The sequence below is a fragment of the Brevibacillus sp. SIMBA_040 genome (genome assembly GCF_046535075.1).
Classification (GTDB): Bacteria; Bacillota; Bacilli; order Brevibacillales; family Brevibacillaceae; genus Brevibacillus.
The window spans coordinates 230,686-327,097 of sequence record NZ_JAWRXI010000006.1 but is presented as its reverse complement, the minus strand read 5'-3'; the positions used below and the strand labels follow the sequence as shown (position 1 = coordinate 327,097).

Below are 96,412 nucleotides of genomic sequence, written 5' to 3'. Positions count from 1 at the left end.
GAAGCCCAAGAAATAGCTACTCCATTTGCACCTGTTGCTGGCAGAGTCAGGTTAGCAGTTACTGCTGTTGTGTCGCCAAGGTCTAGGGCTGCTTTTGCAGCTGCTACCGCTTCTCCGTCTGTTGGTTCAACTACAGGTTTATCACCTTTTACTAAATCTTCTACAGCTGGAATCACATACAGTGTTCCTGTTCCGTCAAGATCATAAGTCAATTCAACTTCAGATGGAGTCACAATACGGTTGCCAGCAGCATCTTCCAAACGTTTGTTAACGTTCAAGATATGTGGCTCACTTACAGTTCCAACAATGTTATCGCTAGTATTGCCCAGGAATGTCTTCGGTAACGTAATTGTTACTCGAGTTCCTTTTAGGCCACTAGCTGTGTAAGTTGCTTCAGTCGAAGTAATGTTAACTCCTTCTGGAAGCGATTTTCCATTTACTTGGTAGATGGAAGATTTCAAAGCATCGATGGACATTTCAGTACCAAACTGGATAATCACAACATCTTCAGGTTTGATAATTCCATCTGCCAAAGTGTCGATGTTGTCAATCGCTTCAGCCCAAATAATTTGTGCCTTACCAGTTTCTTGCTCTGTTGGCAGAATGGTCAGGTCTTGTTTCAGTGTATCAGAAGTATTCCCGATATCATCGGAGATAGAACGGATGTACACTGTCCAGTTTCCAGGAGTCAACTTATCAGGCTCAATAGGTTCAATCTCAAATTTAGTATCATCTTTTGACAAGGTATTATCAACAAGTTTACCAAGGATAGTAGTTTTCTTGTCGGCGCTCACAAACTCGAAAGTCGGTGTAGGAACTTTTTCTTGAGTTTGGGATTTTGTTACACCCTCATTATTTACTGCAGTACCATCTGCCAAAACCATTTGAATAGGTTCGCTCATAGTAACTGCAACTCTCTTTTGAGGAACATTCAGCTCAACTACTTGTTTTGCAGTAAATGTTGGTGCTACATCATCAAGCTCCAATTGGATGACTTTTGCTACATCCTTTGCATATTTAGCACCAGTTCGCTTGCTCTCAATTGCATTTTGTTTGAGAGTCAGTCTTACTTGGTTGTATCCTGGTGTGTAGTAGTTGATGTTGTTAGCTCTAGTATTCAGAATTTCTGTCCAGTCCTCTTGCAACTCGAAGTAATAAATGGAGCTAGTTTCTTCAGTTAGTGTAACAGGGAAATCAAGACCAGCTGCGTCATTATATGCAACCCAAACTGGTTTTCCATCTGCATCTACACCATTTTGACGTTCGAAATTAAAGTCAGCCAGAGTCAAGACTCCGCCGCCGACTTTTTGTACCGGCTCGTCAAACTTAATTTTGAACTGTTCAGGGGACTGCAGTGTGAAATCAACAGATCCTGCTTCAGGAACAACCGGTGTTACAAATTCAAATTCTTGAGTTGTAGCAGTATTTTGTCCTGTTGTGTCTGTTTTTCCAGCATAGTCGTGAATGTTATAAGCTTGGAGCAAGTTTTTTGCACCTTGCTTCTTATAGTAATTCACACCATTTCCAGTTGTTTCTGTAAGCTTAATAGTTACAAAGTGGCGATTATCGATACCTGAGGTAGTAGCTGTTGGACGTACATAAGACGCAACTGTTCCGTCTTCATCCACAATATTACCAACCTCGATAGAAACGATGTCGCTTGCTGTCAAGCGGTGACCATTCAGTACCCAGTTTGCTGCTTTTTCAGCGACTTCTTTACTTACAGGTTCGTTAAATTCTGCTACAAGAGTTTTGTAATCTGGTGCAGTTACTTTTATTGCTTTTGGAGCGTCAGAATCTACCAGATTGAACGTGTATTCGCTCTTTTGTAGAAGACCTTTTACTCTTTCATCATTAACCAAGATTTTAACTGCAGAGTTATCTTTAAGAGCTTCGCCTTCAGCCAAAACCAATTTTACAGTAGTATCGTTTACCTTAACAATGTCCAGTACAGCTCTATCAACCTCTGCATTGTTAGTAAGACCTTTACCTCTTACGATAATTTCAGCAGCACCTAAACCGTAGTTCCAGTCAGCATAGAGTTTGTTAAAGTCAATTTTATCATTGAATTTAACATACACATCACTGGCACGGTCGGACTCAGCGTAAGTAATAAATACCTTTTTATCGATATCACCGTTACCATCTGCTGGTACGTACTGAAGATTAACTGAGATGCGCTCTCCGATAAATTCAGCATCGTCTGCTTGCGAAATAGTAGCGATAATTGTGTCATTGATAACTACTGGCGAAGAAATCGAAGTAACTTGTACTTGTGCTACACCCTTGTCAAATGCAACCGCTTCTTTAGCGAACTTCGCACCTTTCAAGGATTGGAACTTAACTTCACCTTTAAAGTTTTCATCAACTACACCATCACGTTTAACGGTGATTTTTACGATTGTATTATCAGCACCATCAGCGATCAGTCTGGAATCTTCATCAGCTACTTCAATAGCCAGTTTGAGCCCTGCAATTGTTGTATCGAAATCTTTTGTAGCTTGAGATGAACCGTGTTTAACAGTAAGTGTACCCTTACCTTCAACCGCAGTTCCAAGTGTCAGCTTGTATTCGCCTGCTGTTGCAGTTGCAGCAAGGTTAGTTACAGCATAAACTTTGCCGTTGCTATCTGTGACTGCAAAAGAGCTAGGTAGTGGAAGCGTTGCCGGAACGTTTTCCAATTTAACGATTACTTCAGTACCGTTAATAGCACTTACCGATTCAACTTTCAAATCTGTACCTGGGTCTGGGAACTCTTTACGAACATCGTAGTCTTCAGTTGCAGTTCCATCAGCCTTTACCACTTTATAGTTATCTGCAAAATCAGAAGCTTTAAGCGGTACATTCAATGCACTCTCGAAGCCTTTATCAAGGATGCTGTCATAAGAAGCACCTTTACCTTTGTGGTCAACGTACACGAGGTTGCCAAAACCAACTTTGCCGATCTCTTCATAGAATGTCTTTTTAGCATCTGGAGTCAGATCGAAAAAGCGGTCAATATTATAAAACTTTTTGTAGTCGCCACCGATGTAGAGGCCGTTATTTGGTGCTGCAAATGCGGAAGCAGCCATGCTGGATACCAGTGCTGTCGAAAGAACTGAAAGAACAACTTTTTTATTCACGTACTTACCCCTCCGTATGTTTGATAGGAAGTCTCTATTTTTATAAAGCGCAAGCTATGATGAGAGCATAAGAGGGGAATAATCCCCTCTATGCTCTGCTATCATAACTTAATTAAGCCTTTACGAAAGTTACAGTAGCTGTATCGTATTTACCTTCAGCGTTAGTAACTTTCAATCTGCTAGAAGTTACTTCTACATCAGTAGTGTAATCAACTTTAATTTGGCCGTCTTTAACTGACAGTTGGTAATCGTCAGCATCAACAAGTTTACCATTGATGTAGAACTCTACAGTTTCAACATCTTCTGCTTTTACACCAGATTTCAGTTTAGCAATAACACGGTATGCATTCAGTTCACCAACAACTGGTGCTTTTTTACCTTCGATGTTAGTGTCGATAGCATCCCAATCACCTGGTTCTGGCTCCTCAACAGTTTTTTGTTTCAAGAAGCTGTTCAGAGCTGCTTCAGTGATGTCGTTTTTGTTGATGTAATCTTCGTCAGCAACGATCAGGACGTAGTCCAAACGGGTACCGTTAGAGTCACTAGTGTCGATTGTTACAATGTAGCTTCCTTCATCTACGCCATCTTTGCCTTCCAGATCATCGAAAATGTCGATGTAAGCAGTGGAAGCTTTAGTCAAGAAAGTTTCTTTAGGTCCATCTTCTGGCTCGAAAGTGATAGTGGTGTTATCAACTTTATCAACGCGAGCTACAGCCAACTTGTCAATACCAGCAGTATCCAGTTTGCTTTGTGCCAATACTTTTGGATAAGCCTTGTTGGTAATTCTGCTAGTGCTCAAGGAGCCAGCGTCAACAACTTCAACTACAGTGTCAACTTCAACTTCATCCTCAGAGCTCAGAGTGAACGCGATGAAGTCTCCGCGTCTGATTTCTCTGTAACGCTCGAGTTCTTCTTTGTCGTCATCCAATTTGTACTCTTTTTCAACAACAGCATTGCCGTCTTTTTCTTTAGTTACCACAGTGATGGTATCTTGTTTGTTGGAAACACCGTATTGTTTAACCAAACCGTATTGAACGTCGCCGCCGAGGCCAACACCTTCAACTACGAAGATTGCTTCAACTTCTGCTTTGTCTTCATCTACGGAGTAGTAAACATCCAGTTTGTTTTGGTCAGCAATGGATTTGAACTTAACAGTAGAAGCACCTTTCAGTTCATCACGGTTGCCTTTTTCAATTGCACCAGTCATTTTGAAGATTGCAGTTTTGTCGGTTACTTCGTAATCGCCTACTGCGTTGTCATCTTCATCAGCCAAGTCGTTCCAAGTAGATCCGGAAGCATGTTTCAGTTTGCGATCCAGGATGCGAACTTTATCAACTTCACCTTTGGAGTCATAAGAGAGTTCCAGCAGTGCAGTTGTGCCATCCTTCTTAGGAGTCAGGATGCTTCTCAATTCGCTTTCTTTACCGTTTTTATCGTAGTTTACGCCATCTTTATCGTAGATGTACTTCTTATCGATAGAGATAGTTTCTTTCTTGCCTTTGGCAGTCAAAACTACGAAATCAAAAGTGTCTTTGCTTGTGTTTTCCATAACTTGGCGAGTAACGATTGCTTTTGGTTTACGGTCGTCGATCGCATCTTTCGTTTCAATGTGACGAATACGTCCGGAAGCATCCAGAAGCAATTTTACTTCTTCGCCATCGAGGTTGCTGATCAGATCGCGGTTGCTGCTGTCGATCTTCTTAACGTTTTTGTTAGCATCCTCAGTGTAGGAAGCATTGTCATATACTTTGTATGTTTTGCCACCAACAGTCAGACGAACTTCGTCTTTGTTACGGCTAACAATTTTTTCTACTTTACCTTCTACTACGTTGCGGTTAGCGTACACCAGGAATTTATCCTTGTCGCCATCAGCGTAGTATACGCTGTAAACGTCACGTTCTTTCAAGTCGCTCAATTTAGCTGGTTTTCCATCAAGGAATACGATGAAGTCTTTACCTTCGTCTTGGCCATCGAGTTCATTGAACTTGGAGCTGTCGAGGTTAGTAATTCTCTTTTTATCAGCATCGATTTTGGAGATTACTTTGGAACCGTATTTGATACCTGGTTTGCTCTTATCGATAGTTTGGTCATCGATAACATGGATGTAAGCAATTTCGTTGTTGCCGTTCAATACAACTTTTACACCGAAAACATCATTGTCAGTAATGATAGCTTTCAGACCATCAACTGGATCGTTGAAACGAGTGAAGTTGTAAGTAACTTTGGTATCTTTTGTGAAACGGTAGGATTTGCCGCTTGCATCCAGTTCCAGTTTCAGATCTTCCAGGTCAGATCTAGTCAGGTCAGAAGCCTTAACAGTATCTTTACCTTTCAGCAAGAAAGTGCTCACACGGTCCATAACAACTTCTTCGTCCTCGGAGCCTTCCATGTAAACGATAGTGTTTTGACTGTCGTCTTTGATCCAAACTTGTACTTTTTGGCCATCAAACTCGTTAGGGTTGATACCATCAGCTACTTTGTAAGTAGTGTTGCCAAGACCAGCATCTTTACCAGACAAAGTAACTTCGTTAGCTTTCAATTTGCCCAAGCCGATTGCTGGTACGTTGGTTACGAGTGGCAAGTCATCGGAATCGTTGCCAGATTCGTGAGTCCAATCCATGTCACGAACGGTGATTTTCAGGTATTTAGTCAAGAGAGTTTTGTCAGTAGCTGCGAAACGAATGTCAGTACCGAACTCAACTTGCTCCATCAATTTAACGCGGAGTGCGTTGTCGATCATTTTGAATACATCGCCACGAAGAGCTGCATTGTTAGGGTTGCTGATACCTTTTGCGATGTTCAACTCGGAAGCTTTAGCAATCATGCTGTTTGGCCATACACCTTTAACAGATGGCTCATAGCCCAGTGCACGAACAACCATGGTTACTGCTTCAGCATAAGTAACTTGGTTTTGTGGTTTGAAAGATTTGTCCGGGAAACCTTTTACGATTTCTTCGCCGGAAGCTACGTTTACATAACCAGCAAACCAATCGCCAGTTTTAACGTCTGTATAAGTAGTGTTGTATTGTGCCAGTTTCGCACCTTGCTCCAGTCCGCGAGCGCGAACGATCAGAGTAGCGAACTCTGCACGAGTGATTGTTTTTTCTACACCATACTCGCCGTTGCCATAACCTGCTACCAGGCCAAGAGCTTCAAGGCGTTTTACCATTTTCTCTGTATTAGCATCCATTTTAGGAGCTGTAGTAGTTGCATCTTCTGCTGCGAAAGCCATTGGAGCAACGGAGAGTGCGAGTGCACTAGCCAATACACTGTTAACGACCTTTTTCATAACCTTGTGTTCTCCTCCTCTAGTATAAACAAATTGTTCTTGGGGAATATTTGTTGTTAATCTATCTTTCTTTTTAAAGCCCGAATCCTGCAAGCGCGTGTCACCTCCTTTCGCAGGACAGCTTCGCTTTTTCTGTGTTAAAAACCTCTAGTATATTCAGTATTGTGTAAAATGCAACAATCACTAGTGTAACACAAGTGCTAGAATTCGTGAATCTTTTTTACACAATTCCCCGTTTTTCGTGTGACATCCTATTAAACGCCTGAGCAGATCAAAAGTTGCGGTACCTTCGAAAAAAAGTTTACCTTTTTTTTTGAAGATCATATTCACCTGTATTATGTACGAAGTGACATCCGCCACACTTCGTATTATAGGGTACGTGGGGCGGACTGTCACCATTGAACCTTTTTCCAATTCCATTCAAAACCTTACAAATCTTGCTTGAGTGGCTTTACTTAATTGCCGAGCGATGTTTCAAAGTTTACAACAGCCAGATTATAGGTAAGAATCGCCTTTTGGTACTGGTTTTCTCTGTTGGCTAGCTCTTCTTCTGCTTGAACAACTTCGAGTGTAGTTGCAAGCCCGTTTTCAAAGCGCAAATTGGTCAAGCGATAGCTTTCTGCCGCAGAATCCTTCGCTTTCTTTTGAAAATCAATTGCTTGTCTTGATGCATCAAGATTGAGGTATGCTTGCGCAACTTCTTTGGAGATTGTTCGTTTTTGCTCTTCAATCGCCTTTTGTGCTTTCTCAACGTTGTTCCGAGCAATTTTACCTGGCATGGTGGAAAGGAAGGAATACTCATTGATGAGCTTGACATTCAATTCGGCCAAATTCAACTCTTCCTGAACTTTTGTCATTTCCACACGCTTTGTAAGTGCTTGTGCCTGTGCTTGTTCCATCGTCATTGTGACTGGTGCAGTCTGTTTATTCGATGATGTGATTTTCCACTTTTTCGTCAGCTCTACACCGAGGAAATCATTCAGCTCCATTACAGAAACCTGAACTGCGTTTTCTGCCTGGGTCAGAGCTGCCTGTGCACCTGCTAAGCCCATCTCAGCTTGGAGGACATCTGTTTTTGCTTTTGTTCCTACATCAAAGGCTGCCTTTGCTACTTTCAGTTGCGCTTCTGCACGCTGCAAGCTTTGTTTCTTCAATTCATAATCATCTTGAGCAAATATTAGGTTATAGAAAGCGTTTTGGGCACCAAGCTTTATTTTCCCTTCTGTCGCGGTTACCGCCAGAGCGTTTAACTTTTTAGTCATTTCTCCTTGAGCATTTCCCACTTGCTTCGCTTTTGCCGCCTCAAGTGATTCAATCATTTCTGATGGCATATCTGCTGATGTTTTATAAGTGAGCATTTGGTTTAGATCTGCGTTCTTTGCATCCAGACGCGCATTAACCAGCGTGGTGTTCGTTTGCAGAGCTTGTTCAATTGCTTTTTCGAGCGTAAGTACTTCCGCTGTAGTTGCAGCAGGTGTAGAGGTAGTTCCTGTCTCCGCAGCTACTTTATTTGGTGTTGCTTGTGCTTGGGTTGGTGCCGTCGCAGTCGTTTTCGCTGCCTCAGAACCTGTATTTGCAGATGCAGTTAAGGTTCCTGCGCCAATCGCTGTCGTCAACACGGCTGCCAAACTGATCGTCATCCATTTTTTGCTTGAGTATGGAAAGTTCACTTGTTTCCACTCCTTTAAATTGTATTGAGTATAAAATCTTTCACCACTTGAAATATAACAGTTTGTCCCAAAATCACTATATCACAGAGTAAAGTTTCGTACACGAAAAATTAATGATATGCCAGCATTTTCATAAGGGATCACGCACACTTTATCATATATAGGTCCTCCCTTTCCGTTTTAGTCCATTCTTGCCCCATAGATTACTACGATTATGTGTCAAAAACATTTCAGTATTCGCCAACAATTCTTGCACATGCTATCCTTTTCTTGAGGTGAATGAGCGATGCTTACGCAATACAAGACTGTAGCAGGTTACGGAGAAGACGTGATCGTTATTGAGCGTTCCCGGTTCATCGGTTACGCACAGCGGGTAACAACAGAAGAAGAGGCAACTGCGTTTATTGCCATGATTAAAAAGAAGCATTGGGATGCAACCCATAACTGCTCTGCTTTTGTCATAGGCGAAAATGATCAGATTCAGCGATCAAGTGATGATGGCGAGCCGAGTGGTACGGCAGGCAAGCCCATTTTGGAATGCATCAAGAAAAACGGTGTCAAGGATACCGTCGTAGTCGTTACCCGTTATTTTGGCGGAATCAAGCTGGGTGCAGGCGGACTGGTACGCGCTTATACCGCTGGCACAGTGACGGCACTAAAGGCAGCCAAAATTGTTGTACACACTCTGCATCAAACAATCTCTGTCAGTGTGGATTACACCTGGTGGGGAAAGGTAGAAAATGACCTGCGCATCGGTGAGTTTCGCGTGAGTGGTACTGATTTTACGGACAAGGTAACGGCGCATGTCCTAATTCCAGAGGGCGAACAGGATGCTTTTGTAGATCGTATGGTGGATTTAACGAATGGACAGGCTCAGATTCATCTAGGTGAAAAAGAGTATGTAGAGGTTCCTGTAGAGGCAATCGAGGATGACAATAGTGAATAAATCGAAAAAGAAAAGCTGAAGAGACGAATGTCTTCTTCAGCTTTCTTCTATTATATATGTCTTACATTTGCGCTTACTGCTTAGGCAGTTTTTTCAGCTGAACCATGACGCGGATGGTGATGATGGCCATCTCGGCACGAGTCAGGTTGTTTGTTGGTTTAAAACTGTAGGTCGGTTTTTTCACGTCAACTTCATTCGGCTCACCGTTCATTAATTTTGCTTTACTGACGACGAGTACAGATGGCGCTGCATAGTACCCCACATCTTTCGCATCTGTAAACATTTTACCTAACGCCAGTTTGGATGCATCAAGAGTGCCTAACTTCAAATTCATCGCACGAGCAATCATGATCGCGGCTTCTTCACGAGTCAGTGAATCATCAGGACGGAAGTAGCCAGGCTGTTTTCCGCGAATAATTCCCGCGCGCGCAGCTGTCTCAATATACTTGTACTCGTAATCCCACGCATCTCTGTTTGGTCGAACGTCAGTAAAGGTCGGCTCCAACGGATCGCGCTCATTACTATCTCGATATGGTCCTGCATTAATAGGAAGTGCCATTGCTTTTACGAGCATGGTTGCAAATTCACCACGTCTCATATCGCGGTTTGCCCCAAAGCTACTACCGCTGTATGCTGGCATGATTCCTTTTGCATACAAGGTCTCCATCGCGTCACGGGCAAAATCGTGACTTACGACATCGTCATAAGATTCTCTCGTTTTCATTACCATATAGAAACCAAATCCTGCAAAGGGAACCTGTACCGTTTTGGAACCAGTATTTACTACCCCTCCAAGATTTCTCCACTCATCACCATTGTGATAATAAATGGTTAAAATATTGTTGGCAGCATTAACAATTGAAGCATCGTATTTGATCGTAAGTGTTCCTCTGCGGCTTGGCACGAGGTTATCTTGCCAACGGCTCTTGAAGTCTTCAGCATCGCCCTCATCGTAGTATGGGTCACGTCCGCCAGGAGCTTCGGTGTCGCCAGCATCGACGTAGTATAGTGGACTCGCATAGTTAAAGTTAGATTCTAATACCAGCCTGTCCTCTAAATTGTCGTCGGCAATGTTTACTTGACCTGTAGTACGGTCCGCGATCCCGAAATAGAGTGGAACATCTACAAAAATATCTCCATTCGGATTTTTAACTTCTTGACCTGCACGGCTGTCATCAGGAGACAACAAAACTGTACCTGCAGGGAATTTCAGGTCAAACTGCTTATCAAAAACACTAAAAGATACTTTTTTGCCTAACACATCGCGGTACTCTGCACCGTTAACAGTGGAGTTGGCATTGTAAATCTTGATCTCGTCATTATACGTACTATCTCCTACTACTACGGAGAACTTCACTGTATTCAGACCTTTTTTAAGTGCAACAGTCGATGTAAAGACGTAGTAGGTTTCTGGGATTGTTTTACCCGAATCATCATCGTAATAAAAATCAGGGTTTGTCGTGTTCGTTACTTTGGCTTCTGTTTTACCGAACATGACCTTATTTGCATTTTCTGCAAAAACCTTCACAACCGCACTGTTACTATTTACGATGATGTATTGATCCGTTTCTTTCGCTTTTACTGGTGAGAGAACTTCCCAACTCGAATATTTCTGTTCGATGTTTATGTCATAGCGAATCACAGTTCCATTGTCATCTTCTGCTACGATTGTGTATACAGTCGTCCCACCCTTTTTCAAGGTAAGAGGGAAGAGTGCAAGCTTTTGTTCTTGTTCTTTAGCATCAGTAACAGCATCCTGAATTTCTTCTACGAGATCACCATACTTCTTCGTGCTCATTTTTCCTTCAAATCGGGAACGAGACTTCGAATCAATATTGTGATCGTCAAACAGGTCTCTCAGGTCGTTATTCAATGCTGCTTCCAAACGTGCATTCACGTATTCCTGATTTGTAGCGTCTTGATCCCAATCCCCGTTCTTGAAACGGAAATCATTGATGCGTTTTCCATTCTTCTCAATGTATACGTGTGTCGCATCCTTAACCGTAAAGCTCAGACCACTCAAGAAGTTAGCACCTGTACGGTATGAAGGATCTGCTGCCTTTTTGGTCAGTTCTTCTGTCTTACCATTAGAAGTAATCTCCAGCTTAATATCTTCCACTGCTGGTGTTTTGGATGAATTGTAGGAAACATTGTACGTAAAGACTGTTTGTGGGTCATCTTTCAAAGTGACCTTCAGAACGTTGTTTCCTTTTTTGTAATTCAACTCACTTTTTTCAATCAGGAACGTTCCTTTATTTGTATCGATATTGCTAGCTTTTATTGTAATTGGCGTGCTATTCAAGGTTGCTTCAATGTTACTTGTTTTCAATACATAATTGTAAACTTTACCGTCGAGATTTCGAATGTCGTTTTCACTCTTAACCTGATAGCCATCCTCAAAGCTCCGTACTTGGCCAGTAGCATCTACATATGTCATTTGTACATAAGGTGTAATTCTCACATCGAGTGTATAAGTAGCGGATGTTGGGTTGGCTCCTGTGTATCCAATTTCGAGTTTGCCTAATCCTTGGGACAGTTTTTTCAACGTGAGTGTAAACCCGTTGGTTCCAGCTCCGTTAATTACATAATCAGTCCCTGAGGTCAATGTCTGATTGTTATATACAATCGAGATATTCCCCGTTGTTGCAGCTATATTTTGTGTTACTACATTCAGCTCTAATGGAGATGTAACGATTATATTAGCAGCTGCTGGTGTCAATACCTGTGCATTAGCCAAATTGATTACGCGCTCTATACTCGGCTTTGTACTATCCGAGTACTTTAGTTCATACTCGTAGTTAGCAATTCCAATGTACCCGGACGGTGATGTAACTGTGTTATCCGATGCTTTTTCTAGATACTGATAGCTCAGCGCAACCTTGTACGTTTTTCCATCCTGGAATGTACCCGCCGGAACCGGCAGACTCACCGTATATTCAGTAAAGCCACTTTGTGGATTTCCGATAGGTGAGAAGGTTACACCTGTTGTAAATTCTGTTTTGTTGGAGCCTTCATAAATCGTAACCTTAAAGTCTTGGAACAACTGCTGCCCTGGAATATCTACAAAACGCAGCAATGCTTTTCCGGTTAGAGTCATAGCTGGAGAAACGGCCGTCCCTTTTACTAGTGCTGGCTGGTTAGGTGTCAGCGCCACACCACCCAAAGTAACATTGTAAAACTGGTCAGAACTACCTGCTGAGGTTGTCGCTACAATCAGATTTCGTGTAAACGTTCCGACCTCTTTATTTTGGTTAAAGACTCTGATTTCCAATGAGTTTTCCCCTAGTAATGATGGAACACTCAGTCCAAACGAACCTGTACGGTTTACCTGTGTTTTGACAACATCACCTGTACGCAGGTTTTTTACTTCGACGCTATCTGCGTTGAGTGCTTTCCCGTCCATATTCAGATTGAGACGATTCAGCGATGGTACGGTAATATACGTTGGATTTGTAGTTACATTCGGATCATTCAGTGGCGTGTCGTTAATTCTCAAGTCACTAACGAGTGGCGTGTTATTATACTGAACGTAAAATTGGTAATGCTCTTTGGTTACATTCCCAACTTTCTCATAAAACGCGATCTGATTAAGACCTGGCTTCAAACCAATGTTATGGAAAGTAAAGGTGCTTCCACTAATAGACGGTGCGGTATTGCTCAAATCTTGAACGGTTTGTCCATTATTGGTGATTAGCTTCAGGCGAAGACTGCTTCCCGTTACACCGCTACCGTACGTACCCGTAAGCGTAATGGTCGAATCTCCGTAAACGACAGGATTGTAAGCTGTCGTACCACCTGCAAAGTTGGTAATGGTAATTGGGCTATTCATCGAGTTGTACTCGTAATAAATAACATCTCGCTCGCCTGTATTAGGAGCGTAAATCTGTACCGCATTTAACCCAGGAGCTAGATCAAAGTCTGGTAATGGCTTAGCAGGTCCACCTGCACCATATACGGTACGGATCGTAGTGCCGTTCACTTGAACCTCAACCGCCTGCGTTTTATCTACGGCAGCAGAAACATTGTACGTGTATTGCAGTCCAGATACTGTACGGCTGCTTACCGGCTTAGGGTCACTAGCGTATTCACCTTGCCCCGAATTCGTAAACTGCAAAGGTCCTGTTCCAGATTGAGCAGGGCTTGGCGTATATTGAAAGTAAATTTCTGATGTATCATTCGTAGGATCAAGTGAGACTTTTGGTCTGACAGTAACTTTTGTCACTGCCCCACTGCTGTTTAAATTAAAATCCGGAAGAGTAATCGTGTTGTTCACAAAAAGTTGTGTGTTCGGAAGTGCAATTCCGTCAATCAACACATCAACACCTTGTCCATTTTTGGAATTATCCTTGTAGACAAGTTTAACACCATACACCAGTTTCGATATTGTCTTGAGCGGAGTCGTAAACGCATTACCGTTTCCGCTACCCGAAGCTATGTAATCTGTTGGTGTCGTAATCCCAGCATTCCAGTTGGAGCCTAGTGCTGCAGAAGCAGGAACAGCCGGTAAAAAACCAGTTACAAGCAGCATCATCGCCAGACACAAAGCGAGCCAACGACGGAATTGTTGATTTAGCTTATTCATTTTTTCACCTCTCCACATTATTCTGAACCTCTTGGTTGTCCCGTTTTTATAAAACTACGGTACTTTTTTCTCTTTATCTATATCGGATAAACACCTTCAGCAGTTAAGAGTTTCCACCTAAATAGTACGAAAAAAAAGCCTCTGCTTTGAACAGACGCAGAGGCTTCAACTTTATTAGTTTGTTCGCCGTTGTTGCTCGACGTACTTAATTTTCAACCGTCGATACGTATTAATCAACGGACGATGTCGTCTGCTGACGAGTCCAATGATCTCCGTCCCCAAGTGTATCCCGATCAAAAGGATCACCATTACAATGATCGTGGTCCATTTGGTCGTCTTAGTCAACAGGATTGCCATCGTTCCGAAGAAGATACTGATCGAATAAATCATCAATACAGTTGATCGGTGAGACAAGCCCATGTTGAGCAAGCAGTGATGCAAGTGCCCTTTGTCCGGGCTGGAAATTGGCTTTTTATTCACGATGCGGCGAACGATTGCAAAAAACGTATCCCACAACGGAACGCCCAGCACGACGATTGGGATGATAAAGGAAACGAACAACGCTTCTTTAAAGCCCATAATCGACAGTGCAGCGAGGTTAAAGCCTAAAAAGAGCGAACCGGTATCGCCCATGAACAGGCGCGCCGGATGAAAGTTAAAGTACAGAAAACCAAGAATCGCTCCGAGGAGCACGAAACAGTACGTAGCGACTTTGTAGTCTCCCATCAATAGCGCCACAACTGCCATGGTTCCCGCCGCAATCGCGGAAACACCAGCAGACAAACCATCCAGACCATCAATCAGGTTCACTGCATTGGTTACTCCCACGATCCAGAACATCGTAATCGGAATCGCGAGCCAGAACAGCCATCCACTGCTAAAATCAATGCTGCCCATATAAGGCAGATTGACCACACCAATTTTCAATCCGAATGGGATGACGACAATAGCCGTGGCGATGAGCTGTCCAAGCAGCTTCCATTTTGGCGAAAGCTGGTATTTGTCATCGAGCATTCCAACAGTCATGACAATCGTACTACCGAAGAAAATCCCGAGCATTTCAGACATGCTGGTGTAGGGAACAAACAAAAAGAATGCAACCATATAGCCTAGGTAAATGGCCAAGCCCCCCATACGCGGCATGATCCGCGTATGTACCTTGCGTTGGTTGGGAGCATCTACGGCTCCAACTTTTTCAGCAAGCTTTTTGACGTACGGTGTTGCAACAAACGATATGATCAGCGAAGTCAAAAATCCGAGGATTAATGTAGACATCGACTGTTCTCCTCTCTACGGATGCATCTAGGAACGGCTACTCCATTTTTCTTTTAAAACGGTTAAGACAAACCGCGGAATAGCCAGCTGACGCTTCCAGCGAGAAGGCTGGGAAGCAAGTCGATAAAACCATTCCAAATGCAATTTCTGCCATACTTTTGGAGCGCGCTTTACTTTCCCGGAAATTACGTCAAAGCTTCCGCCTACTCCCATCATGAGCGATGCATTCAATCGTTCGCGGTGCCCGGCCATCCAATTGTCCTGCTTGGGTGAGCCCAATGCGACGAACAGCAGATGAGGCGCAGCTTCAGCGATCTCCTGTACAATTTGTTCTTCATCAGCTTCTTTAAAATATCCATCTCGATAGCCAACCAAGCGCGCCCTCTGATAACGAGCTTGCAGCTTTTGTGCAGCCAGCTCGATTACATCTGGGCTGGCACCGAGCAAATAAACTTTCCATCCATATTGATTCGCTTCTGCCATTAGTGCTTCGAGCAGCTCGACTCCTGTCACGCGCTCGTAGATAGGCTGATTTGTCCATTTCGCGGCGTATACGATTCCAATTCCATCCGGAACGACATAGGCTTGTTCTACAATAGAACGAAAGCCCTGATGTTCTCTCGCTAGCATGACGATTTCCGGATTGGCGGTTACCACATGGGTCTTTTGTCCACTCTCAATCCGTTCGACCATGTATGCGACTGTATCGCGAAACCCGCGAGTAGAAAACGGTACATCCAATATTTTTGCAACCTGTTTGGCCAAATTTTTCACCTTCAATGCATAAGTAGCCCAATAGCCATTTTACCCGAAAAGAAAAGCACATTCAAGATAGTCATGAATGTGCTTGATCGCCAGCGGTCAATGCAAACATCATGCCGCCCTCTGCTACCACTTTTCCATCTACCAATGCTTTCCCATTCGCTTTCACGACAGTACCACGAACACGAGTCAGCTCAACATCCAAAGTCAGCGTATCGCCGGGCTTTACCTGATCCTTGAAGCGGAATTCATCAATTCCTGCGAACAGGCCAATTTTTCCTTGATGTTCCTGTAAGCTAAGCATAGCTACCCCACCGACCTGTGCCAATGCTTCCACAATAAGGACGCCAGGCATGACCGGATAACCAGGAAAGTGGCCCTGGAAAAATGGCTCGTTCATTGTTACGTTTTTGATCCCGACAGCTCGCTTGCCCGATTCCAGCTCCACGATTTTGTCTACCAGTAAAAACGGGTATCGGTGAGGAATGATATCCTGAATTTGTACGATATCTAGTGGCGCCTTAATTTCCATGACTCCCAACTCCATTTCCATACTTATCTAGACTTGTCCATGCATGAAGACCTGAAAGCAAACTGAGAATAAGACAACTCCCGCCTTTCGCTAATCGAAGGGAACGGGGTTAAAATAAAGGAGCACTTCCTTCCTATGTCGGAAGTGCTCTTTTTCTGTTCTCCCTACGCGCGATTCAACAATCGAAACTTCCCCAGATAAATGACGCTCGTAATAAACGAGAACGCAATCACTGTCCAGAGAATCATTTCACCGTACTCATATCTATACATGATCAATGGTATTACCACATACAAAAAGACAGTTGTCAATTTCCCATACGTATTGGCTGGGACTGTTTTTTTACCTCGAAGGTGATAAACAGCTCCTGTTACAATCATTGCCACTTCACGTACAAAGAAAAACAGGGCGGCCCACATGCTAATCCGCTCCGTTATAAACAATGACGCAATCACTGCCAGCATCATTAATTTATCAGCCAGAGGATCTAACACGATTCCAAGCGTGGTCACAAGCTTATGCTTTCGCGCGAGGTACCCGTCCGCAATGTCCGTCAATCCCGCTATTATCAGAATAGCCAATGCGATCTCTACATGGTACGGGTTTGCGGAAAAAAAGACGTACAGGTACAAAGGGATGAGAACGATGCGAAAGAGCGTAAGCAAATTAGGAAGATTCACGGACATCCCTCCGTATAAGAAAAGTCGCTTCCTTTTTCAACCACTCGGTTTATTATACTCTGCGGACAAACACCGCAACAAGTCCCCTCAAAAAATAGAGCCCTAACCAATCGGTTGGGCTGGCAATCATGACTGCTAATTCCTCGTTTATGTCTCGGCAAAAAGCAAGTCCCACATATGTTTGTATGTACCCATATCAAGCACTTCAGAAGCTGGCTTATGCCCGACCACACCGTAGCCGATCATCAGGCCGATAACCAGTGAGAAAAAGAGCAGGAGAGGGACCAACACGATCTTGGCTACCGTAATTCTCCAGTTTTTACCGCTCCGTTCACGCACTTTCGCCTTAGTTTTAGCTTTAGCCTCTTGGGTATCACGCGGGAAACGTTGTCCCTTCTCTCGTTCCATTCTTCTCTCCCCCGTCATGCCGATTGGATTACCTACTTCTAATCGAATTCGCAATACCCATCATCTGATCGCTAATTCCGATTGCCCGTGAGTTCAACTGGAAAGCGCGCTGTATGTTGACCAGCTGAGACATTTCTTCTGTCATAGTGACATTGGAGCCTTCCAATGCGCCCTGACGCACAGTTGCGATTCCTTCAACCACAGCGTCTGCGTATTTATCTGTTAGTTTAATTGGATCGTCTATGTCTGCATCATATAAATCTTTTCCTACTTGTTGCAGCTGATCCGGGTTATTTACTTTCCAGATGCCAATCTCCGCTATTGGAGTCTCATCATCAACATTGTAAACCTTGCCATCTGCTTCAATTCGAATCGGCTCGTTTGGATCAGTCAGAGTAATCGGCACTCCGTATTTATCCAAAACATAGTCACCTGATGCCGTTGCTAAAGCAAATTGATTCAAGCCTACATGCTTCGTTATTTTAAAATTACCATCACGTGTCAGGAAAAAGTCTTCATTGTTATTATCCGTTTGACGACTAACAGCAAAATAGCCGTCGCCTTCGATCATAACATCTGTTGGAACATCTGTAATTTTAACATTTCCTTGACCAAGATCCAGTTTCGTAAGTCCTAGACGCGCACCGCTGCCAACTCGCAGCCCAAAAGGTGTATTACGATTTTGATTGTCTACTCTCGGCTGCTCATTCATCGAATCAGATAATAATTCGGAGAAAGAGGCGTGCCGACGCTTGTAACCAATCGTATCCAAGTTTGCAAGATTACTGGCTGTATTATCAAATGCCTGCTGAATTCCCCGCATTGCTGATGTGGAAATATTTAAAGATTGCATCCTGTTTCCCTCCTTATTATCCGCTTACTCGACCAATTTCGTTCGCAGCCTTTTCCAGCGTGCCGTCAATCGTAGTAATGACTCTTTGATTCGCTTCATAGGCGCGCAGCACACTCATCATACTCGTCATGGTTTGAGCAGGGTCAACATTTGAACGTTCCTGCCAGCCCTGTTGAACTCCGTAACGGCCTCTTACTTTAGGGACATCGTAGACATTATTTGTGAGTGCATCAATGTCCTCTTGAAGTGCCGTCTCTATTTTCACAACATCGTTATCGACATCATACTGACCATCCAGGCGGTAACGATCTGAGCCTTCTCTCACTAGCTTCCCGGATGGATCTGCAATGACATTCAATCCAAGAGTCACATTCAGTTCTTCCAGCTTCGTTTCCGTTGGTTGACCTGGTGTGTTTTCTAGATATTCAATCCACAATTTACCTTTATCATCAATCTTCAGGTTTTTTCCGGCATTTTCATTAACAGCTGCAGCTGCGGTATCCGGATTTTTATTGACCTGTATCGCCATGTTGGCATTATCCAGCACGTAATACCCTTCACCCGTAACCAAATATCCTTCCGCGTTCACGCTCCAGTTGCCATTTCTCGTGAACCGAATATTTTCGCCATCTGCTGGTTGCGTGACGTCATCGATCCGGGCAACACTATAAAACAAGCGCTGTTCATTACCATCCTCATCCGGCTGAATGTTGTCCAACAATGCTACATCATACGGATTATGCGTCTCCTCGATATCCCCTTGCGTAAAGACAGGGAGCGCCTCCGACATGTATATCCCCGTGCTCAATCGGCCGATCATGGCAGCCTGTCCACCCATGTTAGGGATTCCCGGAATATCTGGCCCCGTATTATCGCTAACACGTGAAATCAATTGCTCTGGAAAAGAACGCATCAACGCCAGGTCCTGTTTGAAGCCTGGTGTGTTGATGTTAGCCAAATTGTTTGCGAGCGACTCATGCTTGTTCTGCAGGGCCAACATTCCTGACGCAGACGTATACAAGCCTCTAATCACGTAATCTTACCCCCTGAATAACCGCTTATTCCGGTGCGCTGGTACCTTATCGAGGTAGTCCAGCATCATTCCTGTTCCTTTCGCTACGCACATCATTGGCTCGTCCGCTACCAATACTGGAACTCTCAATTCGTCTGCCAGTATTTGATCGATGCCATGCAAAAGAGCGCCGCCGCCGGTCAGGAAAACACCCTTATCAATTATATCGGCAGAAAGCTCCGGAGGTGTTCGTTCTAAAACAGATTTTGATGCTTGTACAATAGCACTAACCGACTCGGCCAGGGCTTCTTGGACTTCGCCCGATTGAATGGTAATTGTTTGCGGAAGCCCGCTTACCATGTCTCGACCACGAATGTCCATTTCGTCCTGGCGCCCGCCGGATACGGTTCCGATCTGAACTTTGATATCTTCAGCCGTTCGCTCACCAATCAGCAGCTTGTATTTATTTTTTATGTACCGCATAATGGCCACATCAAATGTATCTCCTGCAATTTTGATGGAGGAAGACGTCACAATATCGCCCATAGACAGTACCGCTACGTCAGTTGTACCTCCACCAATATCAACTACCATGTTGCCGGACGGCTGAAAAATATCCATGCCTGCGCCTACTGCAGCTACTTTCGGTTCTTCTTCAATGTATACTTCTCGCGCTCCACCACTGCGTTCTGCAGCTTCACGAATTGCCTTTTGCTCAACTGATGTAATATTGGTCGGGCAGCAGATCAATACACGTGGACGTGCAAACATGCTTTTCCCACCGATTTTGGTCAAAAAGTGCTTGAGCATGGCTTCTGTGATTTCAAAGTCCGCAATAACACCTTCTCGCAAAGGTCGGATCGCCACAATGTTACCCGGGGTGCGCCCCACCATACGATGTGCTTCATTCCCCACAGCCAATACTTTCCGTGTATAACTGTCTATAGCCACGACAGATGGTTCATCTAGGACAATGCCTTTGCCTTTCACAAAAACCAAAACATTGGCCGTCCCCAAGTCGATTCCGATATCTTTGCCAAACATGAAAGGTCCTCCCTGTTACCAGTTACATTTCTATCTAATATCATAGGCTCTTCTACGTGAGAGGACAAGGAAATTATTTCTTACACGCTCTCCTCCTGTTCAACACGCACTTTTTTACTACGACGTTTGTACTTGATCTTGGTTGCTTCACCGCCACGCAAATGTCTGATGGCTTTGTGGTATTCCAGAATTTCCTTTACTTGGTTAGCTAACTCTGGATTTATCTCAGGCAACCGCTCAGTCAAGTCCTTGTGCACTGTACTTTTGGAAACACCGAACTCTTTGGCGATCATCCGAACCGTATTTCTCGTCTCTACAATATATCGGCCGATTTTGATGGTCCGCTCTTTGATGTAGTCGTGCACGTCACTCGCCTCCTTGTATCTACATTGTCTGATACAATATATGGGTGGGTGCGGACACATATTCTACGTTTCCAAGCCTGACAAGCCAGCACGGCCCCATCTTTTTTCAACAGTTTGTACCACTTGGGGGATTTGGCGTAGTGGAGAGAAGCCGATTTCCAGGCTCCGCTCCGGTCTACGTCCCACTGAAAGTGTTGTCTGTCCGCTCCGCAACGACTCGCGGGGGAACGTAAAAGCAGTAGCCGCTACGCCGTTTTTCAAGGTTACGTTCCTGTTTCCCGCGATTCGTCGCTCCGCTGGGTAGGACTTCGCTAGTCGCTCGCCTGGAAATCGGCTTCTCTTTCGTTACAGTTGTTTTTCTTCGATCAGTTAAAAGAAAAATATTTTTGTAGGGTCGTGCTACAGAAGTTTTTACATTCAAAACTCCCCGACCTCAATGTATATGCTTGCAAACATTGAAAAAGTCTTAAGGTCTATCCGATCTTTTAAAATGCTGTAGCTACGCAGGAGAAGAATATTTCCAGGCGCAGCTCCTTGTGAAGTCCTGCTTAGCGGAGCGCCGAGCGGCGGGAAACAGAATCGCAACTTGTTCACGCTGCGTAGCGGCTACTGCTTCTGCGATTCCCCGCCGCTCGGCGTGGAGCGGACAGTCTACACTCCAGCGCTAGACGTAGCCCGGGCCCCGCAAAACGCGAGCGTTAGCTTGTGTTTTGTGGGTGGAGCAGAGAGCGAAGCCTGAAAATATTCTTCTCCCCACCACAGCCAGTTTTCACCAACAAAAAACCACCTGCAAGAGTAATCTCTTTTACAGGTGGTTCACTAACTTATTGATTTTTCGCTTCAGTTTCCGGAGATACCAGATACTGCTCTGGATTTACCGCTTTGTTATCAACGCGGACTTCAAAGTGAAGATGAATGCCAGCGTCTTTTTCATACTCATTGCGTCCAGCAGATCCAAGAACTTGACCTTGTGTTACTTCATCGCCTGGTTTGACTGTTACATTATCCAGACTTTGATACACAGTGACCATTTTGTCAGCGTGCTCCACCTCGACTACCTTACCAACCAGCGGATCAACCTCAACTTTCACTACCTTACCAGCCAAAGCAGCAATGACATCAAAGCTTTTGCCATCTGTTGCCTTCAGATCAATACCTGTGTGCGGGAAGAAAGATTTGTCGTACTTCACCAGCGCTTTTTGCTGATTTTCCTTGGAGGCTTGCTCATCATAGAAGCTCATCCCCAGATCGTACGTAACTCCTTTTCCTACAGGCCATGCGAGTGGTTGTGGACTGCTTGCAACAGGTACAGACGGATTTTCCTGCGGTGTTGTCTCAGGATTTGCAGGTGTTGTTACTGCCGTGTTCTCATTATTAACGCTCGTCAATTTTGACACTGTGTCCATGACGCTTCCCTGATACCACATCACAAAAGCGAGAATGATTGCTGCGGTTCCGATGTAGATCGCGGGAAAAGCCCACTTCTTACCCAATACTTTTTTCCAAGAACTTGACTTCTTGAATGGAATCGGTTGATTTTGATTTTTTTGATCTTCCATTTTATTCATCACCTCATCCCTCAGTATCGCCAGAATTTTAGCGTATAAACCTGAGAGAGTAGGGAAAAGTAAAAATTTGCTCACATTTAACTAGACTTGCAAAATACGAGTGTAATCCTGCAGGTTGATGCCCTGGTAAAAATACTTCACGATCTGCTCTGCATTCTTTCCGTTTTTAGCCATCCCGTTTGCTCCCCACTGGCTCATCCCGACACCGTGACCATACCCTTTTGTCGTGATAAACACCTGGTTTCCTCGCAGGTCCATCGTAAAAGAGGAGGAGTTCAGATTGAGCTTTTCGCGAAACTCCCTTCCCGTAAACTCTTTTCCACCAATACTAATTTTCCCGACGCGATTTCCTGTCGTCGTCCTCTCGATTCGGTACCATGCTCCATTCGTAGATGCTTCCTGCGCGAGTTTGACTCCTAGATCCTTTTCTAGCTCTGCCGTTGTTTTGATGACGGTCTCTTCATAACGCGGAGATTGAATATCCCACGGACTTGCTACGCTTTTTAAATAGGGAATCGGCTTTTCCCAGTACTCATCGGAGTTTTCTGTGAATCCATTGCTAGTGGAAAAAAACGTAGCGTCAATTGGCTCGCCATTGTACGTAAGCACGACACCTGCAGTTGCCCGAACGGCTTGTGTAATGCGCTGGTTTTTCCATTCATACTGATCCTTCCACCGCTCACGCCGCTGATTCTCATCCATATAGACCTGGTGACGAACGGTATCCAGCACCTGTCCCCCTGCTGGCACATCATCGAACTTCCCTTCGTTCAGCCTACGCACGATATATGTCCTGGCAGCCAGTGCTTGTGCCTTGAGGGCCTCCAGCTCGAATTCTGCTGGCATTTCGGCAGCCACAACGCCTGTTATATACGTTTCCAGCGGCAATGTTTCCACCACCTTTTTTTCTGTGCGATACACCTTGATGGGAAGCGACGATATCTCCTGAGTCACCTGATTGCCCGGAGCTGAGACAGGTACATGGGCTGGACCTGCAATCTCTCCCCCTGGCGAAAAGAAATGGACGAGTGCTGCAGGTACCATTACGAGCAAGATCGGCAATACGATAAACCAAATGAGTAGATAGCGTTTCATGCAAGTGATCCTCCCCGCTTTGTGCTAGACACTAGCCATTTTATGAATAGCCGCCAAGCGATAGAACGAGAGAATGAGAGGGAAGCGAGAATGAAAAAATCCAGCCATTTATGACTGGATTCGCTTCTCTATTCGATTGATTTTCATGTCTTGCATTGCCTGTTTCTCTACAATAAATTCCATATCATATCTAAAGCTGTCTAGTTTCCCTGACATGCTCTCCAGTAGTGCCCGAATGTCTTGAGGTTGGCTATCCTCTAAACGAAAAACAGCCTCTTTGATCTCGGTTACTTCTTCTTTGATCTTCGCCACTTCTTGATGAAGTGAATTTTGACCTTTCTCCAAGCCTTCCAATTTCGACAGGATCAGATCTATTTTAGCTTCCATCTCCACCACTAAGCACCTCGCTTTCGTCCATTATATCATGGCAGAGATTCCAGTGCCTCTCCCAAACGAAAAAAGCGTGCAAAACTGTCACCAGTTCACACGCCTTTTTGTTTTTGCCATTTAGTTGACATATTGATCAAGCAAAATTAGGAGAGAAGCTTACTTTCACCGTTTCCGTCACTGCAGCATCACGCTTCTCTGTTTCAGGTACGTATCGCTCCACGTCTGCGCCTAGTGCGAGCAGCTTTTCCGTAAAGTTTACGTAACCGCGATCAATGTGATGCAGGGCAGATACTTCCGTTACACCCTCTGATACCAATCCAGCCAGCACCAGTGCAGCACCTGCACGCAGGTCTGTCGCTGCTACCTTGCTGCCTGTCAGCTTGGAGCCGCCTTCTACTATTGCGCTGCGACCCTCAATTTTAATATTGGCATTCATACGGCGGAATTCTTCCACGTGCATGAAACGATTCTCAAAAACAGTCTCTGTCACGATGCTAGTCCCCTCAGAAACGAGAAGCAGTGCCATCATTTGCGATTGCATGTCTGTAGGGAAGCCTGGATATGGCAATGTTTTCAAATCAACCGCTTTGAGTGCACCACTGCGGCGAACACGAATACCGTTCTCCTGCTCATCCACTTCCACGCCCATTTCACGCAGCTTGGCCGTAACGGATTTGAGGTGATCACAAATAGCGCCTTCGACAAAAACATCTCCACCCGTAATCGCGGCAGCAACCATAAAGGTACCTGCTTCAACACGGTCTGGAATGACACAATGCGTGCATCCAGTCATTTTTTCCACGCCCTCGATACGGATCGAACCCGTACCAGCGCCGCGGATTTTTGCCCCCATCCGATTCAGGAAGTTGGCCAAATCTACAATCTCCGGCTCTTCTGCCGCATTCTCAATCACGGTCGTACCCTCTGCCAAAGCAGCAGCCATCATGATGTTTTCGGTAGCTCCTACACTCGCAATATCGAGGTAGATTTTCGCGCCCTTCAATCGGCCTTGTACGGTTGCTTCAATAAACCCTTGTCCGATCTCGATCTTGGCTCCCATGGCTTCAAACCCTTTTAGATGCTGGTCGATCGGGCGGGTACCTATGGCACAACCACCTGGAAGAGCGACACGAGCCTTTCCTTTTCTGGCCAAGAGTGGTCCCATCACGAGGAAGGACGCACGCATTTTGCGAACCAGTTCATAGGAGGCTTCCACACTAGTCAGCTTGGAAGCATTAATTGTCAGCACTTCGTGATCATATGTAAGGGAGATTCCCATCGTTTTCAAGAGGTCGCAAATCGTCCTGACATCGTCGAGTGCAGGCACGTCCGAAATGACGCATGTCCCTTCCTCGGCCAGGATAGATGCTGCAATAATAGGGAGTACGGCATTTTTCGCGCCAGAGACTTTTACATTCCCTGTCAATGCCTTACCACCGCGGACAATAATTTTATCCAATGTGTACCCCTCCGCGTGCTAATATTCCGCTGTGATGATTGGTGTTCCTACAGTGACCCAGGTTCCAGCATTGTTGCTATCACGATGTGTGGCTACCTGCAGGTTCATCTTTTGTCCGTTTAACGCGATGAACGGTTCCCACATAGGGGTATGCCCGGAAATACTGACAACCGTCTCATCTTGCAAACGTTCGAGTTCTGTTGCCTGAAGGGTGTTAAAAATCGACAAAATCTTACCCTCCTGTTGGTCAACACTCATATTAACATTGTACATTCCGCGAATACAAGTGCTAATTTGCGGAATAAAGTTGGCTTTGCTTAGGGCATTCGCGAACGTTTCCTGTATTTGTTCAATATATAGTAGGGTTTGACGACTTCCTGACAACTGTAGCACTACATATGTGTCAAAAGAACCATTTTTAGGAACACCTGTAACCTCATAGCGCAGTTGTACGTCGTCATGCGAATACGCAGATTGATACACAAGGATATTGTTTTTCCGCGAGAACTCGATATTGGGAAAAGGAATCTCTAGTTGTTTCGCCCATTTTTCCGCCAACTCTTTGACTTCTTCCGGATGCAGGACCTGCCCCATAGCGGTACGGGCACGCACCTGAATCGTCAATCCTGTAGCTCCAGAGTCTTCCAAAGCACCTAGCAGCTGGGCAGCCACTGGCTTCACTTCTGTCGCCTGCGCAGGCATCCAATAAACTACACCCATGACAAACAATAGAGCTAGAACGATCCAACCAGACCATTTCCCCATGACTACCCTCTCCCCATTTCACGTACATCTCTTTGTACTTCTCATTTTGCACATGAAAATGGGTGGATATACCAACAAGCTCTAATTGATGTTTAGGTAATTACGAGAACATGTTCCCAAATGAAAGGGACCAGCCCAAGTAATCGAGGAAAAAGCGCGATACCTCATAGCCGATGACGATGGACAGGAAAATCTGTAACAGCTTGGCCTGTGCGCCACTTGGCCGCTTTACTATTTTTTCAAAACGAAACGATTGGAGAGCCCACCATGCCAATCCAATAAACACGATCGATAAAATGATGCTCAGAAAGCCGTAAATTTCTTGTGACACGCTCGTATCCTCCTGTAAGAAAACCTCTATCGAAGCCTCTTCAAGGGTGAGGCTCCCTTCTTTCTAGTAACAGAAAAAGGGACAGCCCTCCAAAAATGGGCTATCCCTTCTATTGTACATGAAGTACGTATCAGTTACGAGTCTCACTGAAAGTTTGGTGGAAGCATGTTTCCAAAATCAAACGACGGGTTGAAGTGTGCCTGTACATAGTCTGTAACCACTCCCGGAAACGCCCCAAAGAATACGGTAGCGACCGCCATGACGAGCACAAATACCCAGATGCCTTTTGGTACTGCTAACCTCGCTTCTGTCGTGCCTGGACGCATATACATTTGTCGAATAATCCCGAAGTAGTAGTAATAGGAAATGACGCTGGTCACAATCATAATCGCACTCAGCCAATAGTTCTCCTGTGCCAATGCGCCCATGAACAGGTAGAACTTCCCGAAGAAGCCTGCTGTTACCGGTATCCCTGCCAGAGAGAGCAGGAAAATGCTCATCGCGACAGCCATGATCGGAGACCTGTGATACAAACCGGCAAACCCTTTCAAATCCTCAGTTTGCTGCTCCTGTGCTACTACCATGATGACGGCAAAAGCCCCAAAGCTGACCAGCAGGTACGCAAACAGATAGAAAATTACTTCACTGAAAAAGAGTGTTGTCGGTGGTACAAACGGCACGAGCAAATAGCCAGCCTGCGCAATTCCAGAGTAAGCCATCATCCGTTTGACATTCGTTTGGCGAATCGCCATGGTGTTCCCGATAATCATCGACGCTGCTGCCATGAGGCCAAGGTACAGGCTGCCCTCTTGGAAAAAGAATCGTCCTACACCGTCCGTAACGTTAAAGAACGAGATCATCACTATGCGGAACAGCAAGGAAAAACCTGCAGCTTTCGAAACGACAGCGAGAAACGCCGTAATTGGTGTAGGAGCGCCCTGGTAAACATCCGGTGTCCACATATGGAACGGAGCCGCAGAAATTTTGAACGCTAAACCAACCACTAGAAAAGCAAACGCTACATAAACAAGGAACTGATAGCCCGCCATGCCAGCCTCTGCCAAACGCATGGAAATCTCATAAACATGGGTCGTTCCCGTCAAGCCGTAAATGTACGACATCCCGAACAAGGTAATCGCTGTTGCAATCCCTCCAGAGACGACATACTTGAATGCCGATTCATTTGATTGTAACGATTTTTTTCTCATTCCGACAAGAATATAGGAAGACAGGGACAAAAGCTCCAAGCCAACAAACAGCGTAATCAGATCGGCCGAAGAGGCCATGACCATGGCTCCCAATAAACCTGTCAGCAAGAGATAATAATACTCACCGGAGTGCTGTACCTCCCCTTTCTTTAAATAGGAAAGGGAGATCAGAAGAGCAAAGGCTGTACCGCCCAGGAAGAGCAATTTGAAAGCATTCCCGTAGTCATCAATGCGGATCATGTCCGCCATATAGCTATACGGCTTATCAAGCGTATTTACGTTAACAAACACGAAGACTGCTGCAAGTACCACACCCACCAAGGAGAGCCAGCCAATCACCTGTTTGCCGAGACGTTTCCCTGCAAAAAGATCTAACAGTGACAACAGCGTGGCAAAACCAAGGATGATAAACTCGGGCAGAAGGTAACTCCAGTCATATGAGAAAATATCTTTCGCGTCCATGGATTACCCTCCTATTCCCGTGACGATGGGTACGATCGTTTTTAGTGCCTGTTGCATCGGATTGCCAAGTACTGCCGGGTACACACCAATCAAGATGATGCATCCCAAAAGAACGACCATCGGAATGACTTCCATCGGTTGCGCATCCGCAACGCCTGTAAAACGGCTAGGTGCTTGACCAAATGTCGTTTTCAGGATCGCTCGCAGTAAATATGCAGCTGTCAAAACGATTCCGATTGCGCCCACCGCTGCAAGCACAGGCATTCGCCCGAACAAGCCCAGGAAGGCAAAGAATTCGCTGATAAATCCTGACATGCCGGGAAGACCGAGGGACGCCATACCACCTGCCAACAAAACACCACTCACGAACGGCATTGACTTGGCCAAACCGCCTAAATCGTCGAGCATCGAGGTCTGGGTACGGTCCCAAATGACGCCGATCAGGAAGAACAGCAGCGCCGAAATAAAGCCGTGCGATACAATCTGGAACATCGCGCCCTGAAACCCGATTGTATTCATCGAGGCAAAGCCGAGCAGCACGATTCCCATATGGCTAATACTGGAGTAAGCCATCACCATCTTCAAATCCTTTTGTACGAAAGCAAGCACCGCTCCATACAGGATGTTGATGATTCCCAGCACAGCAAGCCACGTAGAGAACTGGTACGCCTGTTCAGGAAAAAAGCCGATTCCCATGCGCAGCAAGCCGTATGCACCCATTTTCAACAAAATCCCCGAGTGGATCATAACGATGGAAGGCGGCGCCTGAACGTGCACCTTCAGCATCCACGTATGGAATGGAAATACGGGTAGCTTGATCGCAAAGGCGATGAACAAAGCCATAAACAGTCCAAAGCGGAATTCTGGAGTAAGTGCCGCTGAAATCGGATGCTCCGGTGTCGTCAGAATGGCACCAATTTGGTCAATATTTAAAGTGCGCATCACGACAAAAATCACGATGAACGCGATGAGCATGATCCCTGAACCAATTCCGTTATACAAAAGAAACTTGTTTGCCGCCTGCTCGCGCTCTCCGTATCCCCAGATTCCAATAAGGAAGTAAGTTGGAACCAGCGTCAATTCGAAGAAAATGAAGAACAGAAACAGGTTATCTGCTGCAAAAACCCCCAGCATCCCGATCAACAGCAGATGAAACAGGATAAAAAACTCTTTCAACCGCTTTTTAATCTGCCAGGAAGCAACTGCTGCAAGAGTCGCGATAATCGCTGTCAACAAGATCAACGGCATCGAGATACCATCTACACCAAGCTCATAGTCGATGTCAAAGGTAAATACCGCTCCTGTCTGTGCCATCCCGATCGGAATCGATATCCACGCGTGCTTTTCGATGAACTGAAGATTGGCCGTATCGTAATTGAAAAGCCCAAACATCCACAGAGCCAAAATGAGTGGTAGCAAGGTACCGAGGATACCGACCAGCTTGATCGCTCCACCTTTGTGACTCGGCATAAATGCGATAATGATGATCGCCAGCAGCGGGGAAAACACTAGTGACGACAAGAGGATATTAGTGACCGAATCCAAAGAGTCCACCTCCCTGTGCCGTCAAGCTAATAGCGATAATGAGCAGCAGCAATCCAAACAGCACCACAGCTCCGTATGACTGGATTTGTCCGCTTTGTGCTCTGGCGTGCAGGGACCCGATTCCCTGCGTAATCTTCGCCGTCAATCCTACTAACCCATCCACTACATACTTGTCAAATGCGTTCAAGATAAAGCCCAGCCATCCCAGTGGACGAACAATTACATAATGGTAGAGCTCATCGACAAAGTACTTGCGGTAGGAAAGCTGATAGAGCCATGGCATTGCTTCGGGAATGGTGTCGGACGGAATGGATTTTTTTCCGTACATGAAATAGGCCAAAACCACTCCGAGAATCGAAATTACAAGCGCTACGATTTGCAGCCATGCCGCAGCGTGCTCCCCTCCGTCTCCAAATACAGTTGTAATTGCCGCACCTGTTCCTGTAGATAGCAGCCAGTCAGTGAGCATCGGAGCGTAAGGTGTATTCACAAAACCTGCTACGACTGCAAGCAAGGCCAGGATCAGCAATGGCCCTGTCATCACTGCAGGAGACTCATGTGCCTCATGCTTGCTCCGCGGCTCTCCTGCAAACGTCAGGAAGAAGAGACGGAACATATAGAAGGCTGTAAAGAAAGCCGCCAACAGCGCAATAAACAGTAGATCATAACGGTGCGCACCGTACACAGCTCCCAAAATGGCTTCCTTCGACCAGAAGCCTGCAAACGGGAAGATCCCTGCGATTGCCAAACAGCCGATCAAAAAGGTTAGTGCGGTTACAGGCATCTTTTTCCACAAGCCACCCATCTCAAATACATCTTGTGTATGTACGGCATGGATGACACTTCCTGCTCCTAAAAAGAGCAACGCTTTGAAAAAGGCGTGAGTCATCAAGTGGAACGATCCTGCTACATAACCAGCCGCGCCTGCTACGCCAAGCGCCATCATCATGTACCCAAGCTGGCTGACCGTAGAATAGGCAAGCACGCGTTTGATGTCGCGCTGTGTGAGGCCGATAGAAGCTGCAAATATCGCTGTAAAGCCCCCCACGTAAGCCACTACGGTCAATGCCGTTTCCGAAGCGATGAACAACGGATAAGTAGCTGCGACCAAATACACACCAGCTGCAACCATCGTAGCAGCATGAATCAGGGCAGATACAGGTGTGGGACCTTCCATGGCGTCAGGTAACCATGTGTGCAGCGGGAATTGACCCGATTTTCCCATTGCTCCCACGAAAATGAGGATCGCCGCGAGTGTAATCATCCATGGCTCCAAGCGCCCCAGTGCTACACTCTCAAAGATTTGCGAGTATTCAAAGCTTCCTGTCCACCAGAACAACAAGCAAATTCCGATGAAAAGCCCCAGATCCCCGATACGCGTCACGATAAAAGCCTTTTTGGCAGCAGCCTTCGCTTCGCGTTTGAAATAGTAGTAGCCCACCAACAGGAATGAACAGACACCTACCAACTCCCAGAAAATGTAAACCTGCAGTAGATTGGGCGAGATAACCAGCCCAAGCATGGAGAAAGTAAAGAGTGCCAGATACTGATAAAACACGGGAAAGCGCTCGTCCCCATGCATGTAGCCTTTTGAGTAAATTTGAACCAGTAGGCTGACTAACGTCACGATGACCAGCATCATGGCATTGAGCTGATTGACTTCAAATCCCATGTTGATGATAATATCGCCGACCTGCAGCCAATCGAGTACGAATTTGTAGTCCGCTGCTCCGTCCTGGAATCTCACCCAAAATGTAAGCAACGCAATCACGAATGAAACAGCCGTCAGCGAAATGCCGATCATGGCCGCTCCTTCTTTCAGCTGGCGACCAAATGAGACGATCACGATGAAAGCAAGAAGCGGAAACAGAGGGATCAGCCAGGCATAATGAAAGAGAGTATCCATCTTTGTCCTCCTTATCAGGTCTCCATCTTATCGTTTCATTTGGTCCATTTCGTCTACGTTGACAGTTGCTTTGTTACGGTACAACGCAATCAAAATGGCTAATCCCAATGCTACCTCAGCAGCAGCTACCGTCATGGTAAACAGCGTGAAAATTTGTCCTGCCACCGCTGGATACAAGCCGAATTTAGAAAAGGCAACCAGATTGATATTCACTGCATTCAGCATCAGCTCGATGGACAGCAGCACGACGACTGCATTGCGCTTGGTCAGTGCTCCATACAAACCGACACAAAAGAGAATCAGAGCGACCATCAAATAGGAGGTAATGCTTACCGTCATTCGTTATCCCCCTCCTTTTTCGCCATAATGATCGCACCTATCAATGCGACCAATAGCAATACGGACAACAGTTCAAACGGGATGACGTACTTGGTGAATACCTCTATACCGATTTCTTTGGCATTGTCCACCGTTGAAGCCACTGGTGCTGGTGGTGCTGGCCATGGTGTATTTTGAACCCCCCAGAACAACAGTCCGAATACGCCAGCCACGAACAGCAGGATAAATCGGTTTTTCCACGTCCGTCCTGTTCCTTCATCGTTGGCATCATGCTTGGTCAGCATGATGCCGAATAGCATCAAAATCGATATGGCACCTGAATAAACGAGTACCTGTGCTACACCTACGAAGTCTGCACCTACTAACACGAACAATCCCGCAATGCTGATAAACGTAATCCCCAGTGAAATGACCATGTGTACGACGCGGGTAAAGCTGATCATGAAGACGGCGCCACCAATCGTCAGAAGAGACAGAATGAAAAAGGCTACAAATTCGCCGGTCATGCTAATTCTCCTCCCTGACGTTCGTATTGTTGGCGTCCAGCCATTTCAAGTTCTTGTACAATTCATCCCTGCTGTAAGCAGCAAGTTCAAAGTTGTTGGTCATCACGATCGCTTCGGTCGGACATACCTCTGTACAGAGATCGCAAAGAATACAGAGCTCAAAGCTAATGTCATACGTATCAATGATTTTCCCTTTTTTCTCTGGGTCAGGATGCGATTTCCCCGTCAATTGAATACACTCAGTCGGACATACACGCGCGCATTGATTGCATACGATGCATTTTTCCGGTGAAAAGTGCTGAATACCGCGAAAACGGGGCGGCATGGGAAACGGCACATCCGGGTAAAAATGGGTTACCTTTTTTTCTGTGAGCTTTTTAAATGTATACCCCAGGCCTTTGGCCAGTCCTAGCATGTGTGTCACCCCTCAGAATTTGAGAACTTGGCTGCGCCGAGTATATGGCGAAGCCTGCGCTATGAAACACGAGCCGTCTATTAAAACATGCCGTTCTGGTAAGAGACAACGACTGCTGTGAGCAGGATATTGAGCAGCGCCACTGGCAACAGCACTTTCCAGGCAAACGACATCAGTTGGTCGACACGCATGCGCGGCATCGTGGCGCGAATCCAGAACTGGAGGAAGACGTACAGCGAAAATTTAAGAATAAACCAAACGATCCCTGGAATAAAGTCCAGCGCCGGGTGAATCGGAAGCCATCCACCCAAAAAGAGAATCGTGATCAATGTCCCCATACCAAACATATACACGTATTCAGCAAGCATGAACATCGCAAAACGGAATCCGGTGTACTCGACGTGATAGCCACCAACCAGCTCAGACTCTGCTTCCGGCAGGTCAAACGGGGAACGATTCAGCTCAGCCTGTGCAGCAATAATAAATACACAAAAACCGATGAACTGCGGAACGATATTCCAGACATCCCGCTGAGCTAAGACAATTTCCTTGAGATTCATGCTGCCCGTCAGTAGAACGATACCCACTACGGACATGACCAGCGGCACTTCATAGCTGATCATCTGCGCAGCGGAGCGGAGACCCCCGATCAGGGAGTACTTATTATTGGATGCCCAGCCTGCTGTAATGACGCCTAAAACCGTAATTCCGGATAGGGCGATATAGTACAGAAGGCCGATGCCCAAATCAGCGAAATGAATGTTTTCTGTAAAAGGCATTACAGCCAGTACAGCAAAGGCAGGGGCATAGGCTAAAATCGGTGCCAAGGTAAACAACGCTTTGTCTGCATCCTTGGGACGGATATCTTCTTTAAGCAAAAGCTTGGCTACGTCCGCAACTGTTTGCAATAAACCGAGTGGACCTACTCGATTCGGTCCGATCCGCAGCTGCATCCAGCCGATTACTTTTCGCTCAAAGTAAATCGCGTACGTAACGAACCCCAACAACACCGCGAGCAGTACGACTGCAGCCAGGATAAACCAGATTGCGGTTCCCCATGAGGGTGTTTGCTGCAAGAGTGCACCCATTAACAGTCAACCTCCCCAAGCACGATGTCGATACTGCCCAGAATGGCGATCATGTTGGCGATGCTTTCTCCCTCCAACAACTTGGGCAGAATTTGCAGATTAGTAAACGATGGACGTCTAAATTTCAATCTCCAGGGCTTATCCTTACCTTGGCTGGCGATATAGCAGCCAATCTCTCCACGTGGTGATTCGATGCGGACGTACGTTTCGCCTGCTGGCGGACGGATCACACGAGGTACCTTGCCCATAACTTCTCCCTCGCTTGGGAATTGCTCGAGGGCCTGCTCGAGTATGCGCAACGATTGCTCGATCTCAGCCATGCGCAGATTGTACCGTGCCATGCAGTCTCCCTCAGTAGCTGTTGGTACATCGAATTCGAAGCGATCATAAATACAGTATGGTTCGTCTTTGCGCAGATCCCATTTTACACCAGTAGATCGGAGCATAACACCTGAGAGCGAGTAATCCAAGGCGGTTTTGGTGTCGAATTTTCCTATACCCTTGATGCGGCTGATGAAAATTTCATTGCCGGTCACTAGATTATGATAGTTGTTCAATTCTTTCTTCATGTATTGGACGAATTCTTTTGCCTTGTCTGTCCAGCCTGGAGGCGCATCCCATTTGACTCCGCCCACACGCATGTAATTAAAGGTCATACGCGCGCCACACAGCTCGTTAAACAAATCAAGAATCGTTTCCCGATCACGGAACGCATATAGGAAAGGACCCATCGCCCCAATGTCGAGCAAATACGTTCCCCACCAAACCAAATGACTCGCCACCCGGTTCAGCTCCATCGCGATCAACCGCAAAAACTGAGCACGCTCGGGAATTTCCAGACCCATCATTGTTTCTACTGCATGACAGAGGACATAGTTATTGGTCATGGCTGACACGTAGTCCATCCGGTCTGTATACGGGATGATCTGGGTGTAGGTCAGGTTTTCCGCCAGCTTTTCTGTACCACGATGCAAATACCCCATTACTGGGACGGCTTCGTTGATCGTTTCCCCATCAATCTTTACGACCAGTCGAAATACTCCGTGTGTACTAGGATGCTGTGGTCCAACGTTCAAAAGCATCTCTTCCGTGCGAATTCCTGTATCAGAAGAGGTCTCTATTTGAGTTGTGAGGATGTTCTGGTTCATCTGCTAAACCTCCTCGTCGTATTGCACATAATCTTTGCGTAGCGGGTAGCCTACCCATTCATCTGGCAACAGGATTCGACGCATATCCCTATGTCCCGGGAAATGAATCCCTAAAAGATCGAATGTTTCCCGTTCATTCCAGTTGGCTCCGTGCCAAATGTCCATAACTGATGCGACACTTGACTGCTCCCGGCTCGTTTTGACCTTTACTGCCACACTATGCCGATTTTTGTAGGAATAAAAATGATAGTAGACCTCTAGCCGATCCTCATAGTCAACACCGTGCAGATTGGCTAAGTATTCGAAGCCTAATTGCTCGTCATCCCTTAAAAACTGGGCTACTTCATGCCACCGTTCATTTTGGATCGTCAAGGTAGGAACCTCTTTGGCCAATTCATTAATATAAGCAGCTTCAATTACATCTTTTCCAAACACATCTGTAATACGTGCGACGTACTTATCTAGATACGGTTGGTTTTTAGACGGTGCCTTCGATGGTTCCTCCGCAGCAGTTGCATCTCCGGTCTGAGCAGCCTTTGCCTTTGCAGCGGCCGCTGCGGCTGCTTTCGCTTTTGCGGCTGCGGCTGCTTTGGCCTTGGCATCATCGCCACCTGCGTCTGAAGCATCTACGCCAGCTTCTCTTGCTGCTTTGGCCTTCGCTGCGGCAGCCGCCGCTGCTTTTGCTTTAGCCGCTGCTGCTGCCTTGGCCTTGGCATCTGCATCTCCGCCTGGTTCTGCAGCTTCTGTACCCTGCTCTGCCGCTTCCTTCGCCTCTTTCGCCGCCTTTGCTTTTGCAAGCGCCGCCGCTGCCGCTGCTTTTTTCGCTTCAGCTTTTTCCTCTGGCGTCATTTCAGAAACTGGCTTTGCTGGCGGGGCTGCTTCCGTTCCTGCTCCTGATTCAGCTTCCTTCGCTGCTTTCGCTTTTGCGATAGCTTCAGCTGCCGCTGCCTTCTTCGCTGCCGCCTTTTCCTCTGGCGTCATTTCAGAAACTGGCTTTGCTGGCGGAGGTGCTTCCGTTCCTGCTCCTGATTCAGCTTCCTTCGCTGCTTTTGCTTTGGCGATAGCTTCAGCTGCCGCTGCCTTCTTCGCTGCTGCCTTTTCCTCTGGCGTCATCTCGGAGACTGGCTTTGCTGGCGGGGCTGCTTCCGTCTCTGCCGCAGCTTCTGCTTGCGGTTCTTCTTTTATGTGTTGGTCTGCCTGTGATTCTTCCCCGGCCGTAGCTTCTGTTTGGGGCTGTTCTTCTTGTTCTCTTAATTTTCGCAAAGCTTCGGCCTTGGCACGGGCCTCAGCCGCTGCCTTCGCTTTTTCCTCTGGCGTTGGCTTGCGATTTTCGTCCGTCATTGACTGGTCACCTGCTTCCCAGTCTTCGCTTCATAGCGAATCTTTTCCTGTAGCTTGTTGATCCCGTAAATTAATGCTGCCGGATTCGGCGGACAGCCAGGAATGTACACATCGACGGGTACGATTTGATCTACCCCTTTTACCACGCTGTAGGAGCGCACGTACGGTCCGCCTGCTGTCGCACAGGAGCCCATGGCAATTACCCATTTTGGTTCGGGCATTTGATCGTACAGCCTGCGCAGAAGTGGAGCCATCTTTTTCGTCACGGTACCGGCTACGATCATCACATCAGACTGTCTTGGCGAGGCACGAAAAATGACACCGAATCGGTCAAGGTCATACCGCGCTCCACCTGTTCCCATCATTTCGATTGCACAGCACGCTAGACCAAAGGTGAGTGGCCAAAGCGAATTGCTGCGAACCCATCCTTTTACCGTTTCCAGTGTCGTAAACATCACGTTTCGATTCAGTTCTTCTTGTAGTTCAGGCGCAATACTTGTCAGATCTAGTTCCATTCCAGCACCTTCTTTCTCCACGCGTAAATCAGTCCTACTACCAGTAAGGAGATAAAGATGACCATCTCCACCAAGGCAAACAGCCCCAGCTCTTTGTAGGCGACGGCCCACGGGTACAGAAAGAGCGTTTCTACATCGAAAATGACAAACATCAGGGCAAAGATGTAATACTTCACATTGAAGCGTACCCAACTGTCACCGATCGGAATGTTACCGCTTTCATAAGTAGTTTGCTTTTCACGTGTCGGTTTCTTTGGACGCAACAATGGACCAACAAAACTGACAGTAGCCACGGGCAACAGCACACCAAGAATCAAAAAGATCGCAACGATGACATAATTGTTGGCATAGATGTCAATCACCCAGTTCCCTCCGCTTCTACAAAGGTATAAATCCATTTTGTACTGCCCTTTTAAAGAGGTTAAACCTGCGTTAAAAGGCACTGCCTGCAGCATCAAGGATGATGGTATGATCGCTGTCACTTTTTTGATACTGCTAGAAAAAAATACCTTTATCATTATATCAAATTGCCCACAGAGTGTCTAACGAAAGCCTTCCTTCTGTGCCATAAATAGGGAAAAAACTCAGGGTAAATGCCCTAAGTTTTTCCAACGGAGTATGATGACCAAACGAATCGAATATCGGGGTCACCATCAATATACGTTTATTTATTGGACGTTAGAAGAGAATTGTTGTCCCAGGAAGTCCTCATAGATTCTTTCCCATACGACCGTAAAGCTCATAGGCTCATCATCTGGAATATCCAATACGTTTTCAATCGCTTCTTCCATATATGGAGTCAGCTTAATCAGAACCTCAGCCAGCATCGAGTCATTTGTACCCAACATTTCTTTCAGGTCTGCCTTGGAAAGGTTGAACGTATTCTCCTCTTTCTCGTGCAGCATCATGACCAGACGGCTAAATACCGGATGTACCAAGGATTCCAGCTTGAGATGAGCCAGAGCCATAGACTCAGCTTCACTCAATTGGAACAGCTCGGATGCATCTGGGAATGGCTGAACAGGCACGTCCCACGCGTCGCCATTATCAATAATCAGCCCCCACTTGATGAAAAGCTGGATCGCCTCTTCACGGGAAGTTGGATATTCAATATTGGAGCGTCCCAGGAATGATTTGAACCGATTCAACAGGTTCACATAGCCCTTAAAATCTTCCTCAGATTTAAATCCTTCAGCAACAGGCTCTGTAAAAGTTCCTTGCAAAGCCTCAATCTCATCCAAAGCTTTTTCCATCTCAGCTTTTGTTTCTTTTTCTGTAACTACGTAGCATATAGCTTGAAACAGAACATTCATTTCATGAGACAATACGCTTGACCAACCATTGGCTCTAAAGCCGTTAGGAATCACTACGCCATCATGATTATGGCGGATATCGCGAACGGTTTGCATCAGTTACACTCTCCTTATAATCCCAGTCGCCAATGCCGTTTCATTCCGCTGTCATCCTTATCGAACACGCTTGTCGGCAGGGCATTAGGTTTATTATACACAGAAACATTAGGCAATTACCAACTGGAAATATCATGCCCTGTTACCACCTGTGCTCATTCATGTACGCGAAGCGAAAAATCCCCGCTGCCACAAAGGGCGCGGGGATATCAGCTTACGCTTTACTTCGTTACGTCGAGACGTGCCATCGCACGTTGCAGCGCACGTTCTGCACGCAGTACGTCGAGCTCAGCATACTTTTCAGCCAAACGCTTTTCAGCGCGAGCTTTCGCTGCCTTCGCGCGGTCGACGTCGATGTCTCCCGGCAATTCAGCCGTTTCAGCAAGGATGGTAACTTTATCGCCGCGCACTTCCATGAAGCCGCCGCTTACAGCCATCGATACTTCTTTATCGCCTTCTGTCTTAATCCGAACTGGCGCTATTTTCAGCGGGCTGACAAGCGGCATATGGTTCGGCAAAATACCGAGGTCACCTTGAACGCCGCGAGCAATGACCATTTCAGCCTGACCGCTGTAGACAACCCGTTCAGGAGTTACGACTTCAACTGTCATCCTACTCATTTAATCGTCTCCCCTTTCCAGGGTGTCTTACGCCATTTTCTTCGCTTTTTCTACCGCTTCTTCAATGGTACCTACATACAGGAACGCTACCTCTGGCAGATGATCGTGCTTGCCTTCGAGGATTTCCTTGAAGCTGCGAACAGTTTCTTTCAGTGGTACGTATTGACCTGGGTTACCTGTGAACTGCTCAGCAACGTGGAAGGACTGGGACAAGAAACGTTGAATACGACGAGCGCGTCCAACTACCTGCTTGTCATCATCGCTGAGCTCATCCATACCGAGGATCGCGATGATATCTTGCAGTTCTTTGTAGCGTTGCAGGATTTTTTGTACGCCACGAGCTACATCGTAGTGTTCTTGACCTACGACGTCCGGAGACAGAGCACGGGAAGTAGACGCGAGTGGGTCTACCGCAGGGAAGATACCAAGCTCTGCAATAGAACGCTCCAGGTTAGTTGTAGCGTCCAAGTGAGCAAATGTAGTAGCTGGAGCCGGGTCAGTATAGTCATCCGCTGGTACATAAATCGCTTGAATAGACGTTACGGAACCTTTTTTCGTGGAGGTAATGCGCTCTTGCAGCTGACCCATTTCGGTAGCCAGTGTTGGCTGGTAACCTACCGCAGATGGCATACGGCCGAGAAGTGCGGAAACCTCAGAACCCGCTTGAGTAAAGCGGAAGATGTTGTCGATAAACAGAAGAACGTCGCGGCCTTCTTCATCACGGAAATATTCCGCCATAGTCAGACCGGTCAGAGCTACACGAAGACGTGCACCAGGTGGTTCGTTCATTTGACCGAATACCATCGCAGTTTTCGGCAGAACGCCTGCGTCTTTCATCTCGTGGTACAGGTCGTTACCTTCACGGGTACGCTCCCCTACACCAGCGAATACGGAAATACCACCGTGCTCTTGCGCGATGTTGTTGATCAGCTCTTGAATGGTAACGGTTTTACCTACACCCGCACCACCAAACAGACCGATCTTACCACCCTTGATGTACGGAGCCAAAAGGTCAATTACTTTGATCCCTGTTTCCAGGATTTCAACAGTAGTTGCTTGGTCTACGAAATCAGGAGCTTTGCGGTGAATTGGGTCACGACGATCTACTTGACCAAGGTCTTGCAGGTCGATCGGCTCTCCCAAAACGTTAAATACGCGTCCGAGGGTAACTGCACCCACTGGAACGGAGATAGCTGCACCGGTATCAACCGCTGCCATACCGCGAACCAAACCATCGGTGGAAGACATCGCAACAGTACGAACCAGGTTATCACCCAGATGAGTAGCAACCTCAACAGTCAATTCGATGTCGCGCTCGCCAGCGCTTTGTGCTTTATGTTGAATCTTGATCGCATTATAAATGGCAGGCAGGTGTCCGCGGTCGAACTCGACGTCAACAACCGGACCCATTACCTGAACCACGCGTCCATTCGCCATCTTACTTCTTCCCTCCTGTAAAACTAAATTGGGAGCTATTCGCTGCCACTTAAGCCTGTGCGTTTGCACCTGCAACGATCTCGGAAATCTCTTGTGTAATGGCTGCCTGACGAGCACGGTTGTAGATCAATGTGTAACGGTTGATCATATCCGTAGCGTTGTCGGTTGCGTTGCCCATTGCTGTCATACGGGAACCTTCTTCGGAAGCCTTCGCTTCCAGAAGCGCACTGTAAACCAGTGTTTCCGCGTATTTTGGCAACAGATCGGCCAGTACTTCTTCCGAGGACGGCTCGTACTCGTAATTGATTGCGCGCACATCAGTGCTCTCGGGAGCTTCCAACGGCAGCAAACGTTTTACGGTAGGTATTTGCGAAATTGCACTTTGGAACTTGTTGTAGCACAGGTACAGTTCGTCAATTTGTTCATTCGCGAACAGTTGAACCGCCGCACCGGCAATTTTCTTGATATCAGCAAAGGCAGGGCTGGCTGGCAGACCTGTAACCTCTTCCATAATCGGGTAGTTCCGTTTATTGAAGAAATCGCGACCTTTACGACCGATCACAAAAATACCGTACTCATCCTTGGACTTGTGCTTTTCACCGATCGTTGTAATCACAGCACGAAGCATGTTGGCATTATAACCACCCGCAAGACCACGGTCAGAAGTGATAACAATGTAACCAGTCTTTTTCACTGGACGTGATTGAAGCATCGGATGCTTGGAACCAGAAGTACCGCTTGCGATGCTCGCAATCACTTCCTGGATTTTATCCGCATACGGACGTGCTGCCTCAGCCTTCTCCTGGTTACGGCGAAGCTTTGCAGCCGCCACCATTTTCATCGCTTTCGTGATTTGACGCGTATTTTTTGTACTTTTGATACTGCGTCGAATCTCACGTATTCCTTTAGCCACTCGTTTTCACCACCTTGAGGACGCATGTCCGGGCCCTCAGCCCGGCATGCATCTGATGTCTATCAGGTTAACGATTAGCGAGTTACCGAAAAGCCTTTTTTGAACTCTTCGATCGCTGCGTTGAATTCTTTTTCATCTGGGAGCTCATGCGTCGTACGGATATGCTCCAACAGTTGTGGTTTGTTGGAATCCAGGTAGGACAGAAGCTCCTTCTCAAAGCGGCCTACGTCTCCTACTGGAATATCATCCAGGAAACCTTTTGTTGCTGTATAAATAGAAGCAACTTGCTTCTCAACAGGCATTGGATCGAACTGGCCTTGTTTCATGATTTCCATCAAGCGCTCACCACGGGTCAAACGAGCTTGGGTTGCTTTGTCCAGGTCAGAACCGAACTGAGCAAATGCAGCAAGCTCACGGTATTGAGCCAACTCAAGCTTGAGTGGACCTGATACCTTTTTCATCGCCTTGATTTGCGCCGAACCACCTACGCGGGATACGGAAAGACCAGTATTTACTGCAGGACGTTGACCTGCATTGAAAAGGTCTGTCTCAAGGAAGATCTGACCATCGGTGATGGAGATCACGTTCGTTGGAATGTATGCAGAAATGTCACCCGCTTGGGTTTCAATGAACGGCAGAGCTGTAATAGAACCGCCACCCAGATCATCAGACAATTTCGCAGCGCGCTCCAGCAAGCGGGAGTGCAAGTAGAAAACGTCACCAGGGTATGCTTCGCGGCCTGGAGGACGACGGAGCAACAGGGACATTTCGCGGTATGCAGAAGCCTGTTTAGACAGGTCATCGTATACGCACAGAACGTGTCCGCCCTTGTACATGAAGTATTCACCCATTGTTACACCACAATAAGGAGCCAGGTACAGCATTGGAGCTGGGTCAGATGCTGTAGCGGAAACGATGATGGTGTACTCAAGAGCTCCTGCTTTACGCAGGGTTTCTACGATGTTTGCAACGGTGGATTGCTTTTGACCGATAGCAACGTAGATACAAACCATGTTTTTGCCTTTTTGGTTGATGATCGTGTCGAGCGCCACGGATGTTTTACCCGTTTGACGGTCTCCAATGATCAACTCACGTTGGCCACGTCCAACTGGAATCATCGCATCGATTGCTTTGATACCAGTTTGGAGCGGTTCGTGAACGGATTTACGCGCCATAACACCAGGAGCTGGGCTCTCGATCGGGCGGAAACCATCGTTTGCGATTGGGCCCAGGCCATCGATTGGTTGACCCAGTGGGTTTACTACGCGACCAAGCATCGCTTCCCCAACTGGAACTTCCATTACGCGGCCGGTACGTTTTACAGTATCGCCTTCCTTAATATCGCGGAAAGGTCCCATAATAACGACACCCACGTTATCTGCTTCCAAGTTGAGTACCATACCCATTACGCCATTTTGGAACTCGAGGAGTTCACCTTGCATGGCTTTTTCCAAACCGTGAACGCGGGCGATACCGTCACCTACCTGGATAACAGAGCCTACATCCACAACTTCGATTTCAGATTTAAAGTTAGCGATCCGCTCTTTAATGAGGGAGCTAATCTCTTCTGGTCTGATTGCACTCACTTAATTCACCCCATTCATCCAACTTCTTAAAGAGCCATCGAACTTTACGCGTGATGCGCAAAGGTTTCCAACTTCGTTTTCAGGCTGCCATCATAGAGACGGTCGCCGATCTTGATAATAATGCCGCCGAGAATCGTAGGATCTACGATGGCTGTTAGACGCAGCTTTTTGTTCAGTGTTTGACCGAACTTCTCAGCAAGCTCCGCTTGTTCTTCAGCGGAAAGCGGTTTTGCACTTGTAACTGTCGCCTCAGCGAAGCCACGTGCATCGTTTGCCAATTGAACGAAAGAGCTGTAGATATCAGACAGCTGAACCTCGCGTCCATTTTCAATCAGGACGTTCAAGAAGTTGAAGCTCTCTTCACCTACGTGGCTTTTGAACAATTCTTCAGCCAGCTTGCTTTTCGCATCTGCTGCAATGTGCGGGTGCTGCATGATCTTTTTCAGATCTTCGTTTCCTTCAACAGCCTCCACAATCGCACCAAGGTCAGCTTCCACCTGATCAATCTTTCCACGCTCGCTCGCTACTTCAAAGAGAGCGCGAGCATAACGTTTCCCTACTGCGCTACTCATAAGCGATCTCCCACTTGTGCGAGAAATTTATCAACAGTAGATTTTTGAGCAGCTTCGTCCAGTTCTTTTTCGATAATCTTGGAAGCCAAGAGTACGGAAAGACTAGTCATTTGCTCACGCAGTTCGAGTTTTGCCTTTTCTACTTCACGAGCCAGTTCAGCACTTGCGTCCGCTTTCATACGCTCGGATGCAGCTTGTGCTTCAGCTACGATTTTGCTTGCTTCATCAGACGCTTGCTTTGCAGCACGGTCAATGATTGCTTTGGACTCAGAGCGAGCTTCATCCAACACGCGGCGTTGTTCCGCGAGCAGTGCTTCTGCCTCAGTGCGATTGCGTTCAGCTGAGGAGATTTGGCTTTCGATATGCTGACGACGCTTTTCCATGATACCCACGATTGGGCCCATAGCTAATTTACGAACAAGCAGCAACAACAACAAGAATACAATTGCTTGGGTTAAGAGCGTTCCCCATTCCAGGGAGACAGCACCAAAGTCTAGCATTCGTTTCACTCCTTCCTGCGAAAAGAAAGATGTATCTTCAAGGTTCAGACCTTATATTCTTAGAAAACCTGGCTTCGCGTTTTTGGCGGAGCCATAGTTTTTCTTATGTCGACTGGTAAAATCATACGTTTCCAATCGACCAAAAATAGAGGCGGGTAACAAGCGCCCGCCTATGTGTTACTAGTTGCTCGCTTACAGACGACCGTAAAGGATGAAACCGATCGCAACAGCGATAATCGGAACTGCCTCTACCAGACCAAGACCCAGGAACATGAGACCCATCAGGTTACCACGTGCTTCTGGTTGACGAGCTACGCCTTCAATTGTACGAGAAATTACCAAAGAGTTACCGATCGCTGCACCAAGAGCAGCCAGACCAAATACGATACCAATTGCTAATGCCAAACCTTCCATTGTTTAAAAACCTCCTTAGTGTTGTAAAACCGAGAATGAAATACGGAAATAGCTGATTAATGATCTTCGTTCACTTGCTGTGACAGGTAAACCATCGCCAGCGTTGTAAAAATGAACGCCTGTACAGAACCGACGAACACGGAGTAGCCCAGCCATACGAACAACGGAATGCTACCGAAGATTCCTACACTGAGCAGGAATGAGATCAAAACCTCACCTGCAAAGATGTTACCGAATAGACGCAAAGGAAGCGTCAGCGGCTTAATGATGAACTCCTCCAAGATGTGAATCGGGTTCAGGAATGTATGTTTCAACCATCCGCCAAAGCTCTTCTTGATTCCCAAATAGTGTGCGTATAGAAGAACGATGAACGCCAGAGCGAAGGTTACGCTCGGAGTTGCGGTTGGCGATTTCCACCAGCCAATGACTACACCGTGAGAGTGCGGATCGCTAGAAGTCAACTCTTCCTCCAGCTTAGCCATCTTTTGCTTCTTCATATCTTCACTCGTGGAAGCTGTCAACATGTCTTTGACCGGTTGGCTAACTTCAAGACCATCAACATCCTGGTGAGACGTATTTACGTTAAAAACAAGTCCCAACTGGTTGCCAAGGAAAATATACAGGAACAAAGTGAGTGCTAAGGACACAAAACCCGCAGCCTTCTTTGGTGAGATATAGCTTTTTGTAATACCAGTTACAAAGTCAACAATCCATTCCATCACGTTTTGCGCGCCGCTTGGAGTAGCGGAGGTTAGATTGCGACTCATACCGATACACATAAAGAGTACCACCAGAGAGGTTACCAAAATCATGAGAATAGTGGAGATGTCGAATACCATGCCCAACCATTCAAATCGCAGAGAATAATGCATGTATTTCACCCCTTTCTTCCGCGCGAGTATGTTTCATAAGCTACATCATAAAGAAAGAATCCCTACTATCTACTATCTATTTAAAGGAGCGATACACAAAAAGGAAACTGAGAATCTGAAAGAGGAACAAACCAATCAGCACTCCAGCGAGTCCGAACAAGTGGGGAAAACGCATGGTCAAGAAGACAGCAAATCCTGCAACAACAAGGCGTTGTAGCATGCCAGTCCCTTTTGGTCGAACACTTGGATCGACAGCCATCTGACCGATACGCCAAGTTTTGCTAAAGAGGACTGTTCCATTCACGAGACTTCCAGCCATCCCAAGCAGGAGGCTTTGCAGAAAAAAGCGATACGATGGCAACACCGCCCACAGTATTGTAGCGATTGCCATACAGAAAAAGGCATAGCGAAAAGTGGCTCGCATAGCCGAAGAAAACGTTTGCATGTCCCATCTCCCTAGAGGTAACCGCGAACAATGCGGTAGACGCTGTACACGCCAATACCTAATCCTGCGAGCAATCCAACCATCAGAAACAGAGGGTTGGTAGCAAAGAAGCCATCCAGGTATTTCCCTAGAAGAACCCCGCCGATGACACAAACGGCCATGTCGACACCAATAAGGGTGACTAACGTGATAGCCCGCCAAGGATTATCAATTTTCGACACAGAGCAACATTCTCCTTTCATACATAAGGAGAGGGCAGGTGTCAAGTACCCCTTTGCCCTCATCCATATTAACGAAGAATTATTCCCTTTGTCAATGTTCGGCTTCGTCTGTACACAAAGCGTTCACAATTGAAACTTTATATTTTTTCAATAATGGTAGCAACCCCTTGACCACCGCCAATACACAGCGTTGCTAACCCATATTTTACCCCGTCGCGTTTTTGTAATTCGTGAACAAGTGTAACCAAAATTCTTGCCCCGCTTGCACCAATTGGATGACCTAAAGCGATAGCTCCACCGTTAACGTTCAGCTTTTCCCGATCGATTTCAAGTGCTTTTCCAACAGAAAGGGACTGGACGGCAAATGCTTCATTCGCTTCTATCAAATCCATGTCGGATAATGACAGTCCGGCTTTCTCCATGACTTTTTGTGTCGCAGGAACAGGGCCATACCCCATAATGCTAGGATCGACACCCGCGCTTGCATTGGCAACAATACGTGCGATCGGCTTCACACCCAGCTCATCGGCTTTTTCACGAGACATGATTAATAGAGCAGCTGCGCCATCATTGATACCCGATGCGTTACCTGCTGTTACTGTTCCATCCTTTTTAAATGCCGGCTTCAGCTTGCCTAACATCTCAGCTGTCACACCTGCACGCGGGAATTCATCTACTGAGAAAAGTACAGGATCGCCTTTTCGTTGCGGGATCGCTACGGGTACAATCTCATCTGCAAAGCGTCCAGAGGCGAGTGCTTGCTGGGCTTTTTCTTGGCTCCAAGCGGCAAACTCATCCTGCTCTTCGCGTCCGATCTCGTATTTGCTGCACAGGTTTTCTGCGGTGATCCCCATATGATAATCATTGAATGCACACCATAAGCCGTCGCGAATCATCGAGTCTACGACCTTTTGATCGCCCATGCGATATCCGGAGCGAGCTCCCTCCATCAAATAAGGCGCCTGGCTCATGTTTTCCATGCCTCCTGCGAGTACCACGTCGGCATCTCCGCTTGCAATCGCCTGAACAGCCAGATGAACAGCCTTGAGACCGGACCCGCAAACCTTGTTAATCGTCAAGGAAGGCACTTCATTCGCAAGACCTGCTTGGATCGAAGCCTGACGAGCAGGATTTTGACCGAGACCTGCGGAGAGAACATTCCCCATGATCACTTCATCTACCGAATCCTTGGATACGCCTGCACGCTCAAGCGCTGCTTCCAGCACGACTGCCCCCAGCTTGGTGGCACTGACACCTGCTAGTGACCCTTGAAAGCTTCCTATCGCAGTGCGCACGGCACTCACAATAACGATCTCGTTATGACTCATCTATTACACCCCTTACGAACAGGATAGTCAACCTTCATATGATTCCCTCTTTTTTTACAAATTCCTGCAAGAAATCGCTTTCTTTTGGAAACTTATCAGTAAATACAAATCGTCACACTCTCATGCGAGGAGAATGTGACGGAGACGACTGCGATAGTACCGTAATAAGCGATCCACAGCGTGGTATTTTCGCTCGTTTGCTTCCTTCCTATTATGCGCGCTTCCCGTGCACGTACATGATATCATACGTTACGGGTATGCCTTGCTCACTTTTGTATTGCTGCTCATAGTTTTCCATCATCGCAAGCATGAGCTTCCTGCGCCCCAACCCAGCCGCCTGATCGCGGCTCGTATTGGCACCGATCGCTTTGACCGAATAGAGGAAGTCTCGTACCGATGGATATGTCAGGATAACCTTTTGGGTCGTTACATGAATATCCTCAAAGCCGCCATTCTCTAGCATCTGAATCCATTGACCTGCATCCAAGAGGACCAAACCGTGTCGGACGCTCTCCTCCCCCAAATTGGCATGTGCCCGTGTGAACGAATCGTGCAGCTCACAAAAGGTAGCCGTTCCAAACGTCGAAAAAAAGAGAGACCCGTCCGGTCGCAGCAATCGAAAAAGCCCACGTAGAGTACGCTCCGGCTGCATGAACCATTGAAAGCACACGCCGGACAGGATCAGGTCTTTGGACTTTTCCTGCTGATTCCATACCCACTCTTCGGCATCGCCTTGAAAAAATGTGCACGATAATTGAAGCACGTCCATTTGCTCTTGTGCTTTTTGCAGCATACCAGGCGCCACATCCAGCGCCTCATAGCTTGCCTTGTAAAAATGCGCGCGTGCCAAATGTGTCAAGCCACCTGTTCCACAGCCAATTTCAAGAATATGTCTGATGCTCCTCAGGCGAGCCGATTCCTTTATCATCGCAAGTAATCCTGCAGCCATTTCTTTTTGCACCAATGCGTACTTTTCATAGGATTCTGCCTTTGCACTAAAACGGCTGCTGACGACTGAGCTCCCCATCCATTCCCACCATCCTTTTTATCGCTTCGCTAATCACGTCTGGGTAGATAACAGGTGGAGCATGACCACAACCGACTATCGGCAATAATGAAGCACCTGGTATGAGCGCAGCAAGCTCTTCCCCTGCTGCCAGCGGACAAATGACGTCCTCTGTCCCATGAATCACGAGAGTAGGACATGCCAGAGTGGAAAGTAACGGACAGCAATCCTCCTCGCACAAATATGCAAGTCCGGCTACTAATGACTGTAGACTCCACTCTGAACCCGATAAAATAGGTTCGGGCAAACCAGCTGCTAGCTTCCGGTCTTTTTCAGTCAGCATCCTTTTCACAAAATCCGTCATGACCCGCTCACGCTCCTGCGGCAACAACTGCTTCATACGCAGTAGCAAGGCCTGGCGGAGCGATTCGCACCAGCTGTTCTGCCAAAAGAATGGACGGTACGTTGGCCATGCCCAGCAATGTAGAATGCGCCACCTGACCTAACTGCCGGGTTATGGCTTCGTTGAGCTCTGGAACATTGTGACCATGGACATTGAGCCAAACGGAAGAAAATCCGTCGTAATACGCACGTCCGTTCACATCAAATAGCTTGATGCCTTCTCCTCTGGCAATAATCAGTGGATCCTCTGCCACGTAATCCTTCATTTGCGTAAAAGGATGCCAGAGGTACTTCTTGTTTTTGGAAGCAAGCTCATCATACGAATATGACAACCAAATCACCTCTTTAGTTAACATATATTTGTTAACTAATATTTTAAAATGGTTAACTTATTTCCGTAAAGAGTTTTTCTTCCAGAACCCAAAAAGACCAAGCCCCTTTTTCAGGTAGCTTGGTCTTTTTCCATATAACTCTTTATTTCGTTTGATGCAAAATCCGGTACAACGCCACAACGCATACAGCACGGCTTGTTGCACTGTTCGGCTGATATTTTCCACTTACTGGATCGATCAACCCAAGACCGACCATGTTGGTAATGGACGCAGACGCCCAGGATGGCCACGTTCCCTTATCAGAAACTGTCTTTGCTGCTCCCTTTTTGTTCAAAAGGCGATCCAGAATAACAGCTGCTTCCGCTCGAGTTACAGTCTGATCCGGACGGAAGGTTTTATCTGCATACCCTTTTACCAGACCCTTGGAGACGGCAACCTGCACAGCTCCTTGCGCATAAGCAGGCACCTTGTCCTTGAAGTTTAGTTTAGGTGTAGCAGGGAGATCCCATTCAAATGTCCGAGCCAGCAAAGTCACAAACTGTGCTCTGGTCAAAGAAGCGTTCGGGCCAAAGGTCGTTTCGGTCAGTCCTTTTACGTACCCTTTTTCCGCCATGTAGCTGATTTCTGCTTTAGCAGGGTGGTTCTCAATATCGACAAATGGCGTTGCTCCTGTACCTGCGTTGTCCAAATAGTACGGTACGTATTTGCCATAGCTGTTTACTTCATATACCCACTGACCCTGTGCGTTGACAGTGCCCAGAAGTGGATCAAGTGTTTGATTGGCTTCATTTACAAACAGCAGCCCAATTCCTTTGCCTGCAATCCATTGCTTCGGTGCAAGCGTAAAGTGGAGTGGCGATGTTGAAATTTGGTCTTCTTGACCAGCCTTCAGATCGCCCGGCTTGATCGTAAAGGAGTAATCGGCTGGTACATAGCCAGGGAGTGACTGTGTCACAATCGAATCAATCTCCACTGTTGCGCTCTCCAGGAATGCTGCTGCATTGACCATGGAGTAGTTCAGATCCAGCTCTTTACCCAATGAGATGCTTCCTGGCAGCTCAGGGACAACTGCTGTATCGCTTGGCTGACCTGTCTGGTTCGGCAGCAGAAGCGAGAATTCATCGAAATACAGCGTTCCTTTATCTTGCGTGATTCCATCGTCTGGCTGGTCAACGACGTACACACTCTTCAGTTGCAATGGATAAGCGACTCCGCTTGGGAAGTATCCTTTGACCTGCTTCCAGCCTGTCCAGTCGATTTCTTTTGCGAGATCGACGTACACGCTCTTGCCGTTTGCATCAATCGCTTCAGCTCTTAGCCAATGTCCACTGTTGTCGCCATTCACCCATAAGCCTAATCCTAGAGGCTTGCCTGGAATCGCAACCGGACTTGAGCCTAGGATGCCATACGCAAAACGCATTCCGCTGCTTGGTGCTCCTGAGAAGTTGTACACTAGCTTGGCTGCTTTCTTCGTTCTGAATACTTGGTCGGTAACGGTCGTAAAGGAACCACTGGAGCTGATGCTTGCTGGATTTCCTGCATGGTACATGCCCGTCAGGTTGTCAAAAGTGAGCCATGGCTCTTCAAACTGTCCAACCGCGATTGGTACGTTGGTAGACACACCGTCATAGGTGATCGTCACAGTAGCATTTCCAGGTACGTTTCCTGCTACCAGCTGGAGCTTATCATTTATCGTAGCAATGTCAGAATTGATGCTAGCCTGTACGCTCAAAGGCGTTGCTTGTACGACAGAACCTTTCTTTGTCTTGATTTTCACGTCAAGATTCAGGGCTTGTCCCGGTGCGATCGTCAGAGGATTTGGCGATACGACGATTTGCTGGACATCATTTCCAGAAATCACATGAATCTCTTTATTTTGCGACACATTACCCAGTCGTGCTGTCAGAGTAATCTGTCCCGAACGAGCAGGTGTAAAATGCTGTCCATTTACCGTTCCAGCTTCTGACTGACTGGAATCCCATGTGACGTTGGACGCATTAATCGCATACGGCTGGTAATGCGAATCATACCCTTTGGAAGCTGTTAGCGGAATGCTTTGACCAATCAGCACATCGGATGGTACATCAATTTGGAATCCTCTTAATTCTCCTGGCGGTGCTGTGTTGTAAACAGCAAGCCCGGTAGGAACGCGTCGTTCTGACCCGCCACTTGGTTTGTTGGACAAAGTGGCATATGTATCTCCCAGTGATCTGGTTGACAATGTCGTTGAGCCACCACCATCAAAGTTGACTGCGCGATACGAGCCCAGCTCGGCCATGACTTTTGCCAGCTCATCGAGGTAAACCCCATTGCTTCCATCAATCGTGACCATGTAGAGCGTTTTTCCGTCCTGAGAAACCCCGACAGCTGTACGAGCCGTAATCGATGTGATTGATTTATCTGCCTGGAAAGAGGTCAATGCTTTTCCCTGGTCCACTAGCAGCACGTTGCCGCCAACCGCCTGCGTCAAACCAATATTTTGAGGCGTCGTCTGGTATTCAGCCACTGCGCTGGCACCAACAGGGAGGTTTTGCTTGAGAAAAGCAGCTGCCTCTCCATGTCCCCACAGAACGAATCCATTATAAGGGATAGGAGCTCCAGGCTGGTTCATGCGCACTTCTTTGACAACATGGTCAACGACAACTACTTCGACAACATCCTTGTAGCCCGAAATCGCGCCGAGGCTTGTTTTACCAAAAGCAGGTGTATACAGATTCAGCTGGTTTTGGTGACTTTTTCGGCCGTCGCTCGGATTGTAATCTTCCTTGTTCACACCCTGCAGCGGATAAGTCGCGCCACTACCTGTCGTTACCTTTCCACCAAAGCCGAACTTGTCAATAAAGGCTGTTTTGTCACCTTTAAGTCCCAAGCTGTACCAGTACGAGATCAACCCCATCGATGAGATCGTCTGCTCGTCCTTCACAACGATACCAAACGGCGCACCGCGTTTGGACATATTGAAAAAGTCAGCATTTATCGCAGCTACTGCACCCGTTTCCCGCGCCATTTGGGTTACGGTTTGTCGATCAGTCAGCTTGCCTGCCGTCCCGTACACCGGCTTCACTTCTACATACTGATTGTTCAGATCCACCTTGGTTACCATTACGGTAATGGGCTTATCCGCAAAAGATTTCGTGTATTTGAGTAAAGTGGTCCCCTCTCCAATCGGGGTCTGCCACACCATTTGTAATGCGCTGCTTTCCGCTCTAGCCTGTGCAACATTCGTCGCAAGCGGCGCAAACGGAACAAAAGCTCCCCAGGCCATTGTCGTAGCCGTGAGCAGCGTCACTATTTTTCGCGCTCTCATATTGGTGACTCCTCTCCATTTTCCAATCTTGTGTCTGTAAGTTATGTAAAGGTACAACTAAAGTATAGACGCATCATAGTGGGTGATAGTTTCGCGTAATCGTTATATTCACAATTAGAAAAACATACCAAATATATAACAACTGGCAAAAAAAGAAAACCCACCCGGTTACTTGAATAAACCGGATGGGTTCTCACAGCTTGATGACGCTTAATTTAGAGGCATATTATTCAGGTTGATTAATGACCAGCCCGAAAAGGTTCTGGACGCTCCGCACGCATTCCGAAATGATGCAAGATCGCTTCTACAATTCGTCTGGACGCTTCCCCATCGCCGTAAGGATTAGCTGCATGTGCCATGGCATTGTACGCTTCCTGGTTGGTCAGCAGTTCCTTTGCCATCGCGTATACCTCTGCTTCATCCGTACCTGCCAGCTTCAAGGTCCCAGCTGCAATACCTTCCGGACGTTCTGTGGTATCACGTAGCACCAATACTGGCACGCCAAGAGAAGGAGCTTCTTCTTGTACTCCGCCAGAGTCAGTCAAGATCAGATGAGCACGACGTGCAAAGTTGTGGAAATCAGTCGCATCCAATGGATCAATCAGCTGAATGCGGTCATGACCACCAAGCAGTTCTTGTGCTACTTCCTGCACAGCCGGATTCAAGTGAACAGGATAAACAACCGCGATTTCCGGATGCTCGTCCACGAGTCTTCTAACCGCACGGAAAATTTGGCGCATCGGCTCACCCAGGTTCTCGCGACGGTGCGCAGTCATCAGCACCAGCTTGTGATCACCTACACGGTCCAGCACTGGATGCGTGTAATTTTCACGTACAGTTGTTTTCAGCGCATCAATCGCCGTATTACCAGTAATGTAGATGCGCTCCTCTGGCTTGGCTTCACGGCGCAGATTGTCTGCAGAGCTATCTGTTGGTGAAAAATGCAAGTCTGCCATGACACCGGTCAATTGACGATTCATCTCTTCCGGGAACGGTGAGTACTTGTCCCACGTACGCAAGCCAGCTTCCACATGCCCGATTGCCACTTGGTTGTAAAAAGCAGCCAGACTGGCAACAAAGGTTGTAGATGTATCACCGTGAACCAAAACGATGTCCGGCTTCACTTCCTTCATTACCGCATCCAGACTTTCCAGCGCACGGCTAGTCAGACCAACGAGTGTTTGTCTGTCCTTCATAATGTTCAAGTCAATGTCCGGCTTGATTTCAAAAATCTCCAGCACCTGATCGAGCATTTGGCGATGCTGGGCGGTCACGCAAACGATAGATTCTATTTCTTCGCTGTGCTTGTTTAGCTCGTGCACCAGCGGAGCCATCTTGATCGCTTCCGGGCGTGTGCCGAATACCGTCATTACTTTACATGTTTTCATTGGTTTTTCCCTCTCCAACTACTTCGTGCCGTACAAGCGGTCTCCCGCATCCCCCAAACCAGGCACGATGTATCCATGGTCATTTAAGTATTCATCTATAGCGGCTACGTAAATATCAACATCTGGATGCTCATCCTGCACCATTTTGATTCCTTCTGGAGCAGCAATGAGACACATCAGCTTCAGGTTTTTCGCACCGCGTTTTTTCAATGCAGTAAGCGCAGCAACAGCAGATCCGCCCGTTGCCAGCATTGGATCTGTTACGATCAGTTCGCGCTCAGCGACATCGGAAGGCAGCTTGACGTAATATTCCACTGGCTGCAATGTCTCTGGATCACGATAAAGACCTACGTGTCCTACCTTTGCGGCTGGAATCAGCTTCATCAGACCGTCTACCATACCAAGACCTGCACGCAGAATCGGTACCAGACCTACTTTTTTACCAGCAATTACATTCGATTTACAAGTAGCTACTGGCGTCTCGATTATTATTTCCTCGAGCGGCATTTCACGCGTGATTTCATAGCCCATCAGCGTAGTTACCTCGTCCACCAGTTCACGAAATTCCTTGGTTCCCGTATTCTTGTCACGGATAAACGTAACTTTATGCTGAATTAGTGGATGGTCAAACACATATACACGGCTCATTTAAGCTCCTCCGTTTCCCTATCAATGCATCTTTTTCATAATAGCGAAGGAGTGTGCCGCCGTCAATTTGCCCAATCTTCATTCTTTTATTGTACAAAAAGACAGGCCCGCATGAAAAAACTCCATGGGGCCTGCTATAAGTAGCGTCTATTAGATATTCAAGCCTTCGTACATTGGGTAGCGTTGGCACAAAGCTGCCACACGTTGACGTGCTTCTTCGTGTTTCGCTGCGTCTTCTGGATTTTTCAAAGTGAGTGCGATGATCGCTGCTACTTCTTTCATCGCCTCTTCGTCGAAACCACGGCTAGTCACAGCTGGGGTACCCATACGAACACCGCTTGTTACAAACGGGCTTTGCGTATCGTAAGGAATGGTATTTTTGTTTGTTGTGATGCTGACTTCATCCAGAAGATGCTCAGCTACTTTACCAGTCAAACCGATTTTGCTTACATCAATCAGTACGAGGTGGTTGTCGGTTCCATCAGATACGAGAGTCAAGCCTTCTGCTTTGAGCGCTTCTGCAAACGCACGTGCATTTTTCACGATATTATTTGCGTATTCTTTGAAGTCAGCTTGCAGTGCTTCACCGAAGGAAACCGCTTTTGCCGCGATTACGTGCATCAATGGTCCACCCTGTACACCTGGGAATACGGATTTGTCGATTGCTTTTGCAAACTCTTCCTTGCACAGGATCAAACCGCCGCGTGGACCACGCAGTGTTTTATGTGTAGTGGAAGTCACGAAATGCGCATGTGGAACTGGATTTTGATGCACTCCTGCTGCTACCAGACCAGCGATGTGCGCCATATCTACCATGAAATATGCGCCTACTTCATCAGCGATTTCACGGAACTTGGCAAAGTCGATCGCACGTGGGTATGCACTTGCACCTGCAACGATCAGCTTAGGCTTATGCTCCAAAGCTTTGGCACGGACATCATCATAGTTGATCAGATGAGTTTCTTGGTCTACTCCGTACTCTACGAAGTTGTACAGCGTACCGGAAAAGTTTACCGGGCTTCCGTGAGTCAAGTGGCCACCATGGGACAGGTTCATTCCGAGGACAGTGTCGCCTGGCTGCAGAATGGTGAAGTAAACAGCCATGTTCGCTTGTGCGCCAGAGTGTGGTTGCACGTTTGCATGCTCAGCGCCAAACAGCTCTTTTACACGATCGCGAGCGATGTTCTCAACGATGTCTACGTATTCACATCCGCCATAGTAGCGACGGCCTGGATAGCCTTCTGCGTATTTATTAGTCAGTACAGTGCCCATTGCTTCCATAACGGCACGGCTAACGAAGTTTTCAGATGCAATCAGCTCAATCTTGTCGCGCTGTCTTCCCAATTCCAGTTGAATGCCTTCCAATACTTGTGGGTCCTGTTTACGCAAAAATTCTAGCATGATTTATCTCTCCTCCTTGAATATGGGCTTGGACTGATTTGAAAGCCCTCTTTAGGTACAGCTATCAGTAGGGGGTGTAGCTTCGTATACCGCTCGGGCGCCACCAATCAGCTTGGGTCTTGTAGAAGCGGCTGTAACATGCGCTTCTCCCACGCTGCGCAGCGTAGGGCGAACAGGTACCGCGACATGCTTCAAATGCATGCCGATAAAAGTATCGCCGATGTCAATTCCGGCATGAGCCTGGATATGCTCGACTACCACGGGGTCCGTCATCTGTAAAAAGGCATGAGCTGCCATGGAACCACCTGCTGTAGGAACCGGAACAACCGAAACCTCTTCCAGTCCTTTGCGCTCCATTACCTCACGCTCCAACACCAGCGCTCTGTTCAAATGTTCACAACATTGAAATGCAACAGCAAAACCAAGCGGCTCCTGTGCAGTACGAATCCCTCGATAAATCGCGGCCGCTACGTCTTTGCTGCCTGCTTTGCCAATATGATTTCCGAGAACTTCGCTGGTACTGCATCCGATCACCATGATTTGTCCTGCCTTGATGTTAGCAAGACGAGCCACTTCTGCGACTATCTCATGCACTTGATTTTCGACGGCGGACAGATCCACTTACTTCCCTCCCGCGTGCTTCTCTTCAATCTGGGTGATCTTGTCCACACGGCGTTCATGGCGTCCACCCTGAAATTCTGTTTCCAACCAAATTTTCACGATATCGAGTGCAAGTCCAGGACCAATGACACGCTCACCCATAGCAAGTACATTTGTATTGTTATGCTCACGGGTTGCTCGTGCAGAGAACGTGTCGTGTACCAAGGCACAGCGGATACCAGGAACCTTGTTGGCTGCAATCGACATGCCGATGCCTGTCCCACACACCAAAATTCCACGATCAAACTGGCCCGCAGCCACTTTTTCAGCTACTGGCAAAGCATAATCGGGATAGTCTACCGATTCCTCACAAGTACAACCGAAATCTTCCGTTTGGATGTTCATGGAGGTAAGGAGTGTCTTGATCTCTTCCTTTAGCTTATATCCACCGTGATCAGCAGCAATCGCCACTTTCATCTGTCATCCCTCGCTCGTTTTATAATCCTAATCATTATACATCAAAATGCGCCAAGTAAAAAGTGAACATTTTTACTTCAAATCAAAATAATGTTCGTGCTATCGACATAAAACAAGGTCCTGGCTCTCTGCCAGCACCTCATTCAGCTCCCAATTCACGAAAACGCGGGTGTTGCAGCATCCCAAACAGCCTGTCCAACGATTCCTCAATTTCCTCTGCACACAGCCGATAATCTTCAAGTGCGCCCCCGAACGGATCAGCAATATCAGTTATCCCTTCTACACCAACGAACTCTCTCAGCGTATACACCTTGGGCAGCGCCAAAGGAAAAAAGGTTTGAATCGCGTGCTTGTGACTGTTCGTCATCGTTAATATGACATCCGACCAGTCGATTAACCCCTCATCCAGTCGGCTTGATGTATGTGCGTGCTCGATTCCTCGTTCATCCAATACTTGCTTGGCGTGCAAGGAAGCCTCTTGTCCAGGAAAAGCCGCTACTCCAGCCGAGCGTACTTCATAGCCTCGACCTGCTGTTTTTGCACGAAACATCGCCTCTGCCATCGGGCTACGGCACGTATTCCCTGTGCAAACAAACAATATGCGCTTCACGAAACGCCCCTCCTTGTGTCCAGCAGCTTTGTGCAGTCGTTATGATCGCCTATAAGATAAATTTTAACCCAAAACAAAACAAAATAAGCCCACCTACTAGTTCGCTGTAATCCCCCAGCCATCCTCCCACGCTTTTTCCAAGCAATAGGCCAAAGTATGACATAGCTCCTCCCATAATACCAAAAAGAGCGATCGCCAAAATCCTGTTTACTTCGATTAAGCCAAATGAGAACCCAACGGTAAGAGCATCCAGACTGACGCTGAATGCAAAGAGCAAGAGCCCGAATCCTTTTGTTTTCAAGACACTGCGTTGATCTCCATGGATAAAACCGTTCCATAGCATATGCATGCCGATGGCCATCAGGACCCCACCGCCAATAAAAACGGCTATGTCCCCGACCAAATCGGATAAATACGCACCAACAAAAATCCCAATCACAGGCATAGCGATGTGGAAAAGCCCGATTGTAATACTCACCTTCAAAATTTCCCTCAAGCGGATTCCTACCATGCCTACGCCGATCCCGAGTGAAAAGGCATCCATACTTAAGGCAAAGGCAATCATGAGCAAGGTCAAAAATTGCCCCCATTGAAACAAGACCTGATCCAATCCGCCTCCCCCTCCTTGTCTCTTCACCTTATGCGGACAAGGAGGAGTTTAGACGCTTTATACGGATAGAATTCGACCGCCTGCAGCCTTTTCTAACCGATTCATAACAGCCATACCCAAGCCATCACGCGAGAAGGTTTCTCCCACTATGAATTGAACCTGGCAATCATCAAAATCACGCAATACAGCATACAGCTGCTGCGCTACCTCTTTCAAATCAGCGTGAGAGCCAACCGAGCGGACGACATCAGCTTCCGGCTGCTGGTTCCAATAAGAGAGCGATTCTTCCGTAGCGAGCACACCCGTTTTTTGACCATGCTGTTTGGCTTCGCGCAGCATTTCGGTCATTTTTTTCCGCACGTGATCAGCTTCACCCGTTACCAGCCACAGCTCACCTTCAGGAGCATAATGAGTATATTTCATCCCAGGAGCACGAGGGGTTTCTACTGCTCCCACCTGGAAGGACGGGTCCAGCGCAACTGTTCCGATCACCGCTTCCATCTGCTCACGGGTAATTCCACCTGGCCGCAAAATGATCGGTGGGTCGACAGTTACATCGATCACTGTTGATTCCACTCCCACACCTGTAGCTCCTCCGTCCAGAACACCTGCTACTCTGCCTTCCAAATCAGTGAGCACATGGGCAGCAGTCGTAGGGCTTGGACGTCCAGAACGGTTGGCACTGGGAGCGGCAATCGGTACGCCAGCTTCCTCAATAATAGCAAGTGCTACCGGATGATCCGGCATGCGTACACCGACAGACTCCAGACCAGCCGTCACCAAGGATGCTACCCGATCTGTTTTTGGCAGGATAATCGTTAACGGCCCTGGCCAAAAAGCATCCATGAGCTGCTTGCCTTTTGTCGGAATCTCCCCAGCTACTGTAGCCAGCTGCTCCATAGCACCTATATGAACAATCAGCGGATTGTCGCTCGGTCTGCCTTTTGCTAGAAATATTTTTTCCACAGCTTCGTCGGATAATGCATTCGCTCCCAATCCATATACCGTCTCAGTAGGAAAGGCTACGACTTCTCCAGCGCGCAGAAGATGCGCGGCATCCACAATCTGTGTACAACTCCGGAGTTTTTCCACAGTATTTTCCACATCGTTATCCACAGACCAGACTTTTGTCATTTGATTTGTTTCCATCGTGAAAATATCCTTTCTCTAGCTCGTTTCATAATAATTGAGTGCCTTTAGTATAGTTGTGCAGGTAAAAGTTTTCAACAGCCTGTGGGTAACTTGTGAATAACTTTATCCCATGTACGTGGAAAACATGATTGTTACCTGTTTTTAACTTATTTTTTCTGAGCTCTGTAGTAAGATGAGCTTAGAAAAAAATCTACCTGTCCTCATGAAAGGATTGTGAATCGATATGTCATCCTTTAAATCCGCTGCTACAAGCTTTCTCGGAACTGCTGTCCTACTCACAGCTGTAGCTGTTCCAGCACTTGCTGCCCCTGCTGCTACTTCTCCCGCTAAACCAGTTGCTCCTGCTGTCCAAGTGCAAAAACCACAGGCACAAGGAGTTGTCATCACTCCTAAAACCATTTTGTCAGAGACGAAAGAACATGCCATCAAAGTAAATGTTCCTGTCATCAGCGGTCTCGAAGATAAAGCATTCCAGGCACAATTGAATGCTGCTCTGCTCAAACAAGCCCAAGATGCGATAGCAGAAACCCAGCAGGGAGCAAAGGAAAATGCCGCAGACGCTAAGAAATACGGCTATGATTTGCGACCTTATGCCCTCGATATTTCCTATGAAGTCCAATCCATCGGCAAGCTCGTTTCGTTTTCGGTTCAAACCTATGTTTATACTGGCGGGGCACATGGGATGACGGATGTAACTTACTACACCATTGCCAATCAGCCAAAAGCAAAGCAGCTGACTTTAAGTGATTTGTTTCAGCCTGGCTACAACTACCGCACGATTTTAAATCAATTGATTAAGCAACAAATTAAGGAAGTGAACGCAAAGGAAGGATTTGAAGTCTACTCGTTTGAAAGCATTGCTGACAACCAATCCTTCTCGTTTGAAAAAGGAAATCTGGTCATCCATTTCAGTCAATACGAAATTGCGCCGTATGCTGCAGGAATGCCTTCCTTTACAATTCCTGCTCATCGCTTCCAAAATCTCTTGAAACCGGATATTGCAGCACTGCTGAAGTAAACGTCTTCTATACGCGTACACACAAACGACACCTGACATTTGCTCGGTGTCGTTTGCTTTTTCTAAAACTTTACGAGAACCAGCTCTCCAGCTTTTCCCACAGATAAAATCTGACCTGAACTTCAGGAGCTGGTGCAGGCTCTACCTTCTCCATGGAAATGCTTGTTTGCTGTTGCTCTGGCTCCAAACGAGCTTGGCGCCACTGCTGCAATTCTGAAAGCGAGCTGTCCGCAGAGCTGATCGAGGAGGTGGTCTGCGAAACAGGATTGCCCTCTGACAAGTTGTCTGAGTCTTCCGTCTGCTCCGTGCTCACTTCCGCTGCTGCCGCAACTGCATCGCCGTTGGACATATCGATAAAGCAGAGTGGCGGGAATAGTACGCACCACCAGTTTTGTCCTTTTGCTTCCCCGATTTGTACACGCAGGGCCTCATAATTTCCAGCAGGATACACATAAGAACCGTACAATTTGGTCGGAAAAGGCACTTGGCCGAAATCTACTACAGCTGTATAGGAAAATCCACGTTCACGTATGGTTTTGTCTACCACTCCCTGCAATACGGGCAAATTAGCCTCAACGACCTCCTGCGCTTCCTCAAAAGACTTGATATCGTCAGCCCATGTTTCCATCTGAGCAATGAGTGCATCCCGTACTTCACGCTTCAACCATTGATCCTGAACCGAGTCACTATTGGCAATGATGCGCAACCGAATTGATTCCTGAGGGATCGGCCCATTATCCAAAACATTAGCCGAAGTAAGCTGTCCCTCCCAGCTCATCATAAGCACAATCAACGTAAATCCTAAAAGTAGCGTCCGTTTCATATTCTTCCGTCTCCCTCTCTACTGATCTTCCGAGTCTCTTTTTCTCTTCTTAGGATCAGTATGGACAGAAGCTTCGAGATTCAAACGTCGACTAACGAATATTCACGCAATTTCAGCAAAAAGACGGCGAGTGGACTATGCCTCTACCGTCTTACACCGATAACAACCCGCTCAATTCCAGCCAAATCATTGACGATGCTCACGGTTTCAATAACACCTGAGCCTGTCATCAAATCTGCTACATCTCTTGCCTGATGAATCCCTACCTCAAAAGCTACAATTGCTTTCGGCCCTAGTATCTGGGGCAAGGACTCACACAAGCGCCGATAGAAAACAAGTCCGTCCGCGCCCCCATCCAAAGCCATCCGCGGTTCATAGACGCGTACCTCCTCGTCCAGCTCATCCACATCACGACTCGGAATATACGGCGGATTGGAAACCATAATATCAACTTGGTCACCAGCCTGCAGGAGTGGCTCTACCAAATCCCCCTGTAAAAAACGGACAGTAGCGCCTAATCTTTCTGCATTTTCCTTCGCAATGGCGGTCGCTTCCGGTGACAGGTCCACTGTCGTTACATTCCAGTGCGCTCGCTCGCTAGCAATGGTAATACAAATCGCTCCACTGCCGGTACCGATATCGGCGACTGACAGCTTTTCATCTGCTTGCCACAGCTCATCTGCCAGTCTGAGAACCTGCTCGATCAAAATTTCTGTCTCCGGACGAGGAATCAGCACACCAGGACGGACATGGAACACACGCCCATAAAACTCCTGGGAACCAAACATGTACTGAAGTGGTTCAGACTGCGCACGCCGCTGGCAAAGCGCATCCAATCGCTCGATTACATCGCTCGAGATAGGCTCCATCTGTGAGATCAAAAACCGGGTACGGTCTAAGTCCAGGCAATGCCTGATCAACAGCTCCGCTTCGAATATAGGGTCTTTTGCTCCGTGCTCCCGCAAAAACGAAGAAGCCCGCATTTGGGCTTCTCGAATCGTTTTGACATCAGACCAATCAAGCGGAGTGTGCATGGCTTTTCAAAAGCTCCGTTTGTTCATGCATGATGAGGTTATCGATCACTTCATCCAGCTCGCCTTCCAGAACGGATTCTAGACGGTGCAGTGTCAAACCGATGCGGTGGTCGGTTACACGGCTTTGCGGATAGTTGTACGTACGGATGCGCTCGCTGCGGTCGCCAGTACCAACCAGGCTTTTCCGCGTAGCATCTGCTTCCGCATTTTGCTGCTGCATGTAAAAGTCATACAGACGTGCACGCAATACGCGCAGCGCCTTGTCTTTATTCGAATGCTGGGACTTCTCATCCTGACAGGAAACCATGATGCCTGTAGGAATATGCGTCACACGCACCGCCGACTTGGTGGTGTTAACGCTTTGTCCACCAGCTCCACTGGAACAGAAGGTGTCGATGCGGATGTCTTTTTCATGTACTTCCACTTCCACGTCTTCTGCTTCTGGCAGAACCAGTACGGTTGCTGTAGACGTATGAATACGTCCGCCAGATTCAGTCGCCGGGATACGCTGCACACGATGGGCACCGCTCTCGAATTTCATTTTGCTATAAGCACCGCGACCGCTGAGGGAGAATACGATCTCCTTGTAGCCGCCGATATCGGTAGGACTTGCTTCCAACACCTCGATTTTGAAGCCATTACGCTCTGCAAAACGTGTATACATACGGAAAAGAACAGCTGCAAACAAGGCTGCTTCCTCACCGCCTGCCGCACCGCGCACTTCCACGATCACGTTTTTGTCGTCGTTAGGGTCTTTTGGAAGCAGCAAGATTTTCAAGCGCTCTTCCAATTGCTCCTTGCGTGCAGTCAATTCGCTGATTTCCAGCTTAACCATTTCACGCATTTCATCATCGAGCTTTTCTTCCTGCATGGCTTTGGCATCATCCATCTGACTTATAACTGATTTATATTCACGGTATGTTGTTACGGTTTCTTCCAACGATGACTGTTCTTTGGACAGCTCGCGCAAGCGCTTTGTATCACTAATGACGTCGGGGTCACATAGGAGATTGGTTACCTCTTCAAAACGCTCTTCAACAGCAGATAAGCGTGTAAACATTGTATTTCACCCCACAACAAAGAATGACTAAAAAAACAATCATAACAGATAAATTATAGGAGGAAAGTAGAAATAAGTCAAAGCGCATTATTTTACTGGGAATCTTTTTCAATATACAAAAACAGGCCCGGGATTCCCGAGCCTTTCTACACGCTTCCCTTTTGTCAAAAAGGTTAACGATGGAATCCTTCATTGGAGGTTACGTGAAAATCATACCGTGGGATTTTCTGCTTCAGAGCGGCAATGACGTCCTGTTCAACCGTCCGCGCCTGGCCAGCAGTAATGTTGTGCACGAGATCAAGAGTAATATATGCATTTGCGCCGTTTAAGGTGATACGAGCGCCCTCCACTCCAGGAACCGATTTAGCCATCATTTCCATGTTGTTCATATCGATTTGGGAATTTCGTACATTCGATTGGCCGATGATCATATTCGGGTTTTGATTGCGCCCCATCAAAGAGTCTCGATCCTGTGTATGTGGTGCCGGGCGATGTAGCGTTTCTCCGCTACTCTCTCCAGCTATCGCCTCTGGACGCTGGCCCTCTACTCTCTGTGTATTATAGCTTTTCTCCTGGGTCAAGCTGCGACCACACCCAGCAGTCAGGACAGACGAAAGAACAAGTATGCCCACAACTGCCAGCCCGCTTTTCCAAACCGACGTTTTACGCATGAAAAAGCCACCTCCTGTTTTGCTTTAGTCTGCGCATCCCATGACGGGCTCATGCACATACAAAACTGAGGTAGCTTCTATCCAGAACGTTATTCAAAATGCGTTAGCTATTGAGCGGCGGACGATAGTAGTGCTGGCGACAAACGCTGCTGTATGTATCATTTCCAGCGATTTCAATCGTCTCTCCAGTATATACCGGTTGTCCATTTTTGAATTTTAAAATATGAGTCGCCTTTTTATTGCAGTACACACAGACGGTCTTGATCTCTTCAACCTTATCCGCTTCACAGAGCAGCGCTGCACTTCCCGGGAAGAGCTCATTTTTAAAGTTTTTCAAGAGACCGTAAACAATGACAGGAATGCCTAAACGATCAACAATCAAAACAAGCTGCTCGACATGATGCTTGCCAATAAACTGCGCTTCATCCACTAGTACGCAATCTGGCTTGACTGCTTCGGCTGCTACGATTTCGTACAGGTCGGTCTCTTCACTAATCGGAATCGCTTCCCGGCTGATCCCTACGCGCGAAGCCACTTTACCTACACCGAAGCGATCATCCACTGCTGGCGTAAACACCATGACCTTTTTTCCCGACTGCTCATAATTGTGCGCAACCGTCAGTAACTGAATGGATTTCGAAGCGTTCATCGCCCCGTATCGAAAATATAATTGTGCCACGTTTCTATCTCCCTTTGCCCAGAAGTGGTTATTCCCCTTATTTCTGCATCAGAAAGGGCCAGCTTCCTTCTTTCTGCATGATTGACGCACGGTAGCGGATCGTCGAGGCCCATGACACACTTTGCCTGCTCCTGCACTTCCTCCGGCATCTCCCACGGTTTATGAATATATTGTAGAGGTAGATCACGAAGGACGGAAAGATATTTTTTGGCAAATACACCCTCCGGATCAAATAGCCAGACAAAAACAAAACCAGGTAGATCGCTCTACCTGGTTGCTCCAATCCTTTCCGATTAGGAAAGATTGTATTTGCGTTTGAAACGGTCTACACGTCCGCCAGCGTCAACGAATTTTTGTTTTCCTGTGAAGAAAGGATGGCAGTTGGAGCAGATCTCCACTTTCAACGCTTGTTTCACGGAACCAGATTCAAATTCGTTACCGCATGCACATGTAACAGTTACTACGTTGTACTTAGGATGAATACCTTGTTTCATCTCATCTACACCTCTTTCCGCCCTGAATCGTTTGCCGAAACAGAGTTATATCAACACATATCAGATAGTAGCACGCTGACAGTCGAAATGCAACAGCTTGAACGATCAAGCCATGTTTTTCCTGCGATGAAGCTCCTCTGGCGGGATATGCGTAAACGAACCAATTACCACATCTGGCAATTCTTCCTGATAAATTTCAATCGCCTGCTTCATTCCGAAAACCTCACCTTGAGCTTTTGGAATCATGGACAGGTAGCTTTCTGGATCGATGTTCAGATTGCGCATCTGGATCAGCTTGATTCCTGTGCGGCGAATGAAATTAATCATGGCCTCCATCTCTTCTTCACGGTCAAAAACACCTGGGAAGCAAAGGTAGTTAATAGAGGTGTATACACCTTTGGAAGCCGCATACTCAGCCGAGCGCGCAACATTTTCCAGCGTGTAGTTGCGAGGGCGGTAATAAGCGTTATAATGCTCGTCAATGGCACTGATGATACTCACGCGCATCAGGTCGAGACCTGCGTCTACAATCCCTTTGATGTGGTCAGTCAGACCCGCATTCGTATTAATGTTAATGAAGCCCATGTCGGTTGTCTCACGGACACGTCGCATCGCCGGAACAATGATAGAAGCCATCGTCGAAGGCTCGCCTTCACAGCCTTGGCCAAAGCTGATGATGCTCTCCGGTGTTTGCAAATGGTGGAGCATGACCTCAACCAGCTCGTCCTCTGTCGGCTTGAAGTTCATCCGGGTTTGCGGTGACGGGAAGCCACTGTCCTCCGGCTGCTCGGAAATACATCCGTAGCAACCCGCATTACAGGTATAGGAAACAGGCAAGCTGCCTTCCCAGCGGTTGAAAAAGTTATTGGAGGCTGTCAGACACTCGTATTCCAAAGCACAATGGGACAAGTGGTTTAAAATCCGGTTTTGCGGGAACAGCTCCAATGTCTTTTCCACTCGCTGACGCAGTTCTTCCATCGGAAAGTTCAGCGGGTCCCATTTATAAATATCATCACTTGCCCGACCAGCAACCCAAAAGCGATCGTCTTTCCAAACAACTGCGGAATAGCCAAACAAAGGAAGCTTGCTATCCTTGTTGCTTTTTACGTAGCCTGGCAGCAGCAGGCGTGTAATCCCCTGTGGCACGAGCGCTCCTACAGCCGTACAGCCATCCAGCTTGATCATTTCACCGGTCTCTGGGTTCATTCCGATTGGAACTGTATCTGGCAAACTGACCAGCGTAGATCCTTCCGGGAGCGGGATCAATTCTTCTTCCATTACTTCTGTCAATATATCTCCGTTACGCGCCACAGCGAATAAGCCGGGGTGGTCGTAAACATTGCCGTTTTCATCTGCGTATACTAAATACATAGGGAAATCGCCTCACTTCTTTGCTTTGCCCATTGTATCGCATTGAAAAAGCAATGTAAATTGTGAAGGGTTACCTGCCGAGGTATGGAAGCGGATTAATCGGCACATCATCCTGCCTCACTTCAAAGTGCAAATGATAGCCCGTGGAGTCTCCTGTCTGCCCCATATAGCCGAGCATGTCTCCCGCATCCACCATTTGCCCGGGTGCTACCGCTATACTGCGCATATGCGCGTAAAAAGTCTGGAGACCGTCTCCATGATCCAACACGACCATGCGCCCATAGCCAGAGCGGTTTGCACCCGCCTCCAAGACCGTGCCTGCCTTTGCAGCATAGATCGGTGTTTGTGATTCTGCTTGATTCCACAGGTCGACTCCTTTATGCGCTCTTCCCCAGCGAACACCAAATCCACTTGTAATCGTCGCCTCTTTGACCGGCCACTCCATCCCGCCTCTGATCCTGCCCACCACCTGCCTGCTGGCTGCTTGCGTCGTATTCCGTTTTTTGGCAAGCTCTTCCGTCTGCATCTGCTTCGTGCCCGCGATAGGGATGTAGAGTACCTGTCCAATATACAGGTTGTCCGACAGCCAATTAAGCAGCGGATTGCGCTCAATCAACAGCTCTCTGCTGACACCATATCGCTGCAAGACGTAGTTTAATGTTTCTCCTCTTTTCACCATATGAGTGACTTCGTCTTGACTGATAACGAGCTTCATCCCTACCGCAAGAAGATGAGGGTTATTTATCTTGTTGGATTCTACTAATTTTCTTAAAGTCAGCCCATACCTTTGGGCGATTCCTGAGAGAGTGTCCCCCTGGCGAACTGCGTACATCATCACGTTTCCTTTTGGCGACGTATTCGGCTTGACCAGGCTCGCATACGGATTAAAGGCTTGGAACAAAGCCTGCTCCACAACGGCCGTTTTCGCTTCCTCCTGGCTCGTTACCGGAGCAGTTACTTGCACGTACTCCACTGAAACACCCCTCCTTTTTTCAGCCACTCCTTCCTAACGGTATGCCCATAGGCAAAAAAAAATGACGGAGAGTCATGAAGAACTCGCCGTCGTATTTGCTGTTTTCCCTCGTCCTTGCTTGGATTCCAGGGTTTGTAAAAATTCGTCGTTTGTCTTGGTATCTGCCAGCTTTTTAATAAATGAATCCACAAACTCGTTTGTTTCGTTCATATTTTTACGGATCATCCACAGCTTATCCAGCTCTTCTTTGGTGAGCAGCAGCTCTTCGCGGCGTGTTCCAGAGCGACGAATGTCGATCGCTGGGAAAATGCGGCGTTCTGCCAGCTTGCGATCCAAATGAAGCTCCATGTTTCCCGTCCCTTTGAATTCTTCATAAATCACGTCGTCCATGCGCGAGCCTGTCTCTACCAAAGCAGTTGCCAGGATCGTCAGGCTGCCGCCCTCTTCAATGTTACGCGCAGAACCAAAGAACCTTTTCGGACGATGGAAAGCTGCTGGGTCAATCCCCCCAGATAGCGTCCGTCCACTTGGTGGAATCACGAGATTGTACGCACGTGCCAAACGAGTAATTGAATCGAGCAGAATCACTACGTCTTTTTTGTGCTCAACCAGACGCTTCGCTCGCTCCAAAACAAGCTCAGCTACTTTGATATGATTCTCCGGCAGCTCATCAAACGTTGAGGCCACTACCTCACCTTTGACTGAGCGCTGCATATCCGTAACCTCTTCTGGACGCTCATCAATGAGCAGCACAAACAAATGAATATCAGGGCGACTCTCCGTAATGCTGTTGGCAATCTCTTTGAGTAGCATCGTTTTCCCCGCTTTAGGCGGAGCAACGATTAATCCGCGTTGTCCAAGTCCAACAGGAGCCAGGAGATCCATCAGGCGGGTAGAAACTCGTTCAGGAGCTGTTTCCAACACAAGCTTGGTTTGAGGATACAGCGGTGTCAAAGCGGGGAAATGAAGACGCTCCGCAGCTGTTTCAGGGTCTTCTCCGTTTACTGCTTCTACTTGCAAAAGGCCGAAATATCGCTCGTTTTCCTTTGGAGGGCGGGCTTTACCCGACACCACATCCCCCATTCGCAGATCGAAGCGACGAATCTGCGATTGGGAGATGTAGATATCCTCCGAGCTTGGGAGATAGTTGATCGGGCGTAGAAATCCATAGCCTTCTGGTAGGATTTCCAAAACTCCCTCCATAAACATCAGACCGTCTTTTTCAGCTCTCGCGCGAAGAATTGCGAAAATCAGTTCTTTTTTCTTCAGCTGCGAGTAGTAAGGAATGTGATATTCCTTTGCCAGCTTGTAGAGATCGGTCAGCTTCTTTTCTTCTAGTTCAGAAAGTAACATACATCCACCACTCTTTATTTACTTTAACGCTTTTATGAGTCAAACCCTACGATCGTTAATCGATCTACAAAGTCGTTTTGCGTTCCAAACGGTGGTTCCCCTCAATGAAACGTACAGTACCCGTTTTTGCACGCATAACCACAGAGTTCGTTGTAGCACGCATTCCTTGGAAGCGAATACCTTTTAGCAATTCGCCATCTGTGACACCCGTAGCAGCAAAAATGGCGTCATCGCCTTTCACCAAGTCGTTCATGAACAGAACCTGGTGCGGATTCGTTAACCCCATTTTTACACATCGTGCAATCTCTTCTTCATTTTGCGGCAACAGTTTTCCCTGGATTTCGCCGCCTAGACATTTTAGCGCTACCGCAGCCAATACACCCTCAGGCGCTCCGCCAGAACCGAACATAATGTCTACACCGGTATTTGGAAAAGCGGTGTTGATTGCAGCTGCAACGTCCCCGTCGGAAATCAAACGGATGCGCGCACCCGCTTCGCGAATTTCATGGATAATTTTTTGGTGACGATCCCGATCCAATACGATCGCAACCAGATCACTAATGTCTTTTCCTTGGGCCTGTGCGACAGCTTTTAAATTATCCCGAATAGGGGCGTTAATATCTACTTTGCCCACCGCTTGCGGTCCTACTGCAATTTTCTCCATATACATATCAGGAGCATGCAACAAATTTCCCCGGTCAGCAATCGCAATAACAGAGATGGCTCCCCAGGTTCCTTTGGCGAGAATGTTGGTTCCTTCCAAAGGATCGACGGCTACATCCACGGCAGGAGCTACGCCTTGGCCCAAACGCTCTCCAATATAGAGCATCGGTGCCTCATCCATTTCTCCCTCACCGATAACAACAACTCCGTCCATTGGTACTTTTTCAAACTCTTTACGCATGGCGGTCGTTGCTGCATCATCAGCCTCATCTTTTTTCCCTAGACCCATCCAACTGGCAGATGCCAAAGCCGCTGCCTCGGTCACCCTAACCAATTCTAGTGTTAAACTGCGTTCCATTCTGGAAGACTCCTCTCCTGGTGGTTGGTTAACGCTGGTGGTTTTCTGAGTGCTGCAAGCCTATCCGTTGCACATCTGCTCCCAACGCTTGTAGCTTTCCTACTAAATTTTCATAGCCGCGATCAATATGATCCAGCCCTTCCAGCTCAGTCGTACCGCTCGTCGCTAATCCAGCGATGAACAAAGCTGCCCCTGCGCGCAAATCTGATGCAACGACCTTGGCGCCGTTCAGCTTGACTCCGCCCTCAATCACTGCGGAGCGCCCCTCGACCTTGAGTGTTGCACCCATGCGTCGCAGTTCATCAACATGGCGAAAACGCGAGCTGTAGATGTTGTCCGTCACAATGCTTGAACCCTTTGCCAAGGTCAATAGAGTTGTGATTGGCTGCTGCAGATCGGTTGGAAAACCAGGATACGGACTCGTCTTTACGTCGATAGAACGATATCCTTCCTGTCCGATGACTTGAATACAATCATCCAGCTCTACGACTTGTGCTCCGATTTCGCGCAGCTTGGCAGTAAGCGACTCCAGGTGCTTGGGAATGACGTTCTCCACCAGCACATTGCCGTTGGTCGCTGCTGCTGCAATCATATATGTGCCTGCCTCTATCCGGTCAGGAATGATCGTGTGACGGCAGCCACGCAATCGTTCCACACCCTGAATACGGATCATATCCGTACCGGCACCTTTGATGTTTGCTCCCATATTGTTCAACAAAGTAGCTACATCAACGATCTCCGGCTCACGCGCTGCGTTTTCAATAATAGTCACGCCCTCTGCTTTGGCAGCAGCCAGCATGATATTGATCGTAGCTCCGACACTTACGAGATCGAGATAAATGCGCGCGCCCCGCAAGCGACCATTTTTGGCGCGGATGGTCATCACACCATTCTTGTTTTCCACCTCAGCGCCCATCATCTCAAAGCCTTTGATATGCAAATCGACAGGACGAGGCCCTAAATCACAGCCGCCTGGCAAACCGACCTGCGCTTCGCCGAACTTGGCCAAAAGCGCACCCCATAAATAATAAGAGGCACGAAGCTTTTTAATCCGGCCATTGGGCATCAGCATCAGTCGCATCATGCGTCCGTCTACTTCCATCCAGTCTTCTTCGAATAGCACGTCGGCTCCCATTTCTTGCAGGAGCTCATGATAAATATCTACATCCTGAATACGGGGCAGATTTTCGATGACAACGGGTCCATCTGCCAGCAACGCGGCTGGAATCAGTGCGACAGCGCTGTTTTTTGCTCCGCTGATGGTTACCGTCCCCGCGAGCGGTTTCCCACCATTGATGATCAGCTTATCCATGCTTTGCTCTCCTCAGGCGTAATCGGGAAAGAAGCACCTTCCCCAATGGAAAAGGTGCTCGGACTTTCAATAGGTGTCCTATTATTTTTGCATGCTTGCCCAGTCAGCTAGGAATTTTTCCAGTCCGCTATCAGTTAGCGGGTGAGCAATCAGTTGCTTGAATACTTTTACTGGGATCGTCGCGTAATGCGAACCGCGGCGAGCTGCCTCTGTCACGTGGACAGGGTGGCGAACGGACGCTGCGATAATTTCGGTTTCAATCCCGTGTACAGAGAAAATCTCTGCGATATCCTCAATCAGTTGCATCCCGTCTTGTCCAATGTCGTCCAAACGACCCAAGAACGGAGACACGAAGCTTGCGCCTGCACGTGCAGCCAGCAACGCCTGATTTGCAGAGAATACCAGGGTTACATTGGTTTTGATTTTACGCTTGGAAAAGTATTTCGCTGCTTTCAGTCCTTCTGCAGTCATCGGCAGCTTGATTACAATGTTTTTGGACAGAGAAGCTAGCTTCTCTCCTTCTTCTATCATGCCCTTTGCATCAACGCTAATTACCTCAGCACTGATCGGGCCATCAACGATATCAATAATTTCTTTCAAAGTCTCCACAAAATCACGGCCTTCTTTTGCTACCAGAGAAGGGTTCGTAGTAACGCCCGCAAGAACGCCCCACTCGTGAATTTCGCGAATTTCTTCAACGTTTGCTGTATCAATCAAAAAACGCATGATAGGCCTCCTTGGTTACGCGCGGTTGCTACTGCCGAATAGACGCATTTTGCCTTTAACTACTTCCTTGATCGCATCGCGAGCAGGACCCAGATATTTGCGCGGGTCGATCTCATTCGGTTTGGCAGCTAGTGCTTTGCGTACCGCTTCGGTGCATGCGACTTGACTTTCTGTGTTTACATTGATTTTCCCTACGCCCAGGCTAATCGATTTCACGATTGCATCGTCCGGAACGCCGGAACCACCGTGCAGCACGATTGGCGCACCGATGTTGTTCGCCACTTTTTCGATGATGTCAAAGCGGATTTTTGGAACCCCTTTGTACATACCGTGTGCTGTTCCTACAGCGATTGCTACATAGTCTACTTTTGTTTCTTCCCAGAAGCGAATCGCTTCCTCAGGATTTGCTAGGGTAGCATCTTCCTCGTCAACAGACAGGTCGTCTTCTACCCCACCGATGGTACCGAGTTCACCTTCAACAGAAACGCCAACTGCATGCGCAGCCTCAACAACCTGCTTGGTCAGGCGAAGGTTATCTTCAAATGAATGGTGGGAACCGTCAAACATAACGGAAGAGAATCCTGCGCGGATGCATTTCATAACCATGTCAAAGTTGCTACCATGATCAAGATGCAACGCTACTGGAACTCCTGAGCGTTCTGCTGCCACTTTGGCAATGGCTACGGTATAATCCAACCCCATGTATTTAAGCGCGCCTTCAGAAACACCAAAGATTACAGGCGATTTTTCTTCCATCGCTGCTTCCGTAATCGCTTGAGTAAACTCCAGATTGTTCAGGTTAAATTGACCGACGGCGTATTTATGCAATCTGACGTCTTCGGTAAAAGCGGTCATAGGTACCAGTGGCATTATTGTAAATCCTCCTCTAGCAGACTTCAGTCATGTGGCTTATTATACCACAGTCACCCGCTTGTTAACAGGTACGCTTGTACCCATACAAGCGAGGCATAAAAGACTAGCAAGCCAGCTGCTGATGAACGGCCATCCGCAGTTCGTCTATATCGAATGGTTTGGTAAAATGCGTCAGAGCGCCTAGCTGTGTTGCTTCTTTAATCATGTCCAGCTCACCGTACGCTGTCATCATGATTACTTTGATATCCTGATTGATTTTCTTGATATGCTTCAAAATTTCGATTCCATCCATGCCAGGGATCTTCATGTCGAGAATGACCAGATCTGGCGATTCCTTTTCCACGATTTCCAGCGCCATTTTTCCATTTGCTGCCTGAAACGTCTTGTAGCCTTCCTTACCCAGTACCTCATACAGCAAAATACGGATACCGTACTGATCATCCACAACCAGTACTTTTTTATCATGTTTGTCCAACACTTCGATTCCCCCCTGACGAAAGCCTTTTCCTTAAATCATTAGGGTTCGCCTAAAATCAGGAAACTCCTGCCGGACCACGTTGAAATTTTCCCACTTCAATCACTTACTGTATAATAGGAATACCATTTTTCAGCTTGAGCGAGGAGTGTTACATACTCTTATGGATGTTTTATGGCTGATCTGTTTGTTAACATTCATTATTCACACAACAGAGACCCTGTCCTACGGAATCCGTTTTGCAGGAGTTTTGACGGGCAGATTGGCTGTTGCCTTGTCACTCGTCGGGATCGTCCTGCTGATATCGCGAACCTCCAACCTGATTCAAGGACCATTCACTGGCGGCTTGATGGACCAGGCGGCTATCTCTCATACAGATCCAAGTATGAAGCTCCACTTGATCATCGCTGCATCCTCTCTGGGCACACTGGCGGCTATTTTTTTGTTCCCGACCTTTGTTCAGCTCTCCAAGCGATTGATTTCGCATCTGGAGCTTGCTGGGTCGATTCCGCAAATGCTGCGCACAGCTGTGACGGTAGATAGTATCAAGAGCGTTCGCCATCATGTCCGTATCCCTAACCTGGAGTTTATCTCACGCTTTCGTATCCAAGGAATCCCGAAACGGCTTCTGCTTCTCAATGCACTGGGAACAGCCGTTTACACAAGCAGCGTGCTCGCAAGCCTCTACGCCATTCTTCTGGTACCGGACTACAAAGCAACGGTATTGATGTCGTCTGGGATGATCAACGGATTCGCTACCATTTTCATGACCATTCTGGTAGACCCCCAGGTAGCTCTTTTAACCGAAAAAGCCATGCAGGGACAAGCTACACATGAATCCATACGCAATATGTACCTTTGGCTGATGATCTCTCGCTTTTTTGGCACGATATTGGCGCAAATTCTGCTGGTTCCAGCAGCGTATTGGGTGGCTTGGCTCGCTCCCCTTTTTCACTAGGTAACAGAGAAAACGCACCAACGACGCTCGGTCGCTGGTGCATATTTTATCATTCCATTTATTTGTTCAGGTTCAGGGAAGCTTTTACAAAATCACGGAACAACGGTTGTGGGCGGTTTGGACGAGAAGTAAATTCCGGGTGGAACTGTGTAGCCAGGAACCAAGGGTGGTCTGGAACCTCCACGATTTCTACCAAACGTCCATCTGGTGTAGTACCCGCGATGCGAAGGCCTTGCTCCACCAATTGTTCACGGTACTCGTTGTTCACTTCATAACGATGACGATGACGCTCATATACTAATGTACTGCCGTAAGCTTGTGCAGTCAGGCTGCCTTCTTCCACTTTGGAAGGACCAACGCCAAGACGCATGGTTCCGCCCTTGTCCTCGATTTCCTTTTGCTCAGGCAGCAGATCGATAACCGGGAACGGTGTGCTTGGGTTGATTTCGGAGCTGTTTGCTCCGTCCATACCTGCAACGTGGCGAGCGTATTCGATAACAGCAATTTGCATACCCAGGCAAATACCGAAGAAAGGTACTTTATTTTCACGAGCATAACGCGTAGCGATGATTTTGCCCTCAATACCGCGATCACCGAAGCCACCTGGTACGAGAATTCCGTTTACATCACCGAGCAGTTCGCCTACGTTTTCTGGCGTTACTTCTTCTGCGCTTACCCATTTGATTTCTACGTTAGAATCATTGGCATATCCAGCATGGTACAGTGCTTCTGCAACAGACAAATAAGCGTCATGCAGCTCTACATACTTACCAACGATTGCGATAGTTGTTGTTTTGGACAGGTTTTTGATCTTGCTAACGAGTGCTTTCCATTCGGTCATATCTGCTTCGTGGCAGGTCAGGCCGAGATGGCGGCATACGTAATCATCCAAGCCTTGTGCTTGCAATTGAAGGGGAACATCATAAAGCGTCTCTGCATCCACACACTCAATAACAGCGTTTTTGTCGATGTCACAGAACAGAGCAAGCTTGTCTTTCATCTCTTGCGTCATAGGTTGTTCTGTACGTGTAACGATGACGGTTGGTTGGATACCCAGGCTGCGCAATTCCTTCACGCTGTGCTGAGTTGGTTTTGTTTTCATTTCACCTGCAGCCTTGATGTAAGGAACCAAGGTCACGTGAATGTACATAACGTTCTCACGGCCGATGTCGCTCTTGATTTGACGGATTGCTTCGAGTACTGGCAAGCTCTCGATATCGCCAACAGTTCCACCAATCTCTGTAATAACTACATCTGCTCCCGTTTCGCGGCCAGCGCGGAATACCCGGTCCTTGATCTCGTTGGTAATATGAGGAATAACTTGAACCGTTCCGCCCAAATAGTCACCACGACGCTCTTTTGCGATGACAGTGGAGTAAATTTTACCACTCGTTACGTTGGAGTTAGCACTCAGATTGATATCAATGAAACGCTCGTAGTGGCCCAAATCCAGATCTGTTTCCGCACCGTCATCCGTAACGAATACTTCCCCGTGCTGATACGGGCTCATCGTACCCGGGTCAACGTTGATGTATGGGTCAAATTTCTGGATGGTTACCTTCAGTCCCCGATTCTTCAGGAGTCGGCCCAGAGAAGCCGCTGTAATTCCTTTTCCTAACGAGGATACGACCCCGCCTGTCACAAAAATATACTTCGTCATCGTTAACGTCCCCTCTTTCCCTAACCCTTTTGTTTTAGTGAAAAAACCTTGATCGTGGCCTACTCAAGAAGAAGCGACCGCGTTTTTGCGGAAGGTTTTACCGCAGTGATGCCAGATGCAAATGGCTTCGCACACCACTTTTCTACACGAAAAAAAAAACGAATAAAGACGGCTCCCAAAAAAAGAAAAACAAAAGCGAGTCCTATCCCGTGCAGACATGGGGTAGGGGCACTTTTGTTTTATAGTTTCCCTTATTTAAACTTCTTCATGTGAAGCCCAAGGAGTATTTTATCTGTCCCTCAAGCGGAAGTCAAGGACTTATAATTTCTCTTCATCCTCTTCGACGTCGTTAGCCGAATCCTCCTCTTCTATCTCTTCGTCTTCAAAGATTTCTTCCTCTTCTTCTATCTCTTCTTCGTCGATCTCGCCATCAATCTCTTCTTCCTCGATCTCAGCGTCCTCATCAACGAAATCATCTTCTTCTTCAAAAATGACAACATCGTCTTCTTCGAATTCTTCAACGCCTTCATCTTCGGCATCGTAGTCATCGAAATCGTCGTCCAGAACCACTTTCTTCTTCTTGGTTCCGCCGCCTTCTTGTGTTTCATCAACGGTATCAGTCGGGTACCAACGCTTCAAGCCCCAGACATTGTCACCAAGACAAACGAAACGACCATCAATATTAATTTCTGTGTATACTTGAGCGATGATAGCCATGAGTTGTTCGTTTGTCATCTTACGGAGGGTAACAAGTTCATCCATCAGCTCGCGGAAGTTGTAGGTACGATTGGTTTCACGCAAGATTTCATACGCAATATCAACCAATGCCATCTCACTCAGTTTCTCGGAATCAATATGAGCAAACAATTGACTCACTCAGGGCACGTCCTTTCCATTAGAAAACTATTGGCTTCAATACAGTCCTCGCCACAATCAAGAGACGCAGGTTTTGTATAGGTAAACAGGAATAATAGCGGATTCTTCGATTGTACAACATACGAAGGCTATCATACAGTATTCCTTATTTTAGACGAAAATGCAAGGCTTTCAAACAGGGGCGGTCCATTTATTATCGACACCCATTCTCTTCCCGTTTTTTCCCATTCCCTGTATCATCTTTATGTATACAGGAAAGGGGACGAAAAGCAGATAAAAGACACTGCCTGGCTATGTTTAAGCGTTCCCCTCGGAAAATCAGAAGAGCACACAGAACAAGTAAAAAATCAACACGCAAACAACTAAACAAGCGCGTCAGCAAACAATCCCTCGGCAGCTCTACCGAGGGATTACTATTTACATATTTCTGCGGTATTGTCCGCCTACTTCGTACAAGGCTGCACTTATTTGTCCCAGAGACGCTACCTTCACCGTCTCCATCAGCTCCGCAAAGATGTTGCCGCCTGCCATCGCCACTTCCTGCAGTTTGCGCAAGGCTACCTGTGACTTGTCACGGTTGCTCTCCTGGAACGCTCGGAGATTGAGAATCTGCTGCTCCTTTTCGTCTTCTGTCGCACGAGCCAGCTCGATCTCATAATCGTCCTCAGATGCGTTTGGATTAATAAAGGTGTTCACCCCGATAATCGGCAACTCACCTGTATGCTTTTTCATCTCATAATACATAGACTCATCCTGGATTTTGCCGCGCTGGTATTGTGTCTCCATCGCACCCAGAACGCCACCACGAGAGCTGATGCGCTCAAACTCCTGCATGACCGCTTCTTCAACCAGATCAGTCAGCTCATCGATGATAAATGCACCTTGCAGTGGATTTTCATTTTTCGCGAGACCCATCTCTTTGTTGATGATCATCTGAATCGCCATTGCACGGCGCACAGAGTTCTCTGTCGGGGTCGTGATCGCTTCATCGTACGCGTTGGTATGAAGAGAGTTGCAGTTGTCATAAATCGCTACCAGGGCTTGCAGCGTCGTTCTGATATCGTTGAAATCCATCTCCTGCGCGTGCAGAGAACGCCCGGAGGTCTGGATGTGATATTTCAGCTTTTGACTGCGATCATTGCCGCCGTATCGATTTTTCATCACGGTAGCCCAAATACGGCGAGCTACCCGACCGATGACCGTGTACTCAGGATCAAGTCCATTGGAGAAGAAAAAGGACAGATTCGGCGCAAAGTCATCGATGTGCATACCACGGCTCAAATAATACTCCACGTACGTAAAGCCGTTGGACAGCGTAAACGCCAGCTGCGTAATCGGATTGGCTCCTGCTTCTGCGATGTGGTAGCCAGAGATGGAGACAGAGTAGTAATTGCGTACCTTCTGGTCGATGAAATACTGCTGGATATCCCCCATCATGCGCAAGGCAAACTCGGTGGAGAAAATGCACGTGTTTTGTCCCTGATCTTCCTTGAGGATGTCGGCTTGCACCGTTCCACGGACAGTCGAGAGCGTATACGCTTTAATTTTGGCGCTCTCTTCCTCGCTAGGCTGACGCCCCTCGCGTTGAACAAATGCCTCTACTTGCTGCTCGATCGCCGTATTCATGAACATCGCCAATATCATCGGCGCCGGTCCATTGATCGTCATGGATACAGAAGTGCTCGGCGCGCACAGGTCAAAGCCTGCATACAGCTTTTTCATGTCATCCAACGTACAAATGCTTACGCCGCTCGTACCGATTTTCCCGTAAATGTCAGGACGATAATCCGGGTCTTCCCCGTAAAGGGTGACCGAGTCAAAGGCTGTACTGAGTCGCTTCGCCTCGTCATTTTGCGACAGGAAATGGAAGCGTCGATTCGTCCGCTCTGGAGTGCCCTCACCAGCAAACTGCCGCTTCGGGTCCTCTCCTTCCCGTTTGAACGGAAAGACACCTGCTGTGTAAGGAAACTCCCCTGGGACATTTTCTTTTAATGACCATTTCAGCAGCTCGCCCCAGTCCTGATAGTCAGGAACAGCCACTTTGGATATACGGGTACCTGATAAGGACTCGCTGAACAGCTTGGTGACGATTTCCTTGTCGCGGATTTTGGTGACGAACTGATCTTGCTTGTATGCTTCCTTTAGCTTTGGCCAGTTTTCAAGAATACGCTTGCATTCGGGATGGAGCTTTTCTTCGAACAATGTAATCTGCTTCTCAAGTACGCTTACCACTTCAGCTGCAGCAGAATCTCCTGAGGCGAGCAGCGTGTCCTTTGCTCCATGCAACTGGAACAGCTTGCGTGCAATGGCAGACTGTTCTTCTGCGTATAGACGATAGTTGCGAACTGTATTGGCTATCTCTTGCAAATAGTTGATTCTTTCTGTCGGAATCAACGAAGTTTTATGAATTTTTACAGGGTTCGTATCTAGACCGTCAACAGCCCATTCCACACCGGTTTTCTCGACGATTCGATGCATCAATGCCGCGAACAATACATTGGTTCCAGGATCGTTGAACTGGCTGGCAATCGTACCGTATACAGGCACCTTTTCGTCTGGAAGCTCAAACAGCTGATGGTTGCGGCGATACTGCTTGCGTACCTCCCGCAGAGCATCCTCCGAGCCTTTGCGTTCAAACTTGTTAATCGCAATCAAATCGGCAAAGTCGAGCATGTCGATTTTTTCAAGCTGAGAAGGGGCACCGAATTCGCTGGTCATCACGTACATGGAGACATCGCACACTTCCGTTACTTGCGCATCTCCCTGACCGATCCCGCTCGTCTCTACAATAATCAGATCAAAATGAGCCGCACGTGCTACCCGGATTGCGTCCTTCACTGCTGCGGACAGCTCCATTCCCGATTTGCGTGTAGCTAAACTGCGCATATAGACGCGTGGTGTGGTATTGGCATTCATGCGGATACGATCGCCAAGCAATGCCCCACCGGATTTTTGCTTGGACGGATCGACAGACAAAATCGCGACCGTCTTATCTGCATAGGTGCGAACAAAACGGCGAACCAGTTCATCGGTAAGCGAGCTTTTTCCTGCACCGCCCGTACCTGTAATCCCGAGTACAGGGATAGTGGCTTCTGGTTCACTCAGACTGTTTTTGAGCGGCTCGGCCCATTCTGCCTGATCAACTGCATATTCCGCAACGGAAATAAGCCGGGCTATCGCCTGGTGATTTTGCTCTTGCAGCCCTGCAACCTCAGCGCCAAGCTGCTTGACGGTAGGGAAGTCAGACTTACGAATCATATCATTTATCATGCCTTGCAGACCTAGATGTCTGCCATCATCAGGTGAATAGATTTTACAGACTCCGTATTCCTCGAGTTCTCGAATCTCGCGTGGAACGATGACACCGCCTCCGCCACCAAATACGCGGATGTGTTCAGCTCCTCGCTCGCGCAACAGATCAATAATGTACTTAAAATACTCCACATGACCACCCTGATACGAGCTGATGGCAATTCCTTGCACATCCTCTTGTATGGCAGCCGTCACGATGTCGTCAACAGAGCGGTTATGACCCAAATGGATCACTTCCACTCCAGATGATTGCAAAATGCGACGCATAATATTGATCGAGGCGTCATGACCGTCATACAAGCTGGCTGCGGTCACAAAACGAACCTTGTTTTGCGGACGATACACTTCGGTTTCCATCGTTCCACTCTCCCCGAGAATCTTTTTAGAAAAGCAGTTAAGAAAACCTCTATCGAGGCTACCTTAAACGTTTTCTATTCATTCGGAGACACTGATTTCACGAAGCAACAGCGTGATCTGCTTCTCGGTGTACTCCTCTAATGAATAGTGCTTGTGCAGCGCCCAGCGGCGGAATACCCACATCTCACCCAGCACCATGATATTGTCAGCCATCAGCTTGACATGCTTTTCATCAATGCGCAGTGATCCATCAGCAATCCCCCGATGCAGGATCTCCACAAAAATATGCGAAATTTCTTCCTCACGCCCCAGCACATAGCGAAGCGTTTCTTTTGGAAGTGATTTGGATTCTTGATAAATGAGCAATACGCGGTCGCTCATCTGATCCATCACACAAATGAGGCTCTTCAGTGCGAGCTTTAAAATCTTCAGACCCGTTCCGTTAAAGTTAATCGCTTCACGCAAACGAGTTTCCATCTCCGCATGGATCGCATCGCATACGAGATAGAGAACATCTTCTTTTGACTCGATATATTCGTATAAAGTCCCGATACTAAAACCAGACGCCCGAGCAATCTCTCTCGTCGTCGTTTTATGGAAGCCTTTATGAATAAAGAGATGAACGGCAGCCTCAATAATCTGTTCCCGTCGTTTTTCAATCAGCTTAGGGTCCTTTACTAGGGACGGTATGGTTTTTCTTTTTTCGGACACAATAAATCCACCTTTCCAACCGACTGAGCGTTTGGTCAGACACCTTATGGAAAAGAAAGGCGCAAACACTCTACTCAGTATCGTTTCGGAACCATTATACGCGAGTAAGAGCCCAATGCCAAACCTTTCTTTTCCCGTTCCTATCCACAGAAAAACCGTTTACCGCCAATAAACTTTTTACTACCGCATTTTATATCATGGCGATTCTATTCTTTCAGCAAGTAATTGCTAATAACAACACGCTGAATTTCGTTGGTTCCTTCATAGATTTGGGTGATTTTTGCATCCCGCATGAAGCGTTCCACCGGATATTCACGCGTGTAGCCGTAGCCACCAAATACTTGCACAGCCTCGGTTGTGACTTCCATCGCCGTATCCCCTGCGAAAACTTTGGACATCGCAGAAGCTTTTCCGTACGGCAAGCCTTGATCCTCCAACCAAGCAGCTTGGTACGTAAGCAGACGCGACGCCTCGATTTTGGTCGCCATATCCGCCAGCTTAAACTGAATAGCCTGCAGTGCAGCGATTGGTTTGCCAAACTGTTTGCGTTCTTTGGCATAATCACGTGCATGCTCGAATGCTCCCTGAGCAATTCCCAATGCTTGTGCTGCGATTCCGTTTCGTCCTCCATCCAGGGTCATCATCGCGATCTTGAAGCCTTGGCCTTCTTCGCCCAGCATGTTTTCTACTGGCACGCGAACGTTGTCAAAATTGACTGCGAGTGTTGGCGAGGAGCGAATGCCCAATTTCTTTTCTTTTTTCCCCATCGTAAAGCCGTCCATGCCTTTTTCCACGATAAAGGCTGTGATTCCTTTGTGCTTCAGCTCAGGACTGGTAACGGCAAAAACGATGTAGATTTCCGCTTCGCCTGCGTTGGTAATGAAGATTTTGCTACCGTTTAATACGTAGTGATCTCCATCTAGTACCGCAGTCGTGCGCATTCCAGCCGAATCAGAACCAGAACCTGGCTCCGTCAAACAGTATGCACCCATTTTCTTTCCTTCTGCCAGCGGACGCAGAAACTTTTGCTTCTGCTCCTCCGTACCAAACTTGTAGATTGGCCAGCTAGCCAATGAAACCTGTGCGGACAAAGTCACGCCAATCGAGGCATCCACACGGGAGAGTTCTTCCACTGCAATGACGTAGCTCAAATAGTCAGCGCCTGCCCCGCCGTACTCTTCCGGCCATGGAATACCGGTCAGTCCAAGCTCTGCCATCTGTTCGAAAATGGAACGGTCAAAACGCTCTTCCTCATCACGTTCCGCTGCTGTCGGAGCCACTTGGGTCTCGGCAAAGTCGCGGATCATTTTTCGCATCATGTCATGTTCTTCAGTCAGTTGGAAATTCATATCTATCACTCCCCCATGTGCTGTTCGCAAGTCCGTCTCTGGAAATGCCCCTGCCGGACTTTGCACTATTAGTCAGCAAGCAAATGCTTGGCGATCACAATACGCTGAATTTCGTTGGTGCCTTCATATATTTGGGTAACCTTGGCATCGCGGAACAACCGTTCCACCGGGTATTCCCTCGTGTAGCCATAGCCTCCAAAGATTTGCACAGCCTCCGTCGCCAGCTCCATCGCGGTATCCGTCGCAAAGCGCTTGGCCATGGACGCTTCCATCCCGCAGGAAATGCCTTGACTTCTGAGCCATGCTGCACGATAGACCAACAGGCGGGCTACCTCCGCCTTTGTTGCCATATCCGCAAGCTTGAAGCCGATTGCTTGCTGTTTGCCGATTGCTTGACCGAATTGCTTGCGCTCTTTTGCATACTCCGTGGCGTATTGCACTGCTGCCTCGGCAATTCCCAACGCTTGTGCGGCAATCCCGATTCGGCCTGAGTCCAGATTAGCCATGGCGATGCAAAAGCCTTCTCCTTCATCGCCCAGCAGATTAGCGGCAGGTACACGTGCATTGTCGAAAACCAGCTCTGTTGTATAGGAGCCGTGCAGGCCCATTTTCTTTTCTTTTTTCCCAACGGAAAATCCTGGTGTATCCTTTTCCACGATAAAGGCAGAAATTCCTTTTGTTCCTTTGGTGGAATCTGTTACAGCAAACGCGATATACGTATCTGCCTCGCCGCCGTTTGTGATAAACACCTTGTTTCCGTTGAGGATGTACTCATCACCTTGTCTGACGGCAGTCGTCCGTATACTGCTCGCATCCGAGCCAGCGTGAGGCTCCGTGAGCGCGAAAGCCCCGAGATATTCTCCGCCTGCCAGCTTTGGCATGTATTTTTTCTTCTGCTCGTCAGTCCCGAAATAAAGAATCGGATTCGTACCTACCGAGGTGTGCACAGACAAAATCACGCCTACGGTTGCACTTACCTTGGATATCTCGTGAATCGCTAAAATGTAGGAGATAAAGTCCGCCCCTGCTCCGCCCCATTCCTCGGCGATCGGAATTCCCATCAGCCCCATTTCGCCCATCTTCTTAATAATGTGGCGAGGGAATTGATCCGTTTCCTCCATTACCGGGACGAAGGGCGCTATCTCCTTTTGGGCAAAATCGCGCACCATGCGTCGCATCATTTCTTGTTCTTCGTTCAATCGGAAATCCATGTCTGTCCTACCTTTCATACGAATTTCTCTGTTAGTTGTACGCGTAGAAACCACGACCGGATTTTTTACCGAGCCAGCCTGCTTTCACATATTTTCGCAATAGTGGGCATGGGCGGTATTTGGAGTCCGCAAATCCTTCATGCAGGACCTCCATGATGTAAAGGCATGTGTCCAGACCGATAAAATCAGCGAGCTTGAGCGGGCCCATCGGATGATTCATCCCCAGCTTCATCACTTCGTCAATCGCCTCTGGGGTCGCAACGCCTTCATATACGCAGTAGATCGCTTCATTGATCATCGGCATCAGCACGCGGTTAGAGACAAATCCTGGGAAGTCGTTCACGCTGACAGGGACTTTGCCCATCTGCTTGGATAGATCCTCAGTAAGCTGGTAAACCTCGTCCGCTGTTTGCAATCCTCGAATAATTTCGACCAGCTTCATCACCGGAACTGGGTTCATGAAGTGCATTCCGATTACCTTTTCAGGACGTGTGGTTACAGCCGCAATTTCGGTAATAGGCAACGAGGAGGTGTTGCTCGCAAGGACAGTATGCGGTGGGCATACTTCATCGAGCTTGGTGAAAATTTGCGTTTTGACAGCCATGTTTTCGGTAACGGCCTCTACTACAAAATCTACACGCCGGCCATCAGCCAAATCAGTCGACAAAACGAGACGAGAGAGAATCGCTTGTTTTTCCTCTTCACTGAGCTTGCCTTTTTCCACGTTGCGTGAAAGATTGCCTGTGATCGTAGCCAGACCGCGCTCGACGAATTCTTGTCGGATATCATTCAGATATACCCGAAAGCCTGCCTGCGCTGCTACTTGAGCGATACCGCTGCCCATTTGTCCCGCTCCGATGACCATAATCGTTTGTACGTTCATGAAAAAGGCCTCCCTACTCCACTTTAATCAGGATAGCGTCACCCTGTGCCGCTCCACTGCATATCGCTGCGATGCCCAAACCGCCACCGCGTCTTTTCAGCTCATACGCGAGGTGCATGATAATCCGCGCTCCACTCGCTCCGATCGGGTGACCGAGCGCGATCGCTCCCCCGTTTACATTTACTTTTTCATCATCCCATCCAACGATTTTTCCGCTTGTCAGCGTCACTGCTGCAAACGCCTCATTGACCTCAAACAAGTCAATTTTATCGAGGGAGATTCCCGTCTTTTCCAAAAGCTTGTTGATGGCGAGGCCTGGAGTTGTCGCAATATAAGGAGCTTCTGCCCCTACCTGTGCATGTCCGAGGATTGTTGCAAGAGGCTTGATCCCGAGCTCCTCTGCTTTGGCATCGGACATCAACACCATCGCTGCTGCACCATCATTAATCCCGGGTGCATTGCCCGCCGTAATCGTTCCGTCCTTTTTATAAACTGGCGGCAGCTTGGCCAGTCCCTCCATTGTTGTATCCGGACGCGGTCCCTCATCTTTAGTGACCTGCACTGGCTCGCCTTTTCGCTGGGGAATCGATACTGCTACAATCTCTTCGTCAAAGCGCCCACTGGCAACCGCCTGTGCCGTTCGCTGCTGGCTGCGGAGTGCCCACTCATCCTGAGCCTCACGAGTGATTTCATACTCTTCTGCCACATTGCTGCCGTGAACCGCCATCGGCACCTGATCAAACGGACATGTAAGCCCGTCGTGCATCATCAGATCACGAACTGTCGCGTCTCCCATCCGCATCCCGTAACGAGCATCTGGAAGGGCATAAGGCGCGTTGCTCATGCTTTCCATGCCACCTGCGACGATAATCTCGCCATCTCCTGCACGGATGATCTGATCTCCCATCGTAACGGCTCGCATACCGGAGGCACATACCTTGTTGATTGTCTCGCTCGCTACATCCCAAGGCAGTCCCGCTTTTCTGGCGGCCTGACGCGATGGAACCTGACCCGCTCCTGCCTGTACGACCATGCCCATGATGACCTCGTCCACCTGATCCCCCGAAACACCGGAGCGCTCCAGTGCTTCCTTGATCACTACTGCTCCCAAATCTACAGCAGACAAAGCTTTCAATGACCCTCCAAACTTACCGAACGGGGTACGTGCTGCCCCCACAATCACTGTCTTCATCGAATGACCCTCCATTCTGCTGCAGAATAGCTCATCAACGAAAATTGAATTGATCGAGCGTTCGCTCATTTTTGTATATTTACATTTTGCCGTCTTGTTCTCAATTAGTCAATGAATTACGAAAAAAAGAACAGCCTGACTTTTCCTGCTTGTCAGGCTGCTTGTATTATTGGATCGGCATCCAGCTTACTTTCCAGACGCGCTTCTTGTTATGGATCATGCGGTATCCTAATTTTTTACGGTTATCTTTGAACTTCATCCAGACGATACCTTCCGTTTTATCGGTCCACTGGTACTCCAGCGTATCCGTCTGCTCCCGGAGCATTTTCACATGTCTCATGGTGTTTTCTGCACCGATCGGATCTTTTTTCACGTCGCTTAAAAATTGTTCCAGAGTCGGCTTCTCGTATTCTTCATCCTGGATGTGCAAGGCGTATTGCATCTCGAGGTCTCCGTCTTGCTGTGCTCTTATATACATTTTCAAGATTTGTTCTATAGTCATATCGCGTAAAATCTCGTCTTTTTTCTTATCCATGTAGCTGAAATATAGCTCCTCTTCTTCTGGCGACAGATCGAGTATCGATGGTGTGGGTTGAGATTCCAATATTCTGCTTTCCGAAACAGTTCCGTTGCTGTTCATTTTGTATAAATAAAGATCTTTCCCCTGGGGATAAATCAACGAATACCAAAGGAGCTTTTTGTCCTCCCAGCCAATATTTACTGAAATGCCTGTGTCCCTATTTAGCAATCCTTCCTCGTCAATCATAATCATAGATTTCGGTGATGACACATACCCCATTTTGCTGAAAAGAGAGTACTCCCAATATTCATCTGCTCCATCATCCCCGCTCCCACCGTTTTCACTTGCTACATGGTCTGGTGTCGAAAGCAGCTCTGTTACTCGGTCCTGCGGCAGATCAATGTGCAGCACGCTTTTCAATTCCTGTACTTTTTGCATAATCGCTTGGTCAGATGGAATAGCAACAGGTGGGACGGAGGTTGCCTGGCCACCACCACCGACTGCTTCGTTTTGTTTGAAAAAAGGAGCAGCCCCGACAAAGAGCATGGCAATGGCAACAGCCGCACATACCGTGTAGGCGAGATAGGGACGTTTCTTGTTGCGACTGGCATTCATTTTCTGGCGAATTCGCTGTTCTAGCTTCGTCGTATCTTGTATGTCACGCAGCAGCGTTTGGTCCGCTGTTTCTTTAAATTCCTCCAGCATTTTCTCCAGCTTCACCATGCTCCCTCCTTCTCCAGCCGTTCCTTCAGTTTTTGACGTGCGCGATGCAGCTTGGTGTATACCGCACCTGTCGTAATGCCCAGAATGTCTGCTACTTCTTCAGCGGTCAACTCTTCGTAGTAGTGAAGGATAATGAGCTGCCGATAGCTGCTCGGCAATTCCATCACTATTCGCGCGAAACGAATTCGATGATCCGACTGAATCACAGCCGCCTCGGTGCCCTCTACGATTCCTGCATCCACATCCGGTTTATAAAATAAATGGCGAAAAGACCAAGAACGCTGATGCTTCCTCGCTTCATTCACAGCAATCCGGTAGATCCAGGTCTGCATCGAGCTCTCTTCGCGAAAGCTGCCCAAGTTTTTGTATGCTTTCAGGAACACTTCCTGCGTAATATCTTCTGCGCTGCTCCGGTCTTTGACGATCAGATAGACGAGCCGCAAAACCTTTTTCAGATAGACCTGCATCACTTCTTCAAATAGCGCTTCCTTCGTTTTGTCCAACTGATTTTGTGCCAGTTCCAGCCTTCTCACTCCCCTCCAATCTTTTTGATCCAGCAGCGCAGCATTTCTTACACTTTTTAGGTAAAGAAAAGAAAAATCCCTACCTTTGCGAAAACGGTAGGGATCGGGCATACATACACGGTTAAATCGCGTCAGCCAAAATTTCTGCCACGTCACGTGTTTTCACGTGATCTTCCTGCTCTTTGGTTTTGATTCCATCGTTCATCATCGTCAAGCAGTATGGGCACGCACTCGCGATCGCTGTCGGATTGACCTCCAGAGCCTGCTCGGTGCGCGTCACGTTGACACGAGAGCCCTCATGCTCCTCCATCCACATAAGTCCGCCACCGGCACCACAGCACATGCTGTCACAGCCGCTGCGCTTCATTTCCACGACCTCTACTCCAGGAATGGCTTCCAGAATCACGCGTGGCTTGTCGTAAATTTCGTTGTAGCGTCCGAGGTAGCAGGAATCGTGGTACGTAATGCGCTCGTTGACTTCCTTGTTTGGCTTCAGACGGCCCTCTTTTACCCACTGCGCCAACAGCTCGGAATGGTGGTATACCTCTGCCGTGAGACCAAACTCCGGATACTCGTTTTTGAACGTATTGTACGCATGCGGGTCACATGTCACGATCTTTTTGACCTCGTAGCCTTCGAACAGAGCGATATTTTCTTGTGCCAGCTGCTGGAACAAGAATTCGTTTCCGATGCGTCTTGCTGTATCGCCGGAGTTCTTTTCCTCGTTACCGAGAATCGCAAATTTGACGCCTGCTTCGTGCATCAATTTGACGAAGGCATGGGAGATTTTTTGGCTGCGCAGGTCAAAAGAGCCCATGGAGCCGACCCAGAACAAATACTCGAATTCTTCTGCTTGCTTGACCGTTGGTACTTCATACTGCCCGTTCAGGCCTTCAATCCATTTCGTACGGTCTTTGCGGTTAATTCCCCAAGGATTGCCTTGGCGCTCAATATTGTTCAAGGCACGCTGTGCTTCTTGCGGCATGCTGCCTTCTGTCATGACCAGATAACGACGCATGTCGATAATTTTGTCTACGTGCTCATTCATGACCGGGCATTGATCCTCACAGTTGCGACAGGTCGTACAAGCCCACAGCTCCTGCTCTGTGATGACATCGCCAATCAGATTTTTATCATAAATCGTTGCAGTCCCACCCTCGGCTGTCGCTGCTACCTCAGAGGATTGAAAAGCGATCTGGTTTGCTGCTGTTTGTGCAAAGGCAAAGCTCGGCATCCAAGGTGTACGCGAGGTAACCGCCGCGCCTTTTTCCGTCAGATGATCGCGCATTTTCGTAATCAAATCCATCGGGGAAAGCATCTTGCCTGTACCAGAAGCCGGGCACATATTCGTGCAACGACCGCACTCCACACAAGCGTACAGGTCAATCAGCTGTGTTTGCGTAAAGTCCTCGATCTTGCCAACGCCAAACACCTCTTGCGTCTCATCCTCAAAATTAATACTGGAGAGCTTGCCTGGAGGGTCGAGCTTTTTAAACCAGACGTTGACTGGGGCAAACAGCAAGTGAGCGTGCTTGGACTGTGGAACGTAGACAGCGAAGCCCAACAAAATAATCAGATGCAGCCACCAGAAAACGTAAAAGAGAGCAGCAGCTGCTGTCGTACCTACGCCGAGCGCTGCGAACAGCATCGCAAATAAAGACGAAATCGGTGCCAAGCCAGATGCTTCATGACCGAGCCAGATTTGCTCAAAAGCGAGAGAGAGAAGAACAGTCGCCATCAGAGAGGAGATGAGTAAAAGGACAATTCCTGATTTGAATCCCCGCTTCAGACGCCCCAGCTTTTCAATATAGCGGCGGTAAAACGCATAGCTTACTGCAGCAAGAATTAAAAATGTCGTGATTTCCTGCATGACACTGAAGTATTTGTGAGCGCTGCCAAAGGGAAGCTCAAATCCTTTTGAAAGTCCTTTGATGATCAGCTCGATTGCACCAAACTGCAAAAGGATAAAGCCATAAAACATGACGACGTGCATGACGCCGCTCTTTTTGTCTTTTAACAGCTTTTTGTGGAAAATGACGTTGTCCAGCATCAAATTGATACGTGCGCCAAAGTCATCCTTCACATCCGGCTTTTTCCCCAGCTTGATGAACAAGTACCGACTGTACACAACATGTCCTGCCAAATACAGCCCATAAGCCAGAACCAGGAAAAAAGCAATGAGATTAATTAGTGCCAGCATCTTTTCTTCTCCCCCTCATTGCGAGTTGTCTTTTGTAGTTATCTTATCAGAATCGAGGATGAAAATGAATGACTATTCAGTCTGTAAAACTTATTTATTTGAAAAATGAAATAAAACTGAACGATCGCTCACTTTCACCGTAACTTGATATTATCACACAAAACTCTGATCAACCATCCTCAATCAAGAGTTGGAAAAATTCAGACAAGAATGCCTCGATCGCAGCCAGGCTACGTCACGACTTTTCGTGGTCCACAAAAAAACAGCCACCACATGCATGGCAGCTGTACTTTCAGTCTTATTTTCCAGAAGCTTCTTTTGAAGTGGTATCTGTATCTTCCTTTTTCGTTTTTTGCTCCAGACGAACGTCTGCCAAGGATTTGACCTTGGTTGCCTTGATCCGTTTGTTGCGTGGCAGATCAGTAGGCTCCAGATTGTCTGCTTCGTCCTGCATGAGAGCTGCGATACCGACTGCTTTTCCTTTTGCTGCTTTGCAGTATTCGCAATTTTCCTCATCGTGCTCATGGTATTGCTTCGGCTCTGGATACGAGGTGATAACACCCTCAAAGTTGCGCAAAACCACTTTATCCGACGCTTGGGAAATGATGTAGTTCGGGCTGACCGGAATTTTTCCGCCGCCGTGTGGAGCATCGACAACGAAAGTCGGTACTGCATAGCCAGAGGTATGACCGCGCAGGTGTTCCATGATTTCGATCCCTTTGCTGACTGGAGCGCGGAAGTGTCCGATCCCCTCAGACAGGTCGCATTGATAAATGTAGTATGGACGCACGCGGATTTTGACCAAATCCTGCACGAGCTTTTTCATGGTATTCGCGCAATCGTTGATACCAGCCAAAATAACAGCCTGGTTTCCGAGTGGCACGCCAGCGTTTGCCAGCATTTCGCAAGCTTGCTTCGCTTCTGGTGTAATTTCTTTTGGATGGTTGAAGTGTGTATTGAGCCACACAGGATGATATTTTTTCAAGATATTGCACAGATTTTCTGTAATGCGCTGCGGGAACACAACGGGTGCACGTGTACCAATACGGATAATTTCTACGTGCGGGATATCGCGCAGGCTGCTGATGATATATTCCAGGATGCGGTCGTTGATCAGCAGACCGTCGCCACCAGAGAGCAGAACATCGCGTACTTCTGGTCTGCTGCGGATGTAATCGATACAGGCATCGAGCTGTTTCTTTGGCACACCCATGCCGATCTGGCCAGAGAAGCGGCGGCGCGTACAGTAGCGGCAATACATGGAGCATTGGTTTGTCACCAGAAACAGGACACGGTCTGGATAGCGATGAGTCAGTCCAGGTACCGGTGAATCTGTATCTTCATGCAGCGGGTCTTCCATGTCGTATTTCGTACGAACCATTTCAGAAGACAAAGGTACAGACTGCATGCGAACCGGATCAGTCGGATCGTCTGGGTCCATCAGGTTAGCGTAATAAGGCGTAATGTTCAAAGGAATCGTTTGCGTGGAAATGCGCACGCCCTCTTCCTCTTCCGGAGTCAGGTTAATAACCTGCTTCAGGTCGTCAACCGTTTTGATGGTGTGGGTCAATTGCCACATCCAGTCATTCCACTGTTCATCCGTTACATCCTTCCAAAGCTCAACCGAGCGCCAATCACGTTTTGTTGCTACCGTCATCTGCGTCACATCTCCTCTCATCAGTAGTGAAGCTCATGCGTTTCACTCGCCAATAAAGAGATGCAAGGGTCGTGCCAACCAAATCAAAACATTTAGAAAATAAGGAATAGAGCGTTTTGTAAGCGCATCTTCCTTTTGGTCATTGATTCATTCTGCCGAATTTTCGGCATTCAACAGGGAGGAATCATCCGCTGCGACAGCTTGTATTGCAGGGTCTGCCTGGGTATTCCGAGCAGCTTTGCGGCGCGGAGTACATTGCCCTCGGTCGATTTCATGGCTTCACCGATCATTCGCTCCTCAAGCTCCCGCATGATATCGGGCAAGGTTCGTCCCTCGCTAGCCTCAAGCAAGGCAGATAAGTCCGTCATCGGTTGATCTTCAGACTCGTCTGCCAAATTGCGATCTAATACATGTGGCGGTAAATGCTCCAGCTCGATGGAATCTGCCTCTACCATATTCATCGCGGCTTCCACGACATGCTCAAGCTCGCGAACATTACCCGGCCAGTCGTAGCCTGCGAACAAGCGCGCTACCTCCTTGCTGGTCCCACGCACATTCATACCGAATTGCCCGTTAAACTTCTCCAAAAAATGCCCCACTAACAGGTCGATATCTTCTTTGCGCTCTCGCAAAGGCGGCAATTCAAAGGATACGACGTTAATCCGATAATACAGGTCAGTCCGCATCAAGCCTCGCTGAACAAGCGATTGCGGGGCTTCATTGACCGCAGCGATCACACGCACATCCACCCTCGTCGATTTACTGCCGCCGATCCGCCTGATTTGTCCGTCCTGCAATACACGCAGCAGCTTTGCCTGCAAATCAAGCGGCATACTGTTTAGCTCATCTAAGAACAAGGTACCGCCATCTGCCAATTCAAACAGACCCGGACGATCATCCGCTCCTGTAAAGCTCCCCTTGGTCGTACCGAACAGCAAGCTCTCCAAAAGAGAGGCGGGCAGTGCTGCACAGTTTTGCGCAATAAATGGCATCGTGCTGCGTGCCGAAGCATGGTGAATCGATTGAACGAACAGCTCTTTACCCGTTCCCGTCTCCCCGTAAATGAGGACAGGGGAGGTCGTACGTGCTGCGCGGCGAGCCCGTTCTTTCAGCTGCTTCATTTTTTCACTACTCGTTAAAATATCTTCAAAATGGAACGTTACCTCATCCACCGTACGCTTCGTTCGCTTTGGTTTGCTGATTTTTGCCTGCAAATCCACCAATCGCTCCGACAGCGCTTTTAGCTTACCGATATCCTTGGCTACCTCTACTGCACCAACAAGTCTCTTTCCTACGCGCACCGGGAGTGTTGTATTGATCGTCTCTACACGCATGCCCTTCCAGTTTTTGTATACCTGTGTCTGGTTGTAAATGGATTCTCCGCTTTCAATCACTCGAAGCAAGGTGCTCGATTCACGATCCAGGGAAGGAAAAACCTCCAGAAGAGGCTTTCCCAACACTTCCTCTGACGTTAACCCGTCCAGCTTTGCTGCGACATGATTGTAAAAAATCGTTATCCCGTCAGCGTCGACCACATGAATTCCTTCGTCAATGGCCCCCAGTATTGCCTGTAACATTTCAACCGTATCAGACAACGGCATCCTGGCATTCTCTCCTCTCATCCATGCTGCCAAAAAACCATCACTATGCCGAATATTCGGCAAACTCCACATTTTTATCGAAACATCCGCTATCTATTTCGCCCAACCTGAATCGCTAGCATAACGGTATACATTAGATGCCCCAATACCCATATCAAAAAGGCAAGCCATGTCATCGGCGTATTGCTCAGCAGACTAAACGGCAAGAAGGCAACGGCAAAGCCAAGCATCCAAAAACCAAGATATTTGAATGCACCTGCCCCACGCTCCCGCGGATAAAAGTGCATCAGAAAAAAGGCAATGATGACACTAATCAGAAGATGAATCAACAGCTCTACAATAGATGGCAGGTTTTCCATGCCAGATACATAGCTGACGTCGATTAGCACGGGAAACGTTTGTGTATCAAACAATCCGTCACCCAGCGCCAAGAACGCTGCCAGTCCCAGACCCGCGATAAGTCCGTTTACGAGTATAAACATCCGACAAAATCCCCCTTCCACATCCAACCGCGAGTACTCCTATTGTACGTGTAAAAAACCGCCCTTGCCAAGGGCGGCTTATTTACCTAGCTCTATTCGCAGCTCATGCTCACCGGTGTATTGCTCGTTCATCCATAGCTGATACGCGATTTCAATCAACACAGGCAATTCATTTTCATACTGAATGCGCAGCTTGTTCGTATGTGTCTCCATGGTAAAAGGGCCATAGGGACTTTGGTACAAGGACTGTGTACTTGCCCCTTTTTCAAACTGCTGTCTCGTAGAAACTCCGCCTTGGCGAATCAATGTTATTGCTTTATCCGACAACTTTATCGTAGTACTGACCTCGCCTGCACCTTCCATTTGCTCCTTGTAGGTGACGTACCAGGACGCTGCCTTTTGTACACGTTTGCCCTCGTAATGATGGGTGGACGCGTCCCAAATGCCCTCCACGAGGTGTTTGGCTGTCAGTTTGATTTGTACATCTTGCATATCCGTCTCCACACTCCACTTTCTGTACTACCACTAGCAGCAATATCCGTTCATTGTACGATCATCGCTGTTCGCTTGCAACCGCAGCCTGCGCTTCTGCATCCGAAAGCAAATATTTCATCGTTGCTGCTACGCCCAATGCAGCGAGCAGAAGCAAGCCAGCCAAGACTAGATAGCCTGTACCTGCACCCGTGTAGTCGATCATAACAGTAAACAATCCGATTAAAATCAAGCGCATCATCATCCCGATCGAATTGAAAAAGCTCATGACACGTCCCATAAACTGCTTGGGCACAACCGTCATATAAAGGGATTGGCGAATCAGTCTGACCGACGCATTACTCCAGCCGTAGACCATGTAAGCCGCAATCAGTGCCCAGCCAAATGGCAAGGCAACCATTGCGATCATGACGACGGCAAACAGCAGGGTATTGCCGATCATTGCTGATAATTGTCCCATTTTTCGCACGACGAGAGAGACCAAAATGCCCGCTCCTACAGCCCCCAGCGCATACGCCATTTCCCCAAGAGAAAAGGTCGATACATCCGCCTTGAGCGTCTGGCTGACGTATACCGGCTTGAGCAAATTGCTGGCCATAACCGCAATAAACGGCATCAAGGCCGAAACCCCAAAGATAAGGAAGCCTTTCTTTTCCTGAATGTACCGCCAGCTTTGTACGAGCTGACCCACCCAGGATACGCCTTGATTCAGCTTTGCTTCCCGCTCCAGTGTAAATGTGTATTTCATCGTGGACAAAAGACAGAAGGCAAACAGGTACGTGAGCGCATTAAACAAGATGACCACATGAAGTCCGTAAGTGCTGAGCAAAATCCCGGAACCGGCCCCTGCAAGTACCGTAGCGGTCTGTCCTTCAATCTCTAACAGGCTGTTGATGTCGTTGTAATGCTTTGGCGCAAAGGTCTCCTGCACTAGAGCTGATTGGGCCGGGTAGTGAATCTGATACATAAAGGTCGTGACGAGATAAATCACGATCAGCATCCACTCCGCGTAATCTCCGAAAAATCCCCAGACGGCGAGGGAACCCAGCACACTAAATCCGATCAGATTTTCGACTAGCAGCATTTTTTTACGGGAATAACGATCAATTAGGGTTCCAATATAAGGTCCAATAAAAAACATGAAAACCGCTGAAGTAAACATGGTGGAGCCAAGCAGCTGTGCCGATCCTGTTGTTTCGACGAGATACCAGGCAATACCGATCATCGTCATACCTTGGCCAAAACCTGAAAAGAGATTCGAGAAGAACAGCTTTCGAAATTGGACGTGGGCAAAAACCTCTCTCATAACAAACAACTCCCCCGGATACCTGAAAAGCATTTGGAAACATTTTCTTACATAAGATTCTACCTTCTTTTATATACTTTGTAAACAAAAATGTTTATTTAATTATTCGAAAAACCCCCGGTTTCTATACAAAAACCGGAGGCTCTATTCACATCACAATTATTTTACAAAGCTGAGGAGCAGCTCGCGCACGATTTTGGATGCAACGATCTGTGTCATTTCACTGTGATCGTATACCGGGGCTACTTCCACCAAGTCACAGCCAATGACATTTGCGCCATTGTTAGCCATGAAATGAATGGTATCGAGCAGCTCACGAGAGGTAATACCGCCAGCTTCAGTTGTTCCTGTACCTGGTGCATGTGCAGGGTCCAGGACATCGATGTCAATCGACAAGTAAATTGGGCGATTGCCGATTGTCGGCAGTACCTGCTTTACTGGCTCCAGCACATCGTATTTGTACAGGTGCATGTTTTCTTTTGCCCACTCAAACTCTTCTCTCATGCCGCTGCGAATCCCGAACGAATAGACATTTTTTCCACCAATCAGGTTGCACACCTTTTTGATTGGCGTTGAGTGGGAATATTGGTATCCCTCGTAGTTGTCACGCAGGTCAGTATGCGCGTCAAAGTGGAATACGACCATATCCTTGTATTTTTCATAAACCGCTTGGAACACAGGCCAGGAAACGAGATGCTCTCCACCTAGACCAAGTGGAAATTTACCGTCCTCGAGAACCTTTGCCACGAATGTACGAATCGCATCCAAGCTACCTTCCACGTTTCCAAAAGGAAGTGGAATATCACCAGCATCAAAATACGTGATGTCTTCCAACAGCCTGTCCAAATACGGGCTGTATTCTTCCAGTCCAATGGATACTTCACGGATACGAGTCGGGCCAAAACGGGACCCTGGACGAAAGCTAACTGTCCAATCCATCGGCATGCCATAAATGACAGCTTGGCTCTCTTCGTAGTTCCCGTGACTACGGATGAAGACATTACCGGAATATGCTTCGTCAAAACGCATGTTCACTCGTCCTCCTCCAACTAGTCGCGAGTCAGCTCAGCCACAAAGTTTGGCAGCTTGAATGCTGCGTGGTGAACTTCCGCATTGTAGTATTTTGTGTTCAAATTTTTGATTTTAGTTGCATCTACTTCCAATGGATCGTACTGTTTGGAAGCAATTGTGAAGCTCCACAGCCCAGATGGATAAGTAGGGATGCTGCAAGTGTACAGACGAGTAACCGGGAAAATCGATTTCAAGTCTTTGAATACGCGCTTGATCAGCTCACGGTTGAACCAAGGAGATTCTGTTTGCGCTACCATGATACCGTCTGGTTTCAGGGCGTCATGGATGCCTTGATAGAATCCTTTTTCGAACAGACCTACCGCGGGTCCTACTGGCTCAGTAGAGTCAACCATGATTACGTCATATTCACCTTTGTGATCGTGGATATGTTTAATACCATCAATTACCTGTACATCAACACGCGGGTTGCCAGTCAATGCACTTGCAATCTCAGGGAAGTATTTTTTGCAGGATTCAATTACGCCACCGTCGATTTCAGCCAAAACCGCTTTTTCCACGGATGCATGCTTCACGATTTCACGGATCGCACCGCCATCGCCGCCACCTACTACC

At 47.6% G+C, this 96,412-nt stretch carries 89 protein-coding genes and 2 pseudogenes (1 of these 91 cut by a window edge); 3 read left to right on the top strand and 88 right to left on the bottom strand.

Going from position 1 to position 96,412, the window contains the following annotated elements:
- The 3 genes from SB752_RS13015 to SB752_RS13005 all read right to left on the bottom strand — a co-directional run.
- On the bottom strand, nucleotides 1-3,122 hold a 3,122-nt coding region (locus tag SB752_RS13015), incomplete at its 3' end, for an immunoglobulin-like domain-containing protein (protein ID WP_410716052.1).
- A gap of 112 nt (nucleotides 3,123-3,234) precedes the next feature.
- Nucleotides 3,235-6,504, bottom strand: coding sequence for an S-layer homology domain-containing protein (locus SB752_RS13010; protein WP_410716051.1), 3,270 nt, complete (start codon nucleotides 6,502-6,504; stop codon nucleotides 3,235-3,237).
- A 362-nt stretch (nucleotides 6,505-6,866) separates the two neighbouring features.
- The gene (locus SB752_RS13005; RefSeq protein ID WP_410716050.1) at nucleotides 6,867-8,081 is read right to left on the bottom strand and encodes a TolC family protein; all 1,215 of its coding nucleotides are present in this window, start codon (nucleotides 8,079-8,081) and stop codon (nucleotides 6,867-6,869) included.
- 286 nt (nucleotides 8,082-8,367) lie between these two features.
- On the opposite strand from SB752_RS13005, the gene SB752_RS13000 reads away from it, so the two are divergent.
- Nucleotides 8,368-9,027: a YigZ family protein gene (locus SB752_RS13000; protein WP_410716049.1), complete on the top strand. Its 660-nt coding sequence runs from the start codon at nucleotides 8,368-8,370 to the stop codon at nucleotides 9,025-9,027.
- 73 nt (nucleotides 9,028-9,100) lie between these two features.
- Here the strand turns inward: SB752_RS13000 and SB752_RS12995 are convergent, their stop codons facing one another.
- The 52 genes and pseudogenes from SB752_RS12995 to SB752_RS12740 all read right to left on the bottom strand — a co-directional run bounded on the left by SB752_RS12995 (nucleotide 9,101) and on the right by SB752_RS12740 (nucleotide 58,868).
- Nucleotides 9,101-13,609 (bottom strand): S-layer homology domain-containing protein, encoded by a 4,509-nt coding sequence (locus SB752_RS12995; protein ID WP_410716048.1) that lies wholly within the window; start codon nucleotides 13,607-13,609, stop codon nucleotides 9,101-9,103.
- Nucleotides 13,610-13,783: 174 nt separating this feature from the next.
- The gene (locus tag SB752_RS12990; RefSeq protein WP_410716047.1) at nucleotides 13,784-14,884 is read right to left on the bottom strand and encodes a glycosyltransferase family 4 protein; all 1,101 of its coding nucleotides are present in this window, start codon (nucleotides 14,882-14,884) and stop codon (nucleotides 13,784-13,786) included.
- Between the two features lie 27 nt (nucleotides 14,885-14,911).
- Entirely contained in the window at nucleotides 14,912-15,649 is a 738-nt protein-coding gene (locus SB752_RS12985; protein ID WP_410716046.1) for a WecB/TagA/CpsF family glycosyltransferase, read from the bottom strand.
- A 70-nt stretch (nucleotides 15,650-15,719) separates the two neighbouring features.
- On the bottom strand, nucleotides 15,720-16,178 hold the full coding sequence (fabZ, locus tag SB752_RS12980; protein ID WP_410716045.1) for a 3-hydroxyacyl-ACP dehydratase FabZ: 459 nt from the start codon (nucleotides 16,176-16,178) through the stop codon (nucleotides 15,720-15,722).
- Nucleotides 16,179-16,342: 164 nt separating this feature from the next.
- Entirely contained in the window at nucleotides 16,343-16,864 is a 522-nt protein-coding gene (locus tag SB752_RS12975) for a CDP-alcohol phosphatidyltransferase family protein (RefSeq protein ID WP_410716044.1), read from the bottom strand.
- A 141-nt stretch (nucleotides 16,865-17,005) separates the two neighbouring features.
- On the bottom strand, nucleotides 17,006-17,266 hold the full coding sequence (locus tag SB752_RS12970; RefSeq protein WP_410716043.1) for a DNA-directed RNA polymerase subunit beta: 261 nt from the start codon (nucleotides 17,264-17,266) through the stop codon (nucleotides 17,006-17,008).
- Between the two features lie 28 nt (nucleotides 17,267-17,294).
- Nucleotides 17,295-18,119, bottom strand: coding sequence for a flagellar hook-basal body protein (locus SB752_RS12965; protein WP_410716042.1), 825 nt, complete (start codon nucleotides 18,117-18,119; stop codon nucleotides 17,295-17,297).
- Nucleotides 18,120-18,135: 16 nt separating this feature from the next.
- Complete coding sequence (locus SB752_RS12960; RefSeq protein ID WP_410716041.1) at nucleotides 18,136-19,152, bottom strand: flagellar hook-basal body protein; 1,017 nt, start codon at nucleotides 19,150-19,152, stop codon at nucleotides 18,136-18,138.
- Nucleotides 19,153-19,158: 6 nt separating this feature from the next.
- On the bottom strand, nucleotides 19,159-20,175 hold the full coding sequence (mreB, locus tag SB752_RS12955; protein WP_410716040.1) for a rod shape-determining protein: 1,017 nt from the start codon (nucleotides 20,173-20,175) through the stop codon (nucleotides 19,159-19,161).
- A gap of 80 nt (nucleotides 20,176-20,255) precedes the next feature.
- On the bottom strand, nucleotides 20,256-20,540 hold the full coding sequence (gene spoIIID, locus SB752_RS12950; protein WP_003388385.1) for a sporulation transcriptional regulator SpoIIID: 285 nt from the start codon (nucleotides 20,538-20,540) through the stop codon (nucleotides 20,256-20,258).
- Nucleotides 20,541-20,603: 63 nt separating this feature from the next.
- Entirely contained in the window at nucleotides 20,604-20,801 is a 198-nt protein-coding gene (locus SB752_RS12945; protein ID WP_410716039.1) for a hypothetical protein, read from the bottom strand.
- A 563-nt stretch (nucleotides 20,802-21,364) separates the two neighbouring features.
- The gene (locus SB752_RS12940) at nucleotides 21,365-22,099 is read right to left on the bottom strand and encodes a peptidoglycan DD-metalloendopeptidase family protein (protein WP_410716038.1); all 735 of its coding nucleotides are present in this window, start codon (nucleotides 22,097-22,099) and stop codon (nucleotides 21,365-21,367) included.
- Nucleotides 22,100-22,189: 90 nt separating this feature from the next.
- Nucleotides 22,190-23,203: a stage II sporulation protein D gene (gene spoIID / locus SB752_RS12935; RefSeq protein WP_410716037.1), complete on the bottom strand. Its 1,014-nt coding sequence runs from the start codon at nucleotides 23,201-23,203 to the stop codon at nucleotides 22,190-22,192.
- Between the two features lie 108 nt (nucleotides 23,204-23,311).
- On the bottom strand, nucleotides 23,312-23,590 hold the full coding sequence (locus SB752_RS12930) for a hypothetical protein (RefSeq protein ID WP_410716036.1): 279 nt from the start codon (nucleotides 23,588-23,590) through the stop codon (nucleotides 23,312-23,314).
- Between the two features lie 136 nt (nucleotides 23,591-23,726).
- Nucleotides 23,727-25,052 (bottom strand): UDP-N-acetylglucosamine 1-carboxyvinyltransferase, encoded by a 1,326-nt coding sequence (gene murA / locus SB752_RS12925; RefSeq protein WP_410716035.1) that lies wholly within the window; start codon nucleotides 25,050-25,052, stop codon nucleotides 23,727-23,729.
- Nucleotides 25,053-25,070: 18 nt separating this feature from the next.
- Entirely contained in the window at nucleotides 25,071-25,817 is a 747-nt protein-coding gene (locus tag SB752_RS12920; protein WP_103109784.1) for a YwmB family TATA-box binding protein, read from the bottom strand.
- A gap of 100 nt (nucleotides 25,818-25,917) precedes the next feature.
- Nucleotides 25,918-26,148 (bottom strand): DUF1146 family protein, encoded by a 231-nt coding sequence (locus SB752_RS12915; RefSeq protein WP_410716034.1) that lies wholly within the window; start codon nucleotides 26,146-26,148, stop codon nucleotides 25,918-25,920.
- Between the two features lie 143 nt (nucleotides 26,149-26,291).
- Nucleotides 26,292-27,818: an NADH-quinone oxidoreductase subunit NuoN gene (nuoN, locus tag SB752_RS12910; RefSeq protein ID WP_410716033.1), complete on the bottom strand. Its 1,527-nt coding sequence runs from the start codon at nucleotides 27,816-27,818 to the stop codon at nucleotides 26,292-26,294.
- Between the two features lie 3 nt (nucleotides 27,819-27,821).
- Nucleotides 27,822-29,363, bottom strand: coding sequence for a complex I subunit 4 family protein (locus tag SB752_RS12905; protein ID WP_410716032.1), 1,542 nt, complete (start codon nucleotides 29,361-29,363; stop codon nucleotides 27,822-27,824).
- Entirely contained in the window at nucleotides 29,347-31,269 is a 1,923-nt protein-coding gene (gene nuoL / locus SB752_RS12900) for an NADH-quinone oxidoreductase subunit L (protein ID WP_410716031.1), read from the bottom strand. Before nuoL ends, SB752_RS12905 begins: the two co-directional genes overlap by 17 nt.
- 27 nt (nucleotides 31,270-31,296) lie before the next feature.
- On the bottom strand, nucleotides 31,297-31,608 hold the full coding sequence (gene nuoK / locus SB752_RS12895) for an NADH-quinone oxidoreductase subunit NuoK (RefSeq protein ID WP_049740885.1): 312 nt from the start codon (nucleotides 31,606-31,608) through the stop codon (nucleotides 31,297-31,299).
- Nucleotides 31,605-32,114 carry an NADH-quinone oxidoreductase subunit J gene (locus SB752_RS12890; RefSeq protein WP_410716030.1) on the bottom strand — a complete coding sequence of 170 codons (510 nt, stop codon included), beginning with the start codon at nucleotides 32,112-32,114 and terminating at the stop codon, nucleotides 31,605-31,607. The genes nuoK and SB752_RS12890 overlap by 4 nt, the downstream gene beginning before the upstream one ends.
- A gap of 1 nt (nucleotide 32,115) precedes the next feature.
- Nucleotides 32,116-32,529, bottom strand: coding sequence for an NADH-quinone oxidoreductase subunit NuoI (gene nuoI, locus SB752_RS12885; protein WP_410716029.1), 414 nt, complete (start codon nucleotides 32,527-32,529; stop codon nucleotides 32,116-32,118).
- An 80-nt stretch (nucleotides 32,530-32,609) separates the two neighbouring features.
- Nucleotides 32,610-33,617 carry an NADH-quinone oxidoreductase subunit NuoH gene (gene nuoH, locus SB752_RS12880; protein WP_410716028.1) on the bottom strand — a complete coding sequence of 336 codons (1,008 nt, stop codon included), beginning with the start codon at nucleotides 33,615-33,617 and terminating at the stop codon, nucleotides 32,610-32,612.
- Nucleotides 33,617-34,765: an NADH-quinone oxidoreductase subunit D gene (locus tag SB752_RS12875; protein WP_410716027.1), complete on the bottom strand. Its 1,149-nt coding sequence runs from the start codon at nucleotides 34,763-34,765 to the stop codon at nucleotides 33,617-33,619. The genes nuoH and SB752_RS12875 overlap by 1 nt, the downstream gene beginning before the upstream one ends.
- A 3-nt stretch (nucleotides 34,766-34,768) precedes the next feature.
- Entirely contained in the window at nucleotides 34,769-36,106 is a 1,338-nt protein-coding gene (locus SB752_RS12870) for an NADH-quinone oxidoreductase subunit C (RefSeq protein WP_410716026.1), read from the bottom strand.
- Entirely contained in the window at nucleotides 36,103-36,621 is a 519-nt protein-coding gene (locus SB752_RS12865) for a NuoB/complex I 20 kDa subunit family protein (RefSeq protein WP_049740880.1), read from the bottom strand. The genes SB752_RS12870 and SB752_RS12865 overlap by 4 nt, the downstream gene beginning before the upstream one ends.
- The gene (locus SB752_RS12860; protein ID WP_213023478.1) at nucleotides 36,612-36,983 is read right to left on the bottom strand and encodes an NADH-quinone oxidoreductase subunit A; all 372 of its coding nucleotides are present in this window, start codon (nucleotides 36,981-36,983) and stop codon (nucleotides 36,612-36,614) included. Before SB752_RS12860 ends, SB752_RS12865 begins: the two co-directional genes overlap by 10 nt.
- A 306-nt stretch (nucleotides 36,984-37,289) precedes the next feature.
- On the bottom strand, nucleotides 37,290-38,030 hold the full coding sequence (locus tag SB752_RS12855; protein ID WP_410716025.1) for a DUF6042 family protein: 741 nt from the start codon (nucleotides 38,028-38,030) through the stop codon (nucleotides 37,290-37,292).
- Between the two features lie 221 nt (nucleotides 38,031-38,251).
- Complete coding sequence (locus tag SB752_RS12850; protein WP_410716024.1) at nucleotides 38,252-38,650, bottom strand: F0F1 ATP synthase subunit epsilon; 399 nt, start codon at nucleotides 38,648-38,650, stop codon at nucleotides 38,252-38,254.
- 27 nt (nucleotides 38,651-38,677) lie between these two features.
- Entirely contained in the window at nucleotides 38,678-40,087 is a 1,410-nt protein-coding gene (gene atpD / locus SB752_RS12845; protein WP_410716023.1) for a F0F1 ATP synthase subunit beta, read from the bottom strand.
- A gap of 49 nt (nucleotides 40,088-40,136) precedes the next feature.
- Complete coding sequence (gene atpG, locus SB752_RS12840) at nucleotides 40,137-41,000, bottom strand: ATP synthase F1 subunit gamma (protein WP_049740875.1); 864 nt, start codon at nucleotides 40,998-41,000, stop codon at nucleotides 40,137-40,139.
- Between the two features lie 74 nt (nucleotides 41,001-41,074).
- Complete coding sequence (gene atpA / locus SB752_RS12835) at nucleotides 41,075-42,586, bottom strand: F0F1 ATP synthase subunit alpha (protein WP_410716022.1); 1,512 nt, start codon at nucleotides 42,584-42,586, stop codon at nucleotides 41,075-41,077.
- A 44-nt stretch (nucleotides 42,587-42,630) separates the two neighbouring features.
- Entirely contained in the window at nucleotides 42,631-43,158 is a 528-nt protein-coding gene (locus SB752_RS12830; protein WP_410716021.1) for a F0F1 ATP synthase subunit delta, read from the bottom strand.
- Nucleotides 43,155-43,658 (bottom strand): F0F1 ATP synthase subunit B, encoded by a 504-nt coding sequence (gene atpF, locus SB752_RS12825; RefSeq protein ID WP_410716020.1) that lies wholly within the window; start codon nucleotides 43,656-43,658, stop codon nucleotides 43,155-43,157. The genes SB752_RS12830 and atpF overlap by 4 nt, the downstream gene beginning before the upstream one ends.
- A gap of 192 nt (nucleotides 43,659-43,850) precedes the next feature.
- On the bottom strand, nucleotides 43,851-44,072 hold the full coding sequence (atpE, locus tag SB752_RS12820; protein ID WP_049740871.1) for a F0F1 ATP synthase subunit C: 222 nt from the start codon (nucleotides 44,070-44,072) through the stop codon (nucleotides 43,851-43,853).
- Nucleotides 44,073-44,128: 56 nt separating this feature from the next.
- Nucleotides 44,129-44,944, bottom strand: coding sequence for a F0F1 ATP synthase subunit A (gene atpB, locus SB752_RS12815; RefSeq protein WP_410716019.1), 816 nt, complete (start codon nucleotides 44,942-44,944; stop codon nucleotides 44,129-44,131).
- A 76-nt stretch (nucleotides 44,945-45,020) separates the two neighbouring features.
- Nucleotides 45,021-45,389 (bottom strand): ATP synthase subunit I, encoded by a 369-nt coding sequence (locus tag SB752_RS12810; RefSeq protein ID WP_103109768.1) that lies wholly within the window; start codon nucleotides 45,387-45,389, stop codon nucleotides 45,021-45,023.
- 11 nt (nucleotides 45,390-45,400) lie between these two features.
- Nucleotides 45,401-45,610: an AtpZ/AtpI family protein gene (locus SB752_RS12805; RefSeq protein ID WP_084766038.1), complete on the bottom strand. Its 210-nt coding sequence runs from the start codon at nucleotides 45,608-45,610 to the stop codon at nucleotides 45,401-45,403.
- 137 nt (nucleotides 45,611-45,747) lie between these two features.
- Nucleotides 45,748-46,938 (bottom strand): acetyl-CoA C-acetyltransferase, encoded by a 1,191-nt coding sequence (locus tag SB752_RS12800; protein ID WP_410716018.1) that lies wholly within the window; start codon nucleotides 46,936-46,938, stop codon nucleotides 45,748-45,750.
- A 211-nt stretch (nucleotides 46,939-47,149) separates the two neighbouring features.
- A complete protein-coding gene (bioC, locus tag SB752_RS12795; protein ID WP_410716017.1) occupies nucleotides 47,150-47,965 on the bottom strand; it encodes a malonyl-ACP O-methyltransferase BioC in 816 nt (271 codons plus the stop codon).
- Complete coding sequence (locus tag SB752_RS12790) at nucleotides 47,934-48,308, bottom strand: alpha/beta fold hydrolase (protein ID WP_410716016.1); 375 nt, start codon at nucleotides 48,306-48,308, stop codon at nucleotides 47,934-47,936. The genes bioC and SB752_RS12790 overlap by 32 nt, the downstream gene beginning before the upstream one ends.
- Nucleotides 48,309-48,342: 34 nt before the next feature.
- Nucleotides 48,343-48,702, bottom strand: a pseudogene (locus SB752_RS12785) (aminotransferase class III-fold pyridoxal phosphate-dependent enzyme); the annotation flags it as partial.
- Nucleotides 48,703-48,820: 118 nt separating this feature from the next.
- Nucleotides 48,821-51,985 (bottom strand): phosphodiester glycosidase family protein, encoded by a 3,165-nt coding sequence (locus SB752_RS12780; RefSeq protein ID WP_410716015.1) that lies wholly within the window; start codon nucleotides 51,983-51,985, stop codon nucleotides 48,821-48,823.
- 239 nt (nucleotides 51,986-52,224) lie between these two features.
- Nucleotides 52,225-53,373, bottom strand: a complete 1,149-nt coding sequence (gene wecB / locus SB752_RS12775) for a non-hydrolyzing UDP-N-acetylglucosamine 2-epimerase (protein WP_410716014.1) — start codon at nucleotides 53,371-53,373, stop codon at nucleotides 52,225-52,227.
- Nucleotides 53,374-53,391: 18 nt separating this feature from the next.
- A complete protein-coding gene (gene upp / locus SB752_RS12770; protein WP_410716013.1) occupies nucleotides 53,392-54,021 on the bottom strand; it encodes a uracil phosphoribosyltransferase in 630 nt (209 codons plus the stop codon).
- Between the two features lie 150 nt (nucleotides 54,022-54,171).
- Nucleotides 54,172-55,422 (bottom strand): serine hydroxymethyltransferase, encoded by a 1,251-nt coding sequence (locus SB752_RS12765; RefSeq protein WP_410716012.1) that lies wholly within the window; start codon nucleotides 55,420-55,422, stop codon nucleotides 54,172-54,174.
- Between the two features lie 51 nt (nucleotides 55,423-55,473).
- Nucleotides 55,474-56,043: a TIGR01440 family protein gene (locus SB752_RS12760; protein WP_410716011.1), complete on the bottom strand. Its 570-nt coding sequence runs from the start codon at nucleotides 56,041-56,043 to the stop codon at nucleotides 55,474-55,476.
- Nucleotides 56,044-56,499, bottom strand: coding sequence for a ribose 5-phosphate isomerase B (rpiB, locus tag SB752_RS12755; RefSeq protein WP_410716010.1), 456 nt, complete (start codon nucleotides 56,497-56,499; stop codon nucleotides 56,044-56,046).
- Nucleotides 56,500-56,638: 139 nt separating this feature from the next.
- Nucleotides 56,639-57,109: a low molecular weight protein arginine phosphatase gene (locus tag SB752_RS12750; RefSeq protein WP_410716009.1), complete on the bottom strand. Its 471-nt coding sequence runs from the start codon at nucleotides 57,107-57,109 to the stop codon at nucleotides 56,639-56,641.
- A 49-nt stretch (nucleotides 57,110-57,158) separates the two neighbouring features.
- Nucleotides 57,159-57,719 carry a manganese efflux pump MntP gene (locus SB752_RS12745; RefSeq protein ID WP_410716008.1) on the bottom strand — a complete coding sequence of 187 codons (561 nt, stop codon included), beginning with the start codon at nucleotides 57,717-57,719 and terminating at the stop codon, nucleotides 57,159-57,161.
- A gap of 57 nt (nucleotides 57,720-57,776) precedes the next feature.
- Complete coding sequence (locus SB752_RS12740; protein ID WP_410716007.1) at nucleotides 57,777-58,868, bottom strand: L-threonylcarbamoyladenylate synthase; 1,092 nt, start codon at nucleotides 58,866-58,868, stop codon at nucleotides 57,777-57,779.
- Nucleotides 58,869-59,094: 226 nt separating this feature from the next.
- On the opposite strand from SB752_RS12740, the gene SB752_RS12735 reads away from it, so the two are divergent.
- Nucleotides 59,095-59,889, top strand: a complete 795-nt coding sequence (locus SB752_RS12735; protein ID WP_410716006.1) for a DUF3298 and DUF4163 domain-containing protein — start codon at nucleotides 59,095-59,097, stop codon at nucleotides 59,887-59,889.
- 70 nt (nucleotides 59,890-59,959) lie between these two features.
- On the opposite strand, the gene spoIIR is transcribed toward SB752_RS12735, so the two are convergent.
- The 15 genes and pseudogenes from spoIIR to SB752_RS12660 all read right to left on the bottom strand — a co-directional run bounded on the left by spoIIR (nucleotide 59,960) and on the right by SB752_RS12660 (nucleotide 72,757).
- Nucleotides 59,960-60,712, bottom strand: coding sequence for a stage II sporulation protein R (gene spoIIR, locus SB752_RS12730; protein WP_410716005.1), 753 nt, complete (start codon nucleotides 60,710-60,712; stop codon nucleotides 59,960-59,962).
- Nucleotides 60,713-60,855: 143 nt separating this feature from the next.
- On the bottom strand, nucleotides 60,856-61,746 hold the full coding sequence (prmC, locus tag SB752_RS12725; protein ID WP_410716004.1) for a peptide chain release factor N(5)-glutamine methyltransferase: 891 nt from the start codon (nucleotides 61,744-61,746) through the stop codon (nucleotides 60,856-60,858).
- Nucleotides 61,730-62,806 (bottom strand): peptide chain release factor 1, encoded by a 1,077-nt coding sequence (prfA, locus tag SB752_RS12720; RefSeq protein ID WP_410716003.1) that lies wholly within the window; start codon nucleotides 62,804-62,806, stop codon nucleotides 61,730-61,732. Before prfA ends, prmC begins: the two co-directional genes overlap by 17 nt.
- Nucleotides 62,807-62,979: 173 nt before the next feature.
- Nucleotides 62,980-63,477, bottom strand: coding sequence for a sporulation protein (locus tag SB752_RS12715; RefSeq protein ID WP_410716002.1), 498 nt, complete (start codon nucleotides 63,475-63,477; stop codon nucleotides 62,980-62,982).
- Nucleotides 63,478-63,580: 103 nt separating this feature from the next.
- Nucleotides 63,581-64,156: a thymidine kinase gene (locus SB752_RS12710; protein WP_410716001.1), complete on the bottom strand. Its 576-nt coding sequence runs from the start codon at nucleotides 64,154-64,156 to the stop codon at nucleotides 63,581-63,583.
- A pseudogene (locus SB752_RS12705) lies at nucleotides 64,123-64,377 on the bottom strand (FAD-binding domain-containing protein); the annotation flags it as partial. The gene SB752_RS12710 and the pseudogene SB752_RS12705, both read right to left, overlap by 34 nt.
- A gap of 72 nt (nucleotides 64,378-64,449) precedes the next feature.
- Complete coding sequence (rpmE, locus tag SB752_RS12700; RefSeq protein WP_005827805.1) at nucleotides 64,450-64,650, bottom strand: 50S ribosomal protein L31; 201 nt, start codon at nucleotides 64,648-64,650, stop codon at nucleotides 64,450-64,452.
- A 105-nt stretch (nucleotides 64,651-64,755) separates the two neighbouring features.
- On the bottom strand, nucleotides 64,756-66,021 hold the full coding sequence (locus SB752_RS12695) for a radical SAM family protein (RefSeq protein ID WP_410716000.1): 1,266 nt from the start codon (nucleotides 66,019-66,021) through the stop codon (nucleotides 64,756-64,758).
- A gap of 70 nt (nucleotides 66,022-66,091) precedes the next feature.
- Nucleotides 66,092-66,994, bottom strand: coding sequence for a peptidoglycan DD-metalloendopeptidase family protein (locus tag SB752_RS12690; protein WP_410715999.1), 903 nt, complete (start codon nucleotides 66,992-66,994; stop codon nucleotides 66,092-66,094).
- A gap of 72 nt (nucleotides 66,995-67,066) precedes the next feature.
- Nucleotides 67,067-68,347 carry a transcription termination factor Rho gene (rho, locus tag SB752_RS12685; protein WP_410715998.1) on the bottom strand — a complete coding sequence of 427 codons (1,281 nt, stop codon included), beginning with the start codon at nucleotides 68,345-68,347 and terminating at the stop codon, nucleotides 67,067-67,069.
- A 64-nt stretch (nucleotides 68,348-68,411) separates the two neighbouring features.
- Nucleotides 68,412-69,368, bottom strand: a complete 957-nt coding sequence (gene glpX / locus SB752_RS12680; protein ID WP_410715997.1) for a class II fructose-bisphosphatase — start codon at nucleotides 69,366-69,368, stop codon at nucleotides 68,412-68,414.
- Between the two features lie 28 nt (nucleotides 69,369-69,396).
- Nucleotides 69,397-70,680 carry a UDP-N-acetylglucosamine 1-carboxyvinyltransferase gene (locus SB752_RS12675; RefSeq protein ID WP_410715996.1) on the bottom strand — a complete coding sequence of 428 codons (1,284 nt, stop codon included), beginning with the start codon at nucleotides 70,678-70,680 and terminating at the stop codon, nucleotides 69,397-69,399.
- Between the two features lie 81 nt (nucleotides 70,681-70,761).
- On the bottom strand, nucleotides 70,762-71,406 hold the full coding sequence (gene fsa, locus SB752_RS12670) for a fructose-6-phosphate aldolase (RefSeq protein WP_410715995.1): 645 nt from the start codon (nucleotides 71,404-71,406) through the stop codon (nucleotides 70,762-70,764).
- A gap of 15 nt (nucleotides 71,407-71,421) precedes the next feature.
- Complete coding sequence (gene fba, locus SB752_RS12665; protein WP_410715994.1) at nucleotides 71,422-72,276, bottom strand: class II fructose-1,6-bisphosphate aldolase; 855 nt, start codon at nucleotides 72,274-72,276, stop codon at nucleotides 71,422-71,424.
- 106 nt (nucleotides 72,277-72,382) lie between these two features.
- Nucleotides 72,383-72,757: a response regulator gene (locus SB752_RS12660; RefSeq protein ID WP_049740841.1), complete on the bottom strand. Its 375-nt coding sequence runs from the start codon at nucleotides 72,755-72,757 to the stop codon at nucleotides 72,383-72,385.
- A 160-nt stretch (nucleotides 72,758-72,917) separates the two neighbouring features.
- On the opposite strand from SB752_RS12660, the gene SB752_RS12655 reads away from it, so the two are divergent.
- A complete protein-coding gene (locus SB752_RS12655; protein WP_410715993.1) occupies nucleotides 72,918-73,712 on the top strand; it encodes a lipid II flippase Amj family protein in 795 nt (264 codons plus the stop codon).
- Between the two features lie 58 nt (nucleotides 73,713-73,770).
- Here the strand turns inward: SB752_RS12655 and pyrG are convergent, their stop codons facing one another.
- From pyrG to speE, 18 genes are all read right to left on the bottom strand, one after another.
- Nucleotides 73,771-75,372, bottom strand: coding sequence for a CTP synthase (pyrG, locus tag SB752_RS12650; protein ID WP_410715992.1), 1,602 nt, complete (start codon nucleotides 75,370-75,372; stop codon nucleotides 73,771-73,773).
- A gap of 318 nt (nucleotides 75,373-75,690) precedes the next feature.
- The gene (gene rpoE / locus SB752_RS12645; protein WP_410715991.1) at nucleotides 75,691-76,248 is read right to left on the bottom strand and encodes a DNA-directed RNA polymerase subunit delta; all 558 of its coding nucleotides are present in this window, start codon (nucleotides 76,246-76,248) and stop codon (nucleotides 75,691-75,693) included.
- A 417-nt stretch (nucleotides 76,249-76,665) separates the two neighbouring features.
- A complete protein-coding gene (icmF, locus tag SB752_RS12640; RefSeq protein ID WP_410715990.1) occupies nucleotides 76,666-79,917 on the bottom strand; it encodes a fused isobutyryl-CoA mutase/GTPase IcmF in 3,252 nt (1,083 codons plus the stop codon).
- 78 nt (nucleotides 79,918-79,995) lie between these two features.
- Nucleotides 79,996-80,628, bottom strand: a complete 633-nt coding sequence (locus tag SB752_RS12635) for a TetR/AcrR family transcriptional regulator (protein ID WP_410715989.1) — start codon at nucleotides 80,626-80,628, stop codon at nucleotides 79,996-79,998.
- Nucleotides 80,629-80,834: 206 nt separating this feature from the next.
- Complete coding sequence (locus SB752_RS12630; RefSeq protein ID WP_410715988.1) at nucleotides 80,835-81,977, bottom strand: acyl-CoA dehydrogenase; 1,143 nt, start codon at nucleotides 81,975-81,977, stop codon at nucleotides 80,835-80,837.
- Nucleotides 81,978-82,045: 68 nt separating this feature from the next.
- Nucleotides 82,046-83,188 (bottom strand): acyl-CoA dehydrogenase, encoded by a 1,143-nt coding sequence (locus SB752_RS12625; RefSeq protein WP_289140554.1) that lies wholly within the window; start codon nucleotides 83,186-83,188, stop codon nucleotides 82,046-82,048.
- A 31-nt stretch (nucleotides 83,189-83,219) separates the two neighbouring features.
- Entirely contained in the window at nucleotides 83,220-84,071 is an 852-nt protein-coding gene (locus SB752_RS12620) for a 3-hydroxybutyryl-CoA dehydrogenase (RefSeq protein WP_410715987.1), read from the bottom strand.
- A 13-nt stretch (nucleotides 84,072-84,084) separates the two neighbouring features.
- Nucleotides 84,085-85,263, bottom strand: coding sequence for an acetyl-CoA C-acetyltransferase (locus SB752_RS12615; protein WP_410715986.1), 1,179 nt, complete (start codon nucleotides 85,261-85,263; stop codon nucleotides 84,085-84,087).
- Between the two features lie 166 nt (nucleotides 85,264-85,429).
- On the bottom strand, nucleotides 85,430-86,506 hold the full coding sequence (locus SB752_RS12610; RefSeq protein WP_410715985.1) for a hypothetical protein: 1,077 nt from the start codon (nucleotides 86,504-86,506) through the stop codon (nucleotides 85,430-85,432).
- Nucleotides 86,500-87,039, bottom strand: coding sequence for a sigma-70 family RNA polymerase sigma factor (locus SB752_RS12605; protein ID WP_410715984.1), 540 nt, complete (start codon nucleotides 87,037-87,039; stop codon nucleotides 86,500-86,502). The genes SB752_RS12610 and SB752_RS12605 overlap by 7 nt, the downstream gene beginning before the upstream one ends.
- A 112-nt stretch (nucleotides 87,040-87,151) precedes the next feature.
- Entirely contained in the window at nucleotides 87,152-89,230 is a 2,079-nt protein-coding gene (locus tag SB752_RS12600) for a (Fe-S)-binding protein (protein ID WP_410715983.1), read from the bottom strand.
- Between the two features lie 298 nt (nucleotides 89,231-89,528).
- Nucleotides 89,529-90,887 carry a lysine 2,3-aminomutase gene (gene kamA, locus SB752_RS12595; RefSeq protein WP_410715982.1) on the bottom strand — a complete coding sequence of 453 codons (1,359 nt, stop codon included), beginning with the start codon at nucleotides 90,885-90,887 and terminating at the stop codon, nucleotides 89,529-89,531.
- A gap of 170 nt (nucleotides 90,888-91,057) precedes the next feature.
- On the bottom strand, nucleotides 91,058-92,488 hold the full coding sequence (locus tag SB752_RS12590; protein WP_410715981.1) for a sigma-54 interaction domain-containing protein: 1,431 nt from the start codon (nucleotides 92,486-92,488) through the stop codon (nucleotides 91,058-91,060).
- An 89-nt stretch (nucleotides 92,489-92,577) separates the two neighbouring features.
- The gene (locus SB752_RS12585) at nucleotides 92,578-92,970 is read right to left on the bottom strand and encodes a hypothetical protein (protein WP_410715980.1); all 393 of its coding nucleotides are present in this window, start codon (nucleotides 92,968-92,970) and stop codon (nucleotides 92,578-92,580) included.
- Nucleotides 92,971-93,048: 78 nt separating this feature from the next.
- Entirely contained in the window at nucleotides 93,049-93,462 is a 414-nt protein-coding gene (locus SB752_RS12580) for a YwiB family protein (protein WP_410715979.1), read from the bottom strand.
- Nucleotides 93,463-93,523: 61 nt separating this feature from the next.
- Nucleotides 93,524-94,768, bottom strand: coding sequence for an MFS transporter (locus SB752_RS12575; RefSeq protein WP_410715978.1), 1,245 nt, complete (start codon nucleotides 94,766-94,768; stop codon nucleotides 93,524-93,526).
- Nucleotides 94,769-94,927: 159 nt separating this feature from the next.
- Complete coding sequence (gene speB, locus SB752_RS12570; protein WP_410716061.1) at nucleotides 94,928-95,797, bottom strand: agmatinase; 870 nt, start codon at nucleotides 95,795-95,797, stop codon at nucleotides 94,928-94,930.
- A 20-nt stretch (nucleotides 95,798-95,817) separates the two neighbouring features.
- Nucleotides 95,818-96,412 carry the 3' portion of a polyamine aminopropyltransferase gene (gene speE / locus SB752_RS12565; RefSeq protein ID WP_123058844.1) on the bottom strand. Its footprint extends 239 nt past the window's final position, so the window shows 595 of its 834 coding nt (coding positions 240-834); its start codon lies off the right edge, out of view; it ends in the stop codon at nucleotides 95,818-95,820.

Excerpts from the sequence above, each read along its gene's own strand:
- SB752_RS13000 (WP_410716049.1), top strand. The coding sequence starts at position 8,368 with ATGCTTACGCAATACAAGACTGTAGCAGGTTACGGAGAAGACGTGATC.
- SB752_RS12995 (WP_410716048.1), bottom strand. The coding sequence starts at position 13,609 with ATGAATAAGCTAAATCAACAATTCCGTCGTTGGCTCGCTTTGTGTCTG.
- SB752_RS12990 (WP_410716047.1), bottom strand. The coding sequence starts at position 14,884 with ATGTCTACATTAATCCTCGGATTTTTGACTTCGCTGATCATATCGTTT.
- fabZ (WP_410716045.1), bottom strand. The coding sequence starts at position 16,178 with ATGGAAATTAAGGCGCCACTAGATATCGTACAAATTCAGGATATCATT.
- SB752_RS12975 (WP_410716044.1), bottom strand. The coding sequence starts at position 16,864 with ATGTCCGTGAATCTTCCTAATTTGCTTACGCTCTTTCGCATCGTTCTC.
- SB752_RS12970 (WP_410716043.1), bottom strand. The coding sequence starts at position 17,266 with ATGGAACGAGAGAAGGGACAACGTTTCCCGCGTGATACCCAAGAGGCT.
- SB752_RS12965 (WP_410716042.1), bottom strand. The coding sequence starts at position 18,119 with ATGCAATCTTTAAATATTTCCACATCAGCAATGCGGGGAATTCAGCAG.
- mreB (WP_410716040.1), bottom strand. The coding sequence starts at position 20,175 with ATGTTTGGCAAAGATATCGGAATCGACTTGGGGACGGCCAATGTTTTG.
- SB752_RS12940 (WP_410716038.1), bottom strand. The coding sequence starts at position 22,099 with ATGGAAGATCAAAAAAATCAAAATCAACCGATTCCATTCAAGAAGTCA.
- spoIID (WP_410716037.1), bottom strand. The coding sequence starts at position 23,203 with ATGAAACGCTATCTACTCATTTGGTTTATCGTATTGCCGATCTTGCTC.
- SB752_RS12930 (WP_410716036.1), bottom strand. The coding sequence starts at position 23,590 with ATGGAAGCTAAAATAGATCTGATCCTGTCGAAATTGGAAGGCTTGGAG.
- SB752_RS12920 (WP_103109784.1), bottom strand. The coding sequence starts at position 25,817 with ATGGGGAAATGGTCTGGTTGGATCGTTCTAGCTCTATTGTTTGTCATG.
- nuoN (WP_410716033.1), bottom strand. The coding sequence starts at position 27,818 with ATGGACGCGAAAGATATTTTCTCATATGACTGGAGTTACCTTCTGCCC.
- nuoL (WP_410716031.1), bottom strand. The coding sequence starts at position 31,269 with ATGGATACTCTCTTTCATTATGCCTGGCTGATCCCTCTGTTTCCGCTT.
- nuoK (WP_049740885.1), bottom strand. The coding sequence starts at position 31,608 with ATGACGGTAAGCATTACCTCCTATTTGATGGTCGCTCTGATTCTCTTT.
- SB752_RS12890 (WP_410716030.1), bottom strand. The coding sequence starts at position 32,114 with ATGACCGGCGAATTTGTAGCCTTTTTCATTCTGTCTCTTCTGACGATT.
- nuoI (WP_410716029.1), bottom strand. The coding sequence starts at position 32,529 with ATGCTAGGACTGGCCAAAGGCCTGGGGTATACATTTAAAAAGCTCACA.
- nuoH (WP_410716028.1), bottom strand. The coding sequence starts at position 33,617 with ATGGGTGCACTCTTGCAGCAAACACCCTCATGGGGAACCGCAATCTGG.
- SB752_RS12875 (WP_410716027.1), bottom strand. The coding sequence starts at position 34,765 with ATGAACCAGAACATCCTCACAACTCAAATAGAGACCTCTTCTGATACA.
- SB752_RS12870 (WP_410716026.1), bottom strand. The coding sequence starts at position 36,106 with ATGACGGACGAAAATCGCAAGCCAACGCCAGAGGAAAAAGCGAAGGCA.
- SB752_RS12865 (WP_049740880.1), bottom strand. The coding sequence starts at position 36,621 with ATGGAACTAGATCTGACAAGTATTGCGCCTGAACTACAAGAAGAACTG.
- SB752_RS12855 (WP_410716025.1), bottom strand. The coding sequence starts at position 38,030 with ATGCAAACCGTTCGCGATATCCGCCATAATCATGATGGCGTAGTGATT.
- SB752_RS12850 (WP_410716024.1), bottom strand. The coding sequence starts at position 38,650 with ATGAGTAGGATGACAGTTGAAGTCGTAACTCCTGAACGGGTTGTCTAC.
- atpD (WP_410716023.1), bottom strand. The coding sequence starts at position 40,087 with ATGGCGAATGGACGCGTGGTTCAGGTAATGGGTCCGGTTGTTGACGTC.
- SB752_RS12830 (WP_410716021.1), bottom strand. The coding sequence starts at position 43,158 with ATGAGTAGCGCAGTAGGGAAACGTTATGCTCGCGCTCTCTTTGAAGTA.
- atpF (WP_410716020.1), bottom strand. The coding sequence starts at position 43,658 with ATGCTAGACTTTGGTGCTGTCTCCCTGGAATGGGGAACGCTCTTAACC.
- atpE (WP_049740871.1), bottom strand. The coding sequence starts at position 44,072 with ATGGAAGGTTTGGCATTAGCAATTGGTATCGTATTTGGTCTGGCTGCT.
- atpB (WP_410716019.1), bottom strand. The coding sequence starts at position 44,944 with ATGCATTATTCTCTGCGATTTGAATGGTTGGGCATGGTATTCGACATC.
- SB752_RS12810 (WP_103109768.1), bottom strand. The coding sequence starts at position 45,389 with ATGCAAACGTTTTCTTCGGCTATGCGAGCCACTTTTCGCTATGCCTTT.
- SB752_RS12800 (WP_410716018.1), bottom strand. The coding sequence starts at position 46,938 with ATGAGTCATAACGAGATCGTTATTGTGAGTGCCGTGCGCACTGCGATA.
- bioC (WP_410716017.1), bottom strand. The coding sequence starts at position 47,965 with ATGGGGAGCTCAGTCGTCAGCAGCCGTTTTAGTGCAAAGGCAGAATCC.
- SB752_RS12790 (WP_410716016.1), bottom strand. The coding sequence starts at position 48,308 with ATGACGGATTTTGTGAAAAGGATGCTGACTGAAAAAGACCGGAAGCTA.
- SB752_RS12780 (WP_410716015.1), bottom strand. The coding sequence starts at position 51,985 with ATGAGAGCGCGAAAAATAGTGACGCTGCTCACGGCTACGACAATGGCC.
- wecB (WP_410716014.1), bottom strand. The coding sequence starts at position 53,373 with ATGAAAACATGTAAAGTAATGACGGTATTCGGCACACGCCCGGAAGCG.
- upp (WP_410716013.1), bottom strand. The coding sequence starts at position 54,021 with ATGAGCCGTGTATATGTGTTTGACCATCCACTAATTCAGCATAAAGTT.
- SB752_RS12765 (WP_410716012.1), bottom strand. The coding sequence starts at position 55,422 with ATGCTAGAATTTTTGCGTAAACAGGACCCACAAGTATTGGAAGGCATT.
- rpiB (WP_410716010.1), bottom strand. The coding sequence starts at position 56,499 with ATGAAAGTGGCGATTGCTGCTGATCACGGTGGATATAAGCTAAAGGAA.
- SB752_RS12740 (WP_410716007.1), bottom strand. The coding sequence starts at position 58,868 with ATGGAAACAAATCAAATGACAAAAGTCTGGTCTGTGGATAACGATGTG.
- SB752_RS12735 (WP_410716006.1), top strand. The coding sequence starts at position 59,095 with ATGTCATCCTTTAAATCCGCTGCTACAAGCTTTCTCGGAACTGCTGTC.
- spoIIR (WP_410716005.1), bottom strand. The coding sequence starts at position 60,712 with ATGAAACGGACGCTACTTTTAGGATTTACGTTGATTGTGCTTATGATG.
- prmC (WP_410716004.1), bottom strand. The coding sequence starts at position 61,746 with ATGCACACTCCGCTTGATTGGTCTGATGTCAAAACGATTCGAGAAGCC.
- prfA (WP_410716003.1), bottom strand. The coding sequence starts at position 62,806 with ATGTTTACACGCTTATCTGCTGTTGAAGAGCGTTTTGAAGAGGTAACC.
- SB752_RS12715 (WP_410716002.1), bottom strand. The coding sequence starts at position 63,477 with ATGCGTAAAACGTCGGTTTGGAAAAGCGGGCTGGCAGTTGTGGGCATA.
- rpmE (WP_005827805.1), bottom strand. The coding sequence starts at position 64,650 with ATGAAACAAGGTATTCATCCTAAGTACAACGTAGTAACTGTTACATGT.
- SB752_RS12695 (WP_410716000.1), bottom strand. The coding sequence starts at position 66,021 with ATGTATTTAGTATACGCAGATGAAAACGGCAATGTTTACGACCACCCC.
- rho (WP_410715998.1), bottom strand. The coding sequence starts at position 68,347 with ATGTTACTTTCTGAACTAGAAGAAAAGAAGCTGACCGATCTCTACAAG.
- glpX (WP_410715997.1), bottom strand. The coding sequence starts at position 69,368 with ATGGAACGCAGTTTAACACTAGAATTGGTTAGGGTGACCGAGGCAGCG.
- SB752_RS12675 (WP_410715996.1), bottom strand. The coding sequence starts at position 70,680 with ATGGATAAGCTGATCATCAATGGTGGGAAACCGCTCGCGGGGACGGTA.
- fsa (WP_410715995.1), bottom strand. The coding sequence starts at position 71,406 with ATGCGTTTTTTGATTGATACAGCAAACGTTGAAGAAATTCGCGAAATT.
- fba (WP_410715994.1), bottom strand. The coding sequence starts at position 72,276 with ATGCCACTGGTACCTATGACCGCTTTTACCGAAGACGTCAGATTGCAT.
- SB752_RS12655 (WP_410715993.1), top strand. The coding sequence starts at position 72,918 with ATGGATGTTTTATGGCTGATCTGTTTGTTAACATTCATTATTCACACA.
- pyrG (WP_410715992.1), bottom strand. The coding sequence starts at position 75,372 with ATGACGAAGTATATTTTTGTGACAGGCGGGGTCGTATCCTCGTTAGGA.
- icmF (WP_410715990.1), bottom strand. The coding sequence starts at position 79,917 with ATGGAAACCGAAGTGTATCGTCCGCAAAACAAGGTTCGTTTTGTGACC.
- SB752_RS12630 (WP_410715988.1), bottom strand. The coding sequence starts at position 81,977 with ATGAATTTCCAACTGACTGAAGAACATGACATGATGCGAAAAATGATC.
- SB752_RS12625 (WP_289140554.1), bottom strand. The coding sequence starts at position 83,188 with ATGGATTTCCGATTGAACGAAGAACAAGAAATGATGCGACGCATGGTG.
- SB752_RS12620 (WP_410715987.1), bottom strand. The coding sequence starts at position 84,071 with ATGAACGTACAAACGATTATGGTCATCGGAGCGGGACAAATGGGCAGC.
- SB752_RS12615 (WP_410715986.1), bottom strand. The coding sequence starts at position 85,263 with ATGAAGACAGTGATTGTGGGGGCAGCACGTACCCCGTTCGGTAAGTTT.
- SB752_RS12610 (WP_410715985.1), bottom strand. The coding sequence starts at position 86,506 with ATGGTGAAGCTGGAGAAAATGCTGGAGGAATTTAAAGAAACAGCGGAC.
- SB752_RS12600 (WP_410715983.1), bottom strand. The coding sequence starts at position 89,230 with ATGCTGGCACTAATTAATCTCATTGCTTTTTTCCTGGTTCTGGCTTAT.
- kamA (WP_410715982.1), bottom strand. The coding sequence starts at position 90,887 with ATGACGGTAGCAACAAAACGTGATTGGCGCTCGGTTGAGCTTTGGAAG.
- SB752_RS12590 (WP_410715981.1), bottom strand. The coding sequence starts at position 92,488 with ATGCCGTTGTCTGATACGGTTGAAATGTTACAGGCAATACTGGGGGCC.
- SB752_RS12585 (WP_410715980.1), bottom strand. The coding sequence starts at position 92,970 with ATGTTTATACTCGTAAACGGACTTATCGCGGGTCTGGGACTGGCAGCG.
- SB752_RS12580 (WP_410715979.1), bottom strand. The coding sequence starts at position 93,462 with ATGCAAGATGTACAAATCAAACTGACAGCCAAACACCTCGTGGAGGGC.
- SB752_RS12575 (WP_410715978.1), bottom strand. The coding sequence starts at position 94,768 with ATGAGAGAGGTTTTTGCCCACGTCCAATTTCGAAAGCTGTTCTTCTCG.
- speB (WP_410716061.1), bottom strand. The coding sequence starts at position 95,797 with ATGCGTTTTGACGAAGCATATTCCGGTAATGTCTTCATCCGTAGTCAC.